The organism is Pantoea sp. RSPAM1 (assembly GCF_038816185.1).
Lineage (GTDB): Bacteria > Pseudomonadota > Gammaproteobacteria > Enterobacterales > Enterobacteriaceae > Pantoea > Pantoea ananatis.
In genome coordinates this window covers 2070594-2185936 of sequence record NZ_CP046137.1, presented here as the reverse complement: position 1 = coordinate 2185936, position 115343 = coordinate 2070594, and the positions used below count along the sequence as shown (strand labels likewise).

The following is a 115343-nucleotide window of genomic DNA, read 5'->3' as shown; positions in this document are numbered from 1 at the left end:
AAGTGGTGAAAGGACAGCAAAAACCCTGGGCGCTTGCCGTCGGTGTGGGCGCCAGCCTGTATGGCATCTGGCTGTTGTATGCGTCAGGCCCGCTGCATCTGTTTACGTCAGTGGTGCTCTATACGCCGGGTATTTTACTGTTTATTTTTGCGCGTCGTCGCGGGCATGAGGTGGCATTGAAGCCGGTCGAACGGGTTGCCATGATGCTGATCGTGGCGGCAACCCTACCTGCGATGTGGAAACTGCTGGCCTAGTGCGCCTGATCCAGTACGACACACAGCAGGTCATCCTGCTGTGTCAGTGCAACAGGCTTAGCGTATTCTTCATGAATCGCCTCAAGCTGCTTGTCTGACAGCGGGTACGGAAGCTGAATATCGAAGCGGGGAATGTGTTGCTGCTCGGCAAGCGTGATCAAACGGGCTATGTTGATTTCATCGCTGACCTGCGTTGAAATGATTTGTAATGCTAATTCTTTAAGCTGTTCTTCACTCGCCTGTAAGCTGTGCGCAGATTTGCGTGTCACCATGCCAAAAATAGGCAGTACGCCGTAGATTGCATCCACAAAGCTCCATCGTTTTTTACAGGATGCCGACAGAAAATCACTGTAATTAAAGCAGATGCGATCGCGGTATACCGCGGATGCCAGCTCTTTATCAAACACTTTGGCTCCTCAAGGTGATCACAATGAATCCGGAACACACGTTAAACGCAGGGTTAATGACTGTCTATTTTGCGGAATATATCCCAGTTACTCAAGGATATTTCGTGTGATTGCATAGAGCTCTGCGTCAGGAAAAGTTATGCTTTATCCCTCCTTTTTACGTTAGAAAGCATCATGCACAAAATCGTTTACGTTGAAGATGAACCGGAAGTGGGCTCGCTGATTGCCGCTTACCTTGGACGACATGATATTGAAGTGATTGTGGAGACGCGCGGCGATCGGGCGGAAGCCACTATTGTTGAGCAGCAGCCCGACCTGGTCATGCTGGATATCATGTTGCCAGGCAAAGACGGTATGTCAATCTGTCGTGACTTACGCGCGAACTGGCAGGGACCGATTGTCCTGCTCACGTCTCTCGACAGCGATATGAACCATATTCTGGCGCTGGAGATGGGCGCCCAGGATTATATCCTGAAAACGGCGCCCCCTGCGGTGTTGCTGGCCCGACTGCGCCTGCATCTGCGCCAGTCCCAGCAGGGGCAAAGCGAAGAAGCCCCGGCGCCAGCGAAAAACACGCGCATGTTGCGCTTCGGCTCACTGACGATTGATGCGCTCAATCGTCAGGTTGTGCTGTTTGACGAGAACATTGCCCTGTCTACGGCAGATTTCGATTTGCTCTGGGTGCTGGCAAGCCATGCCGGGCAAATTCTGAACCGTGACGCGCTGTTAAAAACGCTGCGCGGCGTCAGCTACGACGGGATGGATCGCAGCATTGACGTGGCGATTTCGCGCCTGCGCAAAAAGCTGCACGACAGCGCCACCGAGCCATTTCGTATTAAAACCATCCGTAATAAAGGCTATCTGTTTGCGCCACAGGCCTGGGACACGCGTTCGGTATGAAAAAACTTTTTATTCAGTTCTACCTGCTGCTGTTTGTCTGTTTCCTGGTGATGTCGCTAATGGTCGGGCTGGTTTACAAATTTACCGCCGAGCGTGCCGGTCGCCAGTCAATGAATGACCTGATGGCCAGTTCGCTCTATCTGATCCGCAGCGAACTGCGTGAGATCCCGCCACGGGACTGGAATAAGACGATTAAGAGTCTCGATCTCGGGTTGTCGTTTGAGCTGCACATTGAGCCAATGAGTAAGTTTGAACTGGATGAAAATGAACTGCGCCGGCTGCGCGCAGGCGAAATTGTGGCGCTGGATGATAAATACACTTTCCTGCAGCACATTCCCCGCAGCCACTACGTTCTGACCGTTGGGCCAATCCCTTACCTGTTTTATCTGCATCAGATGCGCCTGCTGGATATGGCCCTGGTGGTGTTTATCGGGATGTCGCTGGGGTTGCCGGTGTTTATTTGGCTACGTCCGCACTGGAAAGAGATGCTGCGGCTGGAGCACGCGGCTCAGCGTTTTGGTCAGGGACAGCTTGATGTCCGTACGCACTTCGACAGCACCTCTAGCCTGTTCCGGGTCGGCGTGGCTTTTAACCAAATGGCGGAAAACATTAATACGCTGGTCGCCAGTAAAAAACAGCTGATTGACGGCATCGCCCACGAACTGCGAACGCCGCTGGTACGTTTGCGCTATCGTCTGGAGATGAGCGACAACCTGACCGAAGCGGAGTCAGCGGCATTGAACCGCGATGTCAGCCAGTTAGAAAGCCTGATTGAAGAGTTGCTGACCTATGCCCGTCTCGACCGGCCCCGCGTCGATCTGAATTTGCAGTCGCTGGATCTGGCGAACTGGTTACGTGAGCGCATGGAAGATTTCCGGGCGATAAACCCGGAGACACAGATCGATCTCGATTTACCCCAGCGTGAAAACTACGGGATTTCAGATACCCGACTGATGGAGCGCGTACTGGATAACCTGGTCAATAACGCGCTGCGTTATGCTGGTCAGCGCCTGCGGGTCAGCCTGTGGTTTGATGGCGCGCTGGGAAACCTACAGGTCGAAGATGACGGCCCGGGCATTCCCCTTGATGAACGTGAACGCGTATTTGAGCCTTTTGTACGACTCGACCCAAGCCGTGACCGCGCCACCGGGGGCTGTGGACTTGGCCTTGCCATCGTTCACTCTATTGCCCATGCATTAAATGGCCGGGTTTCTATTGAAACCAGCCCGCTTGGCGGGGCTAGCGTTCGCTTTTGCTGGCCGCTGGATCTTCCCTTTCGGGAACTGCCACGACGTTAACTCATTCAGGAGCATTATGTGACTTCAGCTTATCAACAACTTTGTGCCACTTTTCAGCGTCTGTCGCGTTTTAGCCACGTCAGCGCCATCGCCGGATGGGACATGCAGACAACGATGCCACCAGGCGGCAGTGCTGCGCGGGGTGAAGCGCTGGCGGAGATGAGTGTTTTGCAGCACCAGATCCTGACAGACAAGCGTCTGGGTGACTGGCTTGAGCAGGCAGAACAGCAATCTCTCAATGATGTAGAGCGCGCCAACCTGCTCGAGATGCGTCGCGCCTGGACCCAGGCGACCTTACTGCCTGCCGAACTGGTCGAAGCAAAATCCATTGCGGGTTCGCGCTGTGAACATGCCTGGCGCAGCCAGCGTCCCGCCAATGACTGGCAGGGCTTTGCCACAAACTTGAAAGAGGTGGTGCGCTTAAGTCGTGAGGAAGCGCAACTGCGCGCGCAAGCCAATGGCGGTTCCCGTTACGATGCCCTGCTCGATGTTTTTGAGCCGGGGATGACCAGCGCCCGACTGGATGAGACGTTTGGACAGTTAAAAACCTGGCTACCGGCGCTGTTGCAACAGGTGGTAGAAAAACAGGCGCAAGAACCCAAGTTAACCCCTCAGGGGCCCTTCCCCATTGAGGCACAGCGTGAGCTGGGGCTGAGCATTATGGCCGAGCTGGGCTTTGATTTTAACCATGGTCGGCTGGATATCAGTGCGCATCCTTTCTGCGGCGGCGTCCCCGACGATGTGCGCATCACCACCCGTTACAATCAGGATGAATTTCTGAGTGCCATGATGGGCGTGATCCATGAAACCGGCCATGCCCGTTACGAGCAAAACCTGCCCAAACAGTGGCGGGGCCAGCCGGTAGCACTGGCGCGCTCCACCGCCATTCATGAATCACAAAGTCTGTTTATGGAAATGCAGTTGGGCCGCAGCGCGCAGTTCCTGCAACGCATCCTGCCGCAGGTGATCGCTAAGATGGGGGCGCAACCGGCACTGCAGGCTGATAACTTTGTGCGTTTAGCTCAGAGGGTAAAACCCGGATTAATTCGCGTGGATGCCGACGAGCTGAGCTATCCGGCCCACGTGATTCTGCGTTATGAAATTGAACGTGCGCTCATCGAAAGTGAGATTGAGGTCGAGGATATCCCCGCACTCTGGGATGAGAAGATGCAGCAGTCTCTGGGCATCGATACGCGTGGGAATTACCGCAACGGCTGCATGCAGGATATTCACTGGACGGATGGCGCGTTCGGCTATTTCCCGACCTATACGTTGGGCGCGATGTACGCGGCTCAGTTGTTCCAGGCGTTGCAAAAAGCGATTCCACAGTCGGCAGAGCTGATTTTGCATGGCGAACTGCAGCCCATTTTTGACTGGCTACACCAGAATATCTGGCAACACGGCAGCCGTTTCTCTACCGATCAGCTGATGCTTAATGCCACGGGAGAGGCGCTAAACCCGCACTATTTCCGCAAACATCTTGAGCAGCGTTACCTGAACAGTTAAGGTAGCAGGCGGCCTGAAGGCCGCCTTTCACTTCCCCCCCGCCCACTTTGTACAATCGGTTACACGGCGATACCAATGACCCACGGACGCGCCTGTTATTTTCTCATATAGTCATTTCACCGGCCCCGCAGTGGGCTACACATGAAAAAATAGTCCGAGGGTTTTGCAATGAAAAAATTATTTGCACTGGTAATCGCCGCTGCCATGGGTCTGTCTTCAGTTGCTTTCGCTGCCGAAACAACTGCTGCTCCAGCCGCTGCTGCTACCACTACTACTACCGCTGCACCTGCTAAGACCGAACACAAAGCTGCCGCTCACAAGAAGCACCATAAAGCTGCACAGAAAGCTCAGGCTGCTAAGAAAAAAGCAGTGAAGAAAGACACCGCGCAGAAAGCTCAGGCGGCTAAAAAGAAAGTCGCTAAGAAAGATACCGCTCAGAAAGCGCAGGCCGCTAAAAAGCATCACAAAGCTAAACCAGCCCAGAAAGCTCAGGCTGCTAAGAAACACCACAAAGCTAAACCAGCCCAGAAAGCTCAGGCTGCTAAAAAACACCACAAAGCTAAAGCAGCCCAGAAAGCCCAGGCCGCTAAAAAACACCACAAAGCTAAACCAGCTCAGAAAGCCCAGGCTGCTAAAAAGCACCACAAAAAAGCCGCTAAAAAATAAGGTCACCCTTTAGGGTTCCGAGTAAGCGTTAATAATTAAAACACCCGGTTCTGCCGGGTGTTTCTTTACTGGAGTGGCTAATATGGTCCGTCGCTATCGCTTCGAAATTATTCTGATTGTGATGATCTTATGTGGCGTTATCGCGGCCAGTTTTTTTATTTAGTCGCTGTCGCGTACTGATTAACTGAAAAGACTCCCTTTTTTACCGCTCACTGACTATAGTTATGTCACTTCAGTAATAACAAAAACGTTTTCTTTTTCTCGCTATTGAGAGTGCTATGCGCCTGGCTACCCTGTTAATCGTTGGACTTTTCAGTTTCACCGCCGTTGTTCATGCCGATGATAATGATGATTCACCGACGCCTGCCGAAATAAAAATGCTGTTTTTTGGTAAGGATCATCGTCAGGCGATTACCGACGTCAGCGACGCGCCCTGGGATGCGATAGGTCAACTGGAAACCGAAAGTGGTAACCTGTGCACCGCAACGCTTATTTCACCACACCTGGCACTGACAGCAGGCCACTGTTTACTGACGCCACCGGGCAAGTTCGATAAGCCGGTCGCGCTGCGCTTTATGTCGACCAAAAAAGGCTGGCGCTACGAGATCCACGACATTGATGCCCGCGTTGAACCTTCTCTGGTCCACAGGCTGAAAGCCGATGGCGAAGGATGGATCGTCCCCAGCAGCGCAGCACCGTTCGACTATGGTCTGGTTATTTTACGCAATCCCCCTTCTGCCATTACGCCGATTCCGCTGTTTGATGGCTCACGCAGTGATTTAACGGACGCGCTTAAAGAAGCCGGACGTAAAGTGACTCAGGCTGGCTACCCTGCCGATCATCTCGACAGCTTGTATTCACACAGCGACTGCCTGATTACCGGCTGGGCGCAGCGTGCCGTGTTATCACACCAGTGTGATACGCTGCCGGGTGACAGTGGTTCGCCTCTACTGTTAAAAGGCAATAAAGGCTGGCAGCTGATTGCCGTGCAGAGTTCGGCACCTGCCGCAAAAGATCGCTATCTTGCCGATAACCGGGCGATTGCCGTGACCTCCTTCAAAGACCGGCTTGAAGCACTGGCCCAGTAGGTTACACGATCGGGACGCATAAAAAAGCCCGCATCCATCAAGATGCGGGCTTTTTTTTCGCTCATCACATCAGCCATCAATGGCTACCCTGCAATTTGCTCCATCGCCTGTAAGATGCGTTTATCCGAAATCGGATAAGGCGTTCCCAGCTGTTGCGCAAACTGGCTGATTCGTAGCTCTTCAATCATCCAGCGGATATGCTGCACGTCCGCGTCATCCTGACGCTGCGGCGGCAATTTATTCCACCATGCCTGCCTCGCTTGCTCGATGGCCTGAACTTTGAGCATTCGGGCGCGATCGCTATGAGGATCGACCGGCAGCTTCTCCAGCCGTCGCTCAATGCCGTGCAGATAACGCAGCGTATCTGCCAGATGCTGCCAGCCATTTTGGGTGACAAAACCCCGGTAAACCAGGCCGTTCATCTGCGCTTTGATATCCGCCAGTGCCAGCGCCAGCGTCATATCTACCCGCCCTTTCAGACGTTTGTTAATCGAAAATACCGCTGTCAGAATCTGCTCAACCTGCTTTGCGATCTCTACCACGGTATCATTGAGCTCGGCGCGCACTTTTTCCCTTAGCGCTTCGAACCGCGTTTGCTCCCATGCCGGGCCACCGGCTTCGGCGATTAACTTGTCAACACCGCAGGCAATGCAGTCATCAATCAGCTCCATGACCTTGCCGTAAGGGTTAAAATACAGCCCCAGCTTGGCTTTGTTCGGCAACTTTTCATGCAGATACTTCACCGGCGACGGAATATTCAGCAACAACAGGCGGCGCTGACCGCGCCACATCATTTTCTGCTGCTCGTGCTCGCTGTCGAATAAGCGGATGCCCACGCTGTCCTTCTCGTCAACCAGGGCTGGCCAGGCTTTAACCTCATAGCTGCCGCGCTTTTGCTGGTAACTGCGCGGTAAATCGCCAAAGCTCCAGAGGTGCAAACCGCTCTGCTCCAGGCCATCGTCCGCCACGTTAGAGAGCGTTTCCTGCACCTTTCCTTTTAACAGGCGTTTCAACGCAGCGAGATCTTTGCCTTCCTCAAGTTTGCGGTTGTGCTCATCGACCACCCGAAACGTCATTTTCAGATGATCGGGCACCTGTTCCCACTGCCAGTTGTCTCGCTCCAGCGTCACGCCGGTCATGCGGCGGAATTCCCGCGACAGCGCATCCAGCAGCGGCATCTCCATGGCGGTAACACGGCCCAGAAACGCCTCAGCATAGTTGGGTGCAGGCACCAGGTTGCGGCGCAGTGGCTTAGGTAACGATTTAATCAGGGCGATGATCAGCTCGCGCCGCACGCCGGGGATCTGCCATTCAAAACCCGCTTCCTCCACCTGGTTAAGGAGCGGTAAAGGTATATGGACCGTCACGCCATCGGCATCCGCACCGGGTTCAAACTGATAACTCAGCTTGAGTTTAAGGTTTCCCTGATGCCAGACGTTGGGATAGTCCAGCTGGCTGACGTTATCCGCCCCTTCTTTAATCAGCATCTGCTTATCAAAGTTCAGCAGTTCAGCATTGGTTTTGCTGGCCTGCTTCCACCACGTGTCAAAATGGCGGGCTGAAACGACGTCCTTGCCCACGCGCCGATCGTAGAAAGCAAACAGCGTTTCATCATCCACCAGAATATCGCGGCGACGGGATTTATGTTCCAGATCTTCGACTTCGCTGCGCAGTTTCTGATTAGCGCGGAAAAACGCATGACGCGTCTGCCAGTCGCCCTCAACCAGCGCATGGCGAATAAACAGCTCGCGGCTGAGCGTGGGATCGATGGTGCCGTAATTCACCTTACGTGCGGCCACAATCGGCAAACCGTACAGGGTAACCTTTTCGCTGGCCATCACCGCGCCCTGCGATTTCTCCCAGTGAGGTTCACTGTAGCTGCGTTTGATCAGGTGCTGCGCCAGCGGCTCAATCCACTCGGGGTCGATACGCGCCGCCATGCGGCCCCACAGCCGGCTGGTTTCCACCAGTTCAGCGACCATTGTCCATTTAGGCGGCTTTTTAAACAGCCCGGAGCCGGGAAAGATAGCAAAACGGGCATTGCGTGCGCCGGTAAACTCTTGTTTATCGGCATCTTTCTGACCGATATGTGACAGTAAGCCAGTCAGCAAGGCACAGTGAATCTCTCTGTACTCCGCTGGCTCGCTGTTAACGGGAATGCCCAGTTCGCGCACCACCTGGCGGAGCTGGGTATAGATATCCTGCCATTCGCGCACGCGCAGATAGTTTAAATAGTCTGTTTTACACTGACGGCGGAACAGGTTACCGGATAGCGCTTTCTGCTGTTCGCCCAGGTAGTTCCACAGGTTCACAAACGCCACAAAATCAGACTCTTTATCCGCAAAGCGCCGGTGTTTTTCATCCGAGGCCTGCTTTTTGTCGGCGGGACGTTCGCGCGGGTCCTGAATTGATAAGCCAGCAGCGATGATCATCACTTCCCGCACGCAGCCATACTGCTGTGCTGCCAGCACCATGCGCGCCAGGCGCGGATCGACGGGCAACTGCGCCAACTGGCGGCCGGAGCCGGTAAGTGAGTAATGTCCGTCATCATTGAGGGTTAATGCCCCCAGCTCCTCCAGGAGCCTGACGCCGTCCTGAATGTGACGTTTATCCGGTGCTTCCACAAACGGGAAGGCCGCAATATCGCCCAGCCCCAGCGCGGTCATCTGCAAGATAACCGAGGCCAGATTGGTGCGCAGGATTTCAGGATCGGTAAATGCCGGACGGCTCAGGAAATCGTCTTCGGCATAGAGCCGTATGCAGATCCCTTCCGACACGCGCCCGCAACGTCCTTTACGCTGATTCGCAGAGGCCTGCGAAATCGGCTCTATCGGCAGGCGCTGCACTTTCGTGCGATAGCTGTAGCGGCTGATACGCGCCGTGCCGGGATCGATAACGTATTTGATACCCGGTACGGTCAGCGACGTTTCGGCGACGTTGGTCGCCAGCACGATACGCCGCCCGCTGTGCGACTGAAATACCCGGTTCTGCTCGCTGTTAGACAGACGGGCATAGAGCGGCAACACGTCGGTATGGGGCAGATCGCGCTTCATCAGCGCGTCGGCGGTATCGCGAATTTCGCGCTCACCGCTCATAAAAATCAGGATGTCGCCCCGGCTTTCCCGCCCCAGCTCATCTACCGCATCGAAGATAGCCTGCAGTTGATCGCGGTCAACATCCTCCGCCTCTTCCACTACCGGACGGTAACGCACTTCTACCGGATAGGTGCGGCCCGACACCTCAATCACCGGCGCGTTGTTGAAATGGCGAGAGAAGCGCTGGGGATCGATGGTTGCTGACGTAATAATCACTTTCAGATCGGGACGACGCGGCAGTAACTCCCGCAGATAGCCCAGCAGGAAGTCGATATTCAGGCTGCGTTCATGCGCCTCATCAATGATGATGGTGTCATACTGCATCAGCATGCGGTCCTGCTGGATTTCCGCCAGCAGGATGCCGTCTGTCATGAGTTTAATCTGGGTCGTTTCGCTGACCTGATCGTTAAACCGCACCTTGTAACCGACACAGCCACCGAGCGACGTGTCCAGCTCGTCGGCGATGCGGTTGGCAACGGTTCGCGCCGCCAGCCGACGCGGCTGAGTGTGACCAATTAAACCGGTGATACCGCGTCCCAGCGACAGGCAAATTTTGGGCAACTGGGTGGTTTTGCCCGATCCGGTTTCGCCCGCGACGATAACCACCTGGTGTTCACGAATCGCCTCTGCGATGGCCTGCTGCTTCTGGCTGACCGGCAGATTTTCCGGAAACGTGATGCGCGGCGTCGCCGCAACACGCTGTGCAACGCGGCGCTCTGCAACAATGATATCCTGCTCAAGCTCGGCGGCGATGCTTTGCTGAGCGTCGGGATTTTTGATTTTTTTGGCGCCATGTAACCGACGCTGCAAGCGTTGACGGTCACGCAGCATTAACGCATCAAGCCGCGACCAGAGCGGCGTTAATGGGGATGAAACCGGAGAAGACATAGTAATGACGTACCTTACTCAGACGGTGTGGATTCAGCGTACAGTGCTAAGATAACCCGCTGATTAACGCTAATAATTGCGCCTAGCATAGCACATTCCCTCTTACGCCGTGATGGTCGGCAAAACCGGCTTGTTCAATTAATTCGAATATAGCTCTCGAAATATTGCGCTTTCACCCTAAGGCCGATGTTTGTAAAGTGTAAACCATTGAGCGGAAAGCCTTCCGCATAACAGACAGGAAACTACTATGAGCAAAGTACTCGTTCTGAAATCAAGCATTCTTGCGGGCTATTCTCAGTCAAGCCAGCTGGCAGACTTCTATATTGAGCAGGCACAGGCTAAGGGCGATCAGATCACCGTTCGCGATCTGGCTGCCAATCCGGTTCCGGTACTGGACGGTGAGTTAGTTGGCGCACTGCGCCCTTCTGATGCGCCACTGTCACCGCGTCAGCAGGAAGCGCTGGCACTGTCTGATGAACTGATTGCCGAGCTGCAGGCGCACGACGTTATCGTGATGGCGGCCCCAATGTACAACTTCAACATCCCGACTCAGCTGAAGAACTATTTCGACCTGATCGCGCGTGCTGGCGTGACCTTCCGTTATACCGAAGCGGGCCCGGAAGGCCTGGTAAAAGGTAAGCGTGCGGTGATTCTGTCGAGCCGTGGTGGTATTCACAAAGACAGCCCTTCTGACCTGCTGACTCCTTACGTCAAGCTGTTCCTGGGCTTTATCGGCATCACCGACGTTGAGTTCGTGTTGGCTGAAGGCATCGCTTACGGCCCGGAAGTGGCTACGAAAGCAACCAGCGAAGCCAAAGACGCGATTAAGCAGATTGTCACTGCGTGATAATGCTGTTTTAAGCCAGAACCGGGCATCAGCCCGGTTTTTTTATGCCTGCATCGCCCTGCCCGATCGGGCTATTTCTGCAACCACTGCCCGTTAATGCCCTGAACGTACTCTCCCGCTCCCGCCCGCGTGACCAGCTTTTGTCCCGCGATGCGGGCCACCTCATCGGTTTTCAGGTTGTTCTGCCCGGCAAGACGCTGGTACTCGGTGCGCCGTCCATCATTGATGCGTTTAACCAGTGCGAGGGTTTCGCTGTCGTCTGATCGAGGGGCAATATAACCGGACAGGGTTTCGCCGACCCGGCCCGACTGGCGGGCCTCATCAAGCGTCAGAGCCCAGGCCGGCTGGCTCACCGTCGTCGCCAGTAAAAGTGCAAGACCAATGCGTTTCATGCTGGCTCTCCTCAGAACAGGCCGCTCTGGTTTTTCAGTAAGGCTTCGACATCCTTGTCCACTTTGATGTGGATCTCATGCTCAATTTTCACATTCATATTAATGGTGATGGGGTCTTTTGGCGCGGCCACTTCGATACGTGGCACACAACCCATCAGCGGTAGCCAGGCTACCATCAGCAATAAGGCCCTGAGGCTCATGGTGATTGATCCTTTTTTGACGGCAGGGTGGCATTTTCCTCCACCCAGGATTGCAAATTATCGCCAAAGCGCAGGCTGCGCCACAGCTGGAACAGGTTTTCCTGATAACGAAAATTTAAATTGACGATCTGATTACGGTTACTGAAGCGGCTGGTGCCTTTTACCTGGGCTTCCATCGACAGTTCCCCGAGATTGTCCAGATTAAGCGTGGCCCATGACCGCGAAATCTCCATATAGCGCAGCCAGTCCATCGCCGCACCGGCCGCGACATTGTTGCGGGTAATGGCATCGGCCATATCTTTGTCCAGACGGAAAGTCAGCGGCCCGCTGTTGGCAATCCAGCCATTTTCAATAATCCAGTGGGGATTACTGATCCAAAGCGGTAACTCGCCATTCACGTTTCCTGACATGGCAAACTGTTTGGGTTTAATGGCGCTGACGAGCCTGCTCAGGCTGATGTTACGGAGCGAGACGCGCGCCGGGCTGTGCTGAGGCAGGCGCAGGGATGGCAGAATAATGTGTCCGCCCAGCAGATCCATACTGACATCCTGTAACCATAGCGGATCGTTTTCACGCCATGGATAAGCGCCCTGCAGGTCGGCCCGAATGTTCTGCATCGCAAACTGATTTTTAATCTCGGCGATACGTAACGAAACCGGCCCGCGTAACCCGAAATGCCACTGTTGATTTTGCAGTCGGAAGGGCAGCGAAAAATCCACCCCGTTGACCTGGCTGTCCTGCGTCCAGACGCTGCCGTTTTTCACCGTCCAGTGACCGCCAGCCTGAAAGCCCTGTCTGGCGGCGGCAGAAAAAGCCACCTGAGCGCGTAACTCACCTGACTGAATTTTCATTTTACGTTCAGGGCTGAGAAGCGGCTGAAATACCGTTAGCGACTGCGTTGGCCACCAGGCCTGTCCGCGTAAACGCTCGCCGTCCCATCGACCGTTAACACGTACCGGCCCCACCTTGCCCGCTTTCAGCTGTCCGCCCCAGACGAAATGCCCCGGATCGCTGCCCGTTGCGCCAAAGTCCAGCGTTGAGGCCGCCAGCCTGCCACCGTAGCTGAAGCGCGTTTCTCCTGCCTGCATCTGGAACTGGCCGGTAAATGACGGGTGGCGCGCATCACGCTGCCAGTTCACCGGCGCCGTCAGCGTTAAGCGCGGCTTCTCTACCCGAACGCTGCCGTATTCCAGCTGATTGAAACCTGTAGACAGGCTATCCAGATGAATCAGCGTATCGCGCCAGCCGCCCGTGCCTTTGACGTCCCACTTTGCCTGTAAAGGGCGCATTTCTCCCTCGCCCCAGTAACGCCAGTCCCAGACGCCTGAATCCGGCCAGAAGTGATGCGCGCCGCCATCCAGGTGCAGCGTAAAGCGGCCAAAGCTGGGATCGTGAGCGCGGAGAATGGCCTGCAGACGTCCTGAGATGCCTTGCGAAGATAAGCGCACGCCGGCCAGCGGCCAGCGCGCTTCATCGACTTCCAGCGTGGAGAGCAAACGCCCGCGCAGGCGCAAAAGTGCTTTGGGTTTTACCGTCAGTTGCGGATTCAGCAACGAGCCGTTCAACTCGCCGGGAATGCTGCCGTAAAGCTGCATCGCCGCGAATTTGCTTTCGCCCGTGAGCTGCAAAGGCAGCTGGCTTTGCGTAAGACTGAGGTAGCCCGGCCCCATCCCCAGCACTACGTTACCTTTACCGCCCCGGCCCTGCGTGAGCATATTGAGACGACCAACGATTTGGGTCGCCTCCAGCCCGTCCTGCCAGTTATTCAGCGTCAGATTGACGAAACCCGACAGCGGCTGCGAGGCCAGTGGCCAGTAATATTCACCTTTTTCGATATCAATACGGGTTCGGCTGGCCTGCCAGGGAAGATGGAGCAAAGGACGATCGATGCCCGCCGTGGTGACATTAAGCAGACCACGTTGATGCGACCAGCTGAGCGCAGCGTCCACGGGTTGCGGGAACGCCGTCAGCGCCAGCGTGCCGGTAATTTCCCCGTTCACCGGCAAGCCGTTGGCATATTTGGGCAGTTCGAAGTGGCCATTGAGGCTGAGCGGTTCAGGTAAAGCGGGATGCATCACCGTCAGTTGGCTGATATTGAGCTGCTGTCCTTGTAATGTGGCGTCGAGCTGCAGGTTATCACCGCGGTAGTGTAACTGCTGGCGCGATTTATCCAGCGTCAGATCCAACCCGCCAGCATAATCCTGCCACGGGGACACGGTCAGTTTACCAATATGAATGTCGGCGCCCGGCAACATTGCCTGCCACTGGGCCAGCGTTTTGGGCGCGGCCGTATCGTTTTGCGTTTCAGGAAGCTGTTTCAGACATTCAGTTTCCAGCGTGACCTGATCCGCATTGAGCGCCCAGCGCGCGTGATGCCAACCCAGCGCGGCGTTTTTGACACTCGCCAGACGACAGTCATCCGTCAGGTAATGGATGTTGGGAAACAGCACCTGCCCGTTCCGCCAGCGTGGCGCGCCCTCCAGCTCGACGCGCGTACCTGCAGGCAGCCAAATGCCCACCAGGCGCGGCAGCCACTGTGTGATCGTCAGTAGTAATCCCAGCAGCAATAAAATCAGTGCCAGAACAGCGGCGAGTCGTCGACGGAAAATCCGCGGCATGAAGACAAGCATCCTTTTTTTCTCACTATCCTGTGAATAATGATGGCACGTAACGTCCGGAAGGTGAAGGTTTCACCGCGAAAGGTAAACAGCGACCAGCAAAAAGCAACAGAAAACGTTATTCTTGTTACATTCCCTTTTCAGGAGCACAACGATGAAAATCGCCGTATACAGTACTAAACACTATGACCAGAAGTACCTTGAACAGGTCAACCAACAGTATGGTTTCGAACTGGTCTTTTTTGATTTTTTACTCAGCGAAAGCACGGCGAAGACGGCGGTAGACTGCGATGCGGTATGTATCTTTGTGAATGACGACGGCAGCCGCCCGGTGCTTGAAGAGCTGGCGCGGCTGGGCATCCGCTACATTGCGCTGCGCTGTGCGGGATTTAACAATGTCGATCTCGACGCGGCAGCCGAGCTGGGGCTACTGGTCGTCCGCGTGCCTGCCTACTCCCCGGAGGCCGTTGCCGAGCATGCTGTGGGGCTGATGATGACGCTAAACCGCCGGATTCATCGCGCTTATCAGCGCACCCGCGATGCCAATTTTTCGCTGGACGGCCTGACCGGTTTTAACATGCATAATAAAACGGCCGGAATCATTGGCACCGGCAAAATCGGCATCGCCACGCTGCGCATATTAAAAGGGTTCGGAATGCGTTTACTGGCTTTTGATCCTTATCCCAGCGAGCAGGCGTTATCGCTCGGCGCGGAATATGTCGATCTGAAAACCCTGTTTGCCGAGTCGCACGTCATCAGCCTGCATTGCCCACTGACGGCGGAGAACCACCATTTACTTAACGCACAGGCTTTTTCGCAGATGCGGGACGGCGTCATGATCATAAATACCAGTCGGGGCGGATTAATTGATTCTCAGGCTGCGATTGATGCGCTGAAGCAGCAAAAAATTGGCTCGCTGGGCATGGACGTTTATGAAAACGAGCGGGATCTGTTCTTTGAAGACAAATCTAATGATGTGATTCAGGATGATGTATTCCGCCGCCTGTCAGCCTGTCATAACGTGCTGTTTACCGGTCATCAGGCGTTTCTCACCGCCGAAGCCCTGACGGCGATTTCAGATACCACGCTGGAAAACCTCAGCCAGCTAAATCGCGGCGAAGCCTGTCAGAATCAGGTTACCGCCTGACGTATCCGGCCGGTGTTATCCGGCCTGAACCCGTTAGCGTGCGCAGTTACCGCCGATCAGCGCTTGTTCGCTGCAGCGGCGGCCGTTAACTAACTGGCACATCCCGATGCGTGATCCGTCCAGCTGACTTGAGAACGCCAGTGTCCCCCCTGCATTGGCACAATTTGCCTCTGCCACAGACGACATCACCACGTGTGGCTGAACATGGGCGGCAGTAGCTTGTTGTGGTGGCTCGTTGTCATCGCTGTTACTGCTACAGGCAGACAGTATCAACGCGGCACCAGCCAGCAGAAAAGTAGCGGCTTTCATCAATCAGACTCCGGGAAGGTGAGTTAAAGGCTTAGCAAGAATATGTCAGCCCTGACGCGGGGTCGATAGAAGAAACAGCTTTTTACAAAAAACCTCACAGCTAATTGCAAGCAGAATTATCCTGTTATCACACTGTCACGTAATTGCACTTATCTGAACATGATGATGACCGGAGAAAAACAATGTTAATGGATATGCTAATTCGTATCGCGCTGGCCGGCATTTTAGGCGGGCTGATTGGCCTGGAACGCCAGATGCGTGCCAAAGAAGCCGGGTTACGTACCCATATCCTGGTCGGTATCGGCAGCGCCATGTTTATGCTGGTTTCGAAATACGGTTTTGCCGACATGCTGATGAAAGATCATGTGGCGCTCGATCCCAGCCGCGTTGCGGCGCAGGTGGTAAGCGGCATGGGCTTTCTGGGTGCCGGCACCATCCTGATTCAAAAGCAGGTGGTAAAAGGCCTGACCACGGCGGCGGGACTCTGGGTTACCGCCGCTATCGGGCTGGTGATCGGGAGCGGTATGTATGAGATTGGCATTTACGGCACGGTGCTGGCACTGGTGGTGCTGGAGGTATTCCGCCGCCTGAGCCATTTATTAATTGGTAAACACCATACGCTGATTGTTTACCTTAAAGCCAAGAGCGTGCCGCTGGTGTTACTGGTGATGCAACGTGAAGGCATCCGCTACGGCAATATTTCGGTGATTAACCGGGACGAAGAAAGCGGTCTTTGTGAATTAAGCGTGCAGGTTACCTTATCGCGCAAATCCAGCGATGCGCACCTGTATGACAAAATCATGGAAGTTAAAGGCGTGCAGTCGCTGGAAATGATGTGATCAGGGACGAGTAAATGGGACGACAGGGAGATATAGATGCCCTGCCGGGCTAACGATGAACCGCGCCAGCACCAAAAATGACAGTGGCCTGACAGACCTCTGGATGGTGGCCTGACCTTTGCAGGCAGAATAACCAGATCATCCTGTTTATCGCTATCGCCAGACCGGGCTAACGGACCTGTCGTGGCGGTATCCTTAGCTTTGAACTTTCTGCTGCACGCAGAAATTGATATTGGAAATTGAACGCGTAATCCGTACCATACGCGGCATACTTTTGTCCGCTGGCTTTTACTGCCGGTGGCAAGCCGTCATAGAGAGCCAATCAAAGGGGCGCGGCAGTGCGTAAAAGGCTTGTGCGTGCGCATTGGCCCACAGGGCCAGGGCCGGGTTAAGCCGCACACTGACTCTGTGAACGTCCCTTTTGATGACTGAGAAACCGCGTAATGCAACAAAATCAAGAAACGAGCAAGAAAGAGCAGTACAACCTCAACGTATATTATAACCTTTACTAAATTATTAATTGTTTTGTTTTTTTATTAAATTTCAACCCCTTGAAGCCAATAGCGACATACTCTAATCACCGCCAACCACCTCAATTAATGCCCTTTTTTTGCCCTTTTTACTTTTTTTTGCCCTTTTTTTGCCCCTTTTGTTCACCTTTTAGCTGGGGAGTATTTTGATTTTTTTTGTTCTTTAATGTAAAGAAAACCTTAACATTAGTGTAATTTTTCGGGTATGATATTCCATAATAATGCTAAAAATAACGGATTATTTTATGAACTTTGACACACTGTATAGCTCAGCGTTCCTCTTATCTTGTTCTTCACCGTTCATCTACATTGTTTATATGTCAGTCGTTGCACTTTATTCCAGAAAGTTAGAGAAAAGAGGCGTAAAAGGTCTTTATCATAAATGTTCAAAAAGAAATGGCAGAAAAATTCATAGCAAAGGCTATTTCTTTTCGCGCACTGAAGGCATTATTTTTTGTTCAAGCACTCAAAAGTCACAAAATTTAGGCGAGGATGCAATCTGTCTAAGAAAGTTCGAACGCTGGTTAAAGTTTCATTCAAATTATCGCAAAGCAAAAGAAAATCGAAACGAAAGATCCAAAGATTTATTTGAAAATAAAAAGAAACGCAAGTTAACAGCTTTATTCAAAAATTATAATGTCATGCCAATTGTATTCATTGGTGACTCATTAAAGCTTTTCAAACCTGTACTTTCTACTGATATGTTTTTCCTTTTTAAATTTTGGCATTCATTTAAAATGTTTACATGTCAATGGACCACTATTAAACAAGGCAATATCAAAATTGTTAATTCGCGAATATTTGACGGGGCATTATTTATAAGGAAAGCCAATATAGTAGAAAAGACAGGTTGCGCTTTGGTGGTTGCTAAAGCTTTAAAATATGGAATGGTAGTATTAAACCTTTTCTTTTTTATCATTGCCTTCTCCATTCCATTTTGCATTTTATTTAATGTGAGCAATGATGTTTTTTTTGATGCAATTATGATTGCAGCGTCTACTTTGATAATTACAATCATTGTCTGGAGGGTGATTTCTAAGAAAGTACATAAGTGTGCCGAAAGTAAATAAAAATTATTATAATTAACATATTTTCAAGGAATGATGAGATTAGTTGTGGTAAACAATTATTTTACTAAGGGTAAGTCAGTGAATCTTGTTGTATAAGCTGGCGATAACATATCGCGCTTCATCGTCCACGATTTTTCGATTCCCTGCCCCGCAAAAAACAGGTTGGCTTTGCCGCTCTGATTCAGGCCGTCAACGACGCGCATTAGGGCCTCACTGTTAGCCTGTGGCCGGTACTCATCAAACAGGTTGAGCTGAGACACTCCCTGGCTGAAAAAATCGCCCAGCATTACGCCTGCTTTCATATAGCGGTGACCGTCGAGCCATATCTGATCCAGTGCGTCCATAGCTACCCGGATAATGTCGCGGGTATCGTTAGAAGGTGTGAGCAATTTTCCGTTGGCCTGATTGCCGTAAAACACTTCTCCCTCTGCATGAGGGCTGGTACGGACAAATACAGCGATCTGTTTGCAGTACTGCCTTTCCTTCCTCAGCTTTTCTGCAGCGCGTTCTGCAAAAGAACATACGGCCTGGCGCATATCCATGTATTCGGTGATGCGTGAGCCAAACGAACGTGAACACACGATCTGCTGCTTGGTAGGCGCAAATTCTTCCAGTTCCAGGCATGGTTCGCCACGTAGCTCTCTGACGGTTCGCTCAACCCGTTACAGCGTTGAAGAAACGCGTCGTTAAGATAGAGATTTGGATCACGCCATACGTGTTCTTTCAGCCCTGTCCGGTACGCTAACCCGGTACCGGTAATGCGCAGATTGACCAGCCACATGTTCGAAAACTTCATCGGAGAGGGCGCGGTGCCGTCCCTTATTCGCTGTGCTAATTCAAGCTCGGTTAAATTCACGTTTTCCTTTCTCCGTTAAAAACTCGGCAGGTAATTTCTGCGGGGCATAAATCGGAAACACCTGACAACTGCAAAATGGCTCTTCGCCGGCAGCGGTAATTTCGTCGTAATAACCGTATTCGGGCTTAATCAATCCCTGCTGTACCGCCCAGGAGTCGCGGATCAGATAAATTAGCGTGTCGCGGTGCTTATGATCGACGCGATAGTCGTAACCAGGCCGCCGCCAGTTTGAATGCCAGCGAAACGCGATAGCGCCACCCTGAACGGAAAGCAGGTATTTCACGTTGCTCGCAAGTTTATGCCCCTGATCGATTGCCACCCGGCGACTGATGAAATCCAGGTCGGTGACAGATTTCCGAATAGCCGATTTCTGCGCGTTTTTATCAATCTCGCTCACACCGTCCGGAGGGATAGACGTCACCCACCCCTGAAAACGCTGCACAGTGCGTTCAATAGCCTGCTCACGGTTCAGTTTGATAAGGTTGGCGCTGGCAAAGATTCGCCGATCAAGCTCCTTACGGAGTTCTGGCTTAATCTTGTCGAGGGTGATTTGTTTGGGCCCGTCCGGAGGCTGGTCCCGTAAAGCGCCACCGTGAACGACGAGGCGGCTGTAAATTGATGTGAGATGCTTGCGCGTTACATCATCGCTGGGTGATTCCCGGCTGGCTGCCACCCGAAGTTTCTGGCACCAGGAAAGCAACGATTTCTGCCTATCCCACCCGTTATCAACGTAATAATTAATCGCATCGGTCAGCATTTCGTAGAGGGTTTTAGGTTTCCTCTTCGGTTTCGTGCGGCTGGTTCGTTTGTCCGCCATTATTCGGATCCTGCGGTGGTGGTGGCTGGTATTTCGAAAGGGCTTCTTTGTCGATAATCATCGGTGAGTCGCCGTAGGTTTCGGTGGCGTTGGTCACGCTGGCCAACCATTCAGCCGCCATCGCCCTGTTTTCAGGATCAAGCTGTGGTGCCATTATTGAGAACAGAACACCGGCTTGCTGCACAACCTTGCTGTCGCTCTCACGGCGCTTATCAGGCGACTCTTCCACCAGCTCCTGCCAGCCCGCATCAAACTCACGCTCCCACATTCTGAAAGTGGTCTGATAATCCTCGGTGATAATGTCCGGATAATCGTTCTTCAGCGAGGTATAGAAATCCTCATTCCAGGCGATGTAACGCACCAGGCGCTCGAAGTAATCCATCACCGGCTCGATAAGCTGACGCACCCCATCGACATACTGGCTGATGGCTTTGGAATCCTCTTTGCCTTCGCCGAATCCATTGGAAAAGGCTTCTTCTTTGATGAGGATGGCGGGAACATCACTACCAGCAGAAATGTCGCTGATAATATTGTCACGGGCTGTAGATAGCGCTTTATCTATGTTCTGAAGGTTCAACGATTCGATATCGTCTTTCGTGCCAATACTGAGCACCCCTTCATTTTCCGAAATTTTGACGTTTTCCCTTTTCTTACCTGTGGCCGCCGCCATGATGCCGCTGGCTACCGAGCCGTTCTGTTCGGTTTTGGCAACGAGAACGCCTGCCTTTTTAGCCACGAGATTGTTTGCCACCATCGTCCCGATATACGACTTCATCGGATACAGAACACGCTGAAACACGCTGCGGCCAGTAAAGCCGAACGTTGAGTTCTGATATTCGAGGTAAATCGGTGTGCCGTTGAATATTTTCCGCGTGCGCGATGGATGCCAGTTTTTTGACGCTATTTTCAGCGTTGCATTCGCCTGCTGAAAGAACCGGCTATTCGGGTTTTGGTTCGTGACCATGCTGCCGGCAGCATTAAGCGGATCCCAGACGTTGATGTAAACGTCTTCTTCTCTCAGCCCAAAAGTCGGCAGCGGGTCTTTGCACGTCACGCCATCCGTCCCCACACCGATCGCGGCAGCACCATAACAACGGGATACGTAAAAAAGATTCTTTATCTTCTCATTGAGGCCCATACGCTCCCACACTTCGCGAAACTGGCGAACAACACGTTCATCCGGGTCAGTCTCGACGTTATAGGAGCGCGGTTTGCACATCGCCATGTTGATCGGCTTTTCCACCAGCTTCCCGCCGAGGGGATGGAACTGCCAGAGCAGCTTGCAGGTGTTGTAGCCAACATCGGTACCCGGCTTGATAGCCTCGCTATCGAGTATCTGCATTAGCTCAGAGCTAAGGTTGGTATTGATCTGAATTTCTGCCATTACAGAAGTCCCTGTTTACAGTGCCTCGTAGTTTCCGAACGCGATGATCAGGCCGTACGTGTAGCAGTCGAAAAGGTCATCAGCGCGTTTATGCGCTTTCGGGTCGGCCAGGTGGAAACCTGCAATCTGGCGCCAGAGGTGGTTAGCGGTCTTTTTCTTGAACTCGACCGTTTTATCGAAAGCGGGTTTGGCGATTTTTGCTTTTTCCTGCCAGTGATGACCGGACGCTAAAACAGCCCTTTCGTCTTTCCCCTTAGAGGTCAAAACCGATTTGATGGGCTTCATATCCCATTCTTCAGTTTCGGCTTTCTGGTTGAGGATGGCACCCATCGCGGCGTCTTCCATAAAAACGCCCTGGCTTCCATGACGAGGCCGGCAAATCTTCGCCAGCCGTTCGAGGTTGTCGTAGACGCTCGGCATGTATTCCGGGAGCAATGACGCTTTAATCTGCGTCACATCCCAGTCAATGATGGTTAGCCGCGGCTTTGAGTAGGTTTCTTCATATGCGAAATAAACGAACCCGGTGCCGTCGTTTTCGGTACCACCTTTCAGCGCGGTATCCGCTACTGCGAAAATCATGTCGCAGGTGGTAGGCATCTCAACGGGCAGACCATCCACCAGCAGCTTATTCACGTCCAGCAACGCTTCTTTCGACCAGTCGATAAATATGGCCAGAAACTCTTGCTGCCATACACGGGGGTCTGTAGTTCGCTCTATTTCCGCCAGCTCATCTGCTGGAAGGTGAGGGTTTGATGAAGACGGTGCATGGTGCTCATGGAAGCCGTGAGCCGGGTCATTACAGATGGCGTAGAAAAAGTTCTGATCGTTAATACCATCAGGAGTGGAAAACACCCACGCACGGCCGCGATAATCCACCAGCGTTGGTTTGATAGCGCGGGGCCAGATTTCTTCCAGCATTTCCGGCGATTTGGTAAATGCGGCTTCATCGATCAGCACACAGTGATATTTACGGCCACGCCCAGCCAGTTTGTTATCATCAGTAACCCAAAAGTCTATCTTGCCGCCATTTTTAAGCAGGATTCGCTTTTCGCTTCTCGACTGCGTTTTAATGAGCGGCTTTAGGTACTCAACCAGTTCGTCAAAAATCTCCTGGTATTGCCGATATTGCGCGGTAAAAATCCCTACACGCCCGGCTATCGACCTCTTTTTTCCTGGTATGACGAATTTGTTGGTGACATAGCTCACTGCTATATCAACCAGCATTACGGTTTTGCCCCAACGTCGACCACACCGTATGGCGTTGTATCGGTGCTCAGAACCTTCCGTCCAGACACGCAATTGCTCGGAATGTAATTCCGGTAAGAAAATTTCCGCCACGATACACCCTGATTATTCAGCGCCAGGCGGCTTCAGCGAATTGTGAATAATGATCTGATCGTTACCGTTTGCCCCATTACGGAGGTGTTCGATTTCGGCTTTGATTTTTTCATTGCTAAGACGTACGCGTTCGATTTCAAGTAATCGAAGCTCTCTGTCCTGCTCGCTGGAGGCCAGATTGTGGAAAGCTGCAAGGTTTTTTAATGCGGCGTCCTGGTCACGCGTCATGACCTCAATACCGAATTTTGTTTTCTTCACACTGGCTATCAATCGCCGCGCGGTCCCTATAACATCCCGCGTGTCAGCAAGAAATACATCTGCTAGGCCTTCACCACCACAACGAGGACAATCGGGGTTGGGATCATCGTTAGCCACAAAGCCCAGACCACCATATTCAGGTGCAGGCTTACCATCTTTAGCGGCTTTTTCTGCTGCCTTGTCGTATTCAGCTATGTCACCCCACTGATAAAGGAAGTTCTCCCCCCAGCAGTAACGACAACAAGTCCGGCGTAACTGAGAAATCTCATTAGGATCAGCGGTGGCTATTTCATGCCAGTGCCTGAGAATATCCCGACCCGTTAAAATCGCCTGTTCGCTCATCATCTCAATACCAAGATTTATAGCCCTTGCTATTGCCGGCTTTCGATAAAGTAACCTCGCATGACGATCGCTACCTGAATATCCCGCCTTTAGATATGCGTCGTATTTGTCGCGGCTTTGCAAATAGGAAGAAACAAATATGGATTCTTTGTCGGATAAACCTGCGCAAAAAGCGGATCTCTTCGGATCTTCAGCTGCGCAGGTTGAATCAAAGCCTTTCCACATAGAGAGCCTTTGCTGGGCGGGCTCAGTGCGGTTATGCGCAGTTTTTTTTTGCGCATTTTTTTTGGCTACGTTTTTTTTTATGTAACGACGGGCACTGTCATAGTTAAGGCCGTGCTGCTCACACCATTCTCTAGGGGAGATGCCCGTGCTGGCGAAAGCTGCGGCAAACTGAGATTGCAGTAATTTCCAGTCCGGTTTGCGCATTGATCACTGTCCTTACTGGGCGAAAGTTTCTTTGATTCGCCGTAAATTCAACCAAATCAAAAATAAATAACCATCTAAATCAGAAGCTTAATATAAAAAAGAAGTTTTATTTACTTTTCACTCGGTTTCCAAAATCGAAATTGTAAAGAGCTACTCCTTAGCAAATCCGTTAAGGGCCTTGTTAGGAGTATCTATGTCTTTAACGAAAATCTGTTTCATTCTTTTGGTGGCCAGCTTGATGACTCTGATTGTCATACCTGAAACTAAGCTAGAGCTAATCATCGGGATTTTGGACAGGCTCATTAAACTGATGAAGTTACTGAAAGGTAAGTAGCTTTACTAGGCGGGAAAATCTTTCCCGCCCTTTATACACTTCACTCAGTTATCGCAATCCTTTTCTCGCCGAAGTAACTCATGCCACGCTCGCGCGTCTCCTGCTTTCGCTTTCCGGTACAGAGCATCCCTTATCCCCGCCTCGCCCTTTGCCCTGCCAATCCTTACTGCCTCACGAAACCGCCCAATTTTCTGAGGGTCTCCCTTTAATTCTGTAAGGTCCAGATTCAGGACGTCAGCTATCTGCTGTTCCGTCAGGCGACGGGCGGCCAGCGCCTCGATTTTCACTATTGGTAAAGTCTGCATATTTTCCCCGCATCCCCTCGAACAGGGGCGGTGACTCCGCTATCTTCCAGAGCAAGGAGGAAAACGCCATGAAAAATAAAATCGACGTTCTCAGGGAACTGGCCAGTAAAAACGAGTGGGAAGCGGCTATCAAACTTGCCGGAAGTTTTCCCCGCCTAGGTAATGAAGCACGAACCATCACACGGGCCAAAGAAGCCGTGCTGCGTCCAGCGTTTCAAATACAGATGGGAAGAGAACCGGCATTATTGATTGCTGCTAGTGTTGACGCTTTAAAAGCGAAATATCGTCTTTAATCTGACTCGTCAGGAAAAATATCGGTGACATCGACTTCACCACAGGCTTCTACCGCTTTTCGGGGATCGCCTTTAACAAACACCAGTACATTTTGGTGGGTCTTGCCAAGTTTGCGACTCGCTGAAAACATCTTTCCAGCCCGAACAGGCAGACTACCCGCTTGAGTTACAAGGATCGCCTCGTTGTAATAGGCCGCACCTGCGTCACAAAAAGCCGATACCGTATCACTGACGAAATTGCGGTAGATGCCTTTCGCATCGCGTACTTCCCCCACCACAAAACATGCGAACCGGTCATTTTTGAGCAGGGATAACGTATTTTTGATGATTTGCCGGTAGGCGCTGACAAACTCAGGGTAATCCAGCGTTGAAATATCAGCGGGGTCGTCAGAATAAACCTCAAGATCAGCATACGGCGGGCAGCTAAACAGAAAATCAGCCTGCACCCCTTTGAAGTGCTGATGTATGTCACGACTGTCACCGCAATGCCAGTGAGGAGCAACGCTACCATCAGTATCAATCTGCCCCCACTGCTGACGATTTACTTCAACCTGTTCGCTTCTAAGGTCGCAGCCAAGATACTGTCGCCCCAGTTTGGCTGCAACAACACCCCGCACAGATCCACCCGCAAAAGGGTCGATCACCACCCCGCTATCAGGAGAAAACCAGCGATAAGCCAGTTCACAAATTACCGGGTCGAAAATACTCGTTGTTGGCAACGTTTGCAGATGAGGGTGAGCCTGAAAAAACTCATCCCAGCTTACCGTTCTGCCGGTCTTTGCCTCATAAGTATTTTTCTTATCGTAAACCGCACCGCTTTGTGAAGATTTATTGAAAAGTAGTTCGCTAGCACGCCCCGATTCTGACTGTATTCCAAGAGAGATCCAGCTTCGCTTACGCTCCTGCCACCAGCCCTCGCGGGCATTGAGCACCGAAAACGGTGGTACAAGAAATTTTTCGGTCAGATTTCCCGCCTTCGATTCGCCAGATATCAAATTGTCATCAACGTTGAAAAGTCCGTCAATCTCCAACTGACAGAACCCTGTGAGATCAATATCAAAGCCACTGTCCAGCAAGTCGCTTAACTCTAGCCTTAGCAATTCATCATCCCACCCGGCGTTTAACGGTAATTTGTTGTCAGCCAGGCGATAGGCTTTTTTCTGCTGTTCACTCAGCCCGACCAGGGTGATGGTTGGCACTTCATCAAAAAAAAGCTGCTCGGCTGCCAGCAACCTTCCATGACCAGCGATCACTTCTTCATTCTCGTCAATCAGTACCGGATTCGTCCAGCCGTACTCATTAATACTGGCAGCAATCTGGCTCACCTGTTCATCGGAGTGTATCCGGGCATTTCTGGCATAGGCAATAAGTGAGTTGAGCGATTTATAAACAATCGCAAGGGTTGATTGATTTTTTGCTTTGGCCATGTGGGTTGATCCAATATTATGGCCCGGCTTGTACAAGCAGGTGGGCCTCGGTTGTACTCATGACCTGTGCTATGGGTATGATGGCTGCCGGTAGTTGGCGCTAACGGCAGTCGCCCATTCTTTGATGCAATGAAAATAGATTTTGCGAAAAGAAATTTTTTATTAAAATTTGAAATTAAATATTTAGTTAAAATAAACATCACGCTTAAGCAGCTAAATGAATTTCTTTATTTCATTAGCTAAGTTCTCTCGAAAAACTCTCGCTTTATCGATAACAAGACTATTTGTTTGGTGGATAGATATTGCCGCTTTATTTTTATCAGTTTGATTTGTCAAATAACAAGCATAAGTTACAGTTGCCTTGACTTGCGTGTCAGAGATTTCATTAAAATCTTTTTCCAGCATTGGAAAGTAGATAGCTACCAGAGTGTTAGCTCTTGTATAAACTTCATTGATTACCTTTGATTCATCTTTTTCCGAATGATGAACTTCACCTTCAGTTATAGAAAATATGAAGTTAGTATTTGACTCATAGCAGGACTTCAACCATTTATCTAAGGCAGTAAATAACTCTTCTCCTTTTTGAATCATGAGTTCTTTTTTTATTTTTACAGCTTCGTGAGCGAACTGAAGTTCGGTCCGCTGCGTGTTCTGTTTGTTACTAATCCATGAACTAATGAAAGCAACTGTAGCAGCTAATACAGCAGACACTATCGCTGCACCAGCGGTGATCAGCGCTGTAGAATTTTTATCAAACCAATCCATCTCAAGCCTCCTAATGATAAGCCGAGATTATCGATTAAGTTCAATAGGTTTCACAATGCGTTCAGAAATTATTTTTCCATAAGTCCGTTCGCAGCTGATACCGGCTGCATAAGCCCTATCAGCTTCTTCCGCGAACTTTCCCGCCAAGCCGTCAGCTTCGTTAAGCAGCTCGGCAAGCACTCTTGTGGTCTCGGTTTTTGCCGCGCCTGCTGCTGCAACTGCGGAAATGCGGCCGGTTTCACTTCTTGCGAACTGCCTGCGAAGCGTTGAGAGTTGTTGCTGCAACCCATCACCAGCCCGCTGAGCAGCGTCAGCATCAGCCTGTACTTTTGCCAGTTCCTCATCTGCACGTTTCTTTTCCTCGTCTACCGCCTGTTGGCGCCGCCGTTCTTCAGTTCGCTCGGCAACCTCTCGATGCAAGGTTGCGGTTGAGTCAGCCAGATCTCGCTGTAGCCATCGTTGCTTCCAGGCAGAATCAGCCGATTCATATCCCGCGTTGAATACACTCCATAACAAAAAAGCCACCAGCAAAGTGATCGCCAGCGGCTTCCAATATTTTCTCAGCAACATTAACAGCGCGGTCATACAAGCACCGATTTCGCCTTGTCATAGCGCGCCTGCCGATCTATGAGGCCGTTACTGCCGCCGTTGATGATTTTCGTAACTGCTTTGATATCCCCGGAGTGCATAAGACAGCCTTTTGCGGTATAGAACCACGCCGCCGAACGGGCTGCATATTCATCTTGCTCCAAAAGCTGCGGAACCAGTAACAAATCGGTGCCCAGAGCAGCACCACAATCCTTGTAATTGTCGTGACCGGTAATCTGAATCAGGCCGCGACCGCGATACATCCAGCCGTGATCGGATGGAGGGCCTCCGTTACCCATACGGTCCGCGTAAACGAAGTTGGCTATGGCCCGCTGATTAGCAGGATGTTCAGACGTGCGCCCGTACTCCTGAGCGGTTTCGCGCGTGAAGCGCTTTCCGAAGGTTGAAAGCAATCCCTCCGGGCTGTAGTTCAGGTTTTCAGTGATCCGGGTAAACCCTGCGGACTCATGCCCCACCTGAGCGATAAACATCGCCTGATCATCGGCAGAAGTTATGCCAAAATCAGTCATCGCCGCATCAATTGGCTGAAACCAACGCGCAGCTAATTCGGCGCTGATATTAGCCGCCTTCTGAAACTGTAGTTTATTCATTCGCTTTTCTCTGTACTGATGCCAGTGCGTTTGGAAAACAACGACACGGCAATATCACGCAGTCGGTCAGCACCAATAAAACCAATCATGCCGCCTACGAATGCACCTGAATTTGCAGGAAGGCCCAAATATTCTAGAATTGCCGACACTGCTAAGGCTGCAATTCCGCAAACTAGCGCCCCAGTGGCTGTATAGATTTTGGGTTTTCCAGCCCTTATATCCATCAATGCAGAAATCCCTAAAGCCGTCAGCCCGGCATAAACCGACGGCAGGTATACAGCCAGCCATTTCATTGTTTGCTCAATTATTCCGTGTTTTTCCATAGTCACCTCCGGAACGGGGCGCCGTGAGAGAATAAAAAATCCCCGAATATTCAGGAGCGGTACGGGGAAAGATGTGGCACTGAATAGACCTGTCAGCGGCCTTAACACTGCGCGTCTATCGCGCTGATAAGGGCACTACGCAGGTCACAAACCGAATAGGAAAAAAGAAAAGGCTCTGTAAACACAGTTTTCTAAGCCGAAAGGTGGTACTTGCATAAAAAAGCCCCGGTCGATGCCGAGGCTTAAAAAAAGATACTTAGGTTAAACTATAACTATGCGTTTATTTATCTAGCTTTTTTTTAACTTCTTCAGGTATTGAATCACGAATCTTCAAGGCCTCTTCAAAGTACTCGACCAGCATCTTCGAAATATCAAGCTCCAGAAATCTTTCATCCCCCCCTTTCTTACCCTGGCGATAATTTGTCTAACCTGCGTTGTTGGAGGAAACACGGGTTCCATATGCTTGACAATCGCCATCGCTATCTGCTCAGGGGTAACTGTTTTTTTTTCCATAATTAACAACTCCTATGTATGAGACTTAGTTATAACGTTGAAAAATACTCACGCAAAGAAGAAGTTCTTATTTAATGAGGAAAAACGACAAAACCCGCACTATGGCGGGCTTATTATACTTTTGGCAACATACCAAATTAGTCTTAAATATCGTCTATTTTGTTCGGTTTTGCAATAGCCAGCTCGTATCATTGTCATAATTTGGTTCTGGCACACAGGCTAAAACGTTACCCAATGATTCAACGTCTAATGATGCCACTGCACTCTTCAGCATCTTCCAGTGATGTGCATAAACCTCGCACCATGTTGAGCGTGATACGCCCAAGTGTGTAGCGAGCAGCGCACCTGCATATTTCTTGTATGTATCGTTCATCTGCTGCGCTGCGACTTCCTGCACAGCCAACCAGACGAGGGAAACAACCCGCTTTTTGGTTTTCTTCAACAAACCGAGCGGCAGATGATGCTGATGTCCATCCCAGATAGCCTCACATATCATTGTCTGATAGCGGAACGTCAGATCGAAACCATAGCAGTAGCGCAGCCAGGCCTGCTGATGCTGCGGCAGCATGTTTACCGCGCGGCGCCAAGGTGCGGCGGCAAATTCATAATCATCTATCGGGGGTAACGGCCTACGGCGGCTTCGTGTCTCCAGTATGTACAGCGCCGTATTCTCTGCCTTCACTGTACGAGTTCCGCCCTTCCCATCCTCCAACTCAACTAAATGTACTGGCCTGCGTGGATTGCTGTTTTTGTCTGCCAGCGGGTTTTCACTGAATGCCTGCAACTGGCCTTTCGTTTTGCCTGATGTATCCATCAAAGCCTGCGTAAGTTCTATACGAGCGTATTCGAGTAATTGCGGTGTCATTTCTCAATCACCTCATTCTGCCAAAGGGGCAAAGGCTCTTTACACCCTGCTCGGCGGATCCTTGACTTCGCGTTGCGCTCAATTTGGATAAGTTTTTCGATATTCTGGCGCCGCTGTTTTTCTTCACGGCGGAGATAATCAACGGTATCTGCCAGTTGCACTTCTCGCCGAGCAATAGACAGCAGATAATCGAACGGATCCAATACGCTATCGCAACGGCGACAACGAACCTGTCGCTCGTGTTCATTTACAGAGACGGCTCGATGAAAACAGCACACCTTTTCACCTTGAGGCAAGAACTGTAAATCGCTTTTTCCCTTACCCTCTTTAGCTGGGAATGTAACGATATTCAGCAACTCACTTTCTGTTTCAGTGCTCACAGCTTGCCCTCCCTTCTTAGAATTGCCTGAGTGCGAAATACTCCCTCGGCGTGAAACAAGCGAAGTTCATCATGAGAGAAAGATGTTTTGATGCGTCCATCGATAGCTGCATGGCAGGCATCACAGCCCCATGCGCCCTGTGTGTCATCAGGTTTACAACCTGTTCCGCAGGTCCCGGCGAGCCGGTAATGGGCTAACACGGTCGTTTCTGGATTGAAGTTACAGATACCCGGAATGCGGACAGTGCAATCACGCCCGCGAGCTTCTTTGCGGAAATTAACTTTCCCCATTCAGCACCTCACCGACACATTAGTTTGAAAAATGCGCTTCACTTCTTCGGGCCAAATATTCATGCGGCTAACTCCAGTAGCTGCATGGCCACATTTTCAGCTTCGGTTTCAGATGTGAATTTACGGAAGAGAATGGTGTTCCAGAGGACGTTAAAAACAGACTTGTAGACCTCTAAAAATTCTCCTTCACTCATACTGGAGAAGGCGATAGAACGAGGCTCACGGCGGCGGGTCAGGTCCGGAAGGATAAATTCATCATAAAAGCCAGCCTCGATTGTGGCCCATTTCCTGAAGGCCTCAAACGACTTGGTAATGGCGAAGCCATTGGCTCTACGTTCGGCAGATGTTTGATTATAAGCATGCTCTGTATCGACGAGGATTTCCACGTTACCGGCGATTGAAACCAGATAGCGGACGTACCCTCTCAAATAATTTTTTTCAGCAGGAGTTACAGTACCGCCTGTTGGTGTCCAGTATTCAAAGCCAAGATTGAGTAACGCGAAAAAACGTTTATGGAAAAGGTAATTTCTGGCCTGTTTAACATCACAGTTGAGCCACACGCCTGTTTTGATGCGCTGAAGAAACAGTCTACCCTCAGGCGTAGCCGGGGATAGAGTTTCAGGTGAGGATTTCACAAGTTGTATAAGTGCCATCGGTTGATCTCCGTGGCACAGTGTTACTCAGTAGGTTGTTCAGACCTTACAACAACAATTATAACCGAACTCATTCAGAGTCAAAAGGCTTCAAACCAGCTTTAACTCTTGCTTCGTCCATGGTGCGAAGTGAAGTTACAAACTCATCTTTACGCAACTTGAACCCCCTTACCGCCGAGCCCCCAACAAACTTGATTAGGACCAGGCCCGAGTAATGATTTAGCCCTGGTATAAGTCTATCTGGTATATGCATACATCGCCCCTTAGATTTAGAGCCACAATAATATTCAGACAAAACAACTGTACAAAAGCACAGTAAAACTATACCAACGAATTTTCAATACTTAAAAATGTGTGTTGGTTGATTATATCCACTTGAAAATATTGCTAATTTTTTGTATAGCAAACCGTTAATTAAGAACGGTGACAGTTGATTGTAGGGAGAATTTGACAATGGATATTAGGAAAATTTATACAAAATTTGAGTTATGAGTAATGCGCTGCAACTTTACAATAATTATCACTGGCCCTATTTTTTTAAGAGGTTTCTCAGCCTGCGCAAACGTTTAGAACCCCGCGCGGGCGGGGTTTCATTGTTTGTCTTTTTCGCGTTTATCTTGCTCTGGCTTCCATTCGAGTCCGCACATATCGCATGACCATTTTCCACCAGGGTTCTTCCTTGGCCCCCAAAAGTTGCAGAATGGGCATGTTCTTGGTCTGTATGCTATTTTCTGTCCTCCTTCTGATTAACTAGGCCAGCCCCCATAGCAAAGCTCATCAACTATCCAATAGGTAACTTTAGCTGTTTGGGCAAAAACTACATACAGCGGGAGCTTAATCAGATTGTTTTAATAACTCTTTTGGTATAGGCCTGATACCACTATCTCGGATCATCCTGACTATTTCAGATGAGTTAGTTGACCTCGCGATGGCCACAGCATAAAGCTCTCCACCATCGTTTATAAGACTCACTTCAAAAAATTTAGATGGTTTGACTGCTCGCTGTTGATGGCTGGACATTAAAACCGTCTCGTGAATTACCAGGTTCTTTTTAGGGTAATCATCACGTTTAATTTCACCATCCAACCCATGACCAATAAGTAAGTAATCAACTTCCACTATTATTTCTCCTTATGATAAACCATGTCCTTACCGCCAAGGAACGGCAGCACAGTATTTCTTTAATACTGGAACTTTTTACGAAAATACTCAATAGCGTTTTAGACTGTTGCATATACATGTGCGATATCCGGATTAATCATACGCTCCTTTTAAGCCACATTGGGCGTAGCTAAGTCCGTATTAAATTTACAGGTAACTCTTAGGTTTGTGGAATTTTTTAAGTTCTAAACTCGACCTAGAAAAGGTTACAATACTTTTAAGCTTATGTATTTTAGGATTTTATAGTTGAGAAATTCACTAAGGACTCAAAACTTTAATCAAATTATCTTCAACAAAATCATATTGTTCTTTTACTGTACTATAAAATTCTGCAGCACCAGGAAAAATTATCATATCCTCCTCAGTTACCTGTTTGCTGTTAAGGATTTGTCTACCTTTTAATTCAGACCACACTGACGAGTGAAGGAAACACCAAAAATTTCTAAGGTTTGAACTCCTTTTTACTTCAGTGGAATACCTATTCACAAAATCTATAGCGTTATATGATAGGGTCGCTATTCTACTAATTGACGAATCAGAATCATTGAGCACGCCTGTTTTCGATACTTCTTCATTACATTGAAGCGCTAATGATTGGAGGATACTTGTTAACCATTTTTCATCCTCTTTCTTTTGCTGTTCTCGAAATTGCTGAATTGAGCTTTCGTTGGATTTTTTAGCTGCATCAGATGCTTTATAGCTAAAACATGCTGCAGCACATGTGCCAGCAGCGATTGCAATGTTGATCCAATCTTGGCTGTGTAGACTCACTATAATTCCTCAAGTAACGTTCACAATCTTCATTATCAACTATTCCATTAGAAATTCTACTTTTATCTAGCGCTATCAACTAAAGGAGTGAAATATTAGCCATCACAACCCCGCCTTAGCACGAAGCCAGATACAGACAGCGCCATCTTCGGTGTCATGGATAGAGCCTACAAACCAGCCATCACCTGCAGGTTCTTTAGGATTCCACGCAGAGAGGTCATAACCATCAACGTCTGATTCTATTTCTTCCTCATCGCGATAATCGACTGTCCACTCCAAACCTTTCGATTCCATCCACTGATTGAACTCAGTAGGATGGATATATTCGCGGCCGTCACAGAAGGCCAGATAGTCAGGATGTGACCAGTAACCGTATTGATCGCGCTCTACTGGTAAAGCGGTTAATGAAGCGCGCTCAGCATCTTTCGCATTATCCGCAGTGTCATGGGTGCCGGAGCGGAGGCTTTCGAGAAAATCATCCACGCGCTCTTTGATTTCTGAATGCACAACATCCGCAGCCTCTGATTTGTCATCAAATGCATTAATGTCACTAAGAACGTGGGCTACGTCGCGCAGAGAGCGATTCCAGAAGTGCGATACAGCATCTGCCCGCACAGAGTTCAGGTAAACATCATGTTCTGGCGTGGCTGGTAAGGGATAAGTTGATCTAAGAGAGTTGCTTTCACCGATGAGCTGGCTGATAGTTTTTTCGAAATCTGAAACTACTTTCTTATGAGCCGCTTTCAGCGCATTAACCTCGGCTGCTAAGGCATTTGACGACTGCTGTAAAAAGTCGCATTTTTCAAAGGTGGCCATTACAATTTCAGCATTTTCACGGTTGGTAAAATCTGCAATTGCATGACTCAGGCCAGTTTTTTCACGTTTGTAAAGTGTAAAAAATTTAGCCTCATTATCTGCGCAAGTTTTAATATCCCTGTCGATTTCAATGCACCCTGAAACGTAGTATTTTTTCATTTGCGCAACACATTCCCTAGTTAAACCAATTTCGTTTGATATTTTTTGAAGGGTTTTCTCATCCTCGCCGATATCCCCTTCGATCCATTCAAATGAAATAAGCCTTCCGTTCTCAACAGCACCGATATTGAAATCATCGCTATCTTGGTCATCGTAACCATGTTTGATCGCTTGTTGTTTGTCAGGGAACATTCTCAGGTCTGAACTGTACTCAATCGAATAACCTGAATCACTACAACGAGCCTTACGGATAATTACTATAAATTTTCTATCCATCTTTTTCTCCATCGTTCTTATTAAAACCCTGATTCCATCCTGGTGGAATATCATAATCGCAATTAGACTCCGCTAAGGATTTAAATTTGGAAGGCACATCCCAATCTTCAAGGTAATATTCACCAGTGCCAAAAAATATCTTGGCTTGTTTAACAAATTGAGTATTTGTTTTTTTAGTTGCGGATATGTAATTGGCATAACGTTTAACGCCCGAAATCAAATCCGAAACTTTCACACCAGATTGAATTTGCTCGGTCCAGATTTTGAATGCTTCCGCCTTGCTGTTCCCTCCTGCTCGTTTGGGGTAAAGCCCCCACGCTTTTTCAAATTCCACTGGGTATTTCTTTTTGGATGATTGGCCATGCCCCAATGTGTTTTTCTGATCCTGATCCTGTTCCTGATCCTGTTCCTGACTTCGAAGCCCCTCCGTAGCCCCTTCATAACCCCTCTCATTTCCGCGCTTAAAAATAAGATGAAAATCAGTTTTGTATCTTTCGTAAAACAATGAAAGAAAAGGGTTTTCAGGCAGTGCTGAATAACAGTTACGTACTCCCGCACACTTGTTATCACCTGGCTTCAATGCCCTGCCTACCTGGTAAGCGGCCATTTCATGCACCCAAACCATCTCAGAAGCCTCGTCATAGCTGCAAAACCCCGCTTCAATGGCCCTTTCAAGCCCCTTTGCAGCCCCTTCCAAGCCCAGACCCGTTTCATGCGACAGATAGGGTACCGGCAAGTAATACAAACCGAGCATGTTCGAGTGAGGAGACGTCATAAGATAAAACGCAACAACCTGTGCCTCTGCCCCCGCTTTTCTTAATTCGCGGCCTGTTTTACCAAGCCAGAATTGCGGCGATACAGTTGCATAATCACGCATAATTGCCCCGGTAAACTTCCCAATTATCGGTATTAAGCAAACGCTCAATAGCGAGCTTTATGGCAATAAACGCCGCAATGGCCTCATTAATCGCCTGTAAAACCAAATCAGGCGCTGCACCTAAATGAACTGCATTAACAGCCTGAATACCCTCTTTTGCCGCCAGAGCTGCAAGGAAAACCGGGTCATCAGGAGTTTGCAACTTAGCGCGTCGCTCAGCCGGTAAAGCTGCCAGCGCTATAAGGATTAAACTCTCTGCCTGTGGGCCGTAACGAGGACCATCAAAACCGCGAAAAATGCGTTTAACGCGCTGCGTTGCGTTATTTAGCCCCTTCGCTGTGTCGGTCTTAGGTAAAATTTTCCCACCACCATTAGCGTGATAAATTTCAGCCACTCTAAGGCCGACAGTCTTCCAGCCCACCTGAATCGCCCAATCCTCCAGTTCTGCAGCAACTGCATCAATCCGTGGAGTGATTTTCATGATTCAGTTCTCCAGCTCTTTTTTGTTTAGCATGGCGATCGTAGAAATCAGGGTCGTACTTCAAAACCCCCCCCGATGCACTTTGCAAACGGGAGGCTCTACCTTCAGGAACCAACATCCCCCATTTATAAATCGATGGGAGTTTCACCCCCGCAGCTGAAGCCAGCTTGCTTTTAGTTCCAAAAAAATTGAGTGCGTCCTTAGTGAACATCGTCCAACCTCTTTAATTAGCCATAGCTAATAAAATACACATAAGCCATAACTCGATCAAGAGATATTAGTATTAGCTAACTATGACAATGAAAGACAAAACACTTGGTGAGCGCATTCGCTCCCGCCGTAAAGACTTAGGCTTTACGCAAAAAACCTTAGCTAAAGCCCTACAACTCACCGATGTTTCGATTTCCCAATGGGAACGGGACGATAGCGAGCCTACGGGTAAGAATCTACACGCCCTTAGTAAGGCCCTGCGTTGCTCTCCAACATGGATTCTCTTTGGTGATGAGGATAAAACTCCAGAAGAACCAAGCGCGCTACCCGTCACTATGGATGCAAGACAGCAGGAACTTTTAGACCTCTTCGACGCGTTGCCTGAATCCGAACAAGATGCTCAGCTCAATGAAATGAGGGCTAGGGTTGAAAACTTTAACCGGCTGTTTGATGAACTGCTAAAAGCTCGCAAAAGAATGGAAAAAAAGTAATTCAATAAAAACAATTACTTGTATAAAATCACGCCCCATAATCAAGTTAAAACTAAATTTTCTGTTGATCAATTTATTAGCTGTAGCTAATCTTATCCCCATCAACACCAATCACCGCACAGTGATTACTCAGTAAAAACGTTCCGCTGGCCCAGCGTAAGGGCACATATGCAGGAGGAGCCATGCACAAGCCGCTTGTAAGTTGGACCCCGGATAAAGGCGGTTTCTACCCGGTGATTTGCCCAAGGTGTAATCGTACTATCGGATCAGTCGATACCCTAGCGGGTAAATCTGAACTGATTAAGAAAATGAACGCAATACATTTTTGTACTGCTAAAAATGTACGCATTATTAATCGTTCAACATTAATTCAAGCTCAAAAGGAGGCAAAAAAAAGAAATTTTGATCTCGCCAATAAATTATTAAAAAAAGCATATTTTATTTAGAAGTGTCCAACACCAGGATTTTATGCCCTAAGGGTAGGCAACTTATCATCTAATTAAGGAGTTTTTATGATCCTGTCATCTACTGTAACTGCTATTGAATTAAAAATCGAAAAATTATCATCAGGTTTTGCTTCATTTAATTGCGACGACCTTGTCAATGGGATCGTTCACGTGCCATCTAAGGATAAAGTAACTGTGATTCTGGATGGCGGATTTTTACTTGGTGAATACTGTTGCCTTGAAGAGGCAATTTTAAATATCAGTAGATTAATCACAAAAATCAAACTCGCTGAAATGACTTCCGGCATTACTTATAAAGCTTATCAGGCTGCTTTTAAATCAGGACAATCATTAACGAAGCATTGATGATACTGGCCCCGCATCGGGGCCTTTAGTCTATTGATGACAACACTTCAAAATAACCATGAGGTGAAATTTGATTATAAGCATCAGGTTCAAGAAATTGTCTCTTATCAATGGTGAAGAGATTGAATTAAGTGTTGCTTCATCTGCTATGACTGACACTTTTACAAATCTTATTCAGGAGGGTTACATAACAGTTGAGGATTTAATTTATCAAGCTATTCGACAGCTCGAAATTTGTGACTGCCAACACTTGGGAAGAGTATTACCCGAAGAAACTTATAACAAACTAATAAACACCTATGAATCTGTGAAAAATGGAGACAATCATGTCTAAACAGAAGGTCTTTATTGTAGGTTTTTTGCCTGACCAAAAAACAATCGATGAGACTGGTGCGCACAAGCTGGCTATAGCCTTTGAAGCCAGAGATCATAAACATGCTCAAGCTAAGGCTATGTTTCTTCTTATGGAAGAATATCCGGCTGCTCAGGAAGCTGAGCATAAATTGGTTTTGTGCGAAGACTCCCCTGGAATGCCTCGGCCCGCGCTTGATAAATGGGATGAAGAATTTTTTTATCAGTACGACTGGGATGAAAAACTGAATCATCCTGTAGAGCGTGAAACAAAGGTTGATTTCAACAAAATCGCCTCCTCATCGAAAGCCGCTGTCCTTGTAAAATACAAGACTACTGACATCACTGCTTCTATGTATAAAGAAGCTCTTGAATTGCAGCAGGAAGAGCAAAACACGTTCGATGGCCATCTCATTGAGGCTTTAAACAGAACTCCCGAAGTGATGTCGATGTATCCGGAACGGATCATCGAAGCCATCGAGTGGACTCAGCAAAATTGTTCCCTGAAAAAGAAATGGCCTGAGATTAAAGCAGCGTTAAATGACTGGCTTAAGCAGCACCAGCAGTCCAGAAATGAATCCGCTAACAGTGAGATTTTCGCTGGCGTTCCTCAAGTTATACCGCGCCCTTATAAACACACTTATAAAACACTCGATCTCGAAATTGCGATAGCGCTTTGGGTTGGTGATATAGACCCCAATGCACCTTTGGCCTCTGTTACTCGTTGGGCTAACGGTATTATCAAAGAAGATCGAGAGGACTGGAAACGGTGGTCTACGCAGCTTCGCATCCAGGAAAACATCCTCAGTTATGACCGTCCAACTATTTTCAATGTTGTTCGTAATGCCCCTGCCCCTGACACCTATCAGTTCCCTGAATCACATGGTCGCTATATAGCCCAGTATCTGGCCGCTCACGGCAAAATGGAGCAACAACCCAATGAAACCGAACAAAACACGGCGGAATCAACTCGCGTACTGGAACATGAAGCACCAGAAACTGATTCAGTGGAACCGCAATACACTGGTGATGACCCAGCAGCGGGGACGGTGGAAACTGCGGCACCTGTAGAACGTACCGGACCATTCTACTATCGCACCGCCGATGGCCAGCCAGGCCGTGCTAACAAGCAGGCAAAACTCGAAGCCTTTATTGAACAAGGCTGCATCGAGATCACTAAAGAAGAATATCAGGCTCTAAAAGAGGCACCGCCAGTTCAGCAGCCGACCAGCAGTGATCAACCCGGTATCAATTACCTCGGTAATGGCCGTTTCAGCATTGAAGATTTGGCGCCAGAGCAGTCGCAAACCAATGACAAAAACGCCTCAAATGAAGTCGAAAAAACGGAAGTAGCCGCGAAACTGCCTCCTGTTACTACTTTTCAGTCAATAGGTGCAGCACTGGAGCATGATCTCGCTGGAAAAGGCGACAACATGAAAATCTGGCGGAGCGTAATGCGCACAGATCCCCGCTATACCAAAGACCTTGCTGGCGCAGGTTTCGAAGGTACCAGCATCAATGCTGAGTACATGATTATGCGTGCGACCGAAATTTTCGGCCCCATCGGCACTGGCTGGGGCTTCGAGGTTCTGGAAGATCGCATGCTCCCTGGCGCACCAATGAGCGAAGCCATCTATGAAGATAAAAAATTCATCGGAAATCGCCTGCTTAGGGACGGTGACGGCACACTGATTACCGAAAAAAACCACAGCATTAAAATCAAATTGTGGTACGCCATCGAGGGCGAAATTCGTGGTGAGGTGGAAGCATATGGCGCAACTAAATACCTCTACAAAACTAAACACGGGATTACTTGTGATGGTGAGGCACAGAAAAAATCCCTGACTGATGCCATCAAAAAAGCGCTCTCTCTCTTGGGGTTCTCTGCGGACGTGTGGCTAGGGCTGTATGACCAGCCGGAATACAAACAGGAAAATGCCCTTCAGTTCGAGCTGGCCAACGCCAGCGATAAGGCTGAAAACATCCCCCGTATCCGTAAAGAACTGGACGAAAAATTTAAACTAAACACCGACACCATGCGCACAGCGGTTACACCAAGTGAAGTGTCCGGTATCGCCTCATCCCTCACCCGCGTAATGGGCGTTCATCTCAAGGCGGCCCGTGAAAAAGCCGACCACGAATACACCAAATATCTCGAGGGTCGTCTGCGCCGACTCGAAGAAGTTAAATCTGAATGCCTCGCCAAATTGCAGGAGAAAGCAGCATGAGCAACCGAACTATCGACCTCGCTTTTGAGCTATCCAAACTGGAGTCCCTAGCTTTAGAAGGCGGTGAGCTTACCCCTGAAATGATAGCTGACACGCTTGAAGGCATTGAGGGAATACTGGAAGACAAGTTCGACGCCACCATGAATGTTATCCGCGATTTTGATGCAAAAGCAGAAGCCTGCAAAAAAGAAGCTGCCCGTGTTGCCGAGCGTAAAAAGCACTGGGAGCGTCAGACATACGCACTCAAAAGCTACCTTCTGCAATGTCTTCAGGCGAGCAATCGCACCAACTTTAAAACAACGCTCAACACTTTTACTGCTCGTAAAGGTAGCGTAAGCCTGAGGATCGATGACGTTGATTTGTTACCCGATGAATTTGTTGAGTCGCATACCGAAGTTGTAACCACCATAAAGAACGACGAATTGAAAAAAGCCTTATTAGCTCTGGCAACCAAAATTGAAGCGACCAAAGCTGCTGGAGAAGAACCAGACCCGGAATTGATTAAATCGATCCCCGGCGCTCACCTTGAGACAGGCCCAGTGACGTTACAAGTTCGATAAACCGAATGCGGCCAGAAATGGCCGCTCGTTGAGAAGAACGTTATGAAAAATGACGATGAAACATATTACGCATTAAGTAAAGGCAATCTGGTTTTCCCCACACCAATTAAACCAGATGATCGAAAAGATTATACAGAAGTTATTATTTTCAATATGCAAGCTGGATACAGAAGGCATCACGGATTATTAGAATTAACCCCCCAACCCAAGAAGGTAAGAATAAAAAAAACTTATGCAAACAAGGCTAAAACACATGCAAAAAACAAAAACTCCTCTAAACCCAAGCCGCAAAGCAGTAGGCAGAGTTAAAAATCCGTTGCCTATACCAGTCAATTGTCGTTTTTGCAATGCGGAGGTCCGAATTGCTACGCATCAAGAGGTATATGGAAGAGACTACAGCGACTGGCCTTACGTTTATTTATGCATTGATTGTGGAGCATATGTAGGGATGCATCCATTTACTGATGTGCCATTGGGTACACTTGCTGATTTTGATACGCGACAGGCCCGTAAACGTTGTAAAAAACCTTTCGAAAAAATATGGCGTTCTGGACTGATGAGCAGAACGGAAGCTTATCACTGGCTCGCTAGAGAATTGAATATAAACGTTTCAGCCTGCCACTTTGGTTGGTTCGATGTTGAACAGTGCGAATCAGCAAAAAGAATTTGCGAAAAATTAATGAGGAACAGTAATGGCTAATTCATTTAAGCAAATGGCTAAAGAAGGTGTGATTAAACGACCGGATGGAAGAATGCTTATTCGTCTGGACGATATCCATGTAATTGAAGGATTCAATTCTCGCGATTATGGCTCTCCCGAGTGCCAAGCAGCTGACGAAAGTTTGTTTCAGCATTTAATGGCTGGCGGTGCAGTACCCGCATTGGAAGTTAAAGCCCTTGATAGCGGTGGCGTCTGGATAGTAGAGGGACACAGACGTTACCGCTGTTATCAACGATGTCGTGACGCGGGTTTACCCGTAGACTGGATCAGCATCGTTCAGTTCAAAGGAAGTGACATCGAAGCTCAGGCGCATGTGATGAAGTCCAACAATCAGTTGGCATTAACGCCTCTTGAAAAAGCAATGAATCTAAAGCGTATGGCTGCTTTCAACCTTACGAACTCTGAAATTGCAGCATATGTGGGGTTGTCTATTCCAACCGTAGAAAAACTGCTTGCTTTGAGTCAGGCAGATCATGCCGTACAGCTGAAAGTGAAAAACAATGAGGTTTCCGTAGACGTGGCAGTAAGTCGAATAGAGGAATTCGGTAGTCGTGCGGCGGAAATTCTTGAGAAGGACAAAGCGAAAGCCGCCTCTTCAGGTAAAAAGAAAGTTACTCGAAGCGTTATAGCGCCACAAATCAGTATGAAAAAAGCCCGTCGCCTCGTTGAGTTAATCGCCCTGGCAGGAATAGATGCTGACGGTATTATTGCACTATCAGGAGCGGTTTTAGATGAAGTAAATGAGATCATCAAAGAACAACTGTTGATCGAGGCAGAACGCCGGAGAGCCGCATGAAGGATAAATATTGCCAGGACTGCGGTTGCAGGATTCGGAGTGGTTACTGCACAAACTGTCAGGAAGAAGCATATATCGTGTTTGTACAGGCTCCAGAAATGGAATTCAGCGAGGAATTTATGGATAAAGCGTGGCAGCAAGAAAGCAGCCGAAGTGAGTCTTGAAAATCAGTTTTGGGATCAGGTCGACAGTAGTCTGTTGGCCTGTCAGGAGTTTATATGTCGCAGATTCAATTGAATGTGGAATGGGTCGTTGAACAAGGTTTGACCGCCTTAACCGGACTGCGTAAAAGGCAGATTGAAAATTACAGACAGGAATGTTGGATTGAAGGTGTTCATTTCAAACGTGTTTCTTCGAAGGGAAATCTTGGAAGTAGAAGAGGAACAACCTGGTACAACTATCCAAAGATTAATAAATTTATTCAGGATTCATAACCATGGCAGCACTACCAACGGGCGTTGAAATCAGAGGAAAAAGCATTTGTATCTGGTTTATGTACCGGAGGAAAAGATGTCGGGAAATATTGAAAGGCTGGACTGTTACTCCGTCAAATATAAAAAAGGCGGGAAACCTGCGAGCATTAATACTCAGTGAAATTAACATGGGCGAGTTCGAATACCAGACCAGATTTCCAGCGTCCCGGAAAGCTGTAAAAATGGTAACTACGTTATCAGCTCACACGCTGGGCGAACTGTGCGAACTATGGCTAAAAGTCAAAGAGACCGAGCTGACCGCAAATACCCTACGGAAAACAAGCTCTCAGATCGAAACACTGAAATATGTAATCAACGAAAACACGCCGATATCCACAATTCGACACAGCGACATCCTGAACTACCGCAACGAACTGCTGAATGGTGAGACGTACTACCGGAACGCTGCTAGAGGAAACAAAATTGGGCGTACTGTTAGAACGGTTGATAATTATATTTCGCTGTTGTGCTCCCTGCTCCGCTTTGCGCATCACTCTGGCTTTATAAAACATAGGCCCTTTGATGGGGTAAAAAAAATGCAAAAATGCAGAACAAAACCAGATCCGATATCAACGACTGAGTTCGTACAACTGATGGAGAGCGAAACAGGGCAGAGCCAGAATTTGTGGAAATTTGCCGTTTATTCTGGCCTGCGCCACGGCGAATTAGCCGCTCTGGCTTGGGAAGATATCGACATGGACGCAGGTACCGTGAGTGTATGTCGAAACTTAACCATTCTCGGCATCTTCGGGCCGCCGAAAACCGATGCGGGGATCAGAAAAATTAAACTGTTGAAGCCAGCACTTGAAGCACTTAAATCCCAGCGTGAATTAACAGCCCTCCAGCCAAAGAGTAAAATAGTTTTCCATCATCGCGAGTATGGTAAAACAGAGACCCAGCGCCTCCACTTCGTTTTCATGCCTAGAATACGAAAAGGCGAACAAAAACCTTACTACAGCGTGGGCAGCATCGGGCAACTATGGAACGCAGCAGTAAAACGTGCTGGCATTCGCCGCCGTAATCCATACCATACGAGGCATACTTTTGCCTGCTGGTTATTATCGGCTGGTGCGAACCCCTCGTTTATAGCGAATCAGATGGGACATGAAAACGCGCAGATGGTTTATGAGATTTATGCAACGTGGATTGAAGAAATGAACGGCGAGCAAATCGATATGCTGAATCGCAAGTTAATTTTTATCGGCGAATATTAAGAGCGGCATGTTGCCGCCCTAAAAGTAATTTATGAAATACCTTTCAATTTAAATGTTTTTTACATGCTTCTGCCATTTTTTTTGCAAAAAGACATGGCAAGGCATTTCCTATTATTTTACAAATATCATCGATACTGGTCGCAGAAAATTTATAATCCAATGGGAATGTTTGCAGTAAAGCGGCTTCCCTTACTGAAATCGTTCTCAATTCTTCAGGATGGCCAAAACGTCCTTTGCTAAGAGTTGTGCACCCACCAGTGATAGTTGGTGAAGGCTTATTCCAATCCATACGCCCATAAACATTGCTATAGCCTTGATTATTACCTTTGTGACAATTTGGCCTTAATTCGTCGGGCAGATCAAAGCGTGAACCACCAGGTTTAATAAAACGCAAACGCTCTTTTGTTATATTGCTTACAACACGCGTAACGTGCCAATTGTGGTCGCTAGCATGACTGAGAGACCTTAATTCATTTAACGCGCATGGCTTAGGCAAATCCTTAATTGCATCGGCGACAGTTTTCCATGGCAATGTTTTTTCATCACCTAATGAGCTATGAGACTTGGAAGGAATCTTTATTTCATATCCATGCCCAGCTAATAAAACAAAACGCTTACGTAACTGAGGAACTCCATAATCAGCCACCTGTAAAACTGAAAAGTTATATATATAGCCCAGCTCAGTTAAGCAATTGAGAAATTCAGTAAGATAATTTTCTCCTCGCGTCATAAGCCCAGGGACATTCTCTATCATAATAGCATTAGGGCGCAAATCTCTGATTAATCTGGAAACTTCTGAAATCAGTTGATTTCTAGGATCTTCACGTTTATTTCCTCTCGTCAAAGTTGAGAAACCTTGACATGGAGGACATGCAGCTAATAAGTCCAATTTTCGGCCATCTAAGGTATCTTCTAAGGCTGAAGAAGGTAAAAGACGTATGTCAGTGGAAATTACTTTCGTTTCTGGATGATTTGCTTCATAAGTTGAGACCGCATTGTAGTCTATTTCAACTGCCGACATAACATCATAGCCCGCCTGACGCAAACCTTCAGACAAGCCTCCTCCACCTGCAAATAGATCAATGGCTGTAAATTTTCTTTTATTAATCATCGGTTTTAATATCTAACTTTGGAATTTTAGTGATCTTTTTCAATAATTTTGCATCAGTCTTACTAAATAAATCCTTAAGAGGAGAATGTGCATTTGTTATTTTCATAAGTAGTTCTCTAGTATGTTCGCCCCCCATAGCTAAGACCTGAGACACTCGCGCATCATCATAGTGATCACTAACGCCATGTAACATTGCCGCCAAAAGCTCTAAATGTTCTCTTCGCGATTCAATATATACATCTTCCCAGCTTTTTATTACTAAATTTGATGCATTAGAATTAAGTTTTTGCGCATCTTGCCCAATTAAAATACCGCTAAGCTTAGTGCAATTATATTGTGATTCAAACCAGTCTAAGTAAGCAGTTAATTGGCTACGATGCTTTATTTCAAGTGGTATTTGAGGGTTTTTTAATTCTACAACAACAATTTCTTTCTCACTTTCATTAGAAAAAAATACAAAATCTGGTCTTAAGGCAGCATTTGGATCCTTTGCCATCTCATCTTTCAGTGCTCCATGCACCGGGATGAATCCCATTCTGGCAGCCTCTGCAGCATTAGCCTTCAATGATTGGTTAGCACGTAAGTTCTCCATTTCTGTACCTAAAATCCATGGGAATGTTTCAAGAAGAGCTTGAAGTTGATTTTCATTACCATTGTTTTTTAAGCTATATAGCTTGCTTAAGGCATAGATCCTTTGTGCCTGTATTACAGACATTGATAATGACTCTGGAACTAGATGTTCATTGAGGCATTTTAGGCTATTAGTAAAAGCATCAGTATTACTTTCACTAATATCAAATGCGTCCCAAAGTTTTTTAACTAATACCTGCATAGGTTTATGGGTCCAAGAAGATGTCATAGCCTTAATGACCTCTAATTGGACTTCTTTATTTTGATGTACAGTTGGACCGAGCTTGTGCACAAGCTCTACTATCGCTGTCTGTTCAGCCTTAGTTACTCGCGGCAAGTCGGAATTATCTTCCATTACTTTCTTAAGTTTCTCAACACCACCAGGAGAATGGTCACGTCTAAATTTCTCTACCCAGAACTTTACTTTTTGATGACAATGCTGGAATAAAGGAGCGGTTTCGTCATCCTCCCAATTGATAGAGGTCCTGTCTGTGGATATAACGTCATCTTTCAGTTCGTCAAGCCAATCAGCTTCGATTACACCATACATATAACGAGTGTAAATCTCTTTACCTTTAACACCGAAAAAGAAAGGTCTATCTTGCGCGATTTTTCCATGAGCATATACCCCCACACCGGCTTCATCTTGTGGCCAATCTGCTTTTTCTACAAACCCCACCCAACATCTTACTTCTCTCTCAACACCTTTGATTAAGATCTTGTCAACATCATAGCCTTCGCTAGGATATCTTAAATCAAAGTTTGGAAGTGAATGTTTAGCTTCTATTAAATTATCATTAATAAAAACATTGAACCCTTGCTTTGCAATTGTAACGGTGAACCTACGTCCAATTGATTGAGCCAACCTTTCAACTGAAATATTTTTCTTTAATTTTAGATCGCTCATGTAAATACAAGTACCTGAACCAGTACTCTGTATTTTATTGCAGAAATCCTCAAAACCAAATTTTGACAGTGAACCTGGAACAATATCATTTAATGGATGATCAAAATAAATAACATCAGGTGGGTATTGGTTAATTGCACCAGCTTTAGCATTATCACTCTCGAGCATTTTGTCGATATCAAGAGTGAATACTGATATCTTAGATTCAGTATTGTTTTTATAAACAGTCATTACTGTAAGCTTACCGGCAATTCCGAAAGGCGCTAATTTACCAATTCCTTTTCGGCCCATTAAAGACCGATTTTTATTTAGACTCTTTTCTGCAGGATTATGAGCTGTTCTTTTCTTTAAACCAATAACCAGATACTTTTCTTTTATCGAAGCAGGATCCATTCCATAACCATCATCTATTACACTGATAGAACAATGCTCACCTGTCTCTTCTAATTCGGACACATTAAGCCAAGCATTATCAGCATCTGCATCCCAAGAATTTGAAATTAATTCCGCTATAACATTAGTCGGTTTATTTTGATAAAGCTTTAAACCTAGGTGCTCAATTATGTTATGGCTAAACTCTAAGCGAAGGTCACTTCCTTGTAGATCTTGCATTTTTAATCCTTAATAAAATGGTTATTTTCAAGGACATTATCTTCGAGCTAAGTGCATTGAGCAAGACTTTTATGTCCATAAAAAACAATAAGTTAGATAAAAAGAATACGGAGAGTGTCTCTAACGTTTCCAATAAAATGCAAGCTATACTTAAGATAATCTTCACTAAGCAGATGGCATCACGGTTCTTTTACATTTCAGCCATAGGCTTTTAGTTGTCCAAAATCTGTAAATTTTTTGATTAAAGTTACGTGATTTTACTGATATTTGGAATTCGTCGCCGTATTTCGTACCATGTGCGGCATTCTTTTGCATGCAGGTTGATATCAGATGGCGCACCTTCCCATTTTGTTGATCGATTGATAATCAGTTGGGGCGCAAAACTCGCTGATGATCGATGAGGTCTGCGCCACCGGGATCGAAGAGATGATTGGCGAGCAGGTTGATAAGCTCAATGGTAAACTGGTAGTCAAACTTTTTTGCCCCTTATATGCCCCTTTTGGTTTTAGAGATTTTTAAAAATGCAAGATAATCAAACGGTTGACAAGAAAGAACAGTACAACCTCAACAAGCTTCAGAAGCGTTTACGCCGTAACGTTGGCGAGGCTATCGCCGATTTTAATATGATTGAGGAAGGCGACCGCATTATGGTTTGCCTGTCAGGCGGTAAAGACAGCTATACCATGCTGGAAATCCTGCGTAGCCTGCAAAAAAGCGCGCCGGTCTCATTCAGCCTGGTGGCGGTGAATCTTGATCAGAAACAGCCGGGATTCCCGGGACACATTCTGCCTGACTATCTTGATGCCCAGGGTGTTGAGTACAAGATCGTTGAAGAAGACACCTACTCAATCGTTAAAGATAAAATTCCCGAGGGTAAAACGACCTGCTCTCTGTGCTCACGTCTGCGTCGGGGAATTTTGTATCGCACTGCTACGGAGCTGGGCTGTACGAAAATCGCCCTTGGCCACCATCGTGATGATATTCTGCAAACGTTGTTTTTGAATATGTTTTACGGCGGCAAAATGAAAGGCATGCCGCCCAAGCTGATGAGTGACGATGGTAAACATATCGTGATCCGCCCTCTGGCTTACTGCCGCGAGAAAGATATTATTCGTTTCTCAGAAGCCCGTCAGTTTCCGATTATCCCGTGCAACCTGTGTGGTTCTCAGCCGAATCTGCAACGCCAGGTCGTCGCAGACATGTTGCGTGACTGGGATAAACGTTATCCTGGCCGTATTGAAACCATGTTCAGCGCCATGCAAAACGTTGTGCCCTCTCACATGGCAGATATCAATCTCTTTGATTTTAAAGGTATTCAACACGGTGATGCCGTGGTCGATGGCGGCGATCTGGCCTTTGATCGCGAAACGCTGCCGGTCACACCGGTTGGCTGGCGCGCCGAGGAAGAAGAAACGCCTGACCTCAGCGAACGTCTTAACGTGCTGGAAATTAAGTAACGCTTATCTGTTTATTGAAAGTAAAGGGCACGCGTCAACGCGCGTGCCCTTTTTTTATACGTTGCGGTGAGGGGGCGGATCCATTACCGGCGGAAACTCCGGTTCCGGTGGCGGATCGGGCTGCGGCTGCGGAATGGGGGGCGGATCCGTTGGAATGGGCTCGCTGTTGTGAATCGCCATCATGCCGTTCTCCTCTTATGCGAATGGATTTTAAGCTTAGGAAAGAATTGACATCTCAGCCAGCGGGCAAAAAAAAGCCGACTGGTTAGCCGGCGTATTTCGAATTAAATATGCTATGCAATAATTCAAAAAAGGAAGTAAGACAATATGGAGCGCAACGCCCATCGCTTGACGTTGCATTCACCTGCGAGAGAGATTTTGCGCGGTTTGCGTCTGGCAGATATTGATGTCGATCAGCTTTAGTCCTGTTAATGGCATTTTCCTGACCGACGCCCTGCACCTCTCCCATGCCTTACAGCCAGCGTCGCTTGCGCAGATAGCCAGCCACGCCTAACGCCAGTACCACGAGTAAAAGACAAAAGACGCTGAAGCCATAGCGCCATCCGCCACCGGGGATCCCGCCCAGATTGACGCCAAACAGGCCTGTCAAAAAGGTCGCTGGCAGAAAGATCATAGCCATAAGCGACATGGTGTAGGTTCGGCGGTTCATGGATTCCGCCATGACCGAGGCGACTTCGTCTGCCAGCACGGCGGTTCTGGCCACGCCCGCGTCCAGATCGTCCAGGCCGCGGCCCAGTCTGTCAGCAATTTCCTGCATACGGCGGCGCTCACTATCGTCCATCCACGGCAATTTTTCACTCGCCAGGCGCGAGAAGACATCGCGCTGCGGGGCCATATAACGGCGCATCACGATCAGCTGTTTGCGTAGCAGACCCAGTTCACCCCGCGGCGGAATACGTTGATCAAGCAAGGCATCTTCCAGCTCAATGATTTTATCGTGCAGGTCTTCGATAAATTCGCTGGTGTGCCCGGTTAAGGCATCGCAGACGTCAACCAGCCAGCTGCCACAGTTTACCGGACCGTTGCCGTTTTCGAGATCGGTCAGCACTTCATCCACGGCAAACACTTTGCGTCGGCGGGTGGAGACAATGAGCTGATCGTTAATGAACACCCGCATTGCCACCAGCTGGTCAGGTCGTGCATCGCTGTTATGGTTGACGCTGCGCAGGACAATCATAAAACCGTCTCCCAGCCGGGAAACGCGGGGACGCATGCTTTCACCAGCCAGCGCATCGCGCACCGCATCCGGAATTTGAGGCGTAGACTGCAGCCATTCGGCGCTGCGGGGATGGGTATAATTAAGATGCAACCAGCAGGGATGCTCGTCGTGCAGCACCTGCGTTTCATCAATGGGGATCATGCCACCCTTGCCATCCAACTGGCAGGAAATAATGGCATCTGTCACCTGAAGCGCTTTTCCTTTTACACCGTCCACACCGTTACCCCGCTATCAAAATCAATACGATACAGTCTAGCGTGGCGCTGTTGAGTTGCAATCCTGAGCCTGTGTACAAAGATGTCAAAAGACGGCCGCTACCAGGCCGCTGTGACTTAGTGTTTCTCAATCCACAATTCCCGGCTGTAGGCAACGTCTTCGGGGTTTGTAATCGGGTAACCTTTGACCCACGGCTTAATGAGCCGTCCATTGGTGTACTGATAAAGGGGCGCGATGGGGACCTGGTCAGCGATAATCTGCTCTGCCCGGTTATAATCCGCATTGCGCGCCTTATCGCTGGTTTCCATACTTGCCTTGGCAAGGACGGCATCGTATTCGGCATTACTGAAGCGCGGAATGTTGCTGCTGTTGCCTGATGTAAGGAGATTCAGGAACGTCGAGGGTTCGTTGTAATCCCCTACCCATGAGGCGCGGATAACATCAAAGTTGCCACTGTTTCGGCTGTCTATATACGTTTTCCACTCCTGATTTTCCAGCTTCACCTCTACGCCAAGATTTTTCTTCCACATCGACGCCACCGCAATCGCGATTTTCTGATGGCTTTCAGACGTGTTGTACAGCAACGTCAGCTTCAACGGCTTAGCGGGGCTGTAACCTGCGGCTGCCAACAGGGCTCTGGCCTGCGCATCCATCTCTTTTTGATTGTGCTGCTGCTGTAGGGCGGGCAGCGGTGTGAACCCGGCCGTGACGTCAGGGGTGAAATGCCATGCCGGTTTTTCCCCTGTGCCCAGGACTTTTTCAGCGATAACAGCGCGATCGATACTCCACGACAGCGCCTTGCGCACGCGCACGTCTGCTGTTGGCCCTTTCTGGGTATTAAACGCGTAATAGTAGGTACCGAGCTGATCGGGCGTATACACCTGCCCCGGCAGTGTTTTCTTTAACAACGCGTACATGTTTTTAGGGAAGGATTCGGTGATATCCACATCACCGGCACGGTAACGCTTGGTGGCGCTGGACTCTTCATTGATGGGCAGAAAGGTCACTTTGGTTAAAACCGAGTGGGCATTGTCCCAGTAGTAAGGATTACGCACCAGCACGATTTTTTCGTTTACCACGCGGTTATCAAGTTGGTATGCGCCGTTGCCGACCAGCTTGCCCGGCTGCGTCCACTGAGCCCCCTCTTTTTCCACCACGCTTTGCGGCACGGGGTAAAATGCGACGTTGGAAAGCATCGCAGGAAACCAGGGAACCGGACGGCTCAGCGTAATCTTCAGGCGATTCTTGTCCAGGGCGGTGACGCCCAGCTTATCCGGTGTCATTTCGCCTTTGGTAATCGCGCCCGCGTTGCTCATGCCGCTCAGTGCGATAAAGGAGGCCTGGGGCGATGAGGTTTTGGGATCGACAATGCGCTGCCAGCTGTACACAAAATCCTGCGCGGTCACCGGTTTGCCATCAGACCAACGGGCATTATTACGTAAAGTAAGTATCCAGACCTTATTGTCACTGCTGCTCCAGCTCTGCGCGACACCGGGCACAATCTTGCCGTGGGCATCCTGACTGGTCAGCCCTTCATACAAATCGCGCATCACCTGGATTTCAGGCAGGCCCACGGCTTTAGCCGGATCGAGGGAAGCGGGTTCATCTTTGATATGGCGGACAACCTCTTGTTTCGCGGCGAGCTGTGCACCGGCAGGAACCTCGGCGGCCAACGCGGGCATAAACGCGTTAAGCAGGCTCAGGGCCGTTAGCGTTAATGAAAAGCGGATTACCATTATCACCCCTTTGCAATAAAGACGCGCTGGATCAGCGCATTACTGACTCAGCCTGTTAACGGCCACTTTATCGCAAATTGCTGATTGATAAATAGCTATTTTCCCCGACCGGCTTTTCCGCTACTTTTAAATAAACTCAGGAGAACGTCACTATGTCATCCATTCATCCGCGACCGCTGCGCGGCAAACTGGCTATTTCCTGGCAGCAGTATGGCCGCTCTGTTCTGGGCGCCCCGCTACTCTGGTTTCCCGCCGTGCAGGCGGACGGCGACAGTGGCCTGATTCTGGCCGGCACGCACGGTGATGAAAACGCGGCGATAGCCGCCCTTTCCGCTGCGCTGCGGACCTTGCCGGCGGCACAGCGTCGGCATCATGTTGTGTTGGCGATGAACCCCGACGGCTGTCAGCTGGGCCTGCGTGCCAATGCGAATGGCGTGGATCTGAACCGAAACTTTCCGGCCGCTAACTGGCAGTCGGGCGAAACGGTCTACCGCTGGAACAGCGCGGCAGACGCGCGGGACGTTAAGCTGTCAACGGGGACACATCCTGCATCGGAGCCGGAAACCCAGGCGCTATGTGCGCTTATTCATCAGCTTAAACCGGCCTGGGTTGTCTCGTGGCACGAGCCTCTGGCCTGCATTGATGACCCCGAACAGACAGACGTTGGCGCCTGGCTGGCGGCGCAGACCCAATTACCGCGAGTGAGCAGCGTGGGCTATGCTACGCCGGGCTCCTTTGGCAGTTGGTGCCACGACCTGAGTCTGCCCTGCGTCACTGCCGAAATGCCGGCTATCTCGGTGGACGAAGCCACAGAAACGTATCTGGAGACGATGCTTACTCTGCTACGCTGGCAGCCGTCATTAACGCACCCTCATGTACCTTGAGCGCCGGTTCAACATCCACGGCCAGCCACGTTGCGCCATCGAGATCGGCAAAACGCACCAGCGGCACCAGCGGCAGCGCCGCGCGAATCGCTCTTGAGGTACAGATCATACAGCCGGACATCAGCGTAAAGCCCTGCTGCAGCGCAGCATGTGCCAGGGCAAGCGCTTCAGTGAGTCCGCCCGCTTTATCAAGCTTGATATTCACCATCTCATAGCGTCCACGGAGGGCTGGCAGGCTTTCCCGCGTGTGGCAGCTTTCATCGGCGCAGATCGGAAGAGGATGGATAAAGTTCGCCAGCGCCGCGTCTTCTCCTGCCGGTAACGGCTGTTCCAGCATGGCCACGTCCAGATCGGCTAACAGCTGGCAACGGGCTGCCAGTCCTTCGGCATGCCAGGATTCATTCGCATCCACAAGTAATGTCGCGTCGGGAACAGCAGCGCGAATCGCCATCAGGCGCTCGGTAATAAAGTTATTGTCCATTTTGATTTTGAGCAGGGTTGCGCCATGTTGCCACAACGCCTGCGCGCTGCTGGCCATCGCTTCCGGCGTATCGATGCTCACCGTGTGTGCAGTCACAACAGACTGGGTCGGTTCCGCGCCCACTAGCTGCTCCAGCGTCACATGCTGCTGGCGAGCGGCAAGGTCCCAGAGCGCACTGTCGATGGCGTTTCTTGCCGCACCGGCAGGCAACAGGCTCTGCAAGGCTTCACGCGACAGCCCTTGCTGCAGCTGAGGCATAACAGTCGCAATTTGTTCCAGCACCAGGGCTTCGCTTTCGCCGTAGCGCGTATAAGGCGTGGCCTCGCCGATCCCTTTCACGCCCGCTTCTTCGATTTCGACGACAACAACCTTGGCTTCGGTGCGACTGCCACGAGCAATGACAAACGGCGTATGCAGCGGCCATGCTTCGGGATAACATTTTACCGTTCTCATTACCTCTCCTTTTCACTGGGATTCATCACCGCCATTTAACTTTAGGCAACAAATGCTCTCGTAAACCCTTAAAATTTATGTCATAAACAATGGCTATACCTGTACTGACGCTTTCTTATCTGTCAGATAACATCATTAGAAGGAACTCTTATGTCTCAGACTGTTCACTTTCAGGGCAACCCTGTAGCGGTTGCAGGTCAGTTCCCGCAGCCGGGCGATAGCGTTAGCGCTTTTACCCTCGTGGCGAAAAACCTGTCTAACGTTTCACTCTCTGAGTATGCAGGAAAACGCAAGATTCTGAATATTTTTCCCAGCGTCGATACCGGCGTGTGCGCCTCTTCGGTGCGTAAGTTTAACCAGTTAGCGGGCGAACTGAATAACACGGTAGTGTTATGTATTTCCGCCGACCTGCCCTTTGCTCAATCGCGTTTTTGTGGCGCAGACAACCTCAACAACGTGGTTACGCTGTCAACGCTGCGCGGCGGGGAATTCAAAAAAGATTTTGGCGTGGAAATTGCTGATGGCGCCCTTCAGGGGTTGACGGCCCGTGCCGTTATCGTACTGGATGAGCATGACAAAGTGCTTTACAGCCAGTTGGTGAACGAGATCACCACTGAACCCGATTATGATGCCGCACTCGCTGCGCTGAAATAATGGCTACAGCGGATAAGCCAGACTTATCCGCTGCGTTTTATTCGCCGTCGCCGCGCTTCTGCCCCAGACCGTACTCCCGCAGTTTATTGGCAATGGCGGTATGGGAAACCCCCAGTCGTTTTGCCAGTTTGCGCGTGCTCGGATAAGACAAATATAACCGCGTCAAAATAGATCGTTCAAAGCGGCTGGTGATCTGATCCAACGTGCCTTCCATCGCTTCTTCCCCCAGTGACACATCCAGCGCCTGTTCCGGCAAGACGATATCCTGCGGCCGTAACTCATGGCCTTCCAACTGGGTTAATGCACGATATAAGGCATTTTTAAGCTGCCGCACGTTTCCGGGCCAGTTATAGCGCATCAGAAAAGCATTCAGCTGTGAGGAAAGACGCGGCCGTGGAATGCCCTGCTCGTCGGCGAAACGCGCCACGAACATTTCCGTCAGCGGCATAATGTCCTGAACGCGCTCGCGCAGCGGCGGCAGATTCAGCGTAAGCACATTAAGGCGATAGAAAAGGTCTTCCCTGAACTCACCGCGCTGAACCAGCTCAAACAGGTTCTTCTGAGTGGCGCAGATCACGCGGACATTCACGTGTACCTCATGCTCCTCACCGACGCGGCGGAAGGTGCCATCGTTCAGAAAACGCAGCAGCTTGGTCTGCATGGTGGGCGACATCTCGCCAATTTCATCCAGCAGCACCGAGCCGCCGTTTGCCTGTTCGAAAAAGCCTTTTTTGCCCTCCAGCGCATTGGGATAGGCCCCGGCTGCGTGACCAAAAAGCTCACTTTCCGCTACGTCATCCGGCAGCGATGCACAGTTAAGCGCCAGAAAAGGCATCTTTCCGCGTGCGCTGCGTAAATGACAGGCCCGCGCCAGCATGTCTTTGCCCGTACCGGTGTCGCCGATAATCAGCAGCGGTGCATCGTGCATCGCGAGCTTGCGCGCCTGTTCCACGACCTGCCGCATCCTGGGCGTAACGGCGACAATATGATCGAACTCGGTTTCATCGGTCACCACCAGGTTCTGCAGTTGTCGCCCCATACGGGCAGTAGACTTCAGCATCACCATTGCGCCGACGAGCTGGTCGGCCTGGTCGTTGTCCTCTGACAGGTAAATCGGGTGTGCTTCCATCAGGAAGTCGCGCCCTTCTATCACCACATGTTGCGCCTGCGCCTGAACGCGTTCGCTCTCCAGCCAGCGCGCAAAATGAAAACCGTTAATCAGGTGGTCGGCGGTAAAATTGCGGATCTTGTTTTCATCAAGATTAAACAGGTTTTGCGCCGCCGGGTTCGCCAGCTCAACCTTCGTTCTCAAATCGACCGAAAATACCGGCTCTGGCATGGCAACCAGCAAGGCGCTGAGCACCCGATGTTCACGTTCAGAGGGCATATAGGGGACCGTGCGGACATCGGTGACGCCGGGTGTACGACGGATTTCCGCCATGAGATTACTGAACTGTTCGAATTCAAGCGTGGAGAAATTGAGATAGATGCGGCCTGAGGCGGCGACTTCAATGCCGCGGAGATCGATACTGCGCGCCACCAACAGGTCGAGCAATTCACGCGCCAGTCCGATACGGTCCTGACAAAACACTTCTAAACGCATTGCGTGGGCCTTAATCCGTTTGATATCTCGCGATAATACGCTAAACAGCCCGTCCGCAGAAAGGGGGCTGTCAGGAAAAGTTGACAGCGTTAACGCAAGCGCGTTTTTTTTAAACGTCCATTGCGCGCGGTGCGCTATAACGCCTTGCGTTTTCGACGTTTTTCGCCGTTAATCTTCCCAGTATTCCAGCACGGCCCCCGCACATTTGGCGCGATAAACAGGGGGAACGTTAACTAACGGCCCCCACTGTAGTCAGTTTTGCGGATGTTTATTCCCGCCCTTTTGTAGCGCGTCTTTCAACTGCCCTAACAGCTCCCGGCGGTAGTCACCAAGACGAGGTTTATCATTTTCCAGCCAGGGTAAAGGCCGACACAGCTCCATCGCTTTGATGCCCAGCCGGGCGGTGAGCAGCCCCGCACCAATGCCCTGCGCGGCACGCGTCGACAGGCGGGCCGCGATGTCCTGCGACATCCAGTCCATTCCGACCTCGCGCACCAGCTCTGAGGCCCCGGCAAACGCCATGTTAAGCAGTACCAGTCGAAACAGGCGCAGTCGACTAAAATAGCCCAGTTCAATACCGTAAATGGCCGCAATGCGGTTGACCAGCCGCAGGTTACGCCAGGCGATAAAGGCCATATCGACCAGTGCCAACGGGCTGACGGCGATCATCAGCGCCGATTCCGCAGCATGGCGGCTGATTTCCCGTCGGGCCTGGCGATCAAGAACCGGCTGCACCAGTTGGGCATAGAGCCGGACCGTTTCACCATCATTGTGGGTTTCGTGAAGCGAGGCATGCCAGCGTTGCAGCGCTGGATGAGCCTGATCGAGTTCGGCCTGACGCGCCATTTTTTCACAAAACGCCCGCCCCTGGCCCACGCCATGGCTGTTAAGCAGTTCACGGCCCCGGTCGCGCTCTTCCGCACGCTGCCGCAGTTGATATAAGCGGCGCCATTCCTGGGTCAGCGCGCCCACACCGGCCAGAACAATCAGTCCGCCGGCGACGCCGCTGCCCAGCGCAAACCAGTCCTGCGCCAGCCAGGCATTGTGGCTCCACTGCACGCCCTGCGCCACGACACTGACGCCAAACAGCGCCAGGCCTGCGCCCACCATTTTGCGCCACAGGCTGCGTTTAGGTTTCAGCGCGGCCTCGACGGCTCTTTCCCCTGCGCTTTCTTCTTCAACCGTCGCGTCGCTGTCTTGCACAGCCCAAAAAGCGGACTGGGCATCGTCTTCAAACGTTTGAGCTGGCCGCAGCACACTTTCGGGTTTATCCTCCAGCGGGTGGGCAAAATCTATACGCGGTTTTAACGGATCGCTCATCGCAATTTATCTCCCAGTAAAAATTCCAGCGCCGCATCCATGCGGATATGCGGCAGTGGGCGATCGATATCCAGCTGCTGTGGGCGAAACTGCTCAAACTGAAAGCCTTGCTGCTGCCAGAACGCGCTGCCCGGCAGCCGGGGCGGAACGTCACCCGGATACACGGTCAATGCCTCGCCATCCTGCAGGCGATGACCGCGAAGTGCCGGAATTTTTTCGCCACGGTGATCGACCAGCCCACTTTGTGTGGCCTGAACCGAGGCCAGGCCAATACAGTCCATGCTGATGCCTTCGAACGCGGCGTTTTGCCAGGCATCCTGCACAAGCTGCTGCAGCAGAGAGACCATATTGCCGTGCTGGTCGCTGGTGATGTGATCGGCTTTGGTCGCGGCAAATAACAATTTATCGATGACGGGTGAAAACAGTCGTCGGAACAGCGTACGCTGCCCGTAATGAAAGCTCTGCATCAGTTGCGTTAATGCCAGCCGCATATCATTAAACGCCTGCGGCCCGCTGTTGAGCGGTTGCAGGCAGTCCACCAGCACGATCTGGCGATCAAAGCGCAGAAAATGATTTTTATAGAAGTCTTTTACGACATGCTGGCAGTAGTAATTGAATCGCTGCTGCAGCATGGCAAAGTTACTGCCTTTATCGGCCTGCGCCAGCTTCGCCGCCAGGGCTTCATCGTCAGCTGGCCAGGGAAAAAACTGTAGCGCTGGCGCACCGGCCATATCGCCAGGCAGAACAAAACGTCCCGGCTGAATGAAGTGCAGCCCTTCCGCTTTACACTGATGCAGGTAGTCAGTCCAGGCCGCAGCGATATCAGCCAGGCGGTTCTCATCCGCCGGAGCAAAAGGATCAAGTGGTTCGCTCAATGCACGCCATGGCGCGGCCCAGGTGGCCCGATCGCCCTGTAATAAGCCGTTCATCTGCCGCGACCAGGTCAGATAATCCTGTGCCAGCATGGGCAGATCGAGCAGCCACTCACCCGGGTAATCGACGATTTCAAGATAGAGCGTGGCGGTGTCTTTGAGATGGCGGAGTAACGAATCGCTGGGGCGATAACGCAGTGCCAGGCGCATTTCGCTTACGCCTCGCGTCGGCGTTGGCCAGGCGGGCGGTGTGTTGTAAAGCTGCGCCAGCCCCTCATCGTAGGTAAAACGCGCCGTGCCCATGTCCCGCTGGGGGACGCGTTTCACGCCCAGCAGGCGCTCATCGCGCACCACGGAAAACAGCGGCAGTCGGGCACCGCTGTGAACGGACAGGAGCTGGTTGACCAGCGAGGTAATAAAGGCCGTTTTACCACTGCGGCTTAATCCGGTTACCGCCAGGCGAAGATGGCGATCGACGCCGCGGTTCATTAATGCCAGCAATTCAGTTTGCAGTCTTTTCATCTTTCTCCTTGATGAAGCGTGATGCCACGTTGTTCATCACGCGCTTCAGGAGTGGCTCAAGCGCCAGTCCTAACAGAATACGCAACGGACGACGCGCCACCGATTTCACCGCCCAGCCGGTCACGCCCGCAGGGCCATAAGTTATCGCATTGATAATGATAAATTTAGCGGCGGACTTCAACGCAGGTGTTGCACGATGACGAAAAGCCGCAGTGCGTGAAACAGTCATTACTTCCTCCAAACGGTTCACAAACGGGCCAGGCTCTGGCCCGCTGCAGAACAACGATTAAATTTGACGGAAACGACTGCGCACGCTGAAGGTTTCAGAGGTGACGTAACGTTCAATATCCCGAACATTACGCTCGTCCTGTTGCAGTGTCGTTTCCAGTTGGTCCAGCAGTTCACCGGCGCTGGGCGCGTATTCCCCGTTATCCACGCCGGCCGGTTTAACGTCCAGCACAAAGCCCAACACGAAATAGGCGATCACGGTAAACACAAACAGACCAAAGAACAGTGACAAGACGACGATGATGCGAAGCAGTCTTACCGGAACGTCAAGGTATTCGGCTAAACCGGCACACACGCCCATCAGCTTCCCTTCGTCAGGCTTACGCCATAACTTGCGGCCTTTCATCATGGCTGCCTCCAGTTAGGGTGTTCAGCATCGAGGATGGCTTCAAGCGCTTCAATGCGCTCCCGCATGCGCTGGGCATCTTTGGTTACCTGTTGCAGACGCTGCATCTGACTCTGCGACAGATCGGTGCCCCCGTTGCGTTTGTTACTGTAGTGTAGCCATAGCCAGACGGGTGCCACAAACAGCACAAATATCGTTAATGGAATGGCTAAAAATAATGCGCTCATTGACTCTCCTTAATCCTGTCCAGCAGAAGCGGCGTCTTATTCGCTGCGGTTCATTTTGGCTTTCAGCGCGTTCAGTTGCTGACTGATTTCGTCATCCGCTTTCAGATCGGTAAACTGCTGATCCAGGGTTTTCGGTTTGCCAAAACCGTGGCTCTCTGCTTCTGCTTCCATGTGATCGATGCGACGCTCAAAGGATTCAAAACGCGCCATCGCTTCATCAATTTTACCGCTGTCCAGCTGACGGCGGACATCACGTGAAGACGACGCCGCCTGGTGGCGGAGCGTAAGCGCCTGCTGGCGAGCGCGAGTTTCGCTCAGCTTTTTCTCCAGCTCGGTGATTTCGCCTTTCATGCGAGCCAGCGTCTCTTCAACCTGGTCAACTTCCTGTTTCAGGGAGGCGCTCAGATCGGTGAGTTTCTGTTTTTCAATCAGCGCGGAGCGGGCCAGATCCTCTTTGTCTTTACGCAGAGCCAGTTCAGCCTTGTCCTGCCATTCGGCCTGCTGAAGCTCTGCCTGCTCAATCCGCCGTGCCAGCTGTTTCTTCTCTGCCAGGGCGCGCGCAGAGGTGGAGCGGACTTCAACCAGCGTATCTTCCATTTCCTGAATCATCAGGCGCACCAGCTTCTGCGGATCTTCTGCACGCTCCAGCAGGGAATTAATGTTGGCATTAACGATGTCAGCGAAACGCGAAAAAATACCCATAATGATGTTCCTCTTGATTGTCATAGTTTCAACTTGCTGCACAGGTTAATTCAAGATGCATGCCAACTTTTATCTTATTGATTTTTATTGCATTGCAGGCTTGGCGGTTTTTTTTATCTGTTCTAAGATAGTTAAATTGATTAATCAGTGGCGAAATTCATCATGCCTCCTAACAACGATAACCTGCTGGGCGAATCGAACAACTTTCTGGAAGTGCTGGAGCAGGTATCAAAACTTGCACCGCTGGAAAAACCGGTTTTGGTCGTGGGCGAACGCGGTACGGGTAAAGAGCTGATCGCCAGTCGTCTGCACTATCTGTCCGATCGCTGGCAGGGCCCTTTTATCTCGCTCAACTGTGCCGCGCTGAATGAAAACCTGCTGGATTCTGAGCTGTTTGGACATGAGGCAGGCGCCTTTACCGGCGCGCAGAAGCGTCACCTGGGCCGTTTTGAACGGGCTGACGGCGGCACCCTGTTCCTTGATGAGCTGGCAACCGCCCCGATGCTGGTTCAGGAAAAACTCCTGCGGGTTATTGAATACGGTCAGCTTGAACGCGTAGGCGGGAATCACGTTTTTCAGGTGAATGTGCGCCTGATTTGCGCCACCAATGAAGACCTGCCCGCGCTGGCCGCCGCCGGGAAGTTTCGTGCCGATCTGCTCGATCGTCTGGCGTTCGATGTGGTTCAACTGCCGCCGCTCCGCGAGCGCCGTAGCGATATTCTGGTAATGGCGAACCATTTCGCCATCCAGATGTGCCGGGAATTGACCTTGCCCCTGTTTCCCGGTTTTACCCAGCAGGCTCAGCAAACCTTACTGGAACATCCATGGCCGGGTAACGTGCGTGAGCTAAAAAACGTCGTTGAGCGGTCGGTCTATCGCCATAACACCAGCGACGAACCTCTGGATGACATCATTATTAACCCGTTTGAACGACGCACCGCCCCCGAAAATGCCCCGCCGCCTGCTCACGTGCCGGACGCGGCATCGGCCCTGCCTTCTTTACCGCTTGACCTGCGTCAGTGGCAGAACCGGCAGGAGCACGATGTGGTGGAAATCAGCTTACAACAGGCGAAGTACAATCAACGTCGTGCCGCCGGCTTACTGGGTGTGACCTACCATCAGCTCAGAGCGATGATGAAAAAGCACGGGATTCAGGCACGAGACGGACAGGTATAAACGCGTGCTGCAGTTTCGATACGTGGCAAGCCATTGTTTTATTGTGAATTTTTCGTGGTTGATTCATTGATGCGACTGAGATAAGAGGGTGAGACAGAAAGCGGACGAGAGCCAAAAAAAGGGCCCGCCGAAGCGGGCAACTGGAAGCAATGTGAGCAATGTCGTGCTCTTCTTCGGTAGAGCCACCGTCGAAGCGCAACTGAATAATAATCATTCCTGTTCGCATCTGTAAAGCCTTATTGAGAATTTTTCTCATTTCCACATCAACGCCAGGCCTTTATTCTTCACGCAACTTCGCGTGCTTACACGTCATTTGCGTCTCTGCGCAAATAGACCATGTCACGTAACTGTACGCCCTCTTCGATAATCGTTTTTCATCATTGTCCGTGAAAAAATCCTTGACCCGGTGTGACGCGCGGAAACCGCTTTTATGATAAAAACGCAGTATCCCCGGTACGTCCCCGGTGCCGACGTACATCGTCTTGCACGCTTTTAAAAACGTCTCTGCAAGATAAGCCAGCATCGCGCGTCCATAGCCCTTCCCCTGATCTGCCGGGCAGGTCGCAATATTTTTAAGCGCGCATTCCGTCTCGTTTAAACGCGTCACCACAGCAATGCACTTCACTCCGTTATCCCACAGCCTGAACACGCGTCCGCTGGCAAGATAGCGGTCGATCATATCTCTCTGTTCATCGGCCAACAGCAGTCGCGGCAGGTAGATTTTTTTTCTTTTCCGTCACTTCATCGCTCGTCATGCGTGCTTTCCGCCTGTGCCATCGACACTAACAGGTTCTGCCTGGGTAAAAACTGATCGCGTTCGGCTGCGGCAGCCAATTCCATTTTTACGCCAGTGCGCGCGCAAACAGCGGGTAATCGCTGATGCGTATTTGGGGCCAGGCCCGCTTTGCGATACACTCTGCCTAATGCCTGAGAATCGTTGAGTTCTATGTTAAAACTAATTCCTTCGCTGTTACTGAGTCTCAGCGTGTTGAGCGCGCCTGTGTGGTCTGCGCCGACGCTGGCGGGCGATATCCGTCAAAGCGGATTCGTCTATTGCGTTAACGGCACGCTGAATACCTTCAATCCACAGATGGCCAGCAGTGGTTTAACGGTGGATACGCTGGCTGCACAGCTGTACGACCGCCTGTTAGATGTGGATCCTTACACCTACCGGTTGCAGTCCGATCTGGCCGCCAGTTGGGAAGTCCGTGATAACGGTGCCACCTACCGTTTTCACCTGCGTCATGGGGTGCAGTTCCAGCACACCGCAACCTTCAAACCCACCCGCACCCTGAATGCGGATGACGTGGTATTCAGCTTTGCCCGCATGTTCGATCGCAGGCATCCCTGGCATAACGTCAACGGTGGCTATTACCCCTATTTCGACAGCCTACAGTTCGCCGATTCCGTTCAGAGCATTAAAAAAATCGATAACGATACCGTCGAATTTCGTCTGAATAGCCCGGATGCCTCTTTTCTCTGGCACCTGGCGACGCACTACGCGCCCGTTTTGTCGAAAGAGTATGCTGACAGCCTGGATAAAGTGGGCCGCCAGGAAGCGCTGGATCGTCACCCTGTCGGCACTGGTCCTTTCCAGTTGAGCGAATACCGCAGCGGGCAATATATTCGTCTGGCGCGAAACCCGCATTACTGGAAAGGCGTGCCGCGCCTGCAGCAGGTGGTTATCGACCTCGGAGCCGGCGGAACAGGCCGTTTATCGAAGCTGCTTACGGGCGAATGCGACGTGCTCGCCTATCCTGCCGCCAGCCAAATATCCATTCTGCGTGACGATCCCCGACTGCGCATGACGCTGCGGCCCGGGATGAACATCGCCTATTTAGCATTTAATACCCGTAAACCGCCGCTCGACAGGCCGGAAGTTCGTCACGCGCTGGCGCTGGCGATGAATAATGAGCGTCTGATGGAATCTATCTATTACGGCACTGCCGAGACGGCTGCCTCAATACTGCCTCGCGCGTCCTGGGCTTACGATACCGATGCCAGCATTACCCCTTACGATCCCAAAAAGGCCAAAGAAGCGCTGGAAGCCGCTGGCGTTCACGATCTTCATCTGCGCCTGGTCGTGCCCGCGGCCTCGCAGTCCTGGAACCCAGCACCGCTAAAAACGGCAGAGCTTATTCAGGCTGACCTTGCGCAAATTGGCGTACAGGTCACCATCGTGCCGGTTGAGGGGCGTTTTCAGGAGGCACAGCTGATGGCAATGAACCACGATCTGACGCTGGCGGGCTGGGCAACCGACAGTAACGATCCCGACAGCTTCTTTCGTCCGCTGCTCAGCTGCGCCGCCATCAGTTCCCAGACCAACTATGCTCACTGGTGCTCACCCACGTTTGACGACACGCTGAAAAATGCCCTGTTGTCACAGCAGTTATCGGGGCGTATTGAAAATTATGATAAAGCCCAGCAAATTCTGGCGCGCGAGCTGCCCGTTCTGCCGCTGGCTTCATCTTTGCGTCTGCAAGCCTATCGGCATGATATTAAAGGTCTGGTTTTGAGTCCGTTTGGTAATGCGTCATTTGCCGGCGTGTATCGTGATGAGCGAGAGGAACGTTAAGTGGTCATCTATATCCTGCGTCGCCTGGTATTGCTGGTGATTACCTTGTTTTTTCTTTCGCTGGTGAGCTTCAGCCTGAGCTATTTCACCCCTAACGCGCCGCTGGAAGGCGCATCGTTGTTCGATGCCTGGTGGTTCTGGTTTAAGGGCATGCTGCAGCTGGACTTTGGGGTTTCCAGCACCAATGGCCAGGAAATTGGCGTACAGCTGCGTGAGGTGTTTCCCGCGACGATGGAGCTGTGCCTGATGGCCTTTAGCTTAGCCTTGATCGTCGGGATACCGCTGGGCATTTGCGCCGGTGCAATGCGCCATAAATGGCAGGATAAACTGATCAGCGCTCTCGCCCTGCTAGGGTTCTCGATTCCTGTGTTCTGGCTTGCTTTGTTGTTTACGCTGTTTTTTTCATTGACGCTGGGCTGGCTGCCGGTTTCCGGCCGCTACGATTTGCTCTATCCGGTCCAGAACATTACCGGCTTTGCCTTGATCGACGCCTGGCTCAGCCCCTCGCCGTGGCGGCATGAAATGATGATTAGCGTGCTGATGCATCTGATTTTGCCGGTGACCGTTCTGGCCATGGCGCCAACGACCGAGATCGTGCGTTTATTGCGCATCAGCACCATCGATGTCGTGGAAAAAAGCTATGTGAAGGCGGCAGCCACCCGTGGGTTATCCCGTTTTACCGTGATCCGCCGCCACGTTCTGCATAATGCCCTTCCGCCCGTCATTCCACGCCTTGGTTTGCAGTTTTCCAGCATGTTAACGCTGGCGATGATCACGGAAATGGTCTTCAACTGGCCCGGTCTGGGGCGCTGGCTGATTAACGCTATCCGCCAGCAGGATTATGCGGCGATATCGGCCGGTGTGATGGTGACCGGCGGCGTGGTGATTGTGGTGAATGTGCTCTCTGACATTGTCGGTGCGGCGCTGAATCCGCTGAAACATAAGGAATGGTATGCCCTACGATAACATCTACGCCGAAAAACGCCTGCCGAGCGCAATTCGTCAGAGCTGGCACCATTTTTATAGCGACATGCCTGCGATGATAGGCCTGTACGGCTTTGGCGCACTGCTGCTGCTCTGTCTGTTTGGGCATTTCCTGGCACCTTATCCCATCGACCAGCAGTTTTTGGGCTACCAGCTGTTACCGCCCTCCTGGTCACGCTACGGTGAAGTGTCGTTCTTTCTTGGAACAGACGATTTAGGGCGTGATTTACTCAGCCGTCTGCTCAATGGCGTGGCCCCGACAGTGGGTTCAGCCATTGTCGTTACGCTGTTTGCCACTTTCTGGGCACTGGTACTCGGTATCGTGGCGGGCATGACGCACGGTGTGCGCTCTGCCGTGCTGAATCACGTGCTGGACACGTTACTGTCAATTCCTTCTCTGCTGCTGGCCATCATCGTGGTGGCCTTTCTTGGCCCACGCCTCGAACATGCGTTGCTGGCGGTCTGGCTGGCGCTGATGCCACGGCTGGTGCGGGAAATTTACAGCGCCGTTCATGACGAACTGGAAAAAGAGTATGTGGTGGCGGCGCGTCTCGACGGGGCGACCAGCATTCATATTATGTGGCATGCGATTCTCCCTAACGTGTTACCGATGCTGATCAGTGAAATTACGCGTGCGCTCTCCATGGCCATTCTTGATATTGCCGCCCTGGGATTTCTCGACCTTGGCGCGCAGTTGCCCTCACCGGAATGGGGCGCGATGCTGGGCGATTCCCTGGAGCTGGTCTACGTGGCCCCCTGGACCGTGATGTTGCCCGGTGCGGCGCTGATGGTCAGCGTATTGGTAGTTAACCTGCTCGGTGATGGCATTCGTCGGGCCGTCGAGGCGGGAGTGGAATAATGCCGTTACTGGATATTCGTAATCTGACAATTGAATTTATGACCGCGGACGGGCCGGTTAAAGCAGTCGATCGCGTTAATTTGTCTCTCAGCGAAGGCGAAATTCGCGGTCTGGTCGGGGAGTCCGGTTCGGGCAAGAGCCTGGTGGCCAAGGCGATTTGCGGCGTGACTAACGACAACTGGCGCGTTACCGCAGACCGCATGGTCTTTGATGACGTTGATCTGCTGCGTCTGTCTGCTCGTGAGCGCCGCCGCATCGTGGGTCATAACGTATCGATGATTTTTCAGGAGCCGCAATCCTGTCTCGATCCCTCTGAAAGTGTCGGGCGTCAGCTGATGCAGGCGATTCCGCGCTGGACCTATAAAGGCCCGTGGATGAAGCGCTTTTGGTTCTGGCGTAAAACCCGGGCTATTGAACTGCTGCATCGGGTAGGCATAAAGGATCATAAAGACATCATGCGCAGCTTTCCCTATGAGTTAACCGAGGGCGAGTGCCAGAAAGTGATGATCGCCATCGCGCTGGCGAATCAGCCCCGCCTGCTGATTGCGGATGAGCCAACGAATGCGATGGAGCCGACAACCCAGGCGCAGATATTCCGCCTGCTGAGCCGTCTTAACCAGAACAATAACACCACCATTTTATTGATCAGCCACGATCTGCGCACGATGAGCCAGTGGGCTAACCGCATTAACGTCATGTACTGCGGCCAGACGGTCGAAACGGCGCAAAGCGAAGATCTGATGACGACCCCGCATCATCCCTACACTCAGGCTTTGATTCGCGCCATGCCTGATTTTGGTCGTCCGCTGCCGCACAAAAGCCGACTGAACACCTTATCCGGCGCGATTCCGTCGCTGGAGAGCCTGCCGATTGGCTGTCGCCTGGGGCCACGCTGTCCCTATGCACAGCGCAAGTGCATTGAAACACCGCGGCTGACGGGCACCCGCTCGCACCTTTACGCCTGCCACTTCCCGCTTAACGTTGAGGGCCAATAACATGGAAACGTTGCTGGAAGTTCGCAATCTCAGCAAAACCTTTCGCTACCGCACTGGCCTGTTTCGCCGCCAGCACGTAGAAGCCGTGAAATCCGTCAGCTTTACGCTGCGTGAAAAACAGACCCTGGCGATTATCGGCGAAAACGGATCGGGTAAATCGACCCTGGCGAAAATGCTTAGCGGCACCGTTGCCCCCAGCGACGGGGAGATCATTATTGACGATCATCCGCTCAGCTTTGGTGATTATGGCTATCGCAGCCAACGCATTCGCATGATTTTTCAGGATCCGTCAACGTCGCTCAACCCGCGCCAGCGCGTCAGCCAGATTCTGGATCTGCCGCTGCGCCTGAATACCGGGCTGGATGCTGAGGAACGGGAAAAACGCATCATTGCAACGCTGCGTCAGGTGGGATTGCTGCGCGATCACGCGGGTTACTATCCCCACATGCTGGCACCGGGCCAAAAACAGCGCCTTGGGCTGGCACGGGCCTTGATCCTGCAGCCCAAAGTGATTGTGGCCGATGAGGCGCTGGCCTCTCTGGATATGACCATGCGCTCTCAACTGGTCAATCTGATGCTGGAATTACAGGAAAAACACGGCATTGCTTATATTTATGTGACCCAGCATCTTGGCATGATGAAGCACATCAGCGATAAAGTACTGGTCATGCATCACGGTGAAGTGGTGGAACGCGGCGGAACGGCAGACGTGCTCGCCTCGCCGCTGCACGAGATGACCAAACGCCTGATCAACAGCCATTTTGGCGAGGCGCTGACCGCCGAAGCCTGGCGGCGTGAGCGTTGATTTTGCGCCATATTGTGGAAAACGCTGAGCGGTTTTCCTGATTTCAAGCAGACGTGCTAGAATCCGCACGTCGATTAACGTCGGTCGTCTATTATTTAAACAACACGACCGCCAACTACCATGACCATAAGGATTACAGCTATGGGTTTTCTTTCCGGTAAGCGCATTCTGATTACTGGTGTTGCCAGTAAACTTTCCATCGCCTACGGTATTGCACAGGCGATGCACAAACAGGGCGCAGAACTGGCTTTCACCTACCAAAACGACAAACTGAAAGGTCGTGTGGAAGAGTTTGCCAAAGATTTGGGTTCTGACATCGTGCTGCCATGTGATGTTGCAGAAGATGAAAGCATCAAATCCCTGTTCGCTGAGCTGGCAAAAACCTGGCCGAAATTTGACGGTTTCGTGCACTCCATTGGCTTCGCCCCTGGCGACCAGCTGGATGGCGATTACGTCAATGCCGTAACCCGCGAAGGTTTCAAAATCGCGCATGACATCAGCGCCTACAGCTTTGTTGCCATGGCAAAAGAGTGCCGTGCGATGCTGAACCCTAACTCCGCCCTGCTGACGCTGTCTTACCTGGGTGCAGAGCGCGCTATCCCTAACTACAACGTGATGGGCCTGGCGAAAGCGTCCCTGGAAGCAAACGTCCGTTACATGGCTAACGCGATGGGTCCTGAAGGCGTGCGTGTCAACGCCGTGTCTGCGGGTCCGATTCGTACCCTGGCGGCATCGGGCATCAAAGATTTCCGTAAGATGCTGGCCCACTGTGAAGCGGTCACCCCGATTCGCCGTACCGTCACCATTGAAGACGTGGGTAACTCTGCGGCCTTCCTGTGTTCTGACCTTGCGGGTGGGATCACCGGTGAAATCGTTCACGTTGACGGCGGTTTCAGCATCGCTGCGATGAATGAACTGGAACTGAAATAAGTTTCTCACGGGCGAGCGCATTGCTCGCCCTGAGTGCCCCCTGCCCGATCCCCGCGTTATTCCTTATCGCTATTAATTATCACCGATTGGTCTTTTGCCCTGACCTGCCCGTGGGCGACGATAAGTCAGCCCTGCGGCCTGCGAATGAATCACCGCATGCGCCGCATCAGATTTTGCAAAAGGACTGACGATGCAACAACGCCGCCATCCCGGCCAGGACCACTGGTTTTATGAAAGTCAGACCCGTCCGCGCAGCGTACAGGCTGCCCCGCTTTTTCCAGAGGCCGCCCATATCGATGACCGGTTTTTACTGGGGTTGGCACAGGACGCTTCCGCTATTCAGCCTTTACTTCAGGCCGACCAGCCCGCTATACAAATCGCCCATCACGTTGTTGACCAGCTGTTTCCCGACCAGATTGAAACCACGCTGATCCATACGCTTACGCTGTATGACCGGCTAAGCACCGCCTTGACGGTGGCTCAGGTGGCTGGCATTCAACGCCTGTGTAACCACTATTCCGCCCGCCTGAATCCCCTGCCGGGTCCTGATTCCTCGCGTGAAAGCAACAATCGCCTGACACAAATTACGCAATATGCCCGCCTGCTGGCGATGCAGCCCGCATTAATTACGGCGGAGAGCATCCGCGCGCTGCATGCGGTAGGGCTGAGCGAAGCCGATATCGTCACACTTAACCATCTGGTGGGCTTTGTCTGCTATCAGGCGCGCGTCATCGCCGGGATTCATGCTCTGCTGGAACGGCCGGTGCGCTGGATGCCGGGTATGTCACCGGCTCCTGACGCCGATGTGGCGACGTTTGCTCAGCCCTGCGCGTGGCAGCCTGTGCTGACGCCGCTGGAGCCGCGCTATGCCAGCGAGGCGCAACATGCCGCTGTCGCCGCGTGTCAGCATGCGCCGGTGCTTAAAGATACGGTCTGGCTGCTGGCTCACGCGCCTGCGCTGCTGCAAAGCTGGTTTGCCCTGCATCAACAGCTGCAAGATGGCGCAAGCGCAAGCGTGGAGGCGACCGCCGCCCGGATACTGGGCAGCCGCTGGATCTGGCAGCATGCTGCGGATGCAGAAAAGCGAATGAGTCAGGCGGACGAGGCGAAAACCAACACTGCGCAGCAGGCTGTCATCACACTAACCGCTCAGCTCACCCGCCAGCCAGAGCGCGTCAGTGCGCCCGATTTGCAACCGCTGGCGCAAGCTGGCTGGTCACATGCCAGGCAGTTCAGCGTGATACAGGCTATCGCGCTGGCCAACTGGAACAGCCGGTTGTTTTATGCCTGCGGTGAAGCCAGCTAGCTGGCCAGATAGCTTCGTGCTTCGTCATAAAAATGCTGTGCGAGCGGCGTGGCCCGGCCAGGCTCGGCGATCACCAGCGCGGCCTGACGCGCCATTTTTGGCATCGAAATAGTGCGCTTTTCCAGGCCGTGTAAGGATTCAGGCAGCAAATGGCCACGCGGCGAGATCAGAACACCCAGACCGACCTGGGTACACTGCAACAGCTGCATGACAGAGGCGCTTTCAACCACCACGCGCGGCACCAGCGCCGCATCGCGAAACGTCATATCCAGATAGCGGCGAAAATAGCGGGTTGGCTCCGCCAGACACAGCGGCTGCTGCGCCAGCGTTGGCAGGTCAAGCGTTTCATGGGCGCATAACGGGGGGAAATGGGCGGGATGAAAAACCGCCTCAACGCCGCTATCCGCCAGCAGCGATGCCTGAAAATGCAGTTCCCGCAGCGTCGCCATTTCAAAAAAGCCAATGCCGACATCAACCGTGTGGCTGTTCAGCGCGTCCAGCAGTTGATCGGCACTTAACACGGCAATCCGGTAATCCAGCTGCGGATAGCGAGCCTGCACGGCTTTTAACAGTTCTGCCAACGAAACGCTGCACTGCGGGACCACACCGAGGCGAAGCGTACCGTTCACGCCGTGTTTTAACGACTCGACCTCCAGCTTCAGCCCCTGATAAACCGAAACGATTTCCCGTGCCCACGCCAGTACCCTGTCGCCCTCCGGCGTGAAACCGGCAAAGTTGTTACTGCGGTTGATCAGCGACAGGCCCAGTTCACGCTCCAGGTTTTTTAACCGCATGGATAAGGTTGGCTGGCTGACAAAGCTGGCTTCGGCGGCACGACCAAAATGGCGTTCGCGTTCGAGATTGCAGAGATAGATCAGTTGCTTGATATCGATTTTCTTTACCCGCCGTCACACCGTTCTCATGAACACCTATTATGAGCCGATGGGTTAACAGATTGCCAGTCGGAGATAGCATTGTGGTAAAGAGATCGCGGGCGCTTGCGGTTTCGTGCGTGCGGCGTAGTGGGTAAGCGCTGTTAAGACGGCGGTACATCAGACAATCAGGCGGAGAACGCCTCATGTGGGCAATGGATTGGGTTTCTTGTAGATCTTAACATTGCATAATTTGTAATTATTATTGGTGTTTCCCTGGTGTTGCGACACTCATTTCGTGGGATACGGCCAGGCGTGATCAATCCCTGTGGAAGAGAGGACGCCGGTAGCCAGTAAATAAATCACCACCAGCGAAAATAATATAATTGCCGATATTTCAACGATTTTAACCAGACTGTGTTTAGCCATCAATAACCCCCTTTTGATTGCGTGTATTTGACCTTCACCTCTTACCTTAGAGTGTTACCGGTAAAGTACAAGTCCCGTTCACAAAATGAAACATAAAGCCCGGCTTATATATTGTGACCAGTTTGTTACACACATCCGGATTATCGCGAAGACGCTTTTTGGGGACAGCGGACAGTGAGTAGGCAGGAAGTAAGGCGGCCAAGGCAAAGGAGTGACAAACGGCAAAAGCACGGTATTGCACCTTTGCCGGGTAAAAGGGGATTATCCGACGCCCAACGCTGATTTCACCTCTTGTGCGATTTTCTCAACCTGTGGGCCATAAATCACCTGCACATCCTGTTCGCTCACGCGGTTAATTCCATTCGCGCCTGTGCTTATTAACGTCTGGTCCACCACTTCTTTCATGTCTTTGACGCGAACCCGCAAACGCGTGAAGCAGCAATCGACATCTTCTATATTGGCCGCCCCGCCCAGTCCGCTGATGATCACGTTAGTGCGCTCGCTGGCTTCAACAAGCTGGGGTTTTTCCTCGTCCGTTTCCCGCCCGGGCGTTTCGACATGCATGCGCGTAATCACATAACGAAACGCGTAGTAATAAACAGGTGCGTAGATTGCCCCAAGCACCAGCGTCCACCACCAGTGGGTTTTACTGCCACCCAGCACGCCGAACACCACCAGATCGATAATGCCGCCCTGCACGTTACCAATCATCAGATGTAGCATCGACATCAGCATAAATGACAGGCCCGTTAGAAATGCATGCAGCAGATAGAGCACCGGCGAAACAAAAATAAAGCAGAACTCCAGCGGTTCGGTGATCCCGGTGGTAAAGGACGTCAGCGCGCCGGCCATGACCAGCGCCTTAACGCGCTGCTTATGCTCAGGCCTTGCCGTGTGATAGATCGCCAGGGCCGCGGCCGGCAGGCCAAACATCATGACCGGTATTTTTCCCTGCGCCAGAAACTGCGTGGCGGTGCGGAGCGTCGTATCAGGAATCATCCCGGGGTGGGTTAGCGAGGTATTGAAGATATTTAATGCGCCAACGATCGTCTGCCCGTCCACGATGGCCATACCGCCGATGGGCGTAAAGCGCACGGTTTCATTCAGGATATGATGCAGGCCAGTCGGGATCAGAATACGTTCTGAAGCGCCCAGCAGGAACGCACCATACTGCCCACTCCGACCGATCATCTGTCCTACCCAGGCAATACCTTCACCGATAGTGGGCCAGACGAGCGCCAGAAGCACACCGATCAGCGGCAGGAAAACCACCGTTACGATGGGCACAAAACGGCGTCCGCCAAAGAAACTGATCGCCGTGGGGAGCTGCTGGGTATAAAAGCGGTTATGCAACATGACGGTAAGCAGTCCGGCAATCACGCCGCCCAGCACGCTCATGTTGTAGGTGAAAATGCCCAGCATCTGGATATATTCCGCCGAGGTCATCATGGCCGTGGTCTGATCCATTCCGGCCTGCTGCAGCGCCTGAGGTGTGGTCGTGGCGGCGGTAATGCCCCTGGCGGCCAGCGTAGCGTTAATGCCGACATTCATGGCGATATAGCCGATAACTGCGGCAAAGGCTGCCGTGGGCTTTTCCGCTTTTGCCAGCCCGATGGCGCTGGCCACGGCAAAGAACAGCGGCAGATTAGCAAAGAGCGCGCCTGCGACTTTACGAATAAACCCGATGATAAGCTGGGCAACCTGCATCTGTGCGAAGGCTTCACCGGTGACAGCGGGATTCTGCATGGCGGCAGCCAGCCCCAGGAAGATGCCGGCCGCCGCAATCACCGATATCGGCATCATCAACGCCTTGCCAAACGCATGAATCTGGCTGGTCAGTTGTTTCATGGTGTCGCGCCCTTTTCTGTTTTAAACAGCAAGTATTAGCGCGATGTGCCGATAACACCCGTTATGACAAGGTTACGAAAAGGTAAAACATGAACACCATCACACTTGACGTGCCCCACGATAAACGCCAGCTATCGCACCATTAAGCCAATCAATTAGACAAGCTTTGTTGTGAATAGCACACTAATCTTTACCATCAGGATATATCCTTGCAACATTCGTCCAACATAAAAATAAGCCTGCACACATGATGAAATTTAAGCGTCAAATTAAGCCATACCGTGCCGCAGCGGGCGGCTGGGGTTCACTGGAAGCCACCACACGTTTTGTTTTCGACAGTAAAGCTGCGCTGAAAAATTTGCGTAACCTCATGCGCATGAACAAAGCACGCGGCTTCGACTGCCCGGGCTGTGCCTGGGGCGATGACAATAAAAGTACCTTTAGCTTCTGCGAAAACGGTGCAAAAGCCGTCACATGGGAAGCTACGCGCCGCGTTGTTGATACCGACTTTTTTGCCAAACACAGCGTGGCAACCCTGTATGCACAAAGCGACTATTTTCTGGAATATCAGGGCCGCCTGACACATCCATTGCGTTACAACGCCGAAAGCGATCATTACGAACCCATCAGTTGGGATGATGCCTTTGCGCTCATCGCACAACATATTAAAGCAATGGATAACCCGGATCAGATGGAGCTTTACACCTCTGGTCGCGCCAGTAATGAAGCCTCCTGGCTTTATCAACTGTTTGGCCGCATGTTGGGCACCAATAACTTCCCGGACTGCTCCAATATGTGTCACGAGGCAAGCGGTGCGGGCCTGAAACGCAGTATCGGCGTGGGTAAAGGCACCATCCGTCTTGACGATTTTGACCATGCCGATGCCATTTTTGTCTTTGGCCAAAATCCAGGGACAAACCATCCGCGCATGCTGCACAGCCTGCGTCACGCCGCCGACCATGGCGCAAAAATCGTGACCTTCAACACGCTACGCGAGCGCGGTCTGGAACGTTTTGCCGATCCGCAAAAGCCGCTGGAAATTGTCACGTCTAAAGCGGGCACCATCAGCTCTGCCTATTACCAGCCGCATCTGGGTGGTGATATGGCTGCCGTTCGCGGCATGGTGAAAGCCCTGCTGGAAACGCATCGTGCACGCCTTGCGGCGGGCGAAAGCGGCCTGTTCGACCAGGCTTTCCTGAATGCCAAAACCCATGGCGTTGAGGCCTATTTTGATGCGGTCGATAGCACTGACTGGATGCAGATAGTGGCGCAGTCCGGCCTGACAGAGGCGCAAATCCGCGAAGCGGCGGCAATTTATCAGAGTGCCGATCGGGTTATTTGCACCTGGGCCATGGGCATCACCCAACACAAGCATTCGGTTGATACCGTGCGTGAAATCACCAACCTGCAGCTGCTGTTTGGGCAGTTAGGCAAAAAAGGTGCAGGCCTGTGTCCTGTACGCGGTCACAGTAATGTTCAGGGTAACCGCACCATGGGCATTGACGAAAAACCGGCTAAGCCTTTCCTCGATGCACTGGGTCAGCACTTTGGCTTTGAACCCCCGCGTGCTGCAGGCCACAATACTGTTGAAGCGCTCAACGCCATGCTGCGTGATGAAATCAAAGTGCTTATCGCGCTCGGGGGCAACCTCGCAGCGGCGGCACCGGATTCCCCGCGCACTGAAGAAGCCTTGTCCCGCTGTGGTCTGACGGTGCACATCAGCACCAAGCTTAACCGCAGCCACCTCGTGCCGGGTCATGAAGGACTGATTCTGCCTACGCTGGGCCGCACCGAGCGCGATCTGCAGGCTACGGGTAACCAGTTTATTACGGTCGAAGACTCCTTCAGCATGGTTCATGCCTCTGAAGGCGTCGGGATTCCGTTGGCGGAAACGCAGCGTTCTGAAACCTCAATTGTGGCGAGTATTGCTCACGCGGTTCTTGGTGATGACAAGGTGAAGTGGTTAGATCTGGCAGCGGATTACAACCTGATTCGCGATCATATCGCGGCCACGATTCCGGGTTTTGCCGACTTCAATACCAAATGCGATCAGCCTGGCGGGTTCTATCTTGGCAACGCGGCGGCAGAACTGCGTTTTAATACGCCGACCGGCAAGGCTGAGTTTAGCCCTGCTGCGCTGCCCCACTCGCTGTTTCCTCAGTTGGATCAGGACGTGCCCTTCACGCTGCAAACGCTGCGTTCGCACGATCAGTACAACACGACGATTTACGGTCTCGACGACCGCTATCGCGGCGTTTACGGTCAGCGCGAAGTCGTCTTTATCAACCCCGATGACATGGCTGAATTAGGGTTCAGTGAGGGGCAGAACGTGGATATTGAAACGCTGTGGAATGATGGCGTCACGCGTCGCGTCAGCGGCTTCAAGCTGGTGCCTTATAACATTCCTCGCGGCAACCTGGCCGCCTACTATCCTGAAACCAACCCGCTGGTTCCGTTAAACAGCTTCGGTGATATCAGCGGCACGCCCACCTCAAAATCCGTGCCGGTTAAGCTCGAACTGACGCAGGCGCTGCCAACCCAACGCATTGCCTGATTCAGGCTTTTCTCCAGGCAAAAAGCCGGTTCGTCCGGCTTTTTGCCTTGCCGCGAGACCCCGATTCGCGTAAAACTGTCAGCCGCTATTAGGCCACGAAACGTAAAAATCATGTTCCAGGATAATCCGCTGCTTGCGCAGCTTAAAGAGAAGCTTCACTCGCAAACGCCCCGTGCAGAAGGCGTTGTTAAAGGCACCGAAAAGGGATTCGGCTTTCTGGAAGTCGATGCTCAGAAAAGTTATTTCATCCCGCCGCCACAGATGAAAAAAGTGATGCATGGCGACCGTATCGTTGCCATCGTCCACAGCGATAAAGATCGCGAAAGTGCCGAGCCCGAAACGCTGGTCGAGCCCTTTCTGAGCCGTTTTGTTGGCCGCGTGCAGAAAAAAGATGACCGCCTTTCAATTGTGCCCGATCATCCTCTGCTTAAAGACGCGATTCAGTGTCGTCCGGTCCGTGGACTGAGCCATGATTTCCAGAATGGCGACTGGGCCGTGGCGGAAATGCGTCGCCATCCCTTAAAAGGCGACCGTGGCTTTTATGCCGAACTCACCGAATTTATCGTTACAGCCGACGACCACCTTGCGCCGTGGTGGGTGACACTGTCACGTCATAATCTGGAGCGTGAAGCGCCAGAAATTGGCTTTGGCGAAATGCTGGACGAAAGCCTGACGCGTGAAGACCTGACCGCGCTGGATTTTGTGACCATCGACAGCGCCAGCACGGAAGATATGGACGATGCGCTGTATGCTGAAGCGCTGGACGATGGCGCCCTGCGTCTGACTATCGCCATTGCCGATCCCACCGCTTACGTTGCCGAAGGCAGCGAGCTGGATAAGCTGGCGGCGCAGCGTGCCTTCACCAACTACCTGCCGGGCTTTAATATTCCCATGCTGCCGCGTGAGCTGTCTGACGATGTCTGCTCGCTGCGCCCTGACGTGCGTCGGCCGGTTCTGGCCTGCCGCGTGACCGTGGCTCAGGATGGAAGCCTGGCGGACGATGTGCAGTTCTTTGCGGCCTGGATCGAGTCCAAAGCCAAGCTGGTATACGACGAGGTTTCAGACTGGCTGGAAAACAGTGGCGAATGGCAACCACAGAACGACGCGATTGCTGACCAGATTCGGTTGCTGCACCGCCTGTGCCTGTCACGCGCCGAGTGGCGTCAAAACCACGCGCTGGTGTTTAAAGATCGCCCGGACTATCGTTTCCTGCTGGGCGAAAAAGGCGAAGTGCTGGAAATCGTCGCCGAACCGCGCCGCATAGCGAACCGGATTGTTGAAGAAGCGATGATTCTGGCAAACATCTGTGCCGCCAACGTGCTGCGCGAAAAGCTGGGCTTTGGTATCTACAACGTCCATGCCGGTTTTGACGCAGCAAACGCCGAACAGGCCGCTGCTGTCCTGGCCACGCACGGCATCACGGCCGATCCTCAGGCGATCACCACGCTCGACGGTTTCCGCGTGCTGCGTCGTGAGCTGGATGCGCAGCCCACTCAGTTCCTCGACAGCCGTATTCGTCGTTTCCAGACCTATGCAGAGATCACCACCGAGCCGGGCCCTCACTTTGGTTTGGGGCTGGAAGCCTATGCCACCTGGACCTCACCGATTCGTAAGTTTGGCGATATGATCAACCATCGTCTGCTGAAGGCGATCGTGCGCGGCGAACCCATCGGCCGTCCGGACGATGCGCTGACAGTCACGATGAGCGAGCGTCGTCGTCTAAACCGCATGGCCGAGCGCGACGTAGGTGACTGGCTCTATGCCCGCTATCTGTCGCCGTTTGCCGCAACTGACCGCAAGTTTAGCGCAGAAATCATTGATGTATCACGTGGTGGCATGCGCGTTCGTCTGCTGGAAAATGGCGCCGTAGCCTTTATTCCTGCGCCGTTCCTGCATGCTGTGCGCGATGAGCTGGTGTGCAGCCAGGAAAGCGGTACAGTACAGATTAAAGGTGACGTGGTTTACCGCGTGTCAGACGTGATTGACGTGACCATTGCGGAAGTTCGCATGGAAACACGCAGCGTTGTTGCACGCCCTGCCGCCTAAGACACCACCGTCGGAACAGCACAGCCTGCTCCGACGGTCTTTTTCCCTTCGCCTGCCTCTGTATCTCTGCGTTAAATTTGCTCCACACTTCACAGTTTTATCTTTATTAACTTCCACTTACATTACATTACATTAACGTTAGCTCGTTGTATCCGATCGCCTTCCATTCGGTCTCTACAAGGAGTGAGTTATGAAGAACGTCAAAAACGGCGTGCTCTGGCTGGCAGTGGCGTTAATTGGCGCGGGTGCGTTCGCGATGCTGGCGCTTAACCGCGGCGAGCACGTCAACGCAGTCTGGCTGGTGATTGCCGCCGTAGCCTGTTACAGCATCGCTTATCGTTTTTACAGCCTGTTTATCGCCCGCAACATTTTTGAACTGGACGATCGCCGTCTTACCCCCGCCGAGCGCCTCAGTGATGGCCTTGACTATGTTCCCACCAATAAGTGGGTGCTGTTCGGTCACCACTTTGCGGCTATCGCGGGCGCCGGGCCGCTGGTCGGCCCTATTCTGGCGGCGCAGATGGGCTTTCTGCCGGGCACGATCTGGATCCTGATTGGGGTGATGATGGCGGGTGCGGTACAGGACTTCCTGATCCTGTTTATCTCTACACGACGTGACGGCCGTTCCTTAGGAGAAATGGCCCGTCAGGAGCTGGGCGCCTTTGCCGGGGTGATTACCATGCTGGGTGCGCTGGGCGTGATGATCATCATACTCTCCGCGCTGGCGCTGGTGGTGGTTAAGGCCCTTGCGAACAGCCCGTGGGGGCTGTTTACCATTGCAGCAACGATTCCTATCGCCCTGTTTATGGGCATTTACATGCGCTTTCTGCGCCCGGGTAAGATCGCCGAAGTCTCCTTGATCGGTTTTGTGCTGATGATGGCGGCCATTATTTACGGTGGTGATGTGGCTCAGCATCCCTACTGGGGCCCGTTCTTCACACTGAAAGGCACCTCTCTGACCTGGGTGCTGGTCATCTATGGTTTTATCGCCTCGGTGCTGCCGGTCTGGCTGCTGCTGGCTCCCAGAGATTACCTGTCTACTTTCCTGAAAATCGGCGTGATTGTCGGGCTGGCCGTTGGCATCGTCTTTGCCATGCCAGAACTGAAAATGCCCGCCGTGACCAAATTTATTGATGGCTCAGGCCCGGTCTTTTCCGGCGCCCTGTTCCCGTTCCTGTTTATTACCATTGCCTGTGGCGCCATCTCCGGCTTCCATGCGCTGGTCTCCAGCGGCACCACGCCGAAGCTGATTGAGCGTGAAAGCCATATTCGCTTTATCGGTTACGGCGCGATGCTGATGGAGTCGTTTGTGGCAATCATGGCGCTGATATGCGCCTCTGTGCTGGACCCTGGCGTTTACTTTGCGATGAACGCCCCTGCTGCACTGATTGGCTCTACGGTAGAAAATGCGTCTCAGGTGATTAACGGCTGGGGCTTTGTCGTCACACCTGAAATGTTAAGCGGTATCGCCAGAGACGTGGGAGAAGCCTCAATTCTGTCACGCGCCGGGGGCGCGCCAACCTTTGCGGTCGGCATGGCGCACATCATTACGGAGGTGTTCAACAGCCGCGCGATGATGGCCTTCTGGTATCATTTTGCCATCCTGTTTGAAGCCCTGTTTATCTTAACCGCCGTGGATGCCGGTACGCGCGCTTGCCGGTTTATGGTGCAGGATCTGGTCGGGACGGTTGTGCCTTCACTGGCCAATAACCGCTCATGGCTCGGCAACCTTTCCGGCACGACCGTCGCCGTCGCAGGTTGGGGTTTCTTCGTTTATCAGGGCGTGATCGATCCTCTTGGCGGGATTAACACGTTGTGGCCGCTGTTTGGTATTGGTAATCAGATGCTGGCATCGATGGCGCTGATTCTGGGCACGGTCGTGCTGTTTAAGATGAAAAAGCAGCGCTATGCGTGGGTGACGATTTTGCCCACTATCTGGCTGTTTATTACGTCGATGACAGCAGGCTGGCAAAAGATTTTCCACGAAAAACCGTCAATTGGTTTTCTTGCTCAGGCCAATAAATTCCGAAAAGGCCTGGATGATGGCGTCATCATCGCACCCGCGAAAACCGTGGCCGATATGCAAACCATCGTATTCAGTAACCAGATTAATGCTGCCCTGTGCGGGTTCTTTATGCTGGTTGCCGTTACGATGCTGATTGCGGCCTTCTTTGTCATTCGTCGCGCGCTGCGTAGCGCTCTACCCACTACGCATGAGTCAGACATATCCTTACGTAAGGAGCTTCGTCATGGTTGACAGCATCCATCGCGTAGCGCGACCACAGGGTCGCTGGCATATAATGCGCTGCGCGCTGCTTTCCAGGCCAAAACCCGTGGGTTTTCGCTGGCGAGCGCTGTGGCAGGGACTTCAGCAAAGTTTTCGTTTAATGGTCGGCGTGCAGGATTACCCGAAATACCTGCAGCATATGCGGCAACATCATCCTGACATTACGCCGATGAGCGAGCGGGACTTTCATCGTTATTGTCTGGATGCCCGTTTCCCCAGCCAGGCCGGTAAGCTGGGAAAATGTCCGTGCTGAATAGAAAATGTGCCCCGCTTCGGCGGGGTTTTTTCTGCCCGTTTTTTCTGGAAAGCAAAATAAATACAGTTTCGTCTTGTGCTGGCGTCAGTTGATGAATACTGTTGCTAAAATAACGAGATAACGCCAGCAATGTACTTCCCGGAGGGAGTGACCATGACCGATGAACAAGGGCAATCGTTGTTGTATACCTTGTTTGGTACAACCAGCCCTCATTGGCGATTAACCGCAGACAGTGATGCGCTGCTTTTTGCCCTGGATGAATCATCGAATACCAGCGTTGCTGTGCCATTGACGCCCGGCCAGTGCAGCTTATTGCGCGCGATGCCCGTTATTACTTCCAGTATTAATCTGACGTTAACGATTCACGGCGAGCAAGTCGCCATGCATTTTGTTGGCCGGCGGATCAACCAGTCTGTATGGGCGGGCACCGCTTCGGCATGGGGCGATACGTCGGCGGTAGCGCGCGACCTGACGCTGGGCCTGTCATTTGCTGAACAGGTCGTGTCGGAGGCCAACTCGGTCATCGTTATCCTCGATCAGCGCGGCAACATTCAACGCTTTAACCGCCTCAGCGAAGAGTATACCGGCCTGTATGAACAGGATGTGATCGGCCGTAATGTTTTCCAGCTGTTTATGACCAAACAGGAAGCTGCGGCCTCACGCAGGAACATCGCAGGGTTCTTTCGCGATGGGAATTCCTACGAAGTGGAACGCTGGATCAAGACGATGAAAGGACAGCGACTGTTTCTTTTTCGTAATAAGTTTGTTCACAGCGGCAGCGGTAAAAATGAAATTTTCCTCATCTGTTCAGGAACGGATATTACGGAAGAACGCCGTGCGCAGGAGCGCCTGCGCGTGATGGCCAACACCGATGGCATCACTGGCCTGCCCAATCGCCACGCGATTCATCAGCAAATCAGCCATGCGCTGGAGCGGGCTGAGGGCAGTGAAACTGGCGTGGTCTACCTGGATTTAGATAATTTCAAAAAAGTGAATGATGCCTACGGTCATATGTTCGGCGATCAACTGTTGCAGGCCGTTTCCCTGGCGATTCTGAGCTGTCTGAGCAAGAACCAGACGCTTGGACGGCTGGGCGGTGACGAGTTTGTGGTGCTGGCTGAGCACACCAGTCAGGCTGCGCTGGAAGCCATGGCTACGCGCATTCTCGATCGCCTGCGTCAGCCTTTCCGCATCGGCCTTATCGAGGTTTACAGCGGCTGCTCCGTCGGAATCGCCCTGGCCCCGCTACATGGAGAGGACCGTGAATGTCTGATTCGTAACGCTGATACGGCGATGTATCACGCCAAAGAGAACAATCGTGGCCGCTATTGTGTTTTTGCCGAGGAGATGAACCGTCGGGTTTTTGAATATCTCTGGCTCGACACCAACCTGCGTAAAGCGCTGGAGCAGGACCATTTATTAGTGCACTACCAGCCTAAAGTGGATGCTGACGGTAAAGTGCGCAGTGCGGAAGCGCTGGTTCGCTGGAACTCACCCGAGCGCGGGCTGGTTTCACCCGGTGAATTTATTCCCTACGCGGAAGAATCCGGGCTGATCGTGCCACTGGGTCGCTGGGTCATGCTTAACGTGCTGAAGCAAATTATTGCCTGGCGAGAGCAGAATATTTATCTGCGCGTCGCGGTTAATGTCTCGGCGCGCCAGTTGCTCGACCAGACAATCTACAGTGACCTGAAACAAGCCCTGACGGATGCCGGACTCACCGAGTGCCCGGTGGATATTGAACTGACGGAAAGCTGCCTGATTGAGAATGAAGCCGAAGCGCTCAAGCTGATGCGTAAATTTCAGGAACTGGGTGCCCAGATTCACCTTGATGACTTTGGCACCGGTTATTCCTCCCTTTCACAGCTGGCGCGCGTCCCTATTAATGCGATCAAACTGGATCAGAGCTTTATCCGTAATGTGAATAAACGACCCGTTTCTCAGTCACTCGTCAGGGCGATTGTTGCGGTCGCGAAGGCGCTTGATTTGCAGGTCATTGCCGAAGGCATTGAAACCGTCGATGAAGAAGCCTTTGTGCTCAAAAGCGGCGTTGATGGTCGACAAGGCTATTTTTACGCAAAACCAATGCCCGCCGATCAGTTTGGGCACTGGCTGGCTCAGCATCCTGCCCGCGTGTAATTCTCTAACCCGCTTTACGCAGTGATGCGCTGTGGCGGTTTTGTAACTGGACTAAACGTTCCATATAGGCGATATCCTTCGCTTCAAGGGTGAATGCATAATCTACCCAGTCCTCGGTGATATCCATCAGTTCAGCGCGTGACAGCTGCAGTACCCGCTGGCGCGCCTTCAGCATGGCGCGTACGCCATTCAGCTTGGGTCGAAGCGTATCGATAAAGGTACGGGTGGCGCGGTAGCTGTCGCCCGGTTGGAAAACCTTATCGACCAGACCACGGGTTTCATACCATTCGGCACTGTGCGATTCGCCTTCCATAATCAGCTCTTCCGCCAGTTTCATGCCCGAACGCCGTGCGACTAACGAGTAGCCGCCCATTCCGGGAAACAGGTTAAAGGCGATTTCCGGAAACCCCATCCGCGCATTGTTTTGCGCCAGAATAAAGTGATGGGCCAGTGCAGCTTCAAAACCGCCGCCTAACGCACTGCCTTCAATCATCGCCAGCGTTACCGCGCCGGTGTCAAATCCGCGCGCCGCCGAGTGGATGCAGTCAACACAGGCACGGGCATAAGCACGTAACGCTTCGCGACGATTGTTGCGGATACATTCCACAAAAAAGCGCAGATCGCCCCCGGCATTAAACATTTGTGGTACTAACGAGCCGGTGACCCAAAAGTCGACAGGTAAGCCCGATCGCTGCGCCGTGTAGCTCAGATTCATGATCTCTTCAATCAACTCATGATTAAAACTGGGTCGTGGCTGGGCGCGCAACATCATCCACATGGTGCGACGACCTTCCTCGTAATAGGCAACTAACTGCGTGGTTTGTCCGGCTTCAGAAAACAGTCTGCATGTGGGTTGGTTAATCACGGTCATTGTCTCATCCTCTATTATTTTGATGCGCTAATTGCGCCACATCAGCCTAATCCAGAGTGAGGCCAGACCAAATGAGAGATTGATTTACAACATAAATTCCAGAGTGATCCCCGATGCACCACCATTAAATGATTAGTAGACTTACTTGATATATCCCGCTTTTATCACAGAAAGGCGCGAACCTATAACCGGCATTGATGAGACTGTCTTTCCCTTAAGGCTCGCTCATCACTAGCCATTTCGGGACGCAGACATCGCTGCGCCCCAGGCATTATTTCTGGCCGTACCAGGCATTTTCCCCGTGTTTGCGCAAATAGTGCAGATCAAGCAGGGTCTGCTGAATGGGAGGCAGGCTGGCCGTGAGCTGCTGGCTGAACAATCCCATGTAAGCCACTTCTTCCAGTACCACTGCACTGTGGACGGCCGCATGTGCGTCTTTGCCCCAGGCGAATGGCCCGTGAGAATTTACCAGCACGGCAGGAATGGCCGAAGGAGAAAGTCCGCGCTCTGCGAAGGTTTCAATGATCACCTCGCCCGTATTCCACTCATACTGATTTTTGATTTCTTCATCACGCATGGCTCGGGTGCAGGGAATCTCACCGTAAAAGTCGTCCGCGTGGGTGGTGCCCCACGCGGGGATGGCACGTCCGGCCTGCGCCCAGATGGTGGCATGGCGAGAATGCGTATGGACAATTCCACCAACCTCAGGCCAGGCCAGGTAGAGTGCCCGGTGCGTAGCCGTATCGGATGAAGGCCGTTTTTCGCCTTCCACCACATCGCCGGTCGCCAGATTGACTACCACCATGTCCTCCACTTTCATGACATCGTAACTGACGCCGGAAGGTTTAATCACTAACAGACCTTGCTCACGGTCAATCGCGCTGACGTTTCCCCACGTGAAGGTGACAAGGTTGTATTTGGGGAGATCCAGGTTGGCTTCCAGGACCTGTTGTTTAAGGTGCTCCAGCATTTTTTTCTCCTGCTGAGAAGGGTTGTCATAGTGTGCGGAGCAGGCAGAAAAAACGTTATGGAGCAAATAGCTAAAAAGCAGCGGAAAATGGCTGTGAATGAAAAATTGTGTCGCGAATTAAGAATTTTCCATCTTCGGAAATTCTGCAAAATGAATAGAATTCTGTCAGGCATCAGACAGGTCCATCTGTTAATGATGCTTTTCAGCCGCTACAAGCAGATTGTCCATGGTGTCTGGCATTTTTATACTGAAAGGAAGCGGTAATAATGCCTCACAGGCGGCCTGAAAAAATTTCACAGCTATACTTACTGTGTTGCATCTGCATACACAATAAAGGAGAAGTGCATGACAATTACAATGAAAAAATTGACCGCCGCTGTTCTGGCGACCACCCTGGTTGTGGCGTTGAGCGGCTGTTCAAACTGGTCTAAACGTGACCGTAACACTGCGATTGGCGCAGGTGCCGGCGCAATTGGTGGCTCTGTATTAACCAACGGCAGCGCGCTGGGTACCTTGGGTGGTGCAGCTGTGGGTGGTATTATCGGTCACCAGGTTCACTAAGCACGCTATAAAAATAAATCACGGCTACGCAGCGCATCTACATAATAAAAAACCGGGCTACCTTGTAGTCCGGTTTCTTCTTTCAACCCCCAGCCAGTTTTACCTTCATTCCTTTGGCTTCCAGCAGGCTTTTTAATAAATCGCGCTTGTCGCCCTGGATTTCGATCACCCCCTCTTTGACCGATCCGCCACAACCGCATTTTTTCTTCAGTTCAGCGGCCAGCTGATTCAATGCTGCATCATCCATATCGACGCCAGAAATCAGGCAGACACCTTTGCCTTTGCGTCCGCTGGTCTGGCGCTGAATGCGAACAATGCCGTCGCCTTTGGGCCGTTCCGCCTTTTGTTCAGGCTGAGTGATACGGCCAGCGTCAGTTGAATACACCAGGGGATTATCGTGACTCATTTTACGCTCTCCAAATCCTGCAACAGCGCCTTAAGTGTCGCTGCGGGGTCCGTTGACTGCGTAACAGGACGCCCTATTACCATATAATCGACGCCAGCAAGGCGGGCCTGCTGTGGCGTCATAACGCGGCGCTGATCGCCCGCGTCGCTTCCCAGAGGCCTGATGCCGGGAGTCACCAGCTTAAAATCATGACCGATCGCCTGTTTGAACCGCGCGGCTTCATGTGCGGAGCAGACAACCCCATCAAGACCGCATTCGCGCGTGAGTTTTGCCAGGCGTTCAGCCTGTTCTGCGGGAGACAGCGTGATGCCCAGGCCCAGTAAATCTTCGGCATCCATACTGGTCAGCACGGTGACGGCAATCAGTAACGGCGCCTGCTCACCGTAGGGAAGAAGCGCTTCACGGGCGGCATTCATCATGCGTGCCCCGCCGCTCGCATGCACGTTCACCATCCAGACGCCAAGATCGGCGGCGGCAGCGACCGCACGGGCGGTGGTATTGGGGATATCGTGAAATTTCAGATCGAGAAAGATCTCAAATCCACGCTGTTGCAGGGTTTTTACCAGCTGTGGGCCGAACAGTGTGAACATTTCTTTGCCCACTTTCAGACGGCAGCTGCCCGGCTCTATCTGATCGACAAAATGCAGCGCGCTGTTCATATCGTGGTAATCAAGCGCCACTAACACCGGTGAAGTCTGGGATAAGGCCATGCTATTTCCTCTGCGGTAGGCACCTGCTGGCGCGTTAGACAAACGGCACGCATTCTACCTGCCCGCTTTTCGCATCACAATCCCTGTGGCGCTGCCAGGCGAGAAACGCACGGAGATCAGGTCATTTCTGTTATCAGCGCTAATAGTATGTTGTAACTAAAATACATTGAAAACTGAGACAATAACCAACGGGTTATTGCCCATCCAGTCCGCGAATCGGTTTGACTGATGACCAGGTCCGGCATGACGGACAGTGCCAGTAGAGCGCATGGGCCGTAAAGCCACATTTCTGGCAGCGATAGCGTGGTTTCGTGCGAATTTGCTCGCCGACCAGATCGCGCAGCACCATCAGGCTCTCTTTTGCACGACCATCCTCCGCTTCATGCAGATGAAACTCCATCAGACGATGGAATACGCGCATGTTGGGGTGACGCTGTAACTGGTTATTAATGTAGTTTTGCGCGGCTTCCGCGCCCTGCTCCTGCTCCAGAATCGCAGAAAGATACAGTTCCGCCGCGGCGCCGGTGTTCTCTTCCACACAGCGTTTAAGAAATGCGGCCCAGGCGTCGGGCTGATTAAGACGCTGAAAACAGGTTTCCAACATTGGCAGCGTTTCACTGACCAGCTCTTTATCCTGATCCAGAACACGCTGCAGATGTTCGATGGCTTTGGCGTACTCCCCTTTCTCCATCAGGATGCGCCCCATCATAATCGAGACGCGTGCGCTCTGGCGATCGGCTGACTCCCCCTTTTTCAACAGGGTCATCGCCCTGTCGAGATCGTCGCTGCTCATTGCCTGCAGCGCGAGTTCGCAATAAAAATGGGCAATCTCACCCTTCTGCTTGTCTTTGCCCAGTTTAACCAGCCGCTCAGCCACCTCGATAGCCTGAAGCCAGTCGCTGGTTGCCTGATGAATAAGCAACAACTGTTGCAGTGCACCGACCCTGAAATCTGTCTCATCCGTCAGCTGTTTGAACATGTCTTCGGCGCGGTCATAAAGCCCTGCTGCCATATAGTCACGGCCCAGTTGCTGGATAGCCAGCAAGCGTTGTTCGTAGCTTAACGACGCGCTTTCCATTAAAGACTGATGAATTCGAATGGCGCGGTCAACCTCACCGCGCGAACGGAACAGGTTGCCAAGGGTCAGGTGCGCTTCAACCGTGCCGCTGTCTTCCTTGAGCATGTCAAGAAACAGATCGACCGCCTTGTCCTGCTGGTTGGAGAGTAAAAAGTTTACCCCTGCGACGTAGTCACGAGACAGGCGGTTTGATTCCTGTTGCTTATCCTGCTGCGCGCTTCGGCGCCCCATGTACCAACCATAGGCAGCGGCGACAGGAAGTAACAGAAACAGCAGCTCTAACATGGAGACTTATTCCTGCGCGGCTGGCGGTAGCGGTTTACCGACAGGCGCTGGCGTGCTCTGATCAATCTGTGTCTGCAGGCGTTTAACTTTACGCTGTGCATTGGCCAGAGAGACCCGAAGACGTAACCAGAAGAGTCCGCAGATAACCCATCCCAGCAAAAAACCGACGCCGAAAAGCGTTGCCAGTAACGTAGAGATACGGAATTCACCCTGCGCCAGCAGATAGTTAAAGGTGATAACCTGGTCGTTGTGCGCGCCAAGGGTCACGGAAATGATAAAAATGACCAAAACCACTAAAAAAATCAGCAAATATTTCACAGTGCATCCCGTTGTGAGGTTGTCGAATAGAATTATGCCAAAATTACGGCAAAAATACTGCTCCCGGCCGCATCAGACGAAGAGCTTTTGCGCAGTTTCAAGATAAAGATATGGTGCTGAACGGCCCAATTACAATCCTTGTTCCCGTTCCGCCACCTCCTGCTTCTCTTCCGGTGGCAAGCTCAGCGGGCCACAGAAGCGTTGAGCGAGCCAGGTTGCCACCACGACAAACACCCAGGAAATGAATGTTGCCACGGCCAGATCGCGCGGCCAGTGCATGCCCAACAGCAGGCGACTGCCCATGACGCCTGTCGCCCAGAGTCCGACAAGCACAATCGTTTTGTAATGCCGGCGTGGCCACAGTAAACCGATGACCAGTAAGGCCCAACTGGCGGCAAACATCGTGTGTCCGGACGGGAAGGCAAATCCTGTTTCAAAGGCCCAGTGCTTTTTGAGCCAGCCCGGAATATGGGATTCATCCGCAATCAGCGTCGTGACGCGCTGGCCACGTTGTTCACGATTAAGTTGGTAAAAAGTTTTGTCGTCCAGCCCGTGAGTTTTCTCCAGCCAGACGACATAGGGCCGGGGTTCCTGCACCTGCTCTTTGATAAAGGATTTTGTGTACTGACCGGCCAGGATGGTGGCATTCATGATCAACAGGAGCAGCAGCGCCGGTTTGAGCCTGAAACGCAGGCACCATAGCACCCACGCGCTTAATATCAGGCTGGTCAGCATCCCCCACGGCCGTGTGACTGTTTCAGTCATCCAGAACAAGACCTTAAGAAAGGTCGTACTTTCGCCAGGTTGCCATTGCCAACCGGACAACCCTACTGTAACCGGCATAATAATAAGCAGCAGCATTCCAGCCAGCGTCCGTTGAAAGATTTTAATCATCCCTTTTCCTTTTCCCGGTAAAAACCTGTTGCGAAAGCATAACTTTAGCTTAAAAAAGAATAACATAACCTTTTAAGATTAGATAATCGTGCTTTATCACAACAATCGTTTACTCAGATTAACAGCCTGGCTTGCGGTTGTGGCACAATATTCCACGTTTGTCGGGCCGCATCGGCCTGTGCACTATTATGATGATAGTGCATCCTTTGAGGGTTCTGGAGAGTCACATGCAGCTTAAACGGGTGGCAGAAGCCAAACTGCCCACGCCATGGGGAGATTTCCTGATGGTAGGTTTTGAAGAACTGGCAACCGGCCATGACCATGTTGCCCTGGTCTTTGGCGATATTAACGATAATCAACCAGTGCTGGCTCGTGTTCATTCCGAGTGTCTGACTGGCGATGCGCTGTTCAGCCTGCGTTGCGACTGCGGCTTCCAGCTTGAAGCGGCCCTGAATGCCATTGCTGAAGAAGGCCGCGGCGTATTGCTCTATCACCGCCAGGAAGGTCGTAATATCGGCCTGCTGAACAAAATTCGTGCTTATGCGTTGCAGGATAAAGGCTACGACACCGTTGAAGCCAATCACCAGTTGGGATTTGCCGCTGACGAACGTGACTTCACGTTGTGTGCCGATATGTTTAAGTTACTGGGCGTCAATGAAGTTCGGCTGCTCACTAACAATCCACGGAAAGTGGAAATTCTGGGTGAAGCCGGGATTAATATTGTTGAGCGGGTGCCGTTGGTTGTCGGGCGCAATCCTGAGAATGCGCACTACCTTGATACCAAGGCAGAAAAAATGGGTCATCTTCTGCCGAAGTCCTGAATGAAACAGCCGGGTTTCCCCGGCTGATTTATCAGTTCAGCATGTTGCGAATGACGTAGTGCAGAATACCGTCGTTTCGGTAATAGGTCAGTTCATTACCGGTATCAATACGGCAACGCGTATCCAGTTTCTCCTGACTGCCATCTGCGCGCGTTAGCGTGACAGAAACGGTGCATCCGGGTTTAAGCTGCGCCAGGTTTTCCACATCTATCGCCTCATCCCCTTTCAGAGCTAACGTTTTACGCGTTACGCCCTGAGGGAACTCCAGCGGCAAAATACCCATACCAATCAGGTTGGAACGGTGAATACGTTCGAAGGATTCCGCAATTACCACGCGAACGCCCTGCAAACGCGGCCCTTTAGCCGCCCAGTCACGGCTCGATCCTGAACCGTACTCTTTACCCGCAATCACCGCCAGGGGAATGCCGTCAGCCTGATATTTCATCGCCGCGTCATAAATGGCCAACTGCTCACCGCTGGGATAGTGTTTGGTGTAACCCCCTTCCACGCCAGGCACCATCTCATTTCGAATACGGATATTCGCAAAGGTCCCACGCATCATTACTTCGTGGTTGCCGCGCCGTGAACCGTAGGAGTTAAAATCATTCCGCTCCACGCCGTGGGACAGCAGATAGCGACCGGCCGGACTTTCCGCCTTGATGCTGCCGGCAGGTGAGATGTGGTCAGTCGTCACTGAATCGCCAAGAATCGCCAGCAGGCGCGCGCCACGAATATCCTGAACCGGCTTAGGTTCTTTTTCCATGTCGTCAAAGAAGGGCGACAGGCGAATGTAGGTTGAACCTTCATCCCAGTCGTAGGTAGCCGCCTCACTTACCTTAATGGCCTGCCACTCTGGAGTGCCGTTAAATACCTCAGCGTACTCTTTATGATACATATCGCTGGTTACCTGCTGGACGGCGGTCGCAATCTCTTCAGGTGAAGGCCAGATGTCTTTCAGAAATACCGGCTTGCCCTGATGATCGTGACCGAGCGGGTCGGTTTGCAGGTTGATTTTCATATTACCTGCCAGCGCATAGGCGACGACCAGCGGTGGCGATGCCAGCCAGTTGGTTTTAATCAGCGGATGAATACGGCCCTCGAAGTTGCGGTTACCGGACAGGACGGCCCCAACTGTTAAATCCCCTTCTTTAATGGCCGATTCAATCTCATCCGGCAGCGGACCCGAGTTACCGATACAGGTCGTACAGCCGTAGCCCACAAGGTTAAAACCCAGTTTATCAAGATGAGGTGTCAGCTGCGCAACCGCGAGATAGTCGGAAACCACTTTAGAACCCGGAGCCAGTGACGCTTTGACCCACGGCTGGCGTTTTAATCCCCGCTCAACCGCTTTTTTCGCCAGTAACCCTGCGGCCATCAGCACGCTGGGGTTAGAGGTATTGGTACAGGAGGTTATCGCCGCAATCGCCACCGCGCCATCGGTCAGCGTGTGGCTCAGGCCGGTCTCGCTGTCGGTATAGTCGACCTGCTTATGCGGTTTCTGTGCATGGTTCACCTCCAGCTCATTGCTGGCATCAAAAGCGGCGGGCACATCACCCAGCGAGACGCGATCCTGCGGACGTTTCGGTCCGGCCAGGCTCGACTCGACATCATTCATATCGAGCGCAAGGGTACTGGTGAAAATCGGTTCGTCGCCGGCGTTACGCCACAGGCCCTGTCGCTTAGCATAGTGTTCAACCAGTGCCACCTGCTCTGCATCGCGTCCGGTTAGTGTCATATAGCTGAGTGTGACTTCATCAACCGGGAAAAATCCACAGGTTGCGCCATATTCCGGTGCCATATTAGCAATGGTGGCACGGTCGGCCAGCGGCAGGTCAGCCAGACCATCGCCATAGAACTCCACAAACTTTCCGACAACGCCGTGCTTACGCAGCATTTGCGTGACGGTAAGTACAAGGTCTGTTGCGGTGATGCCCGCACGCAGTTTCCCGGTTAGCTTGAAACCCACGACGTCGGGGATCAGCATAGAAACCGGCTGGCCCAACATGGCGGCCTCTGCCTCAATCCCGCCCACGCCCCAGCCGAGTACACCCAGGGCATTGATCATGGTGGTATGAGAATCGGTTCCGACTAACGTATCGGGCCAGGCGTAACGTTCACCGTTAATGTTCTGCTGCCAGATCGCTTTGCCGAGGTATTCCAGGTTCACCTGATGACAGATACCTGTGCCTGGCGGTACCACCCGAAACTGATCAAAAGCCTTTTGGCCCCAGCGCAGAAACACGTAGCGTTCATGGTTACGCTCCATTTCGAGCCGCACGTTTTTTTCAAATGCATTATCGTCACCGAAATGGTCAACCGTGACAGAGTGGTCGATAACCAGATCGACCGGCGACAGAGGATTCACTTTGGCGACGTCGCCGCCAAGACGACTCACCGCCTCACGCATGGCGGCCAAATCCACCACGGCAGGCACGCCAGTGAAGTCCTGCATTAATACACGCGCAGGGCGATAGGCAATTTCCCGATCGCCATGGGCCGTTTTCTGCCAGTCTACGAGTGCCTGGATATCCTCTTCCGTGACAGAATCACCGTCCTGCCAGCGCAGCAGGTTTTCCAGCAGAACTTTCATGGATTTAGGCAAACGATCAATGTTGCCGAGATGTTGTGATGCGCGAGGTAGACTGAAGATGTGATAGTTTTGATTATCTACCTGCAGTGTTTCCTGACTCTGCTCGCGTAGGGTTGACGACATAGCTCCTCCTTAATAATCATGGTCTTTAAACCTCAGAGACAACAAGGTTTAGCATAAAGATAGACCACTTTTCTGTTAACGTTTTGATTACAACACCAATTGCTACAATCTGACGCAAACAAAAATGCCCCGTAAAATTACGAGGCATTATTTATTAACAGGAAACGTTATATTACAAGGCTGCCCAAAGTGCTGCCATCCACACGCTAAAAGAGAAAGCATAGGCACTGAACCAGGTCATTTTAATCATATTCATAAGATCACTCCTGCGCCGAATGGGCAATAGAAAGCCGCACTACCAACCGTTTAAACGGATGACATCTTTTATGCTACGTGTGAAAGGCTTTTTTAAAGCAGCCGAATGACAGAAGACGTGTCGAAAAGAAAAGAACGATAATGAGTTATTTTACTTTCGGGTCCAGAAAAGACTCGATGAAATTGCGTTGATGTTCGTTAAGATCCCAGCTTTCCGGGATAGACACTTTTTCCGCCTTTACAACCGGCTCTTTGGCTTTATAGCCAGAGAGGCGATGCTGACGAGTAGTCATTGTGTGCTTATGGCAGAGTGCGTTTGCCCACATGGCTTAACCCCAGATGCGCCAAATCATTAACGCTACTACAACCCAAAACAGCGCTGAGGCAGCAAATACAGTTAACCAGGCGTTGCGACGAGTGTTACCGGAGCGCTTAACCTTGGTACTTTTAGCCGGGAAACCCGGGTCTACAGTCAGTCTCGTAGTCATAGTTTTTGATAATCACTCTCAACAAAACGATTGATAACATCGATTAAGATTTAGGACGAATCCTAAACCCGTTAAGGCCAAAAATCCAGTAATTTTTATTGCACAAAACGATTAACGCAATTTATCAAAATGGTAAAAATTACTTAAGTGATGATTAATGACTTATTCCAAATATACGTAAACGGCAGTGACAAAAATTTGAGTTAATTTAACTTTAGATCCAGTCATTACTCAACCCACCTTTTAATCACCCCATAATTAACGCTTCTCCATCAAGGCTTAACTGGAGTATGGGAATAATCCTGGCAGCCCGCAAAGATATCGCGTCAAAAATGTGTTGTGTTTCGCATTTAAGATACAGCAAACATTAAACATGTGATCGACGCATCATTAACAAAAAAATAATAAAACTTATCAACCTAAGCATGGCGCTAACATTCAAACAAAAAAAAGGCTGCGCATGGCAGCCTGAGACTAATGGATTGCACATCTCTGTTACTTAAACGGCAGTTTAATATCCTTAAACATGGCCTCAATGTCTTCGTTTGAGCGTAGCGCAACAGCCGTATCAACGACATCTCGTGTCAGATGAGGCGCAAAGCGCTGGATAAAGTCATACATGTAGCTGCGCAGGAAGGTGCTGCGACGAAAGCCAATCTTGGTCGTGCTGTTGGTGAAAATTTCAGAGGCTTCGATTCTGACCAGGTCTGGGTCGGCAACGGGATCGACGGCCATGCTGGCGATAACGCCAACCCCTAACCCCAGTCGGACATAGGTTTTGATAACGTCCGCATCCGTCGCGGTAAAAACGATACGCGGCGTCAATCCCGCCCGCATAAACGCGGTATCCAGCTCCGAGCGACCGGTAAAACCAAAGGTATAAGTGACCAGCGGAAAATCGGCCAGCTCCTCAATCGTTACCTGCGCTTTACCTGCCAGAGGATGATCGGGCGTGACAACGATGGCGCGGTTCCAGTGATAGCACGGCAGCATGATCAGGTCGTCGTAAAGATGCAGCGCTTCCGTCGCAATGGCAAAATCCGCATTGCCCTTTGAAACCGCCTCGGCAATCTGCGTCGGGGAGCCCTGATGCATATGCAGTGAAACACGGGGATAGCGCTCGATAAATCCTTTGATCACGCCTGGAAGAGCATAGCGAGCCTGAGTATGGGTGGTCGCCACATACAGGGAGCCCTTATCTGGCCAGGTATGTTCACCGGCGACAGACTTGATTGCGTCGACTTTAGAGAGGACTTCGCGGGCAATACGAATGATTTCTTCACCAGCCGGCGTCACCTGGGTGAGATGTTTACCGCTGCGGGCAAAAATCTGCACGCCCAGTTCGTCTTCTAACATACGCACCTGTTTGCTTATGCCGGGCTGCGAGGTATAAAGACCTTCCGCTGTCGAAGAGACATTCAGATTGTGGTTCACGACTTCTACGATATAGCGCAACTGCTGTAATTTCATGTCTGTTTTTATCCTGGTCGGTTACAGAGTCGCATCCCCGGATGACGTACTGTCGCCCCGGCCGGTGGAGTCGTGCTGAGCAGCAAGAAGGGTTCGGAAATGCTATAACCACTATAGCATTTTAAGAAACAATGTAGAACGGATTGATATAAGGCGAGAAAAAAGGCCAGCGTGTGCTGGCCTCTGAGGATTACTTTTTCGCTTCCTGCCACTTGCCGTCAATGTAAAATGCTGACCAGCCCGTCGCTTTACCCTCTTTTTCAGAGGCAACGTACTGTTGTTTCGTTTTACGGCTAAAGCGCACCAACGTTTTATTGCCTTCCGGATCAGTTGCTGGCGCTTCGGCCAGGTATTTCAACTTCTCAGGCAGGCGATCGTGGAAACGTTGCAGTTCCTCCACCAGCGGTGCACGGGTTTCACGTGATTTTGGAAAGGTGTTAGCGGCCAGGAACACACCCGCCGCACCGTCGCGCAGCACAAAGTAGGCATCTGACTTTTCACACGGCAGTTCTGGCAGCGGCACCGGATCTTCTTTCGGCGGTGCAACATCGCCATTACGCAAAATTTTACGCGTATTTTTGCAATCATCATTGGTACAGGCCATGTACTTACCAAAACGCCCCATCTTCAGGTGCATTTCAGACCCGCACTTTTCGCACTCAACCACCGGACCGTCGTACCCCTTGATGCGGAACTCGCCCTCTTCGATTTCATAGCCATCGCATTCAGGGTTGTTACCACACACGTGCAGTTTGCGTCCGTTATCAATCAGGTAGCTGTCCATTGCCGTGCCGCACTTCTGGCAACGACGACGTGCGCGTAACGCATTGGTTTCAGCATCGTCCCCTTCCAGAATATTCAGCACTTCATTTTCTGGTATCAGGTTAATGGTTTGCTTACAGCGCTCTTTCGGCGGCAGTGCGTAACCTGAACATCCCAGGAAAACGCCGGTACTGGCCGTGCGAATGCCCATTTTGCGGCCGCAGGCCGGGCAGTCAATGGTGGTCAATACCATCTGATTTGGCTGCATGCCGCCTTCTTCAGGATCTTTCTCCGCCTGTTCCAGCTGCTGGCTAAAGTCTGAGAAGAAGCGATCAAGTACCGCTTTCCATTCCGCCTGATTGTTGGCAACCTGGTCGAGGCTGCTTTCCATATGCGCGGTGAAATCGTAATTCATCAGTTCGCGGAAATTTTCTTCCAGGCGATCGGTAACGATTTCGCCCATTTTCTCGGCATAAAAACGGCGATTCTCAACCCGGACATAGCCCCGGTCCTGAATGGTGGAGATGATAGCGGCATAGGTCGAGGGCCGGCCAATTCCACGTTTTTCCAGTTCGCGCACCAGCGAGGCTTCGCTGAAGCGAGCCGGTGGCTTGGTAAAGTGCTGGCTTGGCAGCAATGCCTGCAGGCTCAGTTCGTCACCCACGTTTACCGGCGGCAAGGTGCGATCTTCATCGTTCTTGCGCAGGGCGGGCATGACCTTGGTCCAGCCGTCAAAACGCAGCGTGCGCCCTTTGGCCTTAAGTTTGTAATCCCCCGCGGTTACCGTCAGCGTGGTTGAATCATACTGAGCAGGTGTCATCTGGCAGGCAACGAACTGACGCCAGATGAGCTGATACAGCTTTTGTGCATCCGCATCCATATCTTTGAGCTGCTCAGCCACCACACCCACGTCAGAAGGACGAATCGCTTCATGCGCTTCCTGTGAATTCTCTTTGCTGGCAAAGGTATTGGCGTTGTCTGGCAGATACTTTTTACCGAAATTCCCTTCGATATAGCCGCGTACCATGGAAACCGCGTCCTGACTCAGATTGGTCGAGTCGGTACGCATATAGGTGATATGACCCGCTTCATAAAGTCGCTGTGCCATCATCATGGTTTTTTTGACGCCAAAGCCCAGGCGGGTACTCGCAGCCTGTTGCAGCGTAGACGTAATAAATGGCGCCCCGGGTTTACTGCTGGTTGGCTTATCTTCACGATCGGTAACGGCAAAGCGGGCTTTTTCAAGCAGCGCCAGGGCAGCATGGGTCTGTTCGTGATTGACCGGACGGAAAGGTTTATCACCCGCGTGAGTGACGTCCATCGCCAGGTCATCGCCCTTCGGCGTCGTCAGGTTAGCGCTGAGTTCCCAATACTCTTCAGGAACAAACGCTTTGATCTCGCGCTCGCGCTCAACCACTAACCGCACGGCAACCGACTGTACGCGGCCCGCGGATAATCCCCGCGCGACTTTTTTCCACAACAGCGGCGAAACCATGTAGCCCACAACACGGTCCATAAAGCGGCGTGCCTGTTGCGCATTAACGCGGTCAATATTCAGTTCGCCCGGCGTATCAAAGGCCTGACGGATCGCATTTTTGGTGATTTCGTTAAACACCACGCGGCTAAAGCGTTTGTCGTCGCCGCCGATGACTTCCCGCAGGTGCCAGGCAATGGCTTCCCCTTCGCGGTCAAGGTCGGTTGCGAGATAGATGTGGTCAGCGTTTTCAGCCAAGGCTTTGAGTTCAGCGACCACCTTCTCTTTATTTGGCAGGATTTGGTAGTCCGCTTCCCAGCCATGATAGGGATCAACGCCCATACGGCTGACCAGCGCGGCCTTCTCGTCCTTCTTTACTTTTTTGACTTTTTTATCTGTCGAGGTTTCAGCACTTTTTTTGGCGGTTGAACCACTGGTCGGCAGATCCCGGATATGGCCCACGCTGGATTTCACCACGTAGCCACTGCCCAGGTATTTATTGATTGTTTTGGCCTTTGCCGGGGACTCAACAATAACGAGTGCTTTACCCATATTTACCTTTACCTAATGAATACGTCCTGCTCTACGGGAGAGGATTGGATGCCCAAAAACCCACGGGGTTCAATATTGCTACGCCTGTTTTTTATTTCAGGACGAGGGGCTCAATCTCTGGTCAGTGATTACAGTCCAATGCAACTTTATGATAAAAATCGCTTTTTCTGCCTGACTTAATCGCACTTCCCGGTGCAATATCCCTGGAATCTGAAACGCCCACACTGTACCTGATAAAATCTGTTACGCAACTTAATTAGCATCTGTTGTGAGTAAAGCCCCTTTTTACCCCTGCCGTCGTTTGTCGAACGACGGGATACGCAAGTAATATAGAAAGAATTGTCAGACTGTCAAAAAGGAGCCGACACATGCACAACCCAACTCAGGGTATTTCGCCCCAGGCACTACTGGAGATTGCCAATGCTTTGCTCAGGCAACATGATGATTATTTAGCCGGCGTCGCGGTGGAAGCGGTCAGTCAGCAGGGTGATGTGCTGGTCTTCCGTGGCCCGCTTTTTTTGGATGAAGAGGGGTTGCCAACGGCAAAAACTACCGCGGTCTTCAATCTCTTTAAACACCTGGCGGTTGAGCTGTCTCCCCGCTACCACCTGCAATAACAAAAAAACCCGGCCGAAGCCGGGTTTGTACTCATAACATCGGTTTGTCACCGCGTTGCCACCACTTCAGCAGCAGGCGTTCAACTACCTGTCCTGAACTATGAGTCAGGCGATCGATTCTTGAACGGCGACGCACGTAGTTCACGCCCAGCACGGTAAATTTATCCATGTGCTGAATAATCAGATCGTCACTGGTAGAGATGCGATCGATCAGGCCTAACGTCAGGGCCTGGCGTCCGTACCAGTGCTCACCGGTGGCGACACAGTCGATGTCCAGTGACGGGCGCATTTCGTGAACGAACTGTTTAAACAACAAATGCGTTTCATTCAGATCCTGCTGGAATTTCTCACGCCCTTCTTCCGTGTTTTCACCAAACAGCGTCAGGGTGCGTTTGTACTGGCCCGCCGTGTGCAGTTCAACATCAATATCGTTGCGCTTGAGCAGGCGATTGAAGTTTGGAATTTGTGCGACAACGCCGATTGAACCTATGACCGCAAAGGGCGCCGCCACGATCTGGCTGGCAACACAGGCCATCATGTAGCCGCCGCTGGCCGCGACCTTATCAACGGCAGCCGTAAGTGTTATTCCGGCGTCACGCAGGCGCTGCAACTGGGAGGCGGCGAGACCATAGCCGTGCACCATGCCACCCGGGCTTTCCAACCGCAGCAGGACTTCGTCACCGGGCTGTGCCACTGCCAGTATGGCAGAGACTTCTTTACGCAATGATTTCACTTCACTGGCATCTATGCTGCCGTTAAAATCGAGCACATAAAGCGTGGGCCTGGCGGGCGCCAGACTGCCCTGCTTCACTGCGCGTTTCTCTGCTTTCGCCTTTTGTTTCTCGGCTTTCTTATTATTTTTTAACCACAGCTTTTGTGCCTGAGGTTTCATTTTCTCAAGCTGCAGATCCTCTTTCATTTTGCTGTAGTCATCACCGAGGTGGGTTAAACGGAGTTGCCCGCCCTGGTGACGTTTGCGCTGTGCGGCGTTTACAACGATCATGACGATCGCTGCAATGGCAATCACCACCGTCACCGCTTTTGCTAAAAACAGTCCATAATTCAAAAGAAGTTCCATCGTGTCGCCTTATTAAACAGAGGATTACTGACAAAGTGTTAGTTTAACTGGTTTATTTTGACTCGTCGCCTGAAATGCCAGCACCTGGCACAGAATGTACCTGTTGCTAATTGCGTCATGCCCAGAATTGAGGCATAAAGCGTGAAACCCTCACGTTGCCGGAGGCTCCTAACATGCACTACCAACCCAAAAATGATTTACTTGCGAATCGCCTGATTCTCGTGACCGGTGCCTCTGACGGCATTGGACGGGAAGCCGCGTTAACCTATGCCCGCTTTGGTGCGGAAGTCATCTTACTGGGGCGCAGCGCCGAAAAGCTGCAGCAGACAGAAGAGGCGATTAATCAGTTAAACAAATGTCCGGCACACTCGGTAGTCTTTGATCTGTCTGAGGCCACGCCAGCGCACTGCCACCAGCTGGCCGAACAACTGGCACAGCGGTTTTCACACCTGGATGGCGTCTTACATAACGCCAGTATTCTGGGTGACATCACGCCGCTGGCCGAGCTTGATCCCCTGGTGTGGCAACAGGTGATGAAGATTAACGTTGATGCAACCTTCTTCCTCACCCAGGCCCTGCTGCCGCTGTTGTTAAAATCAGAAAGCGGCTCGCTGGTCTTCACCACGTCCAGCGTAGGCCGCACCGGCCGGGCGGGCTGGGGAGCCTATGCGGTATCAAAATTTGCCACCGAAGGCATGATGCAGGTGCTGGCAGATGAGTATAAAAATCATACGTTGCGGGTCAACTGTATTAATCCCGGCGGTACGCGGACTAAAATGCGTGCCAGTGCGTTCCCGCAGGAAGATGCCAGCAAACTTAAAACCCCCGCCGATATCATGCCGCTCTACCTGTATTTGATGGGCGACGACAGTCGTCGCAAAACCGGTATCAGCTTTGATGCTCAGCCGGGCAGAAAACCCGGAGCGGCCGAGTAATGACGGATGAACGTCACCAACAGCGACAGCAGCGTTTGAAAGAACATGTCGATGCCCGCATTGCCGCAGCAAATGAAGTCAGGGGCATCCTGATGGTGTTTACCGGCAATGGCAAAGGTAAGACGACGGCGGCGTTTGGCACCGCGCTCCGCGCCTGCGGGCATGGTAAGCGCGCCGCAGCCATTCAGTTTATCAAAGGCGAGTGGCCAAACGGCGAGCGCAATCTGCTGGAACAGCACGGCGTGGAGTTTCAGGTGATGGCTACCGGCTTCACCTGGGAAACGCAGAATCGCCAGACCGATACCGATGCCTGCCTTGCCGTGTGGCAACATGCTCAGCGCATGCTGGCCGATCCCCAGCTGGACCTGGTGATACTTGATGAAATCACCTATATGGTCAGCATGGATTATCTTCCGCTTGAGGCGGTGGTAACGGCCCTGAAACAGCGACCGGTGCATCAGAGCGTGGTCGTGACTGGGCGGGGCTGCCATCGCACGCTGCTGGATTTGGCCGATACGGTAACGGAAATGCGCCCCGTCAGGCACGCTTTTGACGCCGGTATTCAGGCCCAACAGGGCATAGACTGGTAGCGTTAATTAACAGAATGCCCTAAAGGTCAGGCGTAAATTCGTCTGACCCGCCTCTTTTTTGTCTTAATCAAATTATCAATCTGTTATCACATTGCTCTAGCTGTCATCCCCATCCCTTGCTCAAACGCGAGATGACCCACCACGCGCCCTTCCAGTGGCGCGTTGAGGTTGTCGGGGCAATTTAGGCAGGCTGCTTACGGTACCCCATTCATCTGGCGATCAATGTCATTTTTTCGCTTAGGTTTTATGCGCCCTTTCCAGTTAATGATGCCTGAAATTAACCCTTTCCCGCGCCAGTATTCATTGATCACAGTCACATTGTGCCGGGCCAGCCGGGCCGGAAGCCGATCGGGATCACCCTTTTATGTTAAAGAAATGATAAAAATAATTTAGCTTTAATATCATCTCTATGTGCATGGTTAATCAAAACAACGGGTTAACTATTAACACGCTAAGTAATTCCATAAATTATTACCTTGCTTACTCACAATTGAATAACTTTTTGCCAATAAGAGGGCTGTTATTTTGCTGACCATACTGGGTTTTACGATGGTTGTTTGTTTCATGTATTTAATCATGACCAAACGCATGTCAGCGCTGATAGCGCTAATTCTTATTCCCACACTCTTCGCCCTGATAGGGGGATTTTACCAGGGTCTGGGCGCCATGATGCTCAATGGTGTGAAAACGCTGGCGCCAACGGGCGTGATGCTTACCTTCTCTATCCTCTACTTCGGCCTGATGATCGATGCGGGTCTGTTTGACCCCCTGGTGCGGTTTATTTTGAAAATCGTACGTGGCGATCCGCTCAAGGTCCTCGTCGGGACGGCCGTGTTAACGTTGCTGGTCTCACTGGATGGTGACAGCTCAACGACTTATATGATCGCGATTGCCGCGTTTCTTCCTCTTTACCGCAAGCTGGGTATGAACGTGCTGGCAATGACCTGTCTGGTTAACCTTGCAAGCGGTATCATGAACCTTTCTCCCTGGGGCGGCCCGACGGCCCGTGCGGCGGCGGCATTGCGCATTGACGCACTGGACATTTTCATTCCCATGCTGCCGGCCATTTTTATCGCCTGCGTGGCCCTTGTCGGCCTGGCGTTTCTGTTTGGCCTGCAGGAACGTAAGCGCCTAGGGGTCATGAGCATCAACGATCACCATCTGGATAATATTGAGCTGGGCCTGGGCGATGCGGAAGAGTGCGCGGCGAATCGTCGACCCAAAATGTTCTGGCCAAACTTTATTCTCACCACAGTGCTGCTGGTTTTATTGGTTATTGGCGCGATGCCTATCCAGATTCTGTTTATGCTGGCCTTCGCGATTGCGGTAATGCTGAATTACCCTACGCTGGAAGAGCAAAAGGCGCGTATTGGTTCCCATGCCAGTAATGTGCTGGCCGTCACAGCCCTGATTTTTGCCGCAGGTATTTTTACCGGCATCCTTTCCGGAACCGGCATGGTGGATGCCATGGCGAAGAGCCTGTTGGCGTTTATCCCCCACAGCTTTGGCCCCTATCTCGCGGTATTTACCGCATTAATCAGCCTGCCTTTTACCTTTTTTATGTCCAACGATGCCTTCTACTTTGGTATCCTGCCGGTCATTGCCCAAACGGCGGCCAGCTATGGGATTTCTGCTGAGGAAATTGCCCGCGCGTCGATTGTGGGTCAGCCTTTCCACCTGCTCAGCCCGCTGGTTCCATCGGTTTATCTCCTGGTCGGTCTGGCGAAAGTCGATATTGGTGACCACCAGCGTTTTGCCATTAAGTGGGGAATTTTAATCAGTCTGGTGCTAATGGCCGGGGGATTAATCACCGGCGCGTTTCCACTGTTCCACCGCTAAACCGGCTCGGATCACCTCTCTCTGACAGCAAAAAGCCGCAACGATCAGGTTGCGGCTTTTTTATTTATACGGCGCTTCAGCTCAGCCTGATATCAGGTCGCGTTGCGTTTGCTGCCCGGATTACGACGCGCAGGTCTGCCACTGGTCTGGCTGTGGCGTTTAACAGCACGACGGATCTGGTTGGCTTTGGTGCGGCGGCGATCTTTTTCGACAGCCAGCTTGGTGACGGTCTCATCGTCCATTCCCACCATATTGCGCAGGTAATTAACAGCAGGGAGGTCAAGCTCCATCCAGCCACCGCGTGGTACCCCTTTTGGCAACGTGATATCGCCATAGCGAACACGCATCAGTCGACTCACCTGAACGCCCACCGCTTCCCACAAACGACGAACCTCCCGGTTGCGTCCTTCGGTCAGGGTGACGTTATACCACTGGTTAATCCCTTCTCCCCCGGCAAAGCGCAGCGTTTTGAATGCCGCAGGGCCATCTTCAAGCTGCACACCTTTACTGAGCTGACGAATTTTGTCGTCATCAACCTGACCAAACACGCGCACCGCATATTCACGTTCAACTTCACGGCTGGGGTGCATCAGGCGGTTAGCCAGTTCACCATCCGTTGTGAACAGCATCAATCCACAGGTATTGACGTCAAGGCGACCTACGGCAATCCAGCGCGAACCGCGCAGGCGCGGCAGTCGATCAAAGACTGTTGGGCGCCCTTCCGGATCGCTGCGGGTACAAAGTTCACCTTCAGGTTTGTAATAGGCCAGAACACGGCAGACTTCTGTTGCTGATTCAGCAATCGACACCAGATGACCGTCAATACGGATCTTCAGGGCTTTGCTGTTTTCGATACGATCGCCGAGGGTGGCCAGCTTGCCGTCAACGCTCACGCGCCCGGCAGCAATCATCGCTTCAATTTCACGACGCGAGCCATGACCGGCACGCGCTAAGACTTTTTGTAACTTTTCGCTCATGGAGCTACCTCATTGTCGCCTTCCCAGGCGTCGGATGGATTAGGAATTTAACCTTAAAAATCAATGGTTTATATTTTCCTGTTGGCCCCATTATACAGGATGTCCCTCTTAATGTAACCCGTATTATGGCATTGTCCTGATGCGCGCCGTAGGTAAATAAAAATCAGCACGAAAACAGATGAAACCACCCGCTCGTCTGTTACGCATCAACGCGGCTAAAGGCAAAGAATGCGAAGCCTGCCCTTCATTATAATAATCAAAATGTCGTCGTTGAAGCCGGGCTCCCGCCACCTCTTGTCTGCCTTTTTATCAGAAAGGTACCGCCTAAAATCCTTAACATCGTGTCGTCTGGATTCACGGCTGTCCGCGCGCTTTTCTGTAACAGGTTCCCGGCAGGGATTTAATTGTGCCCAAGGCAAAATGTAACGTTCTGTTACTTAATTTTATCTAATATTTTTCAGGTGAGCGACTATAAAACTTCACGCGTCCTTTTTTTTAAAAATGTTTTTGAAACAGATTTGTATTTAAAGATTTCTGTACTATAAATTTACCGTCAAAAATTCAAGCAATTCGCTAACGGCTTCCAGGGCGACAACAAAGGGTCTATGAGGAAGATAATTTAGCGCCCACATTTAATTTGGGTTAAATAAAAAACGGGCAAAACCTCACTTAACTCAAATAAAGGTGTGGCCATTTAGCCTGTACAGGTATGCGCAAGATCCAACCTTTCGTGCCGGGCAGTTACGTTTTTTAACTTGTAATACAACAGCATCTGCACAAAAAAGTTATACATAAATAAAAAAAACTGTACAATTTTAATTATTGTCCGATAATAGCTTAGTGCTGACCTGTTTGGGTTGGCCTGCTGCTCATGTAATCGCATTGTCAATAAAGAAAAAGTTAATTAAAAAATTGGGCTATTACGAATTTCAGCCGATAACCCTTATACGACCTTTTTGGCAGTCTTATTCTACGAACTTTACAGGCTTCGATATCTTTATCGTGGCAGTGTGAAAAGACAGCTAACTGGTTGTTATTGAATATTTATAAACCGGCGCATCAGGAATCGTGCGTTAATATGGCTCACGATGAGCTTTAATTTGCATGTCTTGAATCTTCACCAGGGATTTTACTGACATGCTCACCTGAAGACATCAATATGCAAAAACAGTTTTTAAGCATGGCGCTGATGACACTGGCGCTAAGCGGTTGTTCTGTGGGTCACACTGAGTACAGCCGTACAGCAATGCAACACGTGGATATGAGTGTGACAGGCATCCCTACCATTCTCGGTTTAGGGACGCTGGGCACCAGCATTCCGTTGACGCCTGACTACAGCCTGACTGCCGCGCACGTGGCTAAATTTGCCGTGCAGCGCGTGAAGGCCTACCACCCTTATTGCGACCTTGCGATTATTTATCACAAGAATCCCCCTGATACGCTGACCCAGTTCCGCAGCACCGATATTGGTGATGCAGTGAAAATGTACGGATACAGCTATATCTCCGCCATGCCGGTGGAGTCGAAAGGGGTCAACCTGGCGCGCACAGCCATTCGTAATACCTGGAATAAGAGCCCTTGTATCGCGATGGCGTCTAACGCCGGTGTGGTTCAGGGCATGTCCGGTGGCGGTGTTTACAACAGTGATGATACGCTGGGCGGGGTTATCGTAGGTTATTCAGATGCCATTAAAAATGGCCGCAGTGGAAAAGTGATATTAAAAGACGTGTCACTGTATATCCCTTACGGCCAGTTTAAAAACTGGTTACAGGCGACCCTTCCGGCCACCCGTAAAACCTGAGTGTATTACAGAAAAGGCGTAACATCCCCCACACCTTCACGGACGACTTCAGGTGCATCGCTGGTCAGATCGATGACGGTGGTGGGCTGCTGTCCTAGCGTGCCACCGTCAATAATTAAATCGACCAGTTTGCCAATGCTGTGTTGAATATCTTCCGGATCGGATTCCGTAAAGTCATTACCCGGCAGAATTAACGAGGTGGACATCATTGGCTCGTTGAGCGCCTCAAGCAGCGCGAGCGCGACCGGATTTGAAGGTACGCGTAATCCAATCGTTTTACGCTTATCATTCATCAGACGACGCGGCACTTCTTTCGTCGCCTTGAGGATAAAGGTGTAGTTACCCGGGGTGTTATTTTTAAGCAGCCGGAAGGCGCTATTACCGACCTGAGAATAGACCGACAGCTCAGATAAATCACGGCACATCAGGGTGAAGTTGTGATGGCCATCCAGCTGACGGATGCGACAAATTCGCTCCATCGCCCCTTTCTCTTCCAGCCGACACCCCAGGGCATAACCTGAATCCGTCGGGTAGACAATAACGCCACCTTTATTCAGGTACTCTACCGCCTGATTAATCAGGCGCGGTTGCGGATTATCTGGATGAATATGAAACAGTTGACTCATAGAAACCTCTTATCCCCTTTCCGTACATTCGACTGCGGGTGCCAGCGCGGGAAAACGTTCCCACACCGGTTCAACCCCCGCGGGCAGCCACAATTTGCGGCCAAGTTCGATCCACGGGCAGGGTTGATGAAAATCAGAACCTTGCGATGCTGCCAGGCCGTTGTCTCGGGCATATTGCGCTAAGGTCGCACGCTCATCAGGTGCCTGCTGGCACTGCGCCACTTCGATAGCATCCCCCTCTGCGGCGCTAAAAAACGCGACCAGGCGCTTTAGCCATTTTGCCGATAATCCATACCGTCCCGGATGTGCCAGCACGGCACATCCGCCAGAATGGTGAATAGCATCAATAGCTTGATTAATTGTACACCATAGGGGCGGGACGTAGCCGGTTTTGCCTCGTGCCAGATAATTTTTAAATACCTGGGCCATATTGTTGGCCTTTCCCACCTCAACCAGGTAGCGGGCAAAATGGCCACGCGTAATCATTCCGCCATCAGCCAAACGCATAGCCCCTGCCAGCGCATCCGGGATCTGGGCCTTTTCAAGCCGTTCAGCAATGCGATGTGCGCGTTCCAGCCGCGTCGCATACTGACCGGCAAGGAACTGAGTCATGACCGGATGCTGAATATCAATATTGAGGCCGACGATATGAATTTCATGGTTTTCCCACAGCGTGGAAATTTCAACACCGGCTAAAACGCTAATGGGCAGTTGCTGCTCCTGTACGGTCTGCTGCGCCTCGGTCACGCCCGCAACGGTGTCGTGATCGGTAATGGCGAGCACCCCGACGCGCATGTCAACCGCGCGCTCAACCAGCGCCTGCGGCGACAAAAAGCCGTCTGAAGCCCGTGTATGACTATGAAGATCGTAAAGCGGAAAACGGGCGATATCGCTCAAAACAACTCCTGCTGGCTACTGCTCGGGTCAGCATCATAACGATTTTATCGGTCACTGAAAAAGTGTATTGACATTTTTGTCACGAACCAGTTAACTAGTACACAAGTTCACCGCAGACGGGTATTTGTTCATGAAAACTGTTATTACGCTTTTGATGGGTTGGTGGCGCAATGTTTCCCAGTACGGGCGACGTTGTCGTGCACACCTTGCGTAAACACTGTGCAGATACCTGAGCCCGCCACCGAGCGGGCTTTTTTTTGGACGATATTCAGAGAAATCATCATGCTTAATGCAAAACCTACAGTGAAGTTAATTACCAGCAGCGCGCCCTATCGCGAAGATCCTGCCGCGGTGTTTCACCAGTTATGCGGTGCGCGTCCGGCCACCCTGTTACTCGAATCGGCGGACATCGACAGCAAAGAAAACTTACAAAGCCTGATGATTGTCGACAGCGCCCTGCGCATTACCGCGTTGGGCAATCGCGTCACCTTTCAGGCGCTGTCTGACAATGGCAGGGCTCTGCTGCCGCTGCTGGATGACGCGTTACCCTCTGACATTCTGAATGAGCCGCGTCCTGACGGACGTGTTCTGACCTTTACTGCGCCTCAGGATCAGCAGGATGAAGATTCCCGCTTGCGCGCCCTGTCGGTATTTGATGCCCTGCGTCTGCTCCCGCAGTTGGTGAATTCACCCAGTGAAGAGCGTGAAGCCGTGTTTGTTGGCGGGCTGTTCGCCTATGACCTGGTCGCAGGCTTCGAAGATTTACCCGAACTCAGCAGCGAGCAACGCTGCCCCGACTACTGCTTCTATCTGGCGGAAACGCTACTGGTGCTGGATCACCAGGCGCGCAGCGCACGCCTGCAGGCCAGTCTGTTCAGCGCTTCTACCCCTGAATTTCAGCGTCTGCAGCGCCGTATTGAGCAACTGCATGGTCAGATGTTACAGCCTGCGCCGGTATTGCCGGTTCAGCCTGTCGAAACCATGACGCTGACCACCAGCCAGAGTGATGAAGAGTATTGTGATGTGGTGCGCAAAATGCAGGAAGCCATTCGCGTTGGCGAAATCTTCCAGGTTGTGCCCTCAAGGCGCTTTTCGCTGCCCTGCCCCTCTGCGCTGGCGGCTTACGACACGCTGAAACGCAGTAATCCAAGTCCTTATATGTTCTTTATGCAGGACCAGGACTTTTCACTGTTTGGTGCCTCGCCTGAAAGTTCGCTGAAGTACGATGCCGCTTCACGTCAGATTGAAATTTACCCCATAGCCGGTACGCGTCCACGTGGTCGTCACGCCGACGGCTCCCTGGATCGCGATCTCGACAGCCGTATTGAGCTGGAAATGCGCACGGACCACAAAGAGCTGGCGGAGCACCTGATGCTGGTCGATCTGGCGCGTAATGATTTGGCCCGTATCTGTCGCCCCGGCAGCCGCTATGTTGCCGATCTGACCAAAGTGGACCGCTACTCTTTTGTTATGCATCTGGTCTCACGCGTCGTCGGCACGCTGCGCGATGATCTTGATGTGCTACATGCCTACCGCGCCTGCATGAACATGGGCACCCTTAGCGGCGCGCCAAAAGTCAGAGCGATGCAGTTGATTGCCGAAGCTGAGGGCACCCGTCGTGGCATCTATGGCGGCGCAGTGGGCTATTTCACCGCTAACGGTGATTTAGACACCTGTATCGTGATCCGCTCAGCCTATGTAGAAGACGGCGTGGCAACGGTGCAGGCCGGGGCCGGTGTAGTACTGGATTCGAACCCGCAGGCCGAAGCGGACGAAAGCCGTAACAAAGCCCGCGCGGTGTTGCGCGCAATTGCCACTGCTCATCACTGCAAGGAGATTTTCTGATGGCTGACATCCTGCTACTGGATAACATCGACTCTTTTACCTACAACCTCGTCGATCAGCTGCGCACCTTCGGGCATAACGTGGTGGTTTATCGCAATACGATGCCGGCGTCGCTGTTGCTGGACCGACTGCACAGCATGAATAATCCGGTGCTGATGCTCTCTCCCGGACCCGGCGCACCCAAAGATGCGGGCTGTATGCCAGCGTTGCTGCGTGAGGTTCGCGGAAAGCTGCCGGTGATTGGTATCTGCCTTGGGCATCAGGCAATTGTTGAAACCTACGGCGGCCACGTCGGCCAGGCGGGCGAAATTCTGCATGGTAAAGCCTCCGCCATCAGTCATGACGGTGAAGCGATGTTTGCCGGGCTCAGCAATCCTCTTCCCGTTGCACGTTATCACTCACTGGTTGGCAGTAATACACCCGACGAGTTAACAGTGAATGCCAGCTATAACGGCATGGTGATGGCGGTCCGTCACGAGAAAGATCGCGTTTGCGGGTTCCAGTTTCATCCGGAATCCATTTTAACCACGCAGGGCGCACGTCTGCTTGAACAGACGCTGGCCTGGGCGCTGGCGAAGTAACAGGGAGCAAGGTATGAATACGATTCTGGAAAAACTTTACCAGTCGCACATCCTGACGCAAGACGAGAGTCATCAGTTGTTTAGCGCCATCATCACCGGTCAGCTTGAATCTACTCAGCTGGCCGCCGCGCTGATTGCTATGAAGGTGCGTGGCGAAAACCCCGAGGAAATTGCCGGGGCGGCCTGTGCCTTACTGGAAGATGCTAAACCCTTTCCTCGCCCGAATTACGCTTTTGCCGATATTGTCGGCACCGGTGGCGATGGCAGTAACAGCATTAACATTTCCACCGCCAGCGCGTTTGTCGCAGCAACCTGCGGCCTGAAGGTGGCGAAACACGGAAATCGCAGCGTATCCAGCAAATCAGGTTCTTCCGATCTGCTGGCGGCGTTCGGCATCGATCTTGATATGCCCGCGGCGCGGGCACGCAAAGCGCTGGACGATCTTAATGTCTGCTTCCTGTTTGCCCCCCAGTACCATACGGGCTTTCGTCATGCCATGCCGGTGCGCCAACAGCTGAAAACCCGCACGCTGTTTAACGTGCTGGGGCCGCTGATTAATCCTGCACGTCCGCCGCTGGCCGTAATTGGGGTTTACAGCCCCGAGCTGGTGTTGCCCATCGCGCAGACGCTAAAAGTTCTGGGTTACCAGCGCGCGGCAGTGGTGCACGGGGGCGGAATGGATGAGGTGGCCCTTCACGACGTGACCCATGTAGCGGAGCTGCGTGAAGGTGAGATTACCCGCTATCAGCTGGCACCAGAGGATTTCGGCTTCGGCTTCCATCCTAAAGAGGCGCTGGCCGGCGGCACGCCCGAAGAAAACCGTGACATTCTGACACGTTTACTCCAGGGTAATGGCGAGCAGGCCCACGAGGAGGCGGTTGCCGTCAACGTGGCGATGCTGCTCAAAGTGTTTGGTAATGAAGATCTCCGTGAAAATGCACAGCGTGCGCTCAATGCCATCCGTAGCGGTCAGGCTTATGAGCGCGTGGTGGCTCTGGCAGCAAGAGGATAATCATGCAGGGTACAGTGTTAGATAAAATCGTGAAAGACAAAGCCGTTTGGGTTGAGGCGCGTAAGCAGCAGCAACCTCTGGAGAGTTTCCAGCAGCGAGTGACGCTTTCCAGCCGTAGTTTTTATGACGCACTGCAGGGCACCCGCACTGCCTTTATTCTGGAATGCAAAAAAGCCTCTCCATCCAAAGGGCTGATTCGTGATGATTTTGATCCTGAGATGATAGCCGGGGTTTATCGCCACTATGCCTCTGCCGTTTCCGTATTAACGGACGAGAAATACTTTCAGGGTGACTTCGCCTTTTTGCCCGTCGTCAGCGCGGCCATTACGCAGCCGGTCCTGTGCAAAGATTTTATTATCGATCCGTATCAAATTTATCTGGCGCGTTACTACCAGGCGGATGCCATCCTGCTGATGCTCTCGGTGGTTGACGACGAGCAGTATCGCCAGCTGGCCGCCATTGCGCACAGCCTGCAGATGGGCGTCCTGACTGAAGTCAGTAACGAGCAGGAGCTGGAACGCGCAATTGCGCTGGAAGCCAAAGTGGTCGGCATCAACAACCGTGACTTACGCGATCTCTCCATCGACCTTAACCGGACCCGTGAACTGGCCCCGCGCCTGGGCCCCGGCGTCACCGTAATTAGCGAGTCGGGCATCAACAACTACCGGGATGTCCGCGAGTTAAGTCATTTTGCGAATGGTTTCCTCATCGGCTCTGCGCTAATGGAAGAAGAGGATCTTCATGCCGCCGTGCGCCGCGTCACTCTGGGCAGCAATAAAGTCTGCGGTCTGACCCGTCCTGAGGACGCCTGCGCGGCCTGCGAGGCAGGTGCCATTTTTGGTGGTTTGATCTTTGTTGAAGGTTCGCCGCGTCAGGTTGATACCGCGCGCGCGCGCGCGGTCATGGCTGGCGCACCGCTGAAGTATGTTGGCGTGTTCCGCGATGCCGCCATAAGTGACATTGTCACAAAGGTAGAGGCGTTACAGCTGAGTGCCGTGCAGCTGCATGGCGATGAAAATCCAGCCTATGTGGCTGAGCTTTATCAGGCGCTACCAGAAAACGTGCAAATCTGGAAAGCGCTCAGCATCCAGACGTCCCTGCCCGAACGTCGCTGGCCCCATGTTGACCGCTATGTCTTCGATAACGGCAACGGTGGCTCGGGCCAGACATTTGACTGGTCGCTGCTAAAAGGACAGGACCTGAAGAACGTTCTGCTGGCAGGAGGACTGAGCGCTGACAACTGCGTCGAAGCCGCTCAGTTAGGCTGTGCAGGACTGGATTTCAATTCAGGCGTGGAAAGCGAGCCGGGTATTAAAGACGCCAGCAAAATTGCCTCGGTATTCCGGACGCTTCGCGCCTACTGATTGATCTGGCCCGTGTGTTGACGGGCCAAAAAAAAGGATAGCAAAACATGACCTTACTTAATCCCTATTTCGGCGACTTCGGCGGCATGTATGTGCCGCAGATTTTGATGCCGGCCTTGAAACAGTTAGAAGAAGCGTTTGTCAGCGCGCAAAAAGATCCGGAATTCCAGGCTGAATTTACCGACCTGCTGAAAAATTATGCTGGCCGCCCCACAGCCTTAACCCTGTGCAGTAATCTGACCAAAGGGTCAAAAACCCGCCTGTACTTAAAGCGCGAAGACCTGTTGCACGGCGGCGCGCACAAGACCAACCAGGTGTTAGGGCAGGCGCTGCTGGCTAAGCGCATGGGCAAAAACGAAATCATTGCCGAAACCGGTGCAGGCCAGCATGGCGTCGCCTCTGCCCTTGCCTGCGCGCTGCTGGGCATGAAATGTCGCATCTATATGGGCGCCAAAGACGTAGAGCGGCAGTCGCCGAACGTCTTTCGTATGCGCCTGATGGGCGCCGAGGTCATCCCGGTGCACAGCGGCTCTGCCACGCTGAAAGATGCCTGCAACGAAGCGCTGCGCGACTGGTCAGGCAGTTATGAAACCGCTCACTATATGCTGGGTACCGCTGCCGGTCCGCACCCGTTCCCGACGATTGTGCGTGAGTTTCAGCGCATGATTGGTGAAGAGACCAAAAAGCAGATTCTGGAAAAGGAAGGTCGCCTGCCGGATGCCGTGATCGCCTGCGTCGGCGGGGGCTCCAACGCCATCGGTATGTTTGCCGACTTTATCGACGAAGAGAAGGTAAAGCTGATTGGTGTTGAACCAGCCGGACACGGGATTGAAAGCGGCGAACACGGTGCGCCACTGAAGCACGGCCGCGTCGGCATTTACTTCGGTATGAAAGCCCCGATGATGCAGACTGACGAAGGGCAGATTGAAGAGTCATACTCAATTTCCGCCGGACTCGACTTTCCTTCCGTCGGTCCTCAGCACGCTCACCTCAACAGTATTGGTCGGGCTGACTATGTTTCGGTAACCGACAATGAAGCGCTTGCTGCCTTTAAAACGCTGTGCCGCGCCGAAGGTATCATTCCTGCCCTGGAGTCGGCGCACGCGCTGGCCCACGCGCTGAGAATGATTAAGGCAGAACCCGAGAAAGAGCAGTTAATTGTCGTCAACCTTTCGGGTCGCGGTGATAAAGATATCTTCACCGTCCACGATATTCTGACTGCGCAGGGAGAAATCTGATGGAACGTTACGATCGACTGTTTTCACGTCTGGCAGAGAAGAAAGAAGGTGCACTGGTCCCTTTCGTTACGCTGGGCGATCCGTCACCCGAAATGTCATTACGAATCATTGATGCGCTGGTAGAAGGTGGTGCAGATGCGCTTGAACTGGGTATTCCCTTTTCAGATCCGCTAGCGGATGGTCCGACAATTCAAAGCGCAACGCTGCGCGCCTTTGCTGCGGGCACTACCACAGCTCAGTGCTTTGAAATACTTGCTGCCATCCGTCATAAGTACCCCGAATTACCCATCGGCTTACTCATGTACGCCAACCTTGTGTTCAGCAACGGCATTGATGAATTTTATGCCCGCTGTGCCCAGGCCGGGGTTGATTCGGTTCTCGTGGCAGATGTGCCCGTGGAAGAATCTGCGCCGTTCCGTCAGGCCGCTATGCGTCACGGGATTGCGCCCATTTTCATTTGCCCTCCCAACGCCAGCGATGAACTCCTCCGTGAAATTGCCTCTTACGGCCGCGGTTATACCTATCTGCTGTCACGCGCTGGGGTGACCGGTACCGAGAAGCGGGCCAGCCTGCCGCTGGACCACCTGATTGCAAAATTACGGGAATATCATGCAGCGCCGCCGCTGCAGGGCTTTGGCATTTCTGAACCCTCGCAGGTTAAAGAGTCTCTCGGTGCGGGCTCCGCCGGTGCGATCTCGGGTTCGGCCGTGGTTAAAATCATTGAACAACATCAGGCAGAACCCGAAGTGATGCTGGATGCCCTGAGAACCTTTATTGGTAGCCTCAAAGCCGCCACCCGCTAATCCGCCTCATGCCTTACCGCCCGGTAAGGCATGATTTCCCTGTTTTTTTTCATTCCCGGTTTGCTAATTTCGGATTTTCTGCACCACAATTAACAGGCGCCGTTATGGTAACGTCGCATCCAATTTGTGACAGGGAGAGAAGCAATGAAATGGTTTAAAGTGCTGGCAAGTGCCATGGTCGCGGCTGTTGTTGCATTAACACTGAGCGCCTGTGCGCCAACGCCAACTAAAGAAGGCACCGGCGGTTATATCGATGACACCGTCATCACCACGAAAGTAAAAGCAGAACTGTTAAAAGATGAGTCGCTGAAATCGACTGAAATCAACGTTGAAACCTTTAAGGGTAAAGTGCAGCTCAGCGGTTTTGTCAGCTCCCCGCAGATGGCTAACCATGCCGTACAGGTTACCCGCAGCGTGGCAGGCGTAAGATCCGTCGTTAATAACATGCAAATTAAGTAACGTCGGTTAAAAATGTAGGGCCACGTTGACGTGGCCCTTTTTTTTATCAGAATCGATAACCTGCGCCAAAGAAGAACACCCAGGGATCCACGCGCATATGGATATTCTGCTGCTGGTCGCCCGCTTTGAATTTTACCTGCGTATCAATATCCATGTACCACAAGGAAGCGTTGAGCATCCAGTCACGGTTGATCTGGTAATCCAGCCCCACCTGCCCGGCAACGCCCCACGAATCCTTCAGGCTGAGATCGCTCAAGCCCGCATCCCGTCCGGTCTGGTTAAAATCGGCATCATAGAAGGTGGTGTAGTTAACGCCGATGCCCACATAGGGACGTACCTGACTCTGGCTGTCAAAAAAGTAGTACTGTGCCATCAGCGTGGGCGGCAGCTGACGTACCGTCGCCAGGGTACCGGTTGGGCCCAGCCCGACTTTATGACGAAACGGCGTGGCGGCCAGAAGTTCAACCCCGATATTATCAGTGGCCATATAGGTAAAGGTTAAGCCCAGTTGAGTGTCGTTGCTTGCGCTAAACGACCCCATTCCCAGCACGTTGTCAGAGCCTTCGGTGGGTCGGACTGTGGCACTTCCTGCACGGACAAAGAAATCGCCCGCCTGATGAGCCAACGCAAATTGCGGTAATGCAAGCGCCAGCAGCATGGCGCATTTAGCCAGTTTCATATTCACTCCTGTGAGAAATTGAATGCCTGCACTGAATCATTTTTTTGTCCGCACAGATTTAGCGCGATTCATTGTCAATTGCATCTAAATCAACTCGGAAAAATGATTTAAAAAACAATGAATTGATTCAAATCAATTTTGCCTGCTCTGGTGGCCGCTAAATATCCCTTGCCGAAACCGTCACGCCGCATTACTTTGCTGATCTCCCCAGACTGTTTTGCTTCGATGCCTCAGAGGTGGCGGGCGATCAAATGAACGATACTCTCAACCCTTGTATTAGCTGTGGTGCCTGTTGTGCCCATTTTCGCGTCTCTTTTTACTGGGCAGAAGCCGATGACGCCGGGGGGCTGGTGCCCACGGAATTAACAGAGCCCCTGAGTCTGTTAATGCGGAATATGCGCGGCACGAACGATCGCACACCGCGCTGTGTCGCGCTCAAGGGCGATATTGGCGGCTGTGTTTCGTGCAGTATCTATGAAAACCGGCCTTCGCCCTGCCGTGAGTTTGAGATGTCCGGAGAACAGGGGATATGGAACGAAGGCTGCGATCGGGCCAGAGCGCGCTTTGGCCTTCCCGCACTTTTTCACCCATCTTTACCTGATATGACAGAAAGTTATCGGGCTGCGGGTGCCAGCGAGCCGTCAGAACATGTACAATCGCCGGGTTAATTAACCCGGTTCTATCAAGGAGAGTACATGTCTATCACGGCAAGCTCGTTATACCGTGACACTGGAAATTTTTTTCGTCATCAATTGCTCACCCTGGTGCTGATGTCGCTGCTGACCGCGTTTGTCACGGTCATGCTGTTACACGTTCTGACGCCCGGTGAAGATCAAATGGCGATATTGCAGCAAGGCGAAATTAGCAGTACTTCGCTGTTCGATATGGTGCAGAGCATGTCACCCGAACAGCAACAGGTGCTGCTGCGCGCTTCTGCAGCGGGAACGTTTGCGGGACTGGTGGGGAATACGCTGTTGTTGGGCGGTATGCTGTGCCTGATTCCGTTGGTTTCCTCAGGCCAACGCGTAAGTGCGCTGCGAGCGATTGGCGCCTCTGCACCCTTGCTGCCAAAGCTACTGCTGCTGACGTTTCTCGTTACCCTGGTGGCGCAGCTGGGCTTTATGGTACTGGTGGTTCCGGGCGTATTGCTGACCATTGTGCTGTCGCTGTCGCCAATCATTCTGGCGAGTGAAAAACTCGGCGTTATCGCCGCAATGCGCGCCAGCATGCGAATGGCCTGGAAAAACGTGAAGCTGATTGCCCCTGCCATTATCGTATGGTTACTGGCTAAGCTCGCCGTGATGTTTTTCTTTACCTCATTAACCCTGTTACCCATGAATGTTTCGACGGTAATTTTCACCGCCATCGGTAACCTGGTTTCGACCCTGTTGGTGATTTATTTGTACCGGCTTTATATGCTGTTACGTTGATTGTCCGTGCGCCTTCCGGCGCACCGACAGACCATGCAGCCTTAACTGGAATGACTATGAAGCAGCTACTCGACTTTCTCCCCCTTGTGGTTTTCTTTATTTTTTATAAGTTTTACGACATTTTTGTGGCGTCGGGCGCGCTGGTTGTCGCGACCGGACTGGCGCTGATCGCGAGCTGGGTGCTGTATCGCAAGCTTGAGAAAATGACGATTTTCACCTTCGTTCTGGTGGCGGTCTTCGGCACGCTGACGCTGGTTTTCCATAATGATGAATTTATTAAGTGGAAAGTCACCGTCATCTATACCCTGTTTGCGCTGGCGCTATTGTTCAGCCAGTGGTTCATGAAACAGCCGTTAATACAGACCATGCTGGGTAAAGAGCTGGAGCTGCCTGACCACGT

111 protein-coding genes, 4 pseudogenes and 1 other annotated feature (2 of these 116 cut by a window edge) are annotated in these 115343 nt (G+C 51.7%); of the genes and pseudogenes, 54 read left to right on the top strand and 61 right to left on the bottom strand.

The genetic code is table 11. The annotated features are described in order from the left end of the window. Nucleotides 1-254: the end of a basic amino acid/polyamine antiporter gene (locus GKC68_RS10775; protein ID WP_028724238.1), read on the top strand. Its footprint begins 1135 nt before the window's first position; only the last 254 of its 1389 coding nucleotides appear in the window; its start codon lies beyond the left edge, outside the window; the stop codon is at nt 252-254. Here GKC68_RS10775 and GKC68_RS10770 read toward each other — a convergent pair. Further along, nucleotides 251-661 carry a hypothetical protein gene (locus GKC68_RS10770; protein WP_028724237.1) on the bottom strand — a complete coding sequence of 137 codons (411 nt, stop codon included), beginning with the start codon at nt 659-661 and terminating at the stop codon, nt 251-253. The genes GKC68_RS10775 and GKC68_RS10770 overlap by 4 nt on opposite strands. Before the next feature lie 174 nt (nt 662-835). Between GKC68_RS10770 and rstA the strand changes: the two genes are divergently transcribed. The 5 genes from rstA to GKC68_RS10745 all read left to right on the top strand — a co-directional run bounded on the left by rstA (nt 836) and on the right by GKC68_RS10745 (nt 6119). Beyond that, on the top strand, nt 836-1561 hold the full coding sequence (gene rstA / locus GKC68_RS10765) for a two-component system response regulator RstA (RefSeq protein WP_028724236.1): 726 nt from the start codon (nt 836-838) through the stop codon (nt 1559-1561). Further along, entirely contained in the window at nt 1558-2859 is a 1302-nt protein-coding gene (rstB, locus tag GKC68_RS10760; RefSeq protein WP_058705706.1) for a two-component system sensor histidine kinase RstB, read from the top strand. The genes rstA and rstB overlap by 4 nt, the downstream gene beginning before the upstream one ends. 18 nt (nt 2860-2877) lie before the next feature. Then, nucleotides 2878-4365 (top strand): carboxypeptidase M32, encoded by a 1488-nt coding sequence (locus GKC68_RS10755; protein ID WP_342656842.1) that lies wholly within the window; start codon nt 2878-2880, stop codon nt 4363-4365. A gap of 168 nt (nt 4366-4533) precedes the next feature. Beyond that, on the top strand, nt 4534-5031 hold the full coding sequence (asr, locus tag GKC68_RS10750) for an acid resistance repetitive basic protein Asr (protein WP_013025879.1): 498 nt from the start codon (nt 4534-4536) through the stop codon (nt 5029-5031). Between the two features lie 278 nt (nt 5032-5309). Continuing rightward, nucleotides 5310-6119, top strand: coding sequence for a serine protease (locus GKC68_RS10745; protein WP_342656841.1), 810 nt, complete (start codon nt 5310-5312; stop codon nt 6117-6119). 83 nt (nt 6120-6202) lie between these two features. Here GKC68_RS10745 and hrpA read toward each other — a convergent pair whose 3' ends face one another. Further along, complete coding sequence (gene hrpA / locus GKC68_RS10740) at nt 6203-10102, bottom strand: ATP-dependent RNA helicase HrpA (protein ID WP_342656840.1); 3900 nt, start codon at nt 10100-10102, stop codon at nt 6203-6205. Between the two features lie 247 nt (nt 10103-10349). Here hrpA and azoR point away from each other — a divergent pair, with 247 nt between their 5' ends. Further along, nucleotides 10350-10949, top strand: coding sequence for an FMN-dependent NADH-azoreductase (gene azoR / locus GKC68_RS10735; RefSeq protein WP_028724232.1), 600 nt, complete (start codon nt 10350-10352; stop codon nt 10947-10949). A gap of 71 nt (nt 10950-11020) precedes the next feature. Here the strand turns inward: azoR and GKC68_RS10730 are convergent, their stop codons facing one another. From GKC68_RS10730 to GKC68_RS10720, 3 genes are read right to left on the bottom strand one after another with little or no spacing between them, the layout of a single operon-like run. Beyond that, entirely contained in the window at nt 11021-11341 is a 321-nt protein-coding gene (locus GKC68_RS10730) for a YdbL family protein (RefSeq protein WP_028724231.1), read from the bottom strand. Between the two features lie 11 nt (nt 11342-11352). After that, entirely contained in the window at nt 11353-11541 is a 189-nt protein-coding gene (locus tag GKC68_RS10725; RefSeq protein WP_014605768.1) for a YnbE family lipoprotein, read from the bottom strand. Beyond that, nucleotides 11538-14171, bottom strand: coding sequence for a YdbH family protein (locus tag GKC68_RS10720; protein ID WP_342656839.1), 2634 nt, complete (start codon nt 14169-14171; stop codon nt 11538-11540). Before GKC68_RS10720 ends, GKC68_RS10725 begins: the two co-directional genes overlap by 4 nt. 142 nt (nt 14172-14313) lie before the next feature. Here GKC68_RS10720 and GKC68_RS10715 point away from each other — a divergent pair, with 142 nt between their 5' ends. Further along, nucleotides 14314-15306, top strand: coding sequence for a 2-hydroxyacid dehydrogenase (locus GKC68_RS10715; protein ID WP_028724228.1), 993 nt, complete (start codon nt 14314-14316; stop codon nt 15304-15306). A 33-nt stretch (nt 15307-15339) separates the two neighbouring features. Here the strand turns inward: GKC68_RS10715 and GKC68_RS10710 are convergent, their stop codons facing one another. Next, nucleotides 15340-15615: a DUF333 domain-containing protein gene (locus GKC68_RS10710; protein ID WP_028724227.1), complete on the bottom strand. Its 276-nt coding sequence runs from the start codon at nt 15613-15615 to the stop codon at nt 15340-15342. 182 nt (nt 15616-15797) lie between these two features. Here GKC68_RS10710 and GKC68_RS10705 point away from each other — a divergent pair, with 182 nt between their 5' ends. Together GKC68_RS10705 and GKC68_RS10700 are read left to right on the top strand one after the other, a co-directional pair. Continuing rightward, the gene (locus GKC68_RS10705) at nt 15798-16454 is read left to right on the top strand and encodes an MgtC/SapB family protein (RefSeq protein ID WP_006119272.1); all 657 of its coding nucleotides are present in this window, start codon (nt 15798-15800) and stop codon (nt 16452-16454) included. 847 nt (nt 16455-17301) lie between these two features. Beyond that, nucleotides 17302-18054: a hypothetical protein gene (locus GKC68_RS10700; protein WP_342656838.1), complete on the top strand. Its 753-nt coding sequence runs from the start codon at nt 17302-17304 to the stop codon at nt 18052-18054. Nucleotides 18055-18110: 56 nt separating this feature from the next. Here the strand turns inward: GKC68_RS10700 and GKC68_RS10695 are convergent. The 6 genes and pseudogenes from GKC68_RS10695 to GKC68_RS10670 all read right to left on the bottom strand — a co-directional run. After that, a pseudogene (locus GKC68_RS10695) lies at nt 18111-18713 on the bottom strand (DUF4113 domain-containing protein); the annotation flags it as partial. Continuing rightward, nucleotides 18710-18910: pseudogene (locus GKC68_RS10690) on the bottom strand (NUDIX hydrolase); the annotation flags it as partial. The pseudogenes GKC68_RS10690 and GKC68_RS10695, both read right to left, overlap by 4 nt. Beyond that, nucleotides 18891-19727, bottom strand: coding sequence for a hypothetical protein (locus GKC68_RS10685; protein WP_342656837.1), 837 nt, complete (start codon nt 19725-19727; stop codon nt 18891-18893). The pseudogene GKC68_RS10690 and the gene GKC68_RS10685, both read right to left, overlap by 20 nt. Further along, on the bottom strand, nt 19681-21111 hold the full coding sequence (locus tag GKC68_RS10680) for a phage portal protein (RefSeq protein ID WP_342656836.1): 1431 nt from the start codon (nt 21109-21111) through the stop codon (nt 19681-19683). Before GKC68_RS10680 ends, GKC68_RS10685 begins: the two co-directional genes overlap by 47 nt. A gap of 15 nt (nt 21112-21126) precedes the next feature. Continuing rightward, entirely contained in the window at nt 21127-22452 is a 1326-nt protein-coding gene (locus GKC68_RS10675; protein ID WP_342656887.1) for a terminase family protein, read from the bottom strand. Between the two features lie 9 nt (nt 22453-22461). After that, nucleotides 22462-23478, bottom strand: coding sequence for a terminase small subunit (locus tag GKC68_RS10670; RefSeq protein WP_342656835.1), 1017 nt, complete (start codon nt 23476-23478; stop codon nt 22462-22464). Between the two features lie 707 nt (nt 23479-24185). Here GKC68_RS10670 and GKC68_RS10665 point away from each other — a divergent pair. Further along, nucleotides 24186-24410 carry a hypothetical protein gene (locus tag GKC68_RS10665; protein ID WP_342656834.1) on the top strand — a complete coding sequence of 75 codons (225 nt, stop codon included), beginning with the start codon at nt 24186-24188 and terminating at the stop codon, nt 24408-24410. Here the strand turns inward: GKC68_RS10665 and GKC68_RS10660 are convergent. The 16 genes and pseudogenes from GKC68_RS10660 to GKC68_RS10585 all read right to left on the bottom strand — a co-directional run bounded on the left by GKC68_RS10660 (nt 24407) and on the right by GKC68_RS10585 (nt 35577). Further along, complete coding sequence (locus GKC68_RS10660) at nt 24407-25342, bottom strand: DNA methyltransferase (RefSeq protein ID WP_342656886.1); 936 nt, start codon at nt 25340-25342, stop codon at nt 24407-24409. The two genes, GKC68_RS10665 and GKC68_RS10660, sit on opposite strands and share 4 nt — an antisense overlap. A gap of 81 nt (nt 25343-25423) precedes the next feature. Beyond that, a pseudogene (locus GKC68_RS10655) lies at nt 25424-25837 on the bottom strand (ParB/Srx family N-terminal domain-containing protein); the annotation flags it as partial. A gap of 213 nt (nt 25838-26050) precedes the next feature. Further along, complete coding sequence (locus GKC68_RS10650; protein ID WP_342656833.1) at nt 26051-26602, bottom strand: hypothetical protein; 552 nt, start codon at nt 26600-26602, stop codon at nt 26051-26053. Nucleotides 26603-26629: 27 nt separating this feature from the next. Then, nucleotides 26630-27187, bottom strand: a complete 558-nt coding sequence (locus GKC68_RS10645; protein ID WP_342656832.1) for a DUF2514 domain-containing protein — start codon at nt 27185-27187, stop codon at nt 26630-26632. Next, nucleotides 27184-27801: a glycoside hydrolase family 19 protein gene (locus tag GKC68_RS10640; protein WP_342656831.1), complete on the bottom strand. Its 618-nt coding sequence runs from the start codon at nt 27799-27801 to the stop codon at nt 27184-27186. The genes GKC68_RS10645 and GKC68_RS10640 overlap by 4 nt, the downstream gene beginning before the upstream one ends. Further along, complete coding sequence (locus GKC68_RS10635; protein WP_342656830.1) at nt 27798-28124, bottom strand: phage holin, lambda family; 327 nt, start codon at nt 28122-28124, stop codon at nt 27798-27800. Before GKC68_RS10635 ends, GKC68_RS10640 begins: the two co-directional genes overlap by 4 nt. Nucleotides 28125-28791: 667 nt before the next feature. Further along, complete coding sequence (locus tag GKC68_RS10630) at nt 28792-29502, bottom strand: bacteriophage antitermination protein Q (RefSeq protein ID WP_342656829.1); 711 nt, start codon at nt 29500-29502, stop codon at nt 28792-28794. After that, on the bottom strand, nt 29499-29882 hold the full coding sequence (locus tag GKC68_RS10625; RefSeq protein WP_342656828.1) for a hypothetical protein: 384 nt from the start codon (nt 29880-29882) through the stop codon (nt 29499-29501). The genes GKC68_RS10630 and GKC68_RS10625 overlap by 4 nt, the downstream gene beginning before the upstream one ends. Beyond that, entirely contained in the window at nt 29879-30172 is a 294-nt protein-coding gene (locus GKC68_RS10620) for a DUF1364 domain-containing protein (RefSeq protein ID WP_342656827.1), read from the bottom strand. The genes GKC68_RS10625 and GKC68_RS10620 overlap by 4 nt, the downstream gene beginning before the upstream one ends. 59 nt (nt 30173-30231) lie before the next feature. Further along, nucleotides 30232-30825 carry a DUF1367 family protein gene (locus GKC68_RS10615; RefSeq protein ID WP_342656826.1) on the bottom strand — a complete coding sequence of 198 codons (594 nt, stop codon included), beginning with the start codon at nt 30823-30825 and terminating at the stop codon, nt 30232-30234. Nucleotides 30826-31659: 834 nt separating this feature from the next. Continuing rightward, complete coding sequence (locus GKC68_RS10610; RefSeq protein WP_342656825.1) at nt 31660-31944, bottom strand: hypothetical protein; 285 nt, start codon at nt 31942-31944, stop codon at nt 31660-31662. Between the two features lie 300 nt (nt 31945-32244). Next, on the bottom strand, nt 32245-32757 hold the full coding sequence (locus GKC68_RS10605) for a hypothetical protein (RefSeq protein ID WP_342656824.1): 513 nt from the start codon (nt 32755-32757) through the stop codon (nt 32245-32247). Between the two features lie 102 nt (nt 32758-32859). Further along, complete coding sequence (locus GKC68_RS10600; protein WP_342656885.1) at nt 32860-33105, bottom strand: hypothetical protein; 246 nt, start codon at nt 33103-33105, stop codon at nt 32860-32862. Between the two features lie 895 nt (nt 33106-34000). Then, nucleotides 34001-34885 carry a DNA-binding protein gene (locus GKC68_RS10595; RefSeq protein ID WP_342656823.1) on the bottom strand — a complete coding sequence of 295 codons (885 nt, stop codon included), beginning with the start codon at nt 34883-34885 and terminating at the stop codon, nt 34001-34003. Beyond that, a complete protein-coding gene (locus GKC68_RS10590; protein ID WP_342656822.1) occupies nt 34878-35366 on the bottom strand; it encodes a toxin YdaT family protein in 489 nt (162 codons plus the stop codon). The genes GKC68_RS10595 and GKC68_RS10590 overlap by 8 nt, the downstream gene beginning before the upstream one ends. Then, nucleotides 35344-35577 (bottom strand): Cro/CI family transcriptional regulator, encoded by a 234-nt coding sequence (locus GKC68_RS10585; RefSeq protein WP_342656821.1) that lies wholly within the window; start codon nt 35575-35577, stop codon nt 35344-35346. Before GKC68_RS10585 ends, GKC68_RS10590 begins: the two co-directional genes overlap by 23 nt. A gap of 88 nt (nt 35578-35665) precedes the next feature. On the opposite strand from GKC68_RS10585, the gene GKC68_RS10580 reads away from it, so the two are divergent. The 11 genes from GKC68_RS10580 to GKC68_RS10530 all read left to right on the top strand — a co-directional run bounded on the left by GKC68_RS10580 (nt 35666) and on the right by GKC68_RS10530 (nt 43222). Next, nucleotides 35666-36067, top strand: coding sequence for a helix-turn-helix domain-containing protein (locus GKC68_RS10580; RefSeq protein ID WP_342656884.1), 402 nt, complete (start codon nt 35666-35668; stop codon nt 36065-36067). A gap of 182 nt (nt 36068-36249) precedes the next feature. After that, nucleotides 36250-36513 (top strand): hypothetical protein, encoded by a 264-nt coding sequence (locus GKC68_RS10575; RefSeq protein WP_342656820.1) that lies wholly within the window; start codon nt 36250-36252, stop codon nt 36511-36513. A 66-nt stretch (nt 36514-36579) separates the two neighbouring features. Then, nucleotides 36580-36879, top strand: a complete 300-nt coding sequence (locus GKC68_RS10570) for a hypothetical protein (protein ID WP_342656819.1) — start codon at nt 36580-36582, stop codon at nt 36877-36879. A 97-nt stretch (nt 36880-36976) separates the two neighbouring features. Then, entirely contained in the window at nt 36977-37213 is a 237-nt protein-coding gene (locus GKC68_RS10565; RefSeq protein ID WP_342656818.1) for a hypothetical protein, read from the top strand. After that, nucleotides 37206-39458, top strand: coding sequence for an exodeoxyribonuclease VIII (locus GKC68_RS10560; RefSeq protein ID WP_342656817.1), 2253 nt, complete (start codon nt 37206-37208; stop codon nt 39456-39458). The genes GKC68_RS10565 and GKC68_RS10560 overlap by 8 nt, the downstream gene beginning before the upstream one ends. After that, the gene (locus tag GKC68_RS10555; RefSeq protein WP_342656816.1) at nt 39455-40018 is read left to right on the top strand and encodes a siphovirus Gp157 family protein; all 564 of its coding nucleotides are present in this window, start codon (nt 39455-39457) and stop codon (nt 40016-40018) included. The genes GKC68_RS10560 and GKC68_RS10555 overlap by 4 nt, the downstream gene beginning before the upstream one ends. Nucleotides 40019-40060: 42 nt before the next feature. Then, the gene (locus tag GKC68_RS10550; RefSeq protein ID WP_342656815.1) at nt 40061-40327 is read left to right on the top strand and encodes a hypothetical protein; all 267 of its coding nucleotides are present in this window, start codon (nt 40061-40063) and stop codon (nt 40325-40327) included. Beyond that, a complete protein-coding gene (locus tag GKC68_RS10545; RefSeq protein ID WP_342656814.1) occupies nt 40272-40718 on the top strand; it encodes a zinc-finger-containing protein in 447 nt (148 codons plus the stop codon). Before GKC68_RS10550 ends, GKC68_RS10545 begins: the two co-directional genes overlap by 56 nt. Beyond that, nucleotides 40711-41535: a chromosome partitioning protein ParB gene (locus GKC68_RS10540; protein WP_342656813.1), complete on the top strand. Its 825-nt coding sequence runs from the start codon at nt 40711-40713 to the stop codon at nt 41533-41535. Before GKC68_RS10545 ends, GKC68_RS10540 begins: the two co-directional genes overlap by 8 nt. A gap of 218 nt (nt 41536-41753) precedes the next feature. Then, entirely contained in the window at nt 41754-41969 is a 216-nt protein-coding gene (gene xisR / locus GKC68_RS10535) for an excisionase family protein (protein WP_342656812.1), read from the top strand. 2 nt (nt 41970-41971) lie between these two features. Continuing rightward, nucleotides 41972-43222, top strand: coding sequence for a site-specific integrase (locus tag GKC68_RS10530; protein WP_342656811.1), 1251 nt, complete (start codon nt 41972-41974; stop codon nt 43220-43222). A gap of 43 nt (nt 43223-43265) precedes the next feature. Here the strand turns inward: GKC68_RS10530 and GKC68_RS10525 are convergent, their stop codons facing one another. Both GKC68_RS10525 and GKC68_RS10520 read right to left on the bottom strand, forming a co-directional pair. Further along, nucleotides 43266-44333: a DNA cytosine methyltransferase gene (locus GKC68_RS10525; protein ID WP_342656810.1), complete on the bottom strand. Its 1068-nt coding sequence runs from the start codon at nt 44331-44333 to the stop codon at nt 43266-43268. Next, nucleotides 44326-46482, bottom strand: a complete 2157-nt coding sequence (locus GKC68_RS10520) for an ATP-binding protein (RefSeq protein WP_342656809.1) — start codon at nt 46480-46482, stop codon at nt 44326-44328. Before GKC68_RS10520 ends, GKC68_RS10525 begins: the two co-directional genes overlap by 8 nt. Before the next feature lie 521 nt (nt 46483-47003). Between GKC68_RS10520 and ttcA the strand changes: the two genes are divergently transcribed. Next, nucleotides 47004-47939 (top strand): tRNA 2-thiocytidine(32) synthetase TtcA, encoded by a 936-nt coding sequence (ttcA, locus tag GKC68_RS10515; RefSeq protein ID WP_342656808.1) that lies wholly within the window; start codon nt 47004-47006, stop codon nt 47937-47939. Nucleotides 47940-48411: 472 nt separating this feature from the next. Here ttcA and zntB read toward each other — a convergent pair whose 3' ends face one another. Together zntB and GKC68_RS10505 are read right to left on the bottom strand one after the other, a co-directional pair. Beyond that, nucleotides 48412-49395 carry a zinc transporter ZntB gene (gene zntB, locus GKC68_RS10510; protein ID WP_028724224.1) on the bottom strand — a complete coding sequence of 328 codons (984 nt, stop codon included), beginning with the start codon at nt 49393-49395 and terminating at the stop codon, nt 48412-48414. Between the two features lie 116 nt (nt 49396-49511). Further along, on the bottom strand, nt 49512-51131 hold the full coding sequence (locus tag GKC68_RS10505) for a peptide ABC transporter substrate-binding protein (protein ID WP_342656807.1): 1620 nt from the start codon (nt 51129-51131) through the stop codon (nt 49512-49514). A 152-nt stretch (nt 51132-51283) separates the two neighbouring features. Here GKC68_RS10505 and mpaA point away from each other — a divergent pair, with 152 nt between their 5' ends. Further along, entirely contained in the window at nt 51284-52015 is a 732-nt protein-coding gene (mpaA, locus tag GKC68_RS10500; RefSeq protein ID WP_047715248.1) for a murein tripeptide amidase MpaA, read from the top strand. On the opposite strand, the gene ycjG is transcribed toward mpaA, so the two are convergent. Beyond that, a complete protein-coding gene (gene ycjG / locus GKC68_RS10495) occupies nt 51966-52949 on the bottom strand; it encodes an L-Ala-D/L-Glu epimerase (RefSeq protein ID WP_264215211.1) in 984 nt (327 codons plus the stop codon). The two genes, mpaA and ycjG, sit on opposite strands and share 50 nt — an antisense overlap. 150 nt (nt 52950-53099) lie before the next feature. On the opposite strand from ycjG, the gene tpx reads away from it, so the two are divergent. After that, nucleotides 53100-53603: a thiol peroxidase gene (gene tpx, locus GKC68_RS10490; RefSeq protein WP_028724220.1), complete on the top strand. Its 504-nt coding sequence runs from the start codon at nt 53100-53102 to the stop codon at nt 53601-53603. A gap of 37 nt (nt 53604-53640) precedes the next feature. Here tpx and tyrR read toward each other — a convergent pair whose 3' ends face one another. From tyrR to pspA, 7 genes are all read right to left on the bottom strand, one after another. Then, nucleotides 53641-55206: a transcriptional regulator TyrR gene (gene tyrR, locus GKC68_RS10485; RefSeq protein WP_047715249.1), complete on the bottom strand. Its 1566-nt coding sequence runs from the start codon at nt 55204-55206 to the stop codon at nt 53641-53643. Nucleotides 55207-55458: 252 nt separating this feature from the next. Continuing rightward, nucleotides 55459-56526, bottom strand: coding sequence for a YcjF family protein (locus GKC68_RS10480; RefSeq protein WP_342656806.1), 1068 nt, complete (start codon nt 56524-56526; stop codon nt 55459-55461). Then, nucleotides 56523-57920 (bottom strand): YcjX family protein, encoded by a 1398-nt coding sequence (locus GKC68_RS10475; protein ID WP_342656805.1) that lies wholly within the window; start codon nt 57918-57920, stop codon nt 56523-56525. Before GKC68_RS10475 ends, GKC68_RS10480 begins: the two co-directional genes overlap by 4 nt. Then, nucleotides 57901-58149, bottom strand: coding sequence for a phage shock protein PspD (gene pspD, locus GKC68_RS10470; protein ID WP_047715251.1), 249 nt, complete (start codon nt 58147-58149; stop codon nt 57901-57903). The genes GKC68_RS10475 and pspD overlap by 20 nt, the downstream gene beginning before the upstream one ends. A gap of 57 nt (nt 58150-58206) precedes the next feature. Next, the gene (gene pspC / locus GKC68_RS10465) at nt 58207-58557 is read right to left on the bottom strand and encodes an envelope stress response membrane protein PspC (protein WP_014593793.1); all 351 of its coding nucleotides are present in this window, start codon (nt 58555-58557) and stop codon (nt 58207-58209) included. Then, entirely contained in the window at nt 58554-58781 is a 228-nt protein-coding gene (gene pspB / locus GKC68_RS10460; protein WP_013025903.1) for an envelope stress response membrane protein PspB, read from the bottom strand. The genes pspC and pspB overlap by 4 nt, the downstream gene beginning before the upstream one ends. Nucleotides 58782-58817: 36 nt before the next feature. Then, nucleotides 58818-59483, bottom strand: coding sequence for a phage shock protein PspA (gene pspA / locus GKC68_RS10455; protein ID WP_252292954.1), 666 nt, complete (start codon nt 59481-59483; stop codon nt 58818-58820). A 162-nt stretch (nt 59484-59645) separates the two neighbouring features. Here pspA and pspF point away from each other — a divergent pair, with 162 nt between their 5' ends. Beyond that, nucleotides 59646-60659, top strand: a complete 1014-nt coding sequence (gene pspF / locus GKC68_RS10450; RefSeq protein WP_342656804.1) for a phage shock protein operon transcriptional activator — start codon at nt 59646-59648, stop codon at nt 60657-60659. Between the two features lie 277 nt (nt 60660-60936). On the opposite strand, the gene GKC68_RS10445 is transcribed toward pspF, so the two are convergent. Continuing rightward, on the bottom strand, nt 60937-61338 hold the full coding sequence (locus tag GKC68_RS10445) for a GNAT family N-acetyltransferase (RefSeq protein ID WP_342656803.1): 402 nt from the start codon (nt 61336-61338) through the stop codon (nt 60937-60939). Nucleotides 61339-61605: 267 nt separating this feature from the next. Here GKC68_RS10445 and sapA point away from each other — a divergent pair, with 267 nt between their 5' ends. The 7 genes from sapA to GKC68_RS10410 all read left to right on the top strand — a co-directional run bounded on the left by sapA (nt 61606) and on the right by GKC68_RS10410 (nt 69113). Beyond that, entirely contained in the window at nt 61606-63234 is a 1629-nt protein-coding gene (gene sapA / locus GKC68_RS10440; RefSeq protein WP_028724211.1) for an ABC transporter substrate-binding protein SapA, read from the top strand. Further along, nucleotides 63235-64200 (top strand): putrescine export ABC transporter permease SapB, encoded by a 966-nt coding sequence (gene sapB / locus GKC68_RS10435; RefSeq protein ID WP_047715254.1) that lies wholly within the window; start codon nt 63235-63237, stop codon nt 64198-64200. Beyond that, nucleotides 64187-65077: a putrescine export ABC transporter permease SapC gene (gene sapC, locus GKC68_RS10430; RefSeq protein WP_047715255.1), complete on the top strand. Its 891-nt coding sequence runs from the start codon at nt 64187-64189 to the stop codon at nt 65075-65077. Before sapB ends, sapC begins: the two co-directional genes overlap by 14 nt. After that, nucleotides 65077-66072, top strand: a complete 996-nt coding sequence (sapD, locus tag GKC68_RS10425) for a putrescine export ABC transporter ATP-binding protein SapD (protein WP_013025910.1) — start codon at nt 65077-65079, stop codon at nt 66070-66072. Before sapC ends, sapD begins: the two co-directional genes overlap by 1 nt. Nucleotide 66073: 1 nt before the next feature. Continuing rightward, nucleotides 66074-66877 (top strand): putrescine export ABC transporter ATP-binding protein SapF, encoded by an 804-nt coding sequence (gene sapF / locus GKC68_RS10420; protein WP_014605756.1) that lies wholly within the window; start codon nt 66074-66076, stop codon nt 66875-66877. A 141-nt stretch (nt 66878-67018) separates the two neighbouring features. Continuing rightward, on the top strand, nt 67019-67807 hold the full coding sequence (gene fabI / locus GKC68_RS10415) for an enoyl-ACP reductase FabI (RefSeq protein ID WP_028724208.1): 789 nt from the start codon (nt 67019-67021) through the stop codon (nt 67805-67807). A gap of 190 nt (nt 67808-67997) precedes the next feature. Then, nucleotides 67998-69113 (top strand): oxidoreductase, encoded by a 1116-nt coding sequence (locus GKC68_RS10410; RefSeq protein ID WP_342656802.1) that lies wholly within the window; start codon nt 67998-68000, stop codon nt 69111-69113. Here the strand turns inward: GKC68_RS10410 and GKC68_RS10405 are convergent. The 3 genes from GKC68_RS10405 to GKC68_RS10395 form a co-directional block, all read right to left on the bottom strand. Next, entirely contained in the window at nt 69110-70006 is an 897-nt protein-coding gene (locus tag GKC68_RS10405) for a LysR family transcriptional regulator (RefSeq protein ID WP_033765953.1), read from the bottom strand. The genes GKC68_RS10410 and GKC68_RS10405 overlap by 4 nt on opposite strands. Before the next feature lie 270 nt (nt 70007-70276). Then, a complete protein-coding gene (locus tag GKC68_RS10400) occupies nt 70277-70414 on the bottom strand; it encodes a hypothetical protein (RefSeq protein ID WP_193750157.1) in 138 nt (45 codons plus the stop codon). A gap of 261 nt (nt 70415-70675) precedes the next feature. Continuing rightward, nucleotides 70676-72262: a PTS transporter subunit EIIC gene (locus GKC68_RS10395; protein WP_089527927.1), complete on the bottom strand. Its 1587-nt coding sequence runs from the start codon at nt 72260-72262 to the stop codon at nt 70676-70678. A 250-nt stretch (nt 72263-72512) separates the two neighbouring features. Between GKC68_RS10395 and GKC68_RS10390 the strand changes: the two genes are divergently transcribed. From GKC68_RS10390 to pdeR, 5 genes are all read left to right on the top strand, one after another. Then, nucleotides 72513-74816 carry an FdhF/YdeP family oxidoreductase gene (locus GKC68_RS10390; protein WP_058705805.1) on the top strand — a complete coding sequence of 768 codons (2304 nt, stop codon included), beginning with the start codon at nt 72513-72515 and terminating at the stop codon, nt 74814-74816. Nucleotides 74817-74927: 111 nt separating this feature from the next. After that, a complete protein-coding gene (locus GKC68_RS10385) occupies nt 74928-76862 on the top strand; it encodes an exoribonuclease II (protein ID WP_342656801.1) in 1935 nt (644 codons plus the stop codon). A 190-nt stretch (nt 76863-77052) separates the two neighbouring features. Beyond that, nucleotides 77053-79119, top strand: a complete 2067-nt coding sequence (locus GKC68_RS10380; RefSeq protein ID WP_047715259.1) for a carbon starvation CstA family protein — start codon at nt 77053-77055, stop codon at nt 79117-79119. Continuing rightward, nucleotides 79112-79402 carry a CstA-like transporter-associated (seleno)protein gene (locus tag GKC68_RS10375; RefSeq protein ID WP_028724201.1) on the top strand — a complete coding sequence of 97 codons (291 nt, stop codon included), beginning with the start codon at nt 79112-79114 and terminating at the stop codon, nt 79400-79402. Before GKC68_RS10380 ends, GKC68_RS10375 begins: the two co-directional genes overlap by 8 nt. 156 nt (nt 79403-79558) lie before the next feature. Beyond that, a complete protein-coding gene (gene pdeR, locus GKC68_RS10370) occupies nt 79559-81544 on the top strand; it encodes a cyclic di-GMP phosphodiesterase (protein ID WP_058705688.1) in 1986 nt (661 codons plus the stop codon). Nucleotides 81545-81548: 4 nt separating this feature from the next. Here pdeR and GKC68_RS10365 read toward each other — a convergent pair whose 3' ends face one another. Together GKC68_RS10365 and araD are read right to left on the bottom strand one after the other, a co-directional pair. Next, nucleotides 81549-82415 (bottom strand): crotonase/enoyl-CoA hydratase family protein, encoded by an 867-nt coding sequence (locus GKC68_RS10365; protein WP_028724199.1) that lies wholly within the window; start codon nt 82413-82415, stop codon nt 81549-81551. 271 nt (nt 82416-82686) lie between these two features. After that, nucleotides 82687-83385 (bottom strand): L-ribulose-5-phosphate 4-epimerase, encoded by a 699-nt coding sequence (gene araD, locus GKC68_RS10360; RefSeq protein WP_047715262.1) that lies wholly within the window; start codon nt 83383-83385, stop codon nt 82687-82689. A 345-nt stretch (nt 83386-83730) separates the two neighbouring features. Between araD and osmB the strand changes: the two genes are divergently transcribed. Further along, nucleotides 83731-83946, top strand: a complete 216-nt coding sequence (gene osmB / locus GKC68_RS10355; RefSeq protein ID WP_028724196.1) for an osmotically-inducible lipoprotein OsmB — start codon at nt 83731-83733, stop codon at nt 83944-83946. Nucleotides 83947-84028: 82 nt separating this feature from the next. Here the strand turns inward: osmB and yciH are convergent, their stop codons facing one another. The 5 genes from yciH to pgpB all read right to left on the bottom strand — a co-directional run bounded on the left by yciH (nt 84029) and on the right by pgpB (nt 87637). Continuing rightward, nucleotides 84029-84352 (bottom strand): stress response translation initiation inhibitor YciH, encoded by a 324-nt coding sequence (gene yciH, locus GKC68_RS10350; RefSeq protein ID WP_342656800.1) that lies wholly within the window; start codon nt 84350-84352, stop codon nt 84029-84031. Beyond that, nucleotides 84349-85062, bottom strand: a complete 714-nt coding sequence (gene pyrF, locus GKC68_RS10345) for an orotidine-5'-phosphate decarboxylase (protein WP_047715264.1) — start codon at nt 85060-85062, stop codon at nt 84349-84351. Before pyrF ends, yciH begins: the two co-directional genes overlap by 4 nt. Nucleotides 85063-85255: 193 nt before the next feature. Beyond that, nucleotides 85256-86425 carry a lipopolysaccharide assembly protein LapB gene (gene lapB, locus GKC68_RS10340; RefSeq protein WP_028724193.1) on the bottom strand — a complete coding sequence of 390 codons (1170 nt, stop codon included), beginning with the start codon at nt 86423-86425 and terminating at the stop codon, nt 85256-85258. Between the two features lie 6 nt (nt 86426-86431). After that, nucleotides 86432-86743, bottom strand: a complete 312-nt coding sequence (locus GKC68_RS10335; RefSeq protein WP_014593805.1) for a LapA family protein — start codon at nt 86741-86743, stop codon at nt 86432-86434. A gap of 129 nt (nt 86744-86872) precedes the next feature. Then, a complete protein-coding gene (gene pgpB, locus GKC68_RS10330; protein ID WP_028724192.1) occupies nt 86873-87637 on the bottom strand; it encodes a phosphatidylglycerophosphatase B in 765 nt (254 codons plus the stop codon). 227 nt (nt 87638-87864) lie between these two features. Between pgpB and ribA the strand changes: the two genes are divergently transcribed. Continuing rightward, nucleotides 87865-88458 carry a GTP cyclohydrolase II gene (ribA, locus tag GKC68_RS10325; protein ID WP_015700216.1) on the top strand — a complete coding sequence of 198 codons (594 nt, stop codon included), beginning with the start codon at nt 87865-87867 and terminating at the stop codon, nt 88456-88458. Nucleotides 88459-88489: 31 nt separating this feature from the next. Here the strand turns inward: ribA and acnA are convergent, their stop codons facing one another. From acnA to topA, 5 genes are all read right to left on the bottom strand, one after another. Continuing rightward, a complete protein-coding gene (gene acnA, locus GKC68_RS10320) occupies nt 88490-91171 on the bottom strand; it encodes an aconitate hydratase AcnA (RefSeq protein ID WP_342656799.1) in 2682 nt (893 codons plus the stop codon). A gap of 401 nt (nt 91172-91572) precedes the next feature. Then, nucleotides 91573-91719, bottom strand: a complete 147-nt coding sequence (locus tag GKC68_RS10315; protein ID WP_230624147.1) for a hypothetical protein — start codon at nt 91717-91719, stop codon at nt 91573-91575. Between the two features lie 36 nt (nt 91720-91755). Continuing rightward, a complete protein-coding gene (locus GKC68_RS10310) occupies nt 91756-91914 on the bottom strand; it encodes a YmiA family putative membrane protein (RefSeq protein WP_013025931.1) in 159 nt (52 codons plus the stop codon). 495 nt (nt 91915-92409) lie between these two features. Further along, nucleotides 92410-93384 (bottom strand): HTH-type transcriptional regulator CysB, encoded by a 975-nt coding sequence (gene cysB, locus GKC68_RS10305; RefSeq protein ID WP_014593807.1) that lies wholly within the window; start codon nt 93382-93384, stop codon nt 92410-92412. Between the two features lie 190 nt (nt 93385-93574). Then, nucleotides 93575-96172: a type I DNA topoisomerase gene (topA, locus tag GKC68_RS10300; RefSeq protein WP_342656798.1), complete on the bottom strand. Its 2598-nt coding sequence runs from the start codon at nt 96170-96172 to the stop codon at nt 93575-93577. Nucleotides 96173-96540: 368 nt separating this feature from the next. Between topA and GKC68_RS10295 the strand changes: the two genes are divergently transcribed. Further along, nucleotides 96541-96789, top strand: a complete 249-nt coding sequence (locus GKC68_RS10295; RefSeq protein ID WP_014605738.1) for a YciN family protein — start codon at nt 96541-96543, stop codon at nt 96787-96789. A 31-nt stretch (nt 96790-96820) separates the two neighbouring features. Here the strand turns inward: GKC68_RS10295 and sohB are convergent, their stop codons facing one another. Next, the gene (sohB, locus tag GKC68_RS10290; RefSeq protein WP_058705685.1) at nt 96821-97867 is read right to left on the bottom strand and encodes a protease SohB; all 1047 of its coding nucleotides are present in this window, start codon (nt 97865-97867) and stop codon (nt 96821-96823) included. 173 nt (nt 97868-98040) lie between these two features. On the opposite strand from sohB, the gene GKC68_RS10285 reads away from it, so the two are divergent. From GKC68_RS10285 to GKC68_RS10275, 3 genes are all read left to right on the top strand, one after another. Continuing rightward, nucleotides 98041-98802, top strand: a complete 762-nt coding sequence (locus tag GKC68_RS10285; protein ID WP_028722824.1) for a YciK family oxidoreductase — start codon at nt 98041-98043, stop codon at nt 98800-98802. After that, nucleotides 98802-99392 (top strand): cob(I)yrinic acid a,c-diamide adenosyltransferase, encoded by a 591-nt coding sequence (cobO, locus tag GKC68_RS10280; protein WP_342656797.1) that lies wholly within the window; start codon nt 98802-98804, stop codon nt 99390-99392. The genes GKC68_RS10285 and cobO overlap by 1 nt, the downstream gene beginning before the upstream one ends. 525 nt (nt 99393-99917) lie before the next feature. Then, nucleotides 99918-101231, top strand: a complete 1314-nt coding sequence (locus tag GKC68_RS10275) for a CitMHS family transporter (protein WP_058705684.1) — start codon at nt 99918-99920, stop codon at nt 101229-101231. A gap of 92 nt (nt 101232-101323) precedes the next feature. On the opposite strand, the gene rluB is transcribed toward GKC68_RS10275, so the two are convergent. Continuing rightward, nucleotides 101324-102208: a 23S rRNA pseudouridine(2605) synthase RluB gene (gene rluB, locus GKC68_RS10270; RefSeq protein ID WP_014593812.1), complete on the bottom strand. Its 885-nt coding sequence runs from the start codon at nt 102206-102208 to the stop codon at nt 101324-101326. 1159 nt (nt 102209-103367) lie between these two features. Between rluB and GKC68_RS10265 the strand changes: the two genes are divergently transcribed. Then, complete coding sequence (locus tag GKC68_RS10265) at nt 103368-104009, top strand: hypothetical protein (RefSeq protein WP_028722844.1); 642 nt, start codon at nt 103368-103370, stop codon at nt 104007-104009. 5 nt (nt 104010-104014) lie between these two features. On the opposite strand, the gene GKC68_RS10260 is transcribed toward GKC68_RS10265, so the two are convergent. Both GKC68_RS10260 and GKC68_RS10255 read right to left on the bottom strand, forming a co-directional pair. Next, nucleotides 104015-104635 (bottom strand): L-threonylcarbamoyladenylate synthase, encoded by a 621-nt coding sequence (locus GKC68_RS10260; protein WP_013025941.1) that lies wholly within the window; start codon nt 104633-104635, stop codon nt 104015-104017. Nucleotides 104636-104644: 9 nt separating this feature from the next. After that, a complete protein-coding gene (locus GKC68_RS10255; RefSeq protein WP_047713929.1) occupies nt 104645-105532 on the bottom strand; it encodes a PHP domain-containing protein in 888 nt (295 codons plus the stop codon). 154 nt (nt 105533-105686) lie between these two features. Then, nucleotides 105687-105791 (top strand) — a sequence feature (Trp leader region). Nucleotides 105792-105814: 23 nt separating this feature from the next. Here GKC68_RS10255 and GKC68_RS10250 point away from each other — a divergent pair. From GKC68_RS10250 to GKC68_RS10225, 6 genes and pseudogenes are all read left to right on the top strand, one after another. Continuing rightward, nucleotides 105815-107377 carry an anthranilate synthase component 1 gene (locus GKC68_RS10250; RefSeq protein ID WP_047713928.1) on the top strand — a complete coding sequence of 521 codons (1563 nt, stop codon included), beginning with the start codon at nt 105815-105817 and terminating at the stop codon, nt 107375-107377. After that, a pseudogene (gene trpD / locus GKC68_RS10245) lies at nt 107377-108970 on the top strand (bifunctional anthranilate synthase glutamate amidotransferase component TrpG/anthranilate phosphoribosyltransferase TrpD). Before GKC68_RS10250 ends, trpD begins: the two are co-directional and overlap by 1 nt. Before the next feature lie 2 nt (nt 108971-108972). Then, the gene (trpCF, locus tag GKC68_RS10240) at nt 108973-110334 is read left to right on the top strand and encodes a bifunctional indole-3-glycerol-phosphate synthase TrpC/phosphoribosylanthranilate isomerase TrpF (protein ID WP_342656796.1); all 1362 of its coding nucleotides are present in this window, start codon (nt 108973-108975) and stop codon (nt 110332-110334) included. Nucleotides 110335-110381: 47 nt separating this feature from the next. Next, on the top strand, nt 110382-111572 hold the full coding sequence (gene trpB / locus GKC68_RS10235) for a tryptophan synthase subunit beta (RefSeq protein WP_028722850.1): 1191 nt from the start codon (nt 110382-110384) through the stop codon (nt 111570-111572). Next, on the top strand, nt 111572-112375 hold the full coding sequence (gene trpA / locus GKC68_RS10230; protein ID WP_221611901.1) for a tryptophan synthase subunit alpha: 804 nt from the start codon (nt 111572-111574) through the stop codon (nt 112373-112375). The genes trpB and trpA overlap by 1 nt, the downstream gene beginning before the upstream one ends. A gap of 144 nt (nt 112376-112519) precedes the next feature. Then, nucleotides 112520-112834, top strand: coding sequence for a BON domain-containing protein (locus GKC68_RS10225; protein ID WP_014605729.1), 315 nt, complete (start codon nt 112520-112522; stop codon nt 112832-112834). A 46-nt stretch (nt 112835-112880) separates the two neighbouring features. Here GKC68_RS10225 and ompW read toward each other — a convergent pair whose 3' ends face one another. Continuing rightward, a complete protein-coding gene (ompW, locus tag GKC68_RS10220; protein WP_015700211.1) occupies nt 112881-113513 on the bottom strand; it encodes an outer membrane protein OmpW in 633 nt (210 codons plus the stop codon). 251 nt (nt 113514-113764) lie between these two features. On the opposite strand from ompW, the gene GKC68_RS10215 reads away from it, so the two are divergent. The 3 genes in view from GKC68_RS10215 to GKC68_RS10205 are tightly spaced (at most 56 nt apart) and all read left to right on the top strand, a layout consistent with a single transcriptional unit that may run on beyond the window. After that, nucleotides 113765-114181, top strand: a complete 417-nt coding sequence (locus tag GKC68_RS10215) for a YkgJ family cysteine cluster protein (protein WP_342656795.1) — start codon at nt 113765-113767, stop codon at nt 114179-114181. Between the two features lie 27 nt (nt 114182-114208). Then, nucleotides 114209-114943, top strand: a complete 735-nt coding sequence (locus tag GKC68_RS10210) for a YciC family protein (protein ID WP_058705680.1) — start codon at nt 114209-114211, stop codon at nt 114941-114943. 56 nt (nt 114944-114999) lie between these two features. Beyond that, nucleotides 115000-115343, top strand: the 5' portion of a protein-coding gene (locus tag GKC68_RS10205; RefSeq protein ID WP_342656794.1) for a septation protein A. 196 nt of this gene lie beyond the right edge of the window; the window shows 344 of its 540 coding nt (coding positions 1-344); its start codon is at nt 115000-115002; its stop codon lies beyond the right edge, outside the window.

What these genes read in the sequence shown, in the direction of transcription:
- rstA (WP_028724236.1), top strand. Translation starts at nt 836, where the DNA reads ATGCACAAAATCGTTTACGTTGAAGATGAACCGGAAGTGGGCTCGCTG.
- rstB (WP_058705706.1), top strand. Translation starts at nt 1,558, where the DNA reads ATGAAAAAACTTTTTATTCAGTTCTACCTGCTGCTGTTTGTCTGTTTC.
- asr (WP_013025879.1), top strand. Translation starts at nt 4,534, where the DNA reads ATGAAAAAATTATTTGCACTGGTAATCGCCGCTGCCATGGGTCTGTCT.
- GKC68_RS10745 (WP_342656841.1), top strand. Translation starts at nt 5,310, where the DNA reads ATGCGCCTGGCTACCCTGTTAATCGTTGGACTTTTCAGTTTCACCGCC.
- hrpA (WP_342656840.1), bottom strand. Translation starts at nt 10,102, where the DNA reads ATGTCTTCTCCGGTTTCATCCCCATTAACGCCGCTCTGGTCGCGGCTT.
- azoR (WP_028724232.1), top strand. Translation starts at nt 10,350, where the DNA reads ATGAGCAAAGTACTCGTTCTGAAATCAAGCATTCTTGCGGGCTATTCT.
- GKC68_RS10730 (WP_028724231.1), bottom strand. Translation starts at nt 11,341, where the DNA reads ATGAAACGCATTGGTCTTGCACTTTTACTGGCGACGACGGTGAGCCAG.
- GKC68_RS10725 (WP_014605768.1), bottom strand. Translation starts at nt 11,541, where the DNA reads ATGAGCCTCAGGGCCTTATTGCTGATGGTAGCCTGGCTACCGCTGATG.
- GKC68_RS10720 (WP_342656839.1), bottom strand. Translation starts at nt 14,171, where the DNA reads ATGCTTGTCTTCATGCCGCGGATTTTCCGTCGACGACTCGCCGCTGTT.
- GKC68_RS10715 (WP_028724228.1), top strand. Translation starts at nt 14,314, where the DNA reads ATGAAAATCGCCGTATACAGTACTAAACACTATGACCAGAAGTACCTT.
- GKC68_RS10710 (WP_028724227.1), bottom strand. Translation starts at nt 15,615, where the DNA reads ATGAAAGCCGCTACTTTTCTGCTGGCTGGTGCCGCGTTGATACTGTCT.
- GKC68_RS10705 (WP_006119272.1), top strand. Translation starts at nt 15,798, where the DNA reads ATGTTAATGGATATGCTAATTCGTATCGCGCTGGCCGGCATTTTAGGC.
- GKC68_RS10700 (WP_342656838.1), top strand. Translation starts at nt 17,302, where the DNA reads ATGTCAGTCGTTGCACTTTATTCCAGAAAGTTAGAGAAAAGAGGCGTA.
- GKC68_RS10685 (WP_342656837.1), bottom strand. Translation starts at nt 19,727, where the DNA reads ATGGCGGACAAACGAACCAGCCGCACGAAACCGAAGAGGAAACCTAAA.
- GKC68_RS10680 (WP_342656836.1), bottom strand. Translation starts at nt 21,111, where the DNA reads ATGGCAGAAATTCAGATCAATACCAACCTTAGCTCTGAGCTAATGCAG.
- GKC68_RS10670 (WP_342656835.1), bottom strand. Translation starts at nt 23,478, where the DNA reads ATGCGCAAACCGGACTGGAAATTACTGCAATCTCAGTTTGCCGCAGCT.
- GKC68_RS10665 (WP_342656834.1), top strand. Translation starts at nt 24,186, where the DNA reads ATGAAAAATAAAATCGACGTTCTCAGGGAACTGGCCAGTAAAAACGAG.
- GKC68_RS10650 (WP_342656833.1), bottom strand. Translation starts at nt 26,602, where the DNA reads ATGGATTGGTTTGATAAAAATTCTACAGCGCTGATCACCGCTGGTGCA.
- GKC68_RS10645 (WP_342656832.1), bottom strand. Translation starts at nt 27,187, where the DNA reads ATGACCGCGCTGTTAATGTTGCTGAGAAAATATTGGAAGCCGCTGGCG.
- GKC68_RS10640 (WP_342656831.1), bottom strand. Translation starts at nt 27,801, where the DNA reads ATGAATAAACTACAGTTTCAGAAGGCGGCTAATATCAGCGCCGAATTA.
- GKC68_RS10635 (WP_342656830.1), bottom strand. Translation starts at nt 28,124, where the DNA reads ATGGAAAAACACGGAATAATTGAGCAAACAATGAAATGGCTGGCTGTA.
- GKC68_RS10630 (WP_342656829.1), bottom strand. Translation starts at nt 29,502, where the DNA reads ATGACACCGCAATTACTCGAATACGCTCGTATAGAACTTACGCAGGCT.
- GKC68_RS10620 (WP_342656827.1), bottom strand. Translation starts at nt 30,172, where the DNA reads ATGGGGAAAGTTAATTTCCGCAAAGAAGCTCGCGGGCGTGATTGCACT.
- GKC68_RS10615 (WP_342656826.1), bottom strand. Translation starts at nt 30,825, where the DNA reads ATGGCACTTATACAACTTGTGAAATCCTCACCTGAAACTCTATCCCCG.
- GKC68_RS10595 (WP_342656823.1), bottom strand. Translation starts at nt 34,885, where the DNA reads ATGCGTGATTATGCAACTGTATCGCCGCAATTCTGGCTTGGTAAAACA.
- GKC68_RS10590 (WP_342656822.1), bottom strand. Translation starts at nt 35,366, where the DNA reads ATGAAAATCACTCCACGGATTGATGCAGTTGCTGCAGAACTGGAGGAT.
- GKC68_RS10585 (WP_342656821.1), bottom strand. Translation starts at nt 35,577, where the DNA reads ATGTTCACTAAGGACGCACTCAATTTTTTTGGAACTAAAAGCAAGCTG.
- GKC68_RS10580 (WP_342656884.1), top strand. Translation starts at nt 35,666, where the DNA reads ATGAAAGACAAAACACTTGGTGAGCGCATTCGCTCCCGCCGTAAAGAC.
- GKC68_RS10575 (WP_342656820.1), top strand. Translation starts at nt 36,250, where the DNA reads ATGCACAAGCCGCTTGTAAGTTGGACCCCGGATAAAGGCGGTTTCTAC.
- GKC68_RS10570 (WP_342656819.1), top strand. Translation starts at nt 36,580, where the DNA reads ATGATCCTGTCATCTACTGTAACTGCTATTGAATTAAAAATCGAAAAA.
- GKC68_RS10560 (WP_342656817.1), top strand. Translation starts at nt 37,206, where the DNA reads ATGTCTAAACAGAAGGTCTTTATTGTAGGTTTTTTGCCTGACCAAAAA.
- GKC68_RS10555 (WP_342656816.1), top strand. Translation starts at nt 39,455, where the DNA reads ATGAGCAACCGAACTATCGACCTCGCTTTTGAGCTATCCAAACTGGAG.
- GKC68_RS10550 (WP_342656815.1), top strand. Translation starts at nt 40,061, where the DNA reads ATGAAAAATGACGATGAAACATATTACGCATTAAGTAAAGGCAATCTG.
- GKC68_RS10545 (WP_342656814.1), top strand. Translation starts at nt 40,272, where the DNA reads ATGCAAAAAACAAAAACTCCTCTAAACCCAAGCCGCAAAGCAGTAGGC.
- GKC68_RS10540 (WP_342656813.1), top strand. Translation starts at nt 40,711, where the DNA reads ATGGCTAATTCATTTAAGCAAATGGCTAAAGAAGGTGTGATTAAACGA.
- xisR (WP_342656812.1), top strand. Translation starts at nt 41,754, where the DNA reads ATGTCGCAGATTCAATTGAATGTGGAATGGGTCGTTGAACAAGGTTTG.
- GKC68_RS10530 (WP_342656811.1), top strand. Translation starts at nt 41,972, where the DNA reads ATGGCAGCACTACCAACGGGCGTTGAAATCAGAGGAAAAAGCATTTGT.
- GKC68_RS10525 (WP_342656810.1), bottom strand. Translation starts at nt 44,333, where the DNA reads ATGATTAATAAAAGAAAATTTACAGCCATTGATCTATTTGCAGGTGGA.
- GKC68_RS10520 (WP_342656809.1), bottom strand. Translation starts at nt 46,482, where the DNA reads ATGCAAGATCTACAAGGAAGTGACCTTCGCTTAGAGTTTAGCCATAAC.
- ttcA (WP_342656808.1), top strand. Translation starts at nt 47,004, where the DNA reads ATGCAAGATAATCAAACGGTTGACAAGAAAGAACAGTACAACCTCAAC.
- GKC68_RS10505 (WP_342656807.1), bottom strand. Translation starts at nt 51,131, where the DNA reads ATGGTAATCCGCTTTTCATTAACGCTAACGGCCCTGAGCCTGCTTAAC.
- mpaA (WP_047715248.1), top strand. Translation starts at nt 51,284, where the DNA reads ATGTCATCCATTCATCCGCGACCGCTGCGCGGCAAACTGGCTATTTCC.
- ycjG (WP_264215211.1), bottom strand. Translation starts at nt 52,949, where the DNA reads ATGAGAACGGTAAAATGTTATCCCGAAGCATGGCCGCTGCATACGCCG.
- tpx (WP_028724220.1), top strand. Translation starts at nt 53,100, where the DNA reads ATGTCTCAGACTGTTCACTTTCAGGGCAACCCTGTAGCGGTTGCAGGT.
- tyrR (WP_047715249.1), bottom strand. Translation starts at nt 55,206, where the DNA reads ATGCGTTTAGAAGTGTTTTGTCAGGACCGTATCGGACTGGCGCGTGAA.
- GKC68_RS10480 (WP_342656806.1), bottom strand. Translation starts at nt 56,526, where the DNA reads ATGAGCGATCCGTTAAAACCGCGTATAGATTTTGCCCACCCGCTGGAG.
- GKC68_RS10475 (WP_342656805.1), bottom strand. Translation starts at nt 57,920, where the DNA reads ATGAAAAGACTGCAAACTGAATTGCTGGCATTAATGAACCGCGGCGTC.
- pspD (WP_047715251.1), bottom strand. Translation starts at nt 58,149, where the DNA reads ATGACTGTTTCACGCACTGCGGCTTTTCGTCATCGTGCAACACCTGCG.
- pspC (WP_014593793.1), bottom strand. Translation starts at nt 58,557, where the DNA reads ATGATGAAAGGCCGCAAGTTATGGCGTAAGCCTGACGAAGGGAAGCTG.
- pspB (WP_013025903.1), bottom strand. Translation starts at nt 58,781, where the DNA reads ATGAGCGCATTATTTTTAGCCATTCCATTAACGATATTTGTGCTGTTT.
- pspA (WP_252292954.1), bottom strand. Translation starts at nt 59,483, where the DNA reads ATGGGTATTTTTTCGCGTTTCGCTGACATCGTTAATGCCAACATTAAT.
- pspF (WP_342656804.1), top strand. Translation starts at nt 59,646, where the DNA reads ATGCCTCCTAACAACGATAACCTGCTGGGCGAATCGAACAACTTTCTG.
- GKC68_RS10445 (WP_342656803.1), bottom strand. Translation starts at nt 61,338, where the DNA reads ATGATCGACCGCTATCTTGCCAGCGGACGCGTGTTCAGGCTGTGGGAT.
- sapA (WP_028724211.1), top strand. Translation starts at nt 61,606, where the DNA reads ATGTTAAAACTAATTCCTTCGCTGTTACTGAGTCTCAGCGTGTTGAGC.
- sapC (WP_047715255.1), top strand. Translation starts at nt 64,187, where the DNA reads ATGCCCTACGATAACATCTACGCCGAAAAACGCCTGCCGAGCGCAATT.
- sapD (WP_013025910.1), top strand. Translation starts at nt 65,077, where the DNA reads ATGCCGTTACTGGATATTCGTAATCTGACAATTGAATTTATGACCGCG.
- sapF (WP_014605756.1), top strand. Translation starts at nt 66,074, where the DNA reads ATGGAAACGTTGCTGGAAGTTCGCAATCTCAGCAAAACCTTTCGCTAC.
- fabI (WP_028724208.1), top strand. Translation starts at nt 67,019, where the DNA reads ATGGGTTTTCTTTCCGGTAAGCGCATTCTGATTACTGGTGTTGCCAGT.
- GKC68_RS10410 (WP_342656802.1), top strand. Translation starts at nt 67,998, where the DNA reads ATGCAACAACGCCGCCATCCCGGCCAGGACCACTGGTTTTATGAAAGT.
- GKC68_RS10400 (WP_193750157.1), bottom strand. Translation starts at nt 70,414, where the DNA reads ATGGCTAAACACAGTCTGGTTAAAATCGTTGAAATATCGGCAATTATA.
- GKC68_RS10395 (WP_089527927.1), bottom strand. Translation starts at nt 72,262, where the DNA reads ATGAAACAACTGACCAGCCAGATTCATGCGTTTGGCAAGGCGTTGATG.
- GKC68_RS10390 (WP_058705805.1), top strand. Translation starts at nt 72,513, where the DNA reads ATGAAATTTAAGCGTCAAATTAAGCCATACCGTGCCGCAGCGGGCGGC.
- GKC68_RS10385 (WP_342656801.1), top strand. Translation starts at nt 74,928, where the DNA reads ATGTTCCAGGATAATCCGCTGCTTGCGCAGCTTAAAGAGAAGCTTCAC.
- GKC68_RS10380 (WP_047715259.1), top strand. Translation starts at nt 77,053, where the DNA reads ATGAAGAACGTCAAAAACGGCGTGCTCTGGCTGGCAGTGGCGTTAATT.
- GKC68_RS10375 (WP_028724201.1), top strand. Translation starts at nt 79,112, where the DNA reads ATGGTTGACAGCATCCATCGCGTAGCGCGACCACAGGGTCGCTGGCAT.
- pdeR (WP_058705688.1), top strand. Translation starts at nt 79,559, where the DNA reads ATGACCGATGAACAAGGGCAATCGTTGTTGTATACCTTGTTTGGTACA.
- GKC68_RS10365 (WP_028724199.1), bottom strand. Translation starts at nt 82,415, where the DNA reads ATGACCGTGATTAACCAACCCACATGCAGACTGTTTTCTGAAGCCGGA.
- araD (WP_047715262.1), bottom strand. Translation starts at nt 83,385, where the DNA reads ATGCTGGAGCACCTTAAACAACAGGTCCTGGAAGCCAACCTGGATCTC.
- osmB (WP_028724196.1), top strand. Translation starts at nt 83,731, where the DNA reads ATGACAATTACAATGAAAAAATTGACCGCCGCTGTTCTGGCGACCACC.
- yciH (WP_342656800.1), bottom strand. Translation starts at nt 84,352, where the DNA reads ATGAGTCACGATAATCCCCTGGTGTATTCAACTGACGCTGGCCGTATC.
- pyrF (WP_047715264.1), bottom strand. Translation starts at nt 85,062, where the DNA reads ATGGCCTTATCCCAGACTTCACCGGTGTTAGTGGCGCTTGATTACCAC.
- lapB (WP_028724193.1), bottom strand. Translation starts at nt 86,425, where the DNA reads ATGTTAGAGCTGCTGTTTCTGTTACTTCCTGTCGCCGCTGCCTATGGT.
- pgpB (WP_028724192.1), bottom strand. Translation starts at nt 87,637, where the DNA reads ATGATTAAAATCTTTCAACGGACGCTGGCTGGAATGCTGCTGCTTATT.
- ribA (WP_015700216.1), top strand. Translation starts at nt 87,865, where the DNA reads ATGCAGCTTAAACGGGTGGCAGAAGCCAAACTGCCCACGCCATGGGGA.
- acnA (WP_342656799.1), bottom strand. Translation starts at nt 91,171, where the DNA reads ATGTCGTCAACCCTACGCGAGCAGAGTCAGGAAACACTGCAGGTAGAT.
- GKC68_RS10315 (WP_230624147.1), bottom strand. Translation starts at nt 91,719, where the DNA reads ATGACTACTCGTCAGCATCGCCTCTCTGGCTATAAAGCCAAAGAGCCG.
- GKC68_RS10310 (WP_013025931.1), bottom strand. Translation starts at nt 91,914, where the DNA reads ATGACTACGAGACTGACTGTAGACCCGGGTTTCCCGGCTAAAAGTACC.
- cysB (WP_014593807.1), bottom strand. Translation starts at nt 93,384, where the DNA reads ATGAAATTACAGCAGTTGCGCTATATCGTAGAAGTCGTGAACCACAAT.
- topA (WP_342656798.1), bottom strand. Translation starts at nt 96,172, where the DNA reads ATGGGTAAAGCACTCGTTATTGTTGAGTCCCCGGCAAAGGCCAAAACA.
- GKC68_RS10295 (WP_014605738.1), top strand. Translation starts at nt 96,541, where the DNA reads ATGCACAACCCAACTCAGGGTATTTCGCCCCAGGCACTACTGGAGATT.
- sohB (WP_058705685.1), bottom strand. Translation starts at nt 97,867, where the DNA reads ATGGAACTTCTTTTGAATTATGGACTGTTTTTAGCAAAAGCGGTGACG.
- GKC68_RS10285 (WP_028722824.1), top strand. Translation starts at nt 98,041, where the DNA reads ATGCACTACCAACCCAAAAATGATTTACTTGCGAATCGCCTGATTCTC.
- cobO (WP_342656797.1), top strand. Translation starts at nt 98,802, where the DNA reads ATGACGGATGAACGTCACCAACAGCGACAGCAGCGTTTGAAAGAACAT.
- rluB (WP_014593812.1), bottom strand. Translation starts at nt 102,208, where the DNA reads ATGAGCGAAAAGTTACAAAAAGTCTTAGCGCGTGCCGGTCATGGCTCG.
- GKC68_RS10265 (WP_028722844.1), top strand. Translation starts at nt 103,368, where the DNA reads ATGCAAAAACAGTTTTTAAGCATGGCGCTGATGACACTGGCGCTAAGC.
- GKC68_RS10260 (WP_013025941.1), bottom strand. Translation starts at nt 104,635, where the DNA reads ATGAGTCAACTGTTTCATATTCATCCAGATAATCCGCAACCGCGCCTG.
- GKC68_RS10250 (WP_047713928.1), top strand. Translation starts at nt 105,815, where the DNA reads ATGCTTAATGCAAAACCTACAGTGAAGTTAATTACCAGCAGCGCGCCC.
- trpCF (WP_342656796.1), top strand. Translation starts at nt 108,973, where the DNA reads ATGCAGGGTACAGTGTTAGATAAAATCGTGAAAGACAAAGCCGTTTGG.
- trpB (WP_028722850.1), top strand. Translation starts at nt 110,382, where the DNA reads ATGACCTTACTTAATCCCTATTTCGGCGACTTCGGCGGCATGTATGTG.
- trpA (WP_221611901.1), top strand. Translation starts at nt 111,572, where the DNA reads ATGGAACGTTACGATCGACTGTTTTCACGTCTGGCAGAGAAGAAAGAA.
- GKC68_RS10225 (WP_014605729.1), top strand. Translation starts at nt 112,520, where the DNA reads ATGAAATGGTTTAAAGTGCTGGCAAGTGCCATGGTCGCGGCTGTTGTT.
- ompW (WP_015700211.1), bottom strand. Translation starts at nt 113,513, where the DNA reads ATGAAACTGGCTAAATGCGCCATGCTGCTGGCGCTTGCATTACCGCAA.
- GKC68_RS10215 (WP_342656795.1), top strand. Translation starts at nt 113,765, where the DNA reads ATGAACGATACTCTCAACCCTTGTATTAGCTGTGGTGCCTGTTGTGCC.
- GKC68_RS10210 (WP_058705680.1), top strand. Translation starts at nt 114,209, where the DNA reads ATGTCTATCACGGCAAGCTCGTTATACCGTGACACTGGAAATTTTTTT.